Below are 115,343 nucleotides of genomic sequence, written 5' to 3'. Positions count from 1 at the left end.
GATTAACCAAATAATACTTTAAGACTAATTAATAAATTAGTAAGCAACAATACTGCAATAAAGACTACGATACCATTCTCTAGAGAATTATTTTTTAACTTCGCAACCTTTACATATGTATTTTTATTTTTTAAAAAATTCTTTTTCATAGCAATATTGTTTTTATTTGGGGTTAAAACTTTTTAAATATAAATAATCTTTAAAATAGTAATGGTTCAAATATATAAAAATCATTTATTTTTATCGTTAAAAAACATAAATAATCGATGAAATACACATTTATTAATTTCAGATAGCATGCAAACTATAAAAATAGGTGGTGTTCCTGAGCACTTCAATCTACCCTGGCATTTAACTATTGAAGACGGAAGCTATCTAAAAAACAATATACAATTAGAGTGGACAGAATATCCTGGTGGTACAGGAGCAATGTGCGAGGCCTTAAGAAACCAGGATATCGACATGGCAATAATTCTTACAGAAGGAATCGTTAAAGATATCATCGCCGGTAATCCCAGTAAAATTGTACAAACATATATCCAAACACCTCTTATATGGGGAATTCATGTAAGCGTCAATTCTAAATACACTAATCTTTCTGAGCTTCAAAATACAAAAGCTGCTATTAGCAGATATGGATCTGGTTCTCATTTGATGGCTTATGTAAATGCTCAAAACCAAAAATGGGACACCTCTCATTTACAATTTGAAGTTGTAAAAAACCTGGATGGGGCAGTTGAAGCATTAACCAATGGAAAAGCTGATTATTTTATGTGGGAACATTTTACTACAAAACCATTGGTCGATAATGGAGTATTTAGACGAGTCATAGATTGCCCTACTCCCTGGCCTTGTTTTGTTATAGCCGTAAGAGAAGATATACTCAATACCAAAAAAGAAGAAATAAAGACTATTCTAGACATTATAAATACCACCACTACAGATTTTAAACATATCCCGAGTATAGATAGAACTCTTGCTTATAGGTATGATCAACAATTAGAAGATATACAGAAATGGTTACAACATACAGAATGGAGTCAGTCTCTTATCAAAAAAGAAACACTCGTAGAGGTTCAGGATTACTTATTTAATTTAGAAATCATTAACAAAAAAATAGCTCCCGAAAAACTAATTTATGACATCTAAGATCTGCATATACCCTATTAAATTAAAAAAAAGTTGAAATATAGGGTAGGGATATCTTAATCCAAAACGTTACTTCATAAAGGATATTTTAAAGAATTAAGGTCAAAAATATAATATATAAAATGTACAGAGGAAACTCTTAGCAAATAATTAATTCTTAAATATCTATATAGCAAGCGTCTATACAAATAAAAAAATTTGTACATTTGCCGAGCCTACCCCCAATAAAATGAACTAATTATTAGCGCATACGCAACCTTTTTGAGTGCATTGCATCTAGTAATTAACTAACAAATCTATTATGGTAACTTTTTTAATAATTCTCGCAAGCCTTATTGTCTTCAATTTTGTTCTGCTTAAATTAAGCATGCAATCTGTTGATACAGACAAAAAGAAATCAAAAACACAAAAAGTTCAGATTAATTCGGTATCTGATCAATCTTCAGATAAGTCGAAATCTTCTAAGATACCTAACGCGGCATAAGCATATTTACCAATTTATTTCAGTTTGATTCGTTTCAAGCAAGTATGAATTGGTCTTACTAAAGTGTTTATTTCCAAACCAATATCCTCTATTAGCACTTAATGGAGAAGGATGCCCACTAGTTAAAACATGATGTTTTGATCTGTCTATCTTAGCTCCTTTTTTCTTAGCATAACCACCCCACAGTAAAAAAACAACATTCTTTTTTGTATCGGATATCGTTTGAATAACTGCATCTGTAAATTGTTCCCATCCTTTGTTTTGATGAGATCCAGCTTGATGTGCTCTAACAGTGAGTGTAGCATTTAATAATAAAACGCCTTGTTTTGCCCAACGTTCTAAATTTCCATTTGAAGGAAAAGGCAGTTTCAAGTCTGTTTCAATTTCCTTAAAAATATTTATCAATGATGGTGGCATATCAATACCATCACTAACAGAGAAACACAAACCATTAGCTTGCCCGACTCCGTGATAAGGATCCTGACCAATTACAACCACTTTAACATCATCAAAACTACAATGATCAAAAGCAGAAAATATGTCACTTCCTTTTGGATAACACGTGTTATTTTTATATTCTGTTTTCACAAAACCTACTAATGAAGCAAAATACGGCTTGTCAAATTCTTCTTTAAGTTGCTGATTCCAAGAAGGTTCAATATTTACATTCATATAGATGTCAAAAAATTATAGCAATTGTGTACTTTTGCCCTGTTCTAAAATTGATCGAATATAACCCAAAAATAGGGTAAAAAAAAGTATGATTCGTATTTCTAAAAAAACACTAGACGATCTAGAATTTGATACTGTGCAAAAACATATTGCAGAACAGTGCAATACAGATTTTGGTAAGTTAAAAGCATTGCAAATTGCTCCCTTCGATACCGAAGAGCAGCTTCATATTGCCTTACAAGAAGTATTCGAATACAAATCTTCATTATTCAATGATACCCGTATACCCAATCATGGATTCGATAGTATTAATAAAGAAATTCAATTATTAAATATTGAAAATACTTTTTTAGAAGCCCCAAATCTAAAACGATTGATTTCTATTAGTACTACTACTAATGATTTACTCTATTTTTTTAGAAAAAATGCTGAGCTATACCCTACCCTATACCAAACATCTTCTACAGTAACATTTACCAAAGAGGTTATTCATCTAATCGAAATGGTAATTGATAAGTTCGGAGAGGTTAAAGATAATGCTTCTCCTGTATTACAACGCCTTCGAAAAGATATTCATAGTGTACAGGGAAGACTAAATGGAAGTTTCGGAAAAGATTTAGCCCGATATAATAGTTTGGGCTACCTGGATGAAATTAAAGAAAGTGTCGTAGATAACAGAAGAGTTCTGGCAGTAGCAGCTATGTACAGGCGTAAAGTAAAAGGCGCTATTATGGGTAATTCTAAAACGGGAAGTATTGTCTACATAGAACCCGAAGCTACTTTACAATATAGTCGTGAGCTCAGTAATCTTCAATATGAAGAACGAGAAGAAGTTGTAAAAATATTAAAAGCACTCACTAACAAATTACGTCCGTTTATAGAATTATTCAAGGACTATCAGGAATACCTAAGTAATATCGATGTTGTTTCGGCAAAATCAAAATATGCAGGTCAACTTAATGCTGTATTGCCAAAAATCACTACCGATAGAGAGTTAACACTTAAAGACGCATATCATCCTTTATTATATCATACCAATACAATAAAAGGAGAGAAAACCTTCCCGCAGACTATAACATTAAATGAGAATAATCAAATTATTGTTATTTCTGGTCCTAATGCCGGTGGAAAAAGTATTACCTTAAAAACTATTGGTTTACTACAGGTAATGTTGCAAAGCGGAATGCTAATTCCGGTACATGAATACAGTAGAATGTGTCTATTCGATGTGATTCTTACCGATATAGGTGATAATCAATCTATAGAAAACCACCTAAGCACATACAGTTATCGTTTGAAGAATATGAATTATTTCTTACGAAAATGTAATAACAAAACACTATTTCTAATTGATGAGTTTGGAACAGGTAGTGATCCAGAACTTGGTGGCGCGCTAGCTGAAGCTTTCCTCGAGGTGTTCTATGAAAGAGGGTCTTTTGGGATCATCACAACCCATTATGCCAATTTAAAAATGCTGGCTAATGAGTTACCAAATATGAGTAATGCAAATATGTTATTCGATTCAAAAACACTAGAACCCCTTTTTAAATTACACTTAGGTGAAGCAGGAAGTTCTTTTACTTTTGAAGTCGCTCAAAAAAACGGAATCCCATATAGCCTAATCAATAAAGCAAAGAAAAAAGTAGAGCGCGGTAAAATTCGTTTTGATAAAAGTATTGCTAATCTTCAAAAAGAAAGATCAAAACTACAAAAAACTACTGCTGGCCTCAAAACCAAAGAGCAAAAAGCAGAAGAAGAAAAGGAACGCTTAGAAAAGACAAATCAGCGTATTCAGCGTAAGCTAGAAAGCTATCAGGAGTTATATGACAGTAATCAAAGAATGATCTATCTGGGTCAAAAAATTGATGATCTTAGCGAAAAATACTTTAATAATAAGAGAAAAAGAGAGCTAATCAATGAATTTATAAAAATCGTTGAGGTAGAAAACTCCAAACGAAAAAAACAAAGCCCTAAGCAACGAAAAGTAGAAAAAGCCAAAGAGCAAAAAGTCGTAAAAGAAGTTAAAGAAAAAGTACAGGTAATTCGTAAAAAGAAAAAAGAAGAAAAAAAGAAAGAAGAAAAGATCGAAGCGGCAAAACCAAAAGTAACTCTAAAAACTGGTGATCGAGTACGAATGATTGATGGAAAATCTATAGGAACCATAGACAGCATAGAAAAAGGAAAAGCTATTGTTAATTACGGGGTTTTTACTACTAATGTAAGTATTGATCAATTAGAATTTGTAGAAAGAAAAAAATAAACTCCGTATGGAAATCTACCTTTATCTAAGTACTTACATCATCTTAATCATAGGTTTATCGATTTATATATCCAGATCATCATCAAGTGAAGATTTTCTTATCGGAGGCAGAAATAAAAGTGCTTATGCTATTTTATTCTCTAAATTCGCAGGTGCAATTGGAGTCAGCACTCTAATTACATATACAGGTTATGCCTACAAATTTGGTTGGGGACTTTTTGCCATGTCTTTGGGATCAGTAATTGGTTATTTTTTATTTGCGTTTTGGGCCGCACCAAAAATAAAAAAGCTATCTAAACAAGGTAAGTTCTATACACAGGGAGATCTACCTGCTTTTGTTACAAATAATAAAAATACAGCTACCGTTACCAATTTTATAACTATAGCTGTTCAATTTTTCTGGATATTATTATCCCTGGCAGGTGGTGCAAAGATTATTGCTTTCTTCGAAATTCTTCCTTACGAAACCGCACTATTGATTACAGCAATTGTAGTGATGGTATATGTTTTATTTTCTGGTTTTAAAGCTGTAATTATTACCGATATTTTTCAGGCAGTAATTATCATAGCATTTCTCTGTATACTAATTTATGGCATGTTTGATAGTAAGGATTTTGGTATGATTCTTAGCAGTACTACGGGTAATAATGTGACTATTGGTAGTGTTGTAGGTTTAGTACTATACGGGGGGCTATCTGTTTTTGGGTTAGCAGATCGATACCAGCTTTGTTATGCTGCTAAAGATGAAAAATCATTAAAAAGAGGATTAAGTCTTGCTATTATCCCAGTTTTATGTATTGTCTTTTTATTACTTATAATTGGGTTATACACCTATATTCAAAATCCTAATTTAGATCCCGACACCGTATTTGTTTATGCTATGCAAAACTTTATAGCACAATCATGGCTACCACTTTTGCTTGTACTTTTTTTTGCAGGTTTAATGAGTACTGCAGATACCTCTATTTTTGCTGTGGCTTCTCATATTGTTTCTGCTACTAAAGAAGAACAAAAAGTAAAATCTTTACGATATGCTACGATTATTACCGTCATTGTTGCTTTTATAGTAGCATTATTTTGGAGAAGTATTGTGGATATAACTATTGTAGGTGCTGCATTGCGAATGACACTTTCTATAGCGATGATATATGTTATACTGCAAAAAAGAAATAGCGGAAGATTTCTGGCCAGTGCATTAGGAGGTCTCTTAGGATTAATAATTGGTATACTCGTCTTTGGTCCTACTCCAACTATTGCTATAACCGTGCTTTTAGGGTCATTATTAGGGCTAATTTATAGATCCAAAGCACCAAAAGAAGTGTAGTTGTATAAAGTTGTCTTCTTAAAAGATAATTGATAAGGACTTCCTGTTAAAGTATCCTTAAACCACAATTCTGAGAATTTTATCTTTTTATATTTGGAGAAACTCAATTAAAAATTGCACCCAGAAGTTATGCGAAAATTATTTTTTATAGCCTGTTTTGGTATCCTATTTCCATACGTTATACAAGGACAACAACCCAATAAACCCAATGCAGCAGAAATTCATCAAGCTATAAAAAAACTTAATTTTTTAGGATCTGTATTATATGTTGCAGCTCATCCCGATGATGAAAATACCCGACTTATATCCTATATGTCTAATCAGGTAAAAGCCAGAACAGCATATTTATCTCTTACCCGGGGAGATGGTGGACAAAATTTGATAGGCCCCGAGATTAGAGAATTATTAGGTGTAATTAGAACCCAGGAATTATTAGCGGCTCGTAGAACCGATGGAGGAGAGCAATTGTTTACCCGTGCTAATGACTTTGGATATTCTAAACATCCCGACGAAACACTTTCTATCTGGGATAAAAAAGAAGTACTGGGAGATGTCGTATGGGCAATACGAAATTTTAAACCAGATATAATCATCAATCGTTTTAATCACAGGACTCCCGGTAGTACTCATGGTCATCATACATCTTCGGCAATGTTAAGTGTAGAAGCTTTTGATATAACTGGGGATAAAACAGTATATCCAGATCAGCTTAACTATACAGAAACCTGGCAACCCAAAAGATTATTCTTTAATACTTCCTGGTGGTTTTATGGTAGTCGAGAAAAATTCGCAAAAGCAGATAAAACCAATTTATTAGCGTTTGATACGGGAATATATTATCCTTCTCTGGGGCTTTCTAACACAGAAATAGCATCATTAAGCCGTAGCCAGCACAAATCACAGGGATTTGGTAGTACAGGTAGTCGTGGACAACAAAGTGAATATGTAGAACTTATTAAAGGCGATTTACCAAAAGATAAAACAAATATTTTTGAAGGAATTGATACCTCATGGAATCGTGTTAAAGGAGGTAAAGCTATTGGTGATATTCTATACCAGGTAGAAAAAGATTTTGATTTCAAGAATCCACCTGCTATTCTTCCTCAATTAGTAAAAGCATATCAATTAATTCAGCAATTAGAAAATAAACATTGGAAAGCTGTTAAAACTAAAGAGATTCAAGAAATTATTGCTGCTGTTTCTGGTCTTTACCTGGAAGCTGTTGCGACCGAAGCAAATGCTACTAAAGGAAGCGAAGTTATACTAAAAGTAGAAGCGATCAATAGAAGTGCGAATACTATGACTCTGCAATCTATCAAAATTGCTGCAGTTAATATTAATGATGTTTCTGAAAAAGTTCTAAAAAACAATATCCGAAATAATTTCGAATTTAAAGGTAGTATCCCATCTAATTTTGATTTTACTAATCCTTATTGGCTCACCAATAAAGGTACACTGGGGATGTATAATGTTAATGATCAAAAACTAATCGGAAAACCAGAAACAGATCATAAAATCAAAGCTTTGTTTACAGTAGTACTCGATGGAGTTTCTATCCCTTTTTCTAAAGACGTTGTATACAAAACAAACGATCCTGTTAAAGGAGAAGTATATAAACCATTCGAGATTATTCCTGCTATTTCTGCAAGTATAAAAGATAAAGTAATTATCTACGCTAACGGTGCTTCAAAACAAATTCCTGTTACTATAAAAGCTGGTAAAGCGAACTTAAATGGAAAGGTTACATTAACACATCCAGAAGGTTGGCAAGTGACTCCTGCCGCTATTAATTTTAATCTCTCTCAAAAAGGAGAAGAAAAAACAATCGTTTTTACCCTTACATCGCCTCAGACTCAAAGTGAAGGCTATATTTCGCCAAAAATAGAAATCAATGGAAATCTATATTCAAAAGAAGTCATTACTATTGATTATGACCATATTCCATACCAAACTGTAGTATTACCATCTGAGACCAAAGTTGTACGTTTGGATATTAAAAAGAAAGGAGAAAATATTGGATATATAGAAGGTGCCGGAGATGTAGTACCAGAAAGTTTACAGCAAATAGGCTATAAAGTAACCACAATTGATCCAGAATCTATTTCTACAGAAAGTTTACAACCTTTTGATGCTATTGTAGTAGGAATTAGGGCTTATAACACTGTAGAACAGCTAAAATTTAAACAACAATACCTATTAGAGTATGTAAAAAATGGAGGAAACCTGATCATTCAATACAATACCAGTCATAGGTTAAAAGTAACTGATAACTTAGGCCCATACCCTCTTAAATTATCCAGAGATCGGGTAACCGATGAAAATGCAAAAATTACCTTTTTAGCACCAGAGCATCAGGTATTAAATTCACCTAATAAAATCACTGCTAATGATTTTGAAGGATGGGTGCAGGAAAGAGGATTGTATTTCCCTAATGAATGGTCAAAAGAGTACACTCCTATTTTGGCGGCCAATGATAAAGGGGAGTCTAAAAAAAGAGGTCCTCTATTAATTGCCAAATATGGTAAAGGACATTATGTATATACCGGACTTAGTTTTTTTAGAGAGTTTCCGGCAGGAGTATCAGGTGCATATCGACTTTTTGCGAATATGCTTTCCTTAGGAAAATAAACACCAAATATATCTAATCTAGCAATTTTTAGTATGGAAAAGAAAGAAGAAAAAAGAGAGTGGAAAAAATTATATAGTGCAGTATTAATCGCTAACGCAGTTTATATACTATTGTTCTATTTGATCACTAATTCTTATTCATAATTCTTCTGTATAGAAAACAACCCCAACCATCAATCAGTAAATAAACTAATTTAATCAATCAACTTATGCAAACCATAGATTGGATCGTACTACTAGGGACCTTACTATTTATAGTGTTATATGGTGCCTGGAAAACCAAAGGCAGTAAAAATGTAAAAGATTATATTCGAGGAGGAAATGATGCACATTGGTGGACCATTGGTCTATCGGTAATGGCAACGCAGGCAAGTGCTATTACTTTTCTTTCTGCTCCGGGACAAGCTTTTCATGACGGAATGGGTTTTGTGCAATTTTATTTTGGAGTTCCTATTGCTATGGTGGTTATTTGTATGGTATTTATCCCAATGTATCATAAGCTAAATGTCTATACAGCATATGAATACCTCGAAAGTCGATTCGATCTCAAAACCAGAAGTTTAACCGCAATCCTATTCTTGGTTCAAAGAGGATTAGCCGCCGGGATTACTATCTTTGCGCCTGCCATAATTTTATCGTCTGTACTAGGCTGGGATCTAATTACTTTAAATATTATCATAGGTATACTAGTAATTATATACACTGTTTCTGGAGGAACAAAAGCAGTTAATATTACCCAGAAACAACAGATGGGTATTATTTTTATTGGAATGTTGGTTGCCTTTTTTATTATCATAAGTTACCTCCCAGAAGGAATTACCTTTTCTAAAGCATTGGATATTGCAGGTGCCAGTGGAAAAATGGAAGTTCTTGACTTCTCGTTTGATCTCGATAATCGGTATACGTTCTGGAGTGGAATCATTGGAGGAACATTTTTGGCCCTCTCCTACTTTGGTACAGACCAAAGCCAGGTACAACGATATTTAACCGGTAAATCTATAAAAGAAAGTCAGCTAGGGCTTTTGTTTAACGGATTACTCAAAGTACCTATGCAGTTTTTTATTCTTTTAGTTGGAGTGATGGTATTTGTTTTTTATCAATTTAATGCATCTCCTCTAAATTTTAATCCCAAAGGAAAAGAAGCTGTTCTTAATACAGAATATGCAGCGCAATATACCACATTAGAAAACGAACTTGCAGAAATTCATGATGCAAAAGATGCTGCAATTAAAGGGTATCTGACCGAGCAAAAACCAGAAAATAAAAATCGAATTCAGGAACTAAACAAAAAAGAAAAAGAAATTCGTGAAACTGCAAAAACAGTAATCAAAAAAGCAGACGCTGCAGTAGAGATAAACGATAAGGATTACGTATTTATTCATTTTATTTTAAACAATCTGCCCAGAGGGCTTATCGGCCTGCTTCTGGCTGTTATCTTATCTGCTGCCATGTCTTCTACAGCTTCAGAGCTAAATGCCTTAGCATCAACTACCGCAATCGATTTATACAAACGAAATGTAGCCGAAGAAAAAAGCGATCAACATTATGTATCTGCTTCCAAATTTTTCACTCTGGGATGGGGTATTTTAGCGATCATAGTGGCTTGTTTTGCCGATTTATTCGACAACCTTATTCAGTTGGTAAATATCATTGGTTCAATTTTTTACGGAAATGTGCTAGGCATATTCTTATTAGCGTTCTTTGTAAAATTTGTACATAGCAACGCTACCTTTGTAGCGGCACTTATTACCCAGGTAATTGTAATTCTTGGCTGGTATTATGACTGGATGCCATATTTATGGCTCAATTTATTTGGATGTGTTCTGGTAATGACTATCGCGATATTTATACAACCCATAATCGGGCCTAAATCAGAAATAACAACCTAATGCATGTTGAAAAAACTATACAATGGGGAATCATTGGGTGTGGTAAAATAGCTCATTTATTTGCTAATGACCTAAAATCGGTTCCTAATGCAAAACTTCATGCCGTTGCAAGCAGGAGTTTAAAAAAAGCTCAGGAGTTTGGGAAGGAGCATCACGCTTCGACCTGTTATGATAACTATGAAGCTTTAAGCCTGGATTCCGATATTGATGTCGTATATATTGCAACGCCACATGTGTTTCATTATGAAAATACGTTGATGTGCATTACTCATAAGAAAGCGGTGCTTTGCGAAAAACCGTTTGCTATGAATACTACCCAGGTCGAAGAAATGATTGCACTGGCAAAAAAGAACAAAGTATTCTTGATGGAAGCGCTTTGGACGTATTTTCTTCCGCATTACTCCTATGTTTTAGATGTTGTTGCGTCTAATACGCTTGGGAAAGTAAAAACACTAAAAGCCGATTTTGGGTTCACAACCGCTTTTGATCCCAACGGAAGGGTATTTAACAAAAAACTGGGAGGTGGTAGCCTGCTGGATGTAGGTATATACCCGCTATTTGCAGCGTTAAGTATTTTAGGGTACCCAGAAAAAGTAAATGCCCAGGCTACTATAGGAAAAACAGGAGTCGATGAAGATTGTAGTATTCAGCTTCTTTACAAAAATGGAGCTACGGCTTCCCTATTTAGTGCCGTTACCCAGGAAACCGATACAACCGCTACTCTCGAATTTGAAAAAGGAATACTCATCATTAATAGTCGTTTTCATGAGCCCTCTTCTATCACTATTCAAAAAGAAGGAAAATCAGAACATATAGAATTTAACGTTACTACAAACGGTTATAACTATGAAGCTATTCATGTACAGGAGATGTTGCTACAAAACCGTACAGAAAGTACAATCATGAGTTTCGAAAAAAGCATCCAATTAATCAAGCTGTTAGATACGGTTAGAGAAAAAATAGGTTTGCATTACGATTGAATTTCTTGCTCATTTCCATTGCTTAAAACCAAAAGCATAGAAGTGTATTTTTATCATATCAAGATGGATATAAATAATTTTAAGTTAATTATAAATCCTCTAGATTTGTAAATAAAAATACGTAGAATATAGGATATATGTCTTATATCCTGTTGTTAGCTGTAAGTCGGAACGAACTCGATGATTGACAATGAATACAAATACAGAATAAATAATGTGATTGACCATATTGAAAAGAATTTGGGCAATGATTTTTTGTTGAACGAATTGGCAAAGATTTCCAACTTCTCAAAATTTCATTTTAGCAGAATATTTCAAGGCATCACAGGAGAAACACCGTTCCAATTAATTCTTCGACTTCGATTGGAAAAAGCTGCATCGCTCTTGATTCATGGAAACGACTCAATCTCTGACATAGCTTATAAATGCGGATTTAAAAGCCTACCTGTGTTTTCAAAAAACTTCAAATCCCATTTCAATGAATCGGCTACTTCGTTCCGAAGGAAAAATAGCAATTTGAATAAAGTGAATAGCACTAAGGATAAAGCCATCGAAACGCCTTCCATTTACATTTGTAATCAAACGAAATTAATTAAATGGAAAATAGATATGAAGAACAACGAAAGCATTGAAATAAAAGAATTGCCAAACATACCTGTAGTTTATTTGAGACATATCGGACCTTATCAAGGAGACGCTGAACTATTTGAAAGATTGTTCAGTAAACTATTTGCTTGGGCTGGACCAAAAGGATTATTGGACAGCGATAATTTTCAAACGGCCATTGTTTATCACGATGACGTTAATGTGGCAGATAAAAGTAAATTAAGAACAAGTGTTTGTCTGACCGCACCGGAAAACACTAAAGTTGATGGAGAGATCGGGAAAATGGTACTTGAAAAAGGAAAATATGTCGTTTCAAGATTTACCGTAAAAGCAGATGAATTTCAAAAAGCTTGGGATTGGCTAATGGGAAAATGGTTTCCAACAAGCGGATATCAACCAGATGACAGAGCTTGTTTTGAATTGTATCCTGAAGAACCCGAAAATGGAATTTTTGTGGTAGATATTTGTGTACCTGTTAGAAAACTGTGAAGGGAATTGATAAAAAAACAGCTATTGTTTTTCCATAAAACCGTTGTCTTCAATTAAGACAGACCTCTCGCCTAAGAGTAATAACATCTCAATTTCGGAGTAAAAAAGCGAAACTATTTGTGTAGCCAAATGACTTCCCTTATATTTGTAGCTAAATGACTTCATAATGAAATTAAGGAGAGATATTTTTCAAGCGATTTCCGACCCAACCCGAAGAGCTATACTGGTAATGCTTACATCTCAAGCAATGACCGCAGGTGCAATTGCCTCGAATTTTGATGTAGCGAGACCGACTATTTCTAAACATATCCAAATATTAAACGAATGTGAACTTGTTGAGCCATCTCGAAAAGGACGAGAAATTTATTATGAATTGAAAATTGACAAAATGAAAGAAATTGATATCTGGTTGGAGCAGTTTAGACAATTTTGGAAGAACCGATTCCAACAATTGGATGATTTACTTTCAGACATGCAAACAAAAATAAAATGAATACAAAACCACTCATTGTAAAACATGAATTTGACGCACCTGTAGCACTGGTTTGGAGAGCACTTACAGAGCTTAATCTAATAAAGCAATGGTATTTTGATATGTCTGAATTTAAGGCCGAAGTGGGATTCAAATTTCAATTTGACGGTAAAGGAAAAACAGGGATTAATTATACACATTTATGCGAAATTATAGAGGTAATCCCTAAACAAAAACTGAAACATACATGGGCATACAAAGGCTATGAAGGTCAATCTGTGGTAACCTTTGAGCTCTTCCAAAATGGAAACAAAACCATTTTACAACTCACTCACGAAGGTTTAGGAAATTTGGCCGATTGCCCAGATTTTGTTCCAGAAAACTTTACAGAGGGTTGGACTTATCTGTTGAATGCATTACAAGATTTTTTGGATAAGCTTGAATCAACTGAAAAGCATGACACTACTTGCCCCAATAATCTCTAAAGAAACAGTTTATCAGTAGAGAAGAAACTATAGTAGAATGAAACGAACAATTGAATTTTTAAGTTTGGTACTTTTGACCTTTTCAGCTTGCAATTACAAAGCGAATAAAATAAGTGACCAACAATACGAGGAGAACAAAATGAAAGAAATAAAAATCGAAAGACAGTTTGATGTTGAACCAGAACAGGTGTACAGAGCATTTACAAATCCAAAAGATATGATTATATGGTGGACGCCAGATACTGAGTTTGATATTGACTTACGTGTAGGTGGACAGTACACAATAACCAGAGAAGAGAACGGAACAAAGTTCGTTATGAAAGGAAAATATTTAGAGGTTGAACAACCCTATAAACTTAAATTTACCTGTGGAATGCCTGACTTCTCACCTGTTACGGATACCATTACAATTGAAATTCAAGCTAATGAAAATGGTAGCTCTCAATTGAGTTTTATTCAAATGGGCGAAGGCATTCACGAAGAATTAAAACAACTTCCTGAAGGAACTATTTCTGAAACTGAAAAAGGTTGGAACTACGGATTTGACTTAATGGAAAAATCTTGGAAAATGAATGAAAATCAAAAACCAATGGTAGAATGTCAAATGATGGTAAGAAAACCAATCGCAGAGGTATTTCAGGCATTCATTGACCCAAAAATCACAACCAAATTTTGGTTTACCAAGTCAAGTGGAAAGCTAGAAGAAAGCAAAACCATTTTATGGGAATGGGAAATGTACAATGTTTCAACAAAAGTTTTTGTAAAAGATATTGTCGAAAATAAGAGAATTTCTACTGAATGGGGCGACCCTGCCACATCAGTTGATTATGAATTTACTGCATTGACAGATGACACAACGTATGTTGTCATTAAGAATTATGGCTTCCATCAAACAGGAAATGATTTAATCCAAGTAATAAATGACAATACAGGTGGATTTACAACCGTATTGGATGGACTAAAGGCTTACCTCGAATTTGGAATCGAATTGAATTTGGTGGGAGACAAATTTCCTCAGATTAAGCAGAAATAATATTCAAAATTGTTAAAAAATTTATTTTTAAACCATTAAGATGCCCGATTTACTAACTAAAGAAACCAATAACAGTATTACTAAATTTATCAATACAATAGAAAATTCTGTGATTGTTGAAGATAGTAAATTGTTATTATCAATTATGGAAGAGATTACAAAAGCAAAACCAAAAGTTTGGGGGAATGAAAGAGTCCCAAATTTTATAATTGGATTTGGAAAGTCTTCGTATAAACGAAAAGGTGGCAACAAAGAGTTAGAATGGTTTAAAGTGGGGTTTAGTCCTACTAAAAATAAACTAACGGTACATCTTAATGTTAATCTTCAACATGAAGACAACTTACTTAATGACTTAGGAAAATTCAGGTCTGGAAAAAGCTGTCTTTACATAAGACAATTATCGGATATCAATTTAGATATTCTAATTCAGTTAATTGATAAAAGTATCCTTATACAAGAAAAAGCATCTATTATGGACAAAACTAAATACGCTGTATTCAACAAGACATATGGAAATAATATTAAAATCACTTAGGAGTTATAGAAACTCTTGAAAATAAGAGATAATGAACACACTAATTTGGATTTTACAAGGATTGATTGCTTTTGTATTTATGTTTTCAGGAATCAATAAAACGTATTTTGATGAAAAGACATTGGTACAAAAAGGCCAAACAGGTGTTGAAGGATTAAATAAATGGTTTATCAAATTTATTGGGACATGCGAAATATTGGGTTCCGTTGCTTTGATTTTACCACTGTTAATCAATAAATGGGTTATTCTCACGCCAATAGCTGCAATTTGCCTTGGATTCATAATGATTCCTGCGGCTTATATCCACAAAAAAAGAAAAGAGCCCAAAAATGTTATTGTCAATATTGCAATTTTAATTGTATGCACAATAATTATCTATTTTAGAATGTAATAAACGGATGTTAACAAGTTCGACGAATAAGAAAAATGGTACAAGTAAGACATGTTGATTTTGAAAGTAAAGACTTTGAGTCGCTTGTAAACATGAGCCAAAAACTTTGGATTGATTTTGAAGAAAAAGAACTTATAAGTCTTTTGAAAGAGATAACTCAATTGGAAAAGAACAAAGTTCTAATGGCTAAAAAAGCAGATGGAAAAAATATCGGATTTTCAATATTCTCAATTAGGACAGATTATGTTGAAGGCGCAGGTAAATCACCCACTGGGTATTTGGAAGGAATTTACGTTGAACCAGAATACAGAAAAGAAGGTATAGCGAAAAAATTCCTCAAAATTGGTGAAAGATGGTGTAAAGAAAAAGGTTGTACACAAATAGGGTCAGATACTTGGCTTACGAACAAACAATCAAGAGAGTTTCATAGAAAAATAGGGTTTTGGGAAGAAGATGAATTAGTACATTTTTTAAAGAATATTGAATAAAAATAATTTTTGAGGATATGAATGCAATAGAAGATCCAATGGGAATCAAGTTAAATTTAGTTGATGACAAGTTTCCATACATAAAATGAAAAATGATAACCAGGAGTCAACAATGGCTATAATTAATTGCTTGTTCTCATCTACTTCTGAAAATCCGCGCGGATTTTCAGTTTGGTGTGTACTTGTAAAGTTAACCGTTAAACCACGCAACTACTCATATCCGAGACCGTTACCATGATTTAACACAAGCAGATTTAGCAAAAAAATTGGGGGTAGCAGGCAAACGGTTAATGCTATGGAAAAGGATAAATATATCCCATCAACAGTATTTGTCTTAAAATTTGCCCGGCTTTTCAAAAAACATGTAGAAGATATTTTCTTTATGGAGGAAGAAGATTAGAAAACAAAAAAGCGCTCCAAATAAATGGAACGCTTTTATGATTTGTGTGTGAAAAAGAGTGTTTATTTGGCTCCCCACTCTGCAAGGGAATCTTTATTCATTTTAACATAGTCGGCATTTCCTGCCTTCTCTGCTAACTCTAACGAAGTTTTTGCTGCTTTTATTGCCCCATCTTTATCTCCAGCCAAAGAATAAATTAAAGATTGTTGTCTATGGTACCAAAAAGCAGGCTCTTTACGTAGTGATATTGCTTTATCAATATGCTCTTTTGCTTTTGCAAATTCTCCAGAATCTTTATAGAAAGTAGCCGCAAGATAGTGATCTCTATCGGTTGGACCCGCCATAGTTTTTTCGATACTGGCAATAGTTTGTGCTTTTGCAGCAGTTGTTATTGTAACTGCAGCTTCTGTATTTGCCCAAATAAAATTCATAACTGCAGAATCCATTTTAAAATCACTAAACATAATCGTAAAGGTTTCTACATTCATAGGGAGTGTATTTGCTTTTACAGTTGCAGTAGCAGCTACTTTGGTATCATCCCATTTTTGTGGAGTCCCCCAATTGTTTGCATCACTATAAAAAATTATTTCCCAATTTTCTTTACCTGGTTTTGTATAAATTGCATATGTTCCTTTTTTTAACTCTTTACCGGCAACTTTTACATCATCGCTAAATGTAATTTGAGTATTTTTATTAGCTCCTGTTCTCCATAGCTTATCATAAGGTACTAAATTTCCAAAAATAGCTCTTCCTCGCATACTGGGGCGAGAATATTCAACAGAAACATCTGTCAACCCGATAACCTGTTCTATTTTAGAAGCAGGACTTGGTTGTGGCGCTTTTACCTGAGCTTCAATTCCTAAAGAAAATAAAGCCATAGAAAGAAATAAGATGATCTTTTTCATTGTAGTTAGTTTAGTTTGTATTGATTTACTTAATGAACTCATCTTGACTTTTCTTTTCCCTAAAAAATAACTGAAATTTACCCATATTTCGTTACTTTTTTTATCCGTAGCCCTTGCTATGAATTTCAAAAAGTGCCTCATCTGGTCAAATTTCTTCTCATTTTCGGTTAAAAACAAAAAGTCAAGATGAGTTCAATGACGAAAATAAGGATTACAACATACATTAAAAGTTAACAAAAACTTAAAATAAGTAATGGTATATTTGTCATCATTTAAAAAAAGTAATGAGAAAATATATTTCTGAGAGCATCGGAACTTTTAGTATGATATTTTGTGGTACCGGTGCTATGACTATTAATGAAGTGACTGGTGGAGATGTCACTCATGTTGGTATAGCAATTACCTGGGGGCTTATCGTAATGGCGATGATTTATGCTTTTGGAGAAATATCAGGAGCTCATTTTAATCCTGCAGTTACGATTGCATTTGCATATGCCCAAAAATTTGAATGGAAAGAAGTTCCTAAATATATTATTGCTCAATGTATTGGTGCCATAGTGGCAAGTAGTATCTTACTCTTTTTATTTCCGGAAAGTGAATTCCTGGGCGGAACTTTACCTGCCTTAGATGACTTAAGAGCATTTGTTCTAGAAACGTTACTTACCTATTTTCTCATGGTGGTTATTATTAATGTTTCTACAGGTTCAAAAGAAACCGGTACTATGGCAGGAATTGCAGTTGGTGGTGTTGTATTGTTAGAAGCTATGTTCGCCGGACCAATGACAAATGCCTCTATGAATCCAGCCAGATCACTTGGACCTGCTTTACTGTCGGGTCATTGGGAACATCAATGGTTATATTTTATTGCTCCTGTTCTAGGTGCGTTATTAGCTGTTTTGACATGTAAACTGGTAAAACCCGATAATTGTTGTAAAGATTGTTAAAGAATAGTACGTTTTACATCGCCTTATTTACCATAAATATTAGGTTTTTTTTTTAGTAGAGTTTCAGTCGTATTACATATCAGATTTACCATAACTAATTTGTTTATTTTGGATGAATATCAAAATTAAACCTAAGTCAATTTAGGTTTTATTACCAGCTACTTTATCCACATAAACTGATTTTTTGGTATTATATCTTATAAAAGTCATTCTTTTTAACATATATTTACAATTGATAAACAATACCCATATCCCCCGATGGAGCATTTTTCTAATGAATTTTGTCAAATAGACCTATACGATCAATATGCTATACTTACTATCAATGAGAATGTAGAATTTTCACTTGGTAGAGCTTCAATATTAAGAGACAAGCTGAAAAAGCATTATGAATCAAAGAGTTTTATAATGATTAGTCATCGTAAGTTTGAGCACAAAGTTTCTCCAGAGATATATAAACAAGGGGTATTAGACAACATGAAAGGATTGGCAATTGTATCTAGTAGCGATAAAGAAAGAGACAAAGCTATTCTAGAGCAGCCATTATACGGCAAATCCTTTGCGTTTTTTAGTACACTCGAAGAAGCAAAAGCCTGGGCAAAAAGTTTTTTCTAACAGAGTTTATCCATATTTTTGTTTAATAAAACAAGATATACATTAAACAAAAATTTAGTAGATTTGTTAGTATACTCTCGTAAGCTATGAAAATCTATACATTAAAAACGAAACAATACCTTCCTATATCTATAGAAAAAGCCTGGGAATTTCTTTCGGATCCCAAAAATCTAAAAACCATAACACCAGAGTATATGAAGTTTGAGGTTGTATCTGGTGCTGATCGTAAAATGTATCCTGGTCAAATCATACAATATATTGTTACTCCAATAGCCGGAATCAAAAACAAGTGGGTAACAGAAATAACGCATGTAAAGAACAAGGAATATTTTGTAGACGAACAACGATTTGGTCCTTACTCATTGTGGCACCACAAACACTTTATTAAAGAAATTCCTGGTGGTGTCGAAATGGAAGATATTATCGATTATAAAATACCACTCGGGATATTAGGACAATTAATTCATCCCATGATTGTAAAACCAAGATTAAAAGAAGTGTTTGAATATCGCAAAAAGAAATTAATCGAATTATTCGGAACAATAGAAACCAAAGCAAGTAATGAAATTATATTTGTGTAAAACTTAAATAATGAGAAAAAATATTCTTCTTATAGGTGGAAGTCACGGAATTGGTTTTGAAATTGCTCTAAAACTATATAATGAGCATAATATATTTATTGCCTCTAGAACTTCAGAAAATCTGGGAAATTTAGAAGTAACCCATATTCCTTATGATGCGTCGAGGGATGAAATCGATACTTCTGTTCTTCCCGAAAGAATCGATGGCTTTGTATATTGCCCGGGTAGCATTAATCTCAAGCCTTTCAATATGTTAACTCCAAAAGTATTTGAAGAAGACATGCAAATTAACTTCATGTTTTTGGTAAAAATCATACACACCCTACTTCCTAAATTAAAAAATTCTAAACAAACAAGTTTAGTATTTTTTAGTACCGTAGCGGTAAAAGTTGGTATGCCGTTTCATACCAGTATTGCAGCTGCAAAAGGTGCAATCGAAGGATTTGCAAAAGCATTAGCCGCAGAATATGCTCCAAAATTTAGAGTAAATGTTATCGCACCATCATTAACCAATACTCCTCTTGCAAAAGGTTTATTAAGCAATGAAAAAAAGAAAGAACTTATGGATAATCGCCATCCTATGAAACGTGTAGGGCAAGCAGAAGATGTGGCAAATATTGCCCGTTTTTTGCTAAGTGATGATAGTAGCTGGATTACAGGTCAGGTTATAGGTGTAGATGGTGGTATGTCTACTCTTAATGTAAATTAATTTATGAAAGAGAAAGTCACTGTATTCTGGTTTAGAAGAGATCTTAGATTAGATGACAATACAGGATTTCTTGAAGCATTAAAAGGAAAGTATCCAGTTTTACCCATTTTTATTTTTGATACACACATTTTGGATCATTTACCAAAAAATGATGCCCGGGTGACCTTTATTTTTGAAACACTTCAAAAAATAAGGTTAACGCTTCAACATCAATACAAAAGTTCTTTATCACTTTATTACGGTACTCCTCAAAAAGTGTTCGAAACGCTAATTTCTCAATACGAAATACAACAGGTATACACCAATCATGATTACGAACCCTATGCAAAAGAGAGAGAGACTCTAATCAAAAATATTTTACAAAAGCATACGATTCAATTACATACTTTTAAAGATCAGGTGATATTTGAAAAAGACGAAATTGTAAAAAAAGATGGCAATCCATATGTGGTATATACCCCCTATAAAAATAAGTGGAAAGAAGTATTTGATCCTACCCTATTAAAAATTCATGCTACAAAGTTATACCTTAACAATTTAATTAAGAATACCGATCTTCCTAATATAACACTACAGGAAATGGGGTTTGTAACCTCATCTATCAAAGTTCCGGATTATAATATCTCACCTGATCTTATTCAAAATTATGAGGCCACCAGAAATTTTCCATCAAAAGAAAACGGTACTTCAAAAATAGGTCCTCACCTTCGTTTTGGAACAGTAGGAATTCGATCGGTTATCAAAAAAGCAATTGCCGAAGATAATCAGGTATTTTGGTCAGAGCTTATCTGGAGAGAGTTTTTTATGCAAATCCTATGGCATTACCCATATACAAAGGACTCCTCTTTTAAACCCAAATATGATCGAATCGAATGGAGAAATAACCAACAGGAATTCGAAAAATGGATGAATGGCCAAACAGGATATCCATTGGTAGATGCAGGAATGCGTGAGCTTAATCAAACAGGATATATGCATAATCGTGTACGTATGGTAGTTGCCAGTTTTCTTTGTAAACATTTATTGATCGACTGGCGGTGGGGCGAAGCTTATTTTGCAGAAAAACTACTAGACTATGATATGGCTGCTAATGTAGGTAATTGGCAATGGGCAGCAGGCTCTGGTGTTGATGCTGCTCCTTATTTTAGAATCTTTAACCCTACTACACAAATCACCAAATTCGACAAGCAACTTTCCTATATCCATACCTGGGTAAAAGATCATAATGAGTTTACTTATCCACAACCTATGGTAGAACATAAAATGGCACGAGAACGTTGTCTTACAGTATATAAGAAAGCTGTTGGCTAAATCAAAAATTATAACATTACTTTAAAAATACTAATCTCGTTTTTTTGTAAATTACCGTATCACAATTCATTCATAAACCAATACATTAAAAACATGAATACACAACAAGTGGCCAATCGTTTAGTAGAACTCTGTCGCCAGGGAGAAAATATGCAAGCTCTTAAAGAATTATACGCTCAGGATATAGTAAGTAAAGAAATGCCAGGATCACCTAACGAAGTAACTTCTGGTATTGATGCTGTGATTAAAAAAAGTGAGGATTGGTATGCTTCTGTCGAAGAGTATCACGGTGGAGAAATATCTGAACCCGTAGTAGCCGAAAATCATTTTAGTTGTACCATGAAAATGGATTGCACTTTTAAAGAACAAGGTCGTATGCAAATAGAAGAAGTTTGTGTATATAAGGTAAATGATGGCAAGATTACCGAAGAGCAGTTCTTCTATTCTATGCCAAATTAATAATATTATGTATTTCAAAAATTAGGTATAATAAGTAACCGATCTTTTATATCAGGAAATATTGAGATCATATTTCTTTTGAGTGACTTAATCAAATACAACAAAAATGTGTGTTTATAGCCTCTTTTTCTAACTATAAACCTCTTTTATTTGTTAAAAAATTAACACATCATAGCCTTCGATGGGGTACTTCGTAAGTACCCCCTCCCTACTTCGGGACTACCCTCCCCCTACTACAAAGGCAAGTGACTCCTGTGTTAAACACAGGACGTACTTCTGTTCAACACAGGAGCCACCTCTGTTTAAAGTACCCCTGGTCTACATTTGAAGTACCCCAAACCGGGTATGCATCATGACACCCCTACTACACTAAGTACCCTCTATCCATATTAACTACCAGATAGGGTACTTATATAAGTACCCCCCTCCCACTTCTACAAGTGGGTTTTGAGGATTTATAAAGTAAAATAGGCATGTATTATTCCTTTTTGTCAAGAATACCTTAATGATATCATGCAAAATATTTCGAATCAATCGTTATAAGAATTTCAAAATTTGCTGTAGCGCAGGATTACGATTGTCTTTTTTCCATATCACAGAAAGTATTGCTTTCTGAGGTATTTTAGGAATCTCTAAAAATTTTACGCCCAGATCAAAACCCTGTTGTAACGAGGTAGGAACAATAGCAACTCCTAACCCACTCTCTACCAATTTAAATATAGTCTGTGCATGCACCGACTTATGTGTTACCTTGGGGGTAAATCCTTTATCCTCGCAAATACTCATGATTTTATCATAATATAAAGAACTATAATCTGATGAAAACAAAATGAAATGCTCTTCAGATACTTGTGCAATACTTTTAAAAGTTTTTGATGTAAGTCGATGTTCTAACGGTACTACCAAAGAAAACGAGTCTGTATGAACTGTTTTCTTTTGAATACCTTCGGGTACACGTGCTAATCGTACAAAACCAAGATCTAACTGATCTTTTTCTACAGCTTCTACCTGTAGATGATTAGACATCTCCTCTAAACTAAATTGTATATTGGGGAGCTCTTTATTTACCATAACCAATAGTTCTGGAATAACTGTTTGCATAGCTGATCCCAAAAAGCCAATTCTAATCTCCCCATTACTTCCCTGATCAATCAATCGGGTTTGTCGTATCGTAAAATCAATATGGTTAAAAATATAATCTAATTCCTTCTTAAGATATACTCCCGCAGCCGTTAGTGTTACCTTTCTTTTATTTCTCACAAAAAGAACAACACCTATTATTTCTTCCATTTGCTTGATTTGTCTACTTAATCCCGGTTGAGAAATAAACAATCGATCTGCTGCTTTTCTGAAATGTAACTCCTCGGCTACTGCCATAAAATAAGTAAAGTGTCGAAGTTCTATTTGATAACTCATAGTTATTAATTAATGATCAAATTAGTATTTCTAATTATCAAAAATAGATATTATTTTAGTAAAAAAATAGAAATACGCATATGTCAACCATAACAAACCACTTTTCATTTGGAGAAGACTACCTAACCGCAGGTATAGCAATACAAATTGCTCGTGGAGAAATTACCGGAATTATATCTGAAACTTCTCGCGATAGCGTAAAAAAAAGTCAACAGGTAGTAGAAAATATTGTAGAAAAAGGAGCACCTGTATATGGCATTAATACAGGTTTTGGACCACTTTGTACTACAAAAATATCTAAAGAAGAAACCAATATACTACAAAGCAATATCCTGCAAAGTCATAGTGTAGGTGTTGGCGAACCCATAGATACCGAGATTGCTAAGCTTATGCTAATTCTCAAGATTCAATCTTTGGCAAAAGGATATTCTGGTATTGCAGAAAAGACATTAGACAGGATTCTGTGGCATATTAATAATGATGCCATACCTATTGTTCCCAGCCAGGGATCAGTTGGTGCATCAGGAGATTTGGCTCCTCTCTCTCATCTGTTTTTACCTTTATTGGGGTTAGGAAAAGTCGAATATCAAAATAAAGTCATCACCACACAAGAATTGTTTGACACCACAGGCTTAAAACCTATTGATCTTGGTCCAAAGGAAGGATTAGCCTTAATTAACGGAACTCAATTTATTGCAGCACATGCAGTACAGGTAGTTGCAAAATTACATAGCTGTTTGACACAAGCAGATATTATAGGAGCAATGATGATCGAGGGACTACAAGGCTCTGTAAAACCATTTTTTAAAGAACTACACCAATTACGTCCTTATAAAGGAAATATCCATGTCGCTTCAAGAATAAAATCTCTATTAAAAGGTTCTGAAATTATGGAAGATCATATCGATTGTGATCGGGTTCAAGATCCTTATTCTTTACGTTGTATGCCGCAAGTGCATGGTTCATCAAGAAATGCATGGCTACATTTAAAAGAGCTTCTCGAAGTAGAATTAAACTCGGTAACCGACAATCCAATAATAATTAACGAAGAGCTAACTATTAGCGGGGGTAGTTTTCATGGGCAACCGCTGGCTATGGCAATTGATTATGCATGTTTGGCAGCTTCAGAACTGGGCAATATTTCGGATAGAAGAATTTACCTGGCATTAGAAGGTAATTCTCCTGGTGTTCCTAAATTGTTAATGCAAGATACAGGTATCAATTCCGGATACATGATTTTACAATATACTACAGCTGCATTAGCAAGTGAAAACAAAGGGTTATGTTTTCCATCTAGTGCAGATAGTATTCCTACTTCTCTTGGCCAGGAAGATCATGTAAGTATGGGATCTATCGGTGGCAGAAAAGCACTAAGAGTAATCGAAAATCTAGAGAAAATATTGGCCATAGAGTTATTAACTGCCGCCCAGGCATTTGAGTACAGAAAACCTTTAAAATCAGGAGCTATTCTAGATGAAATTCATAAAAAAGTACGAGAAGCTGTATCTTTTGCAGATAAAGATAGGGTATTTGCAGATGATATTGAGAAAGGAATTAAAATCATCCAAAACAAAACTATAATTGCTACTGCTAATCAAGTATCCATAAAAGAAAACGTATCGCTAGACACAAAGTTTTCTGGTGAATTTGAAACGTACTAGTTCAAAAAAATAAATAGTTCCCTTAGCTTGATATAAAGGAAAAAAATATAATATGACAACATATACATTAATAGGTCCAATCACGCAACTTATCCCGTTACAGAAAATTGGTATTAAAGGCGCGATAAAAGATCAGGATCTCGAAATTATTGAGAATGCTGGTATTCTTATTGAAGGTGAAAACATTCACACCATTGGCGTTTTCTCTGATTTGAAAGAAAAAGCCAATGCCCTACATGCAGAAATCATAGAATTACATACGGATTATGTATGCACTCCCGGATTTATAGATGCCCATACACATATCTGTTTTTCTGGATCCAGGGCTAATGATTATGCCATGCGAAACGCAGGAAGATCCTATTTAGAAATAGCCGAAGCTGGTGGAGGTATCTGGGATACCGTTACCCAAACCAGAAAAGCAGAACAACAGCTACTTGCAGATGGCGTTATAAAACGAGCAAATACCTTATTAAAAAGAGGAATCACAACTGCAGAAGTAAAAAGTGGCTACGGGCTTTCGGTTACAGAAGAACTTAAAATGCTACGTTCCATAAAAACTGCAAATAGTAGTACAGCAGCAGATTTAGTCTCTACCTGTCTAGCCGGGCATATATTGCCTAAGGATTTTGATGGAGATCACAAAGCATATCTCGAAGAGATGAGCACTACCCTTTTTCCTATATTAAAAGAAGAACAGCTTACCAACCGAATTGATGCTTTTGTTGAGCAAGGAGCATTTCTCCCCTCTGATATCTACCCATATTTTGAAAAAGCAAAACAGATGGGATTCGATATTACGGTGCATGCAGATCAGTTTAACACGGGAGGTAGCGAAGTAGCTGTAAAAGTAGGAGCTATTAGTGCTGATCATCTAGAAGCCAGTACCGAGAATGAAATACAAATGCTAGCTCAAAGTAATGTGATTTCGGTGGCATTACCTGGTGCTTCAATAGGATTAGGATGTGATTTTACTCCTGCCCGAAAAATTCTGGATGCCGGAGGAGCATTAGCTATTGCCAGTGACTGGAATCCTGGTTCGGCGCCAATGGGTGATTTGCTAACCCAGGCATCTATACTAGGAACATTTCAAAAACTAAGTAATGCCGAAGTTCTTGCCGGAATTACATGTAGAGCGGCGGCGGCACTTAATCTTGATGACAGAGGAAGATTAGATTCTGGAATGCTTGCAGATTTTAACCTGTTTGAAACAGCGCATGTACATGAAATCTTTTATCACCAGGGAAAACTCCTCCCTTCGCAGGTATGGAAACGAGGAAATTTAATAATGAATATTGAATAACGAATACGGAATATTGAATATTGAAAAAATTACAATCTAAAACCGTAAAATGTAAAACGACAAAGAGTAACGGAAGTGAGAATGTTTAATATTAAATGATGAACACCAAAAAACTCACTCCTTTAACCTAAAACCCTATACCCGATACATATGAATTTCAAAGAACAAATACTTCAAGGGATTCCTAAAATAATGCCTCCAAAGAGATCTTTGGATTCTACAATTAGCCGTGCTCCCAAAAGAAAACAAATCCTTTCTAACGAAGAAAAAAAACTCGCGCTTAAAAACGCTTTACGATATTTCCCAAAAGACTGGCATAAAGAACTTGCCAGTGAGTTTTTAGACGAACTAAATACATTTGGTCGTATCTATATGTATCGTTTTATGCCAGAATATGCGATGTATGCTCGTCCTATAGATGAATATCCTGCAACAACAAAGCAAGCAGCGGGGATCATGCTTATGATTCAGAATAACCTGGATCACGCTGTCGCACAGCATCCTTATGAATTAATAACCTATGGAGGTAATGGAGCTGTATTTCAAAATTGGGCACAGTATCTACTAACCATGCAGTACCTGGCTACCATGACCGAAACACAAACGTTACATATGTACTCGGGGCATCCTATGGGATTATTCCCTTCTTCAAAAGATGCACCAAGAGTGGTTGTAACCAACGGAATGATGATTCCTAATTATTCAAAACCTGATGATTGGGAAAAATACAATGCCCTGGGAGTAACGCAATATGGGCAAATGACTGCAGGAAGCTATATGTATATTGGTCCTCAGGGTATTGTGCACGGTACAACCATTACTGTAATGAATGCTTTTAGAAAAACATTAAAACCCGAAGAAACACCTGCCGGTAAAATCTTTTTAACTTCTGGATTAGGAGGAATGAGTGGTGCACAGCCAAAAGCCGGAAATATTGCAGGATGTATTACCATCTGTGCAGAAGTAAACCCAAAAGCCGCTCAAAAACGCCACGAGCAAGGTTGGGTAGATGAAATCATTGATGATCTAAATGATTTGGTAACCAGGGTTCAAAAAGCAATGGAACAGAAAGAAACCGTTTCTATTGCATATCAAGGTAATGTTGTAGATATCTGGGAACGTTTCTATGATGAAAATATCTACATTCAATTAGGGTCTGATCAAACATCATTGCATAACCCATGGTCGGGAGGATATTATCCTGTAGGACTAAGTTATGAAGAAGCCAATACCCTAATCAGTAACGATCCTGAAGCATTTAAAAACAAAGTTCAGGAATCGCTTCGCAGGCATGCCAATGCCATTAATAAACATACCGCAAGAGGTACGTATTTCTTTGATTACGGAAACGCATTCTTACTCGAAGCTTCTCGTGCAGGAGCAGATATCATGGCCAAAAACGGTATTGATTTTAAATACCCTTCTTATGTACAGGATATTTTAGGGCCTATGTGTTTTGATTATGGGTTTGGACCGTTTAGATGGGTATGCACCTCTGGGAAACCAGAAGATCTGGATACTACAGATCAAATCGCCCTGGAAGTGATGGAAGCGATCAAAAAAGTTTCACCAAAAGAAATTCAACAGCAGATGCAGGACAATATTACCTGGATCAGAGAAGCCAAGCAAAACAAACTTGTGGTTGGTTCTCAAGCTCGTATTTTATATGCCGATGCCGAAGGAAGAATCAAAATTGCTGAAGCGTTTAACAAAGCAATACAAAGTGGAAAAATCTCGGCTCCGGTTGTGCTGGGGAGAGATCACCACGATGTGAGCGGTACCGATTCTCCTTATCGCGAAACCAGTAATATTTATGACGGTAGTAAATTTACTGCAGATATGGCAATTCATAATGTGATCGGAGATAGTTTTAGAGGAGCTACCTGGGTATCTATCCACAATGGTGGTGGTGTTGGATGGGGAGAAGTAATCAATGGCGGATTCGGGATGTTACTTGATGGAACTGCAGAAGCTTCAGAAAAGCTGGAACGCATGTTATTTTATGATGTAAATAATGGAATCTCAAGAAGAAGTTGGGCTCGAAATGAAGAAGCGCTGTTTGCTATAAAACGCGAAATGGAAAGAACTCCGCAACTTAAAGTAACATTACCTAATTTGGTAGATGACGAATTCTTAGAAGGTTTTATGTAAGTCACCGTATATGGAAATTACTGTCATAACAGCTGATACCTTTAAAATCAATACCTGGTCGGGAGGTACAACCACGCAATTTTTTATGTATCCGCCAACGGCAAATTACAAGGAGTTAAATTTTGATTTCAGGTTAAGTATGGCAACTGTTGCAGTAGAAAAATCTGTTTTTACTTCGCTTCCGGGAGTATCGAGAATACTACTGGTTTTGGACGGAGAAATAACATTGCAGCACGAAAACCAACATACCAAACAGCTTTCTAAATTAGATAGTGATGTATTTGAAGGCGGTTGGAAAACATCTTCTATAGGAAAATGTACAGATTTTAACCTGATGACTACCGGTAATACGGTTGGTACATTAGATGCCCGTAATGTTACCCAAAATGAAAACATCTCATACGCTATCCAAAATAAGCGAGATTGGGTGTTTGTCTATACGTATTCTGGAGAAGTTAGTGTTAATATCAATGATAAAACATATACAATTAGTCAATCTGATATGTTGATGGTACACCAGCCAATAGCAACGACGATTCGTATTAATGCCATAAAAGATAGTACCTTAGTTTTTTCTGAAATAACAACTAATTATTAAAAATATAAACGTGTGAATCTATTTAAGATTACAGAAGCCGAAGCACCAGTAGTACCTATAATTATAAGTGTACCTCACTCGGGAACAAAGTTTCCTGCAGGGATAAAAAAACAGTATAAAAAAAGAATGCGTAAGCATCTTGATGATACCGATTGGTTTGTACACAGGTTGTATGAATTTGCACCTGCTATGGGAATTACTGTGATTAAAGCTAATCTAAGCCGATGGGTTATCGATCTTAATAGAGATCCCAAAAGTGTACCGCTATATAACGATAACAGGCTTATTACCAGCAATACTCCTGTTACAGATTTCTACAGTAATAAAATTTATAAATCCAAAGAATTCGAACCCGATGAAACCGAAATTAAAAGAAGATTAGATACCTATTACTGGCCCTATTACGAGCAGGTTAAGACCCTGATAGAAGATAGAAAAAAGCAGTTTGGCAAGGTATTACTTTGGGATGCACATTCTATTCGTCATAAAGTAAGCACTATACAAAAAGATCCTTTTCCCGATATGATTTTGGGAAATAACGATGAGAAAACGGCATCGCCCGAACTTATTACGGCTGCACTAGACGGATTAAAATCAGGACCTTTTGAAGTAAATCACAACTCTCCTTTTAAAGGAGGGCACATTACCCGTTACTTCGGAAATCCGGAAAACAACATTCATACGCTTCAGCTCGAAATGAATAAGATTTTATATATGGACGATAATGAAGTTACGTATAATCAAGATCGTGCAAAAGAGGTACAACACGTATTACAAAACACCATGGAGCGTTTGATAGAGACGCTACAGCAATAAAATTCTGAAACACACTATGAAAACCTATCATTTTAAGGGAGTATTACAAAATACCGGCTGGAAAGAACATACAGGAATCACTGTGAATAACGAAGGTATCATTACCGATATTTCTTCTTTTGATCCACTACAAAAATCCAATGAAATCATTGATGGTTTTGCGATTCCCGGGTTTCAAAATGCACACTCTCATGCTTTTCAATATGCAATGGCTGGTTTGGCAGAAAGACATGAAAACACGACTTCTACCCCAGATGATTTCTGGGGATGGCGAGAAGCGATGTATCAATTGGCATTAACGATGAACCCAGAGCAAATGGAAGCCATAGCAACCATGCTCTATGCAGAAATGGCGCGTCATGGATATACGAATGTAGCCGAGTTTCATTATGTACATCACGATAAAAACGGAGTGCCCTACATTAACCTTTCAGAAATGGGGAATAGTCTTATTTCTGCAGCCAAAAATGTGGGTATAGGGATTACCCTAATTCCTATTTTTTATCAAAAAGGTGGTTTTGGACAAGAACCAAACGATAGACAGCGAAGATTTATCTCTCCTACGATTGATGAGTATCTAACCTTATTAGAATCAAGTAAAGCCGCTTGTAAGCACTATCAACATGCTAATATTGCGGTTGGTATTCATTCGATGAGAGGAGTTGAACCATCTGATATTGCAGAGATTGCAAAATCCGGCCCCCAGGATATTCCATTTCATATTCATGTATCAGAACAATTAAAAGAGATCGAAGACTCTGTAAAATACCTGGGAAAACGTCCTGTAGAATGGCTATTGGATCATGTAGATATGAATGACAGGTTTCACCTGGTACACGCAACACATCTAACGGATCACGAAATCGATGGAATTGCAAAAAGCAAGGCTAATGTAGTACTTTGTCCCAGTACAGAAGGTAATTTGGGTGATGGATTATTTCCGTTAAGGAAATACCAGGAAAATGGCGGAAAATGGAGTATTGGTACCGATAGTCATGTAGGGCTAAATCCATTAGAAGAGTTACGTATTTTGGATTATGGGCAACGTTTAATTTCTCATAAAAGAAACACCTACTCTTCTCATCAACAAGGAGATTCTGGAATGTACGCAATAGAAATGGCAACAAAAACAGGAAGAAAAGCGATGAATAATTTTACTTCAGATTTCTTTAAAGTCGGAGAACCGCTAAATGCCTGTATTATTGATGCTTCATCACCATTACTAGCGACTACTGCTACACAAAACCTGGCATCGACTATAGTATATGCTACAGATTCTAATATGCAATTAGGAACTATTGCTTATGGAAAAATGATTGTAACAAACCAAAATCATACAAAGTATCTGGAGATAAAAGAAAAATTTGCCAAAACCATTACTGCTTTAAAAAACAGGTAATATTTCTGATTACATAACACCTGTTATGAGGTATTGAGAGTAGCTTTTCGAGTGTCTCGCTTTTGGGTGTAGTGTATCGAGAATAAGATTATAGAGAAAGCATTTAGATGTACAACGGTTTTACATAGGTACTTCACATATAAAACCCTCTAAGATTTCACTAGAGGGTTTTACACATTTAACCACTTAAATTACAATCATATAAACTCAACTTAGTATAAAGATACTGTACTAAATAATACGATTCTTACGGGTTTCCGCAATAGGTGTAATTAATGTTTAAAAAATATGATTTTAACACTTCATTGAATAGCTATAGAGCATAGTTTTTTAATCTGAAATTTTATCATTCTAAGTGTATCAAAAGCCTCAATGTTCTTAAGTATATTTTATGTTTATCAAAACAAATCATCAATCTTCCTCAGCAGGACATCCCACTGCATCAACAACAACTCCTTTTGGTGTTCGAGAACATTCATCAATAACATTTATTACACCATCTCCATCATCATCATTTCTTTCGATAAAATCGTCATCAGTACTAATACATGAACTCAATATAAAAAATACAGTAAAAACCATAATAGATAAATAAACTCTCTTTGTTTTCATTATTATAAAATTTTATGTCAACGAATGAACTATTTCATACCGTCTATTTTTTTCACAAAGATGTGTTGATTTTAAATATCAAAAGGTCAAGTAAACAAGGGTAATAAAAATGTAGGTACGTGCCTATAAGCTTATACTGAAAATTCACATTTTTACTGTGCTTCTCAGAGAATTACATTTGTTATATAAGAGGTAAGAATTTACAGGCATAAACTAATTATTTACAAAAAAACAAGTTAAGAATTGAAAAACTCTGTTGGAGTTTTTCCTGTTTGTAATTTAAAATGCTTGTTGAATGTAGATTTTGTATTAAACCCGCAATCATAAGCAAGAGAAATCATTGTATACTTTTTATTTTCTTCAATGGATGCCATCCTGATAAATTCATTTATTCGAAGAGAATTAATATAGTTATGAAAATTTTTACCTTCCATCTTATTAATTACCTGTGATAAATGATTAGGGTGCACGTTTAATTTTTTGGACAATTCTATTAATGTGAGTTCTTGGTTTTTATAACATGAACTTTTCTCCATTAAATCTTTTAGCTTAGTATAAATTTCTGAAGCCATATCTTCACTTAACCCAGACTTAGCATATTTTCCTTTTGAAACACTTTTCTTAGAAACTTCTTTCGTATTTACCTTTTGATTTTCTACGTTTATTTCTTTATCAGGTATTTTAACCACATCAATATTAGAATAAAAAATATTTAATTGATTAATTCCAAAAAAACCAATAAAGAGAACCAAAACAACTATCGCTGTATAGGTTACATCATTTTCAAAAAAAAGAGCTAAAATGAATATAATTCCATTACCAATTGATAAAAGCTTTAACCATTGAAGTTCCTTTTTTTCTATATTCGAAAATATGTTTTTAATATTTTTTTGATGTCTATTTATGACTATTAAGGACCAAATAGAATAAGTCAAACCCGAGATTACTACTACTAATCCTTCTATCATTACAAACCATTCAAAACCTTTGCCTCCATTTTGATAAACAAATATTTTCTGTTCGTCGGTTAATTGATAAAAAGGTATGGTTAATAAAATTAAAATGATAGAGGGAAGAAAATGTAGAAATGCAGTACTTTTCTTTTTAATGGTATTTCCTGTAATTTCAATAACATAAAAATACAACAAAACTCCGTGTAGTACCGGTAAAGCTAACTCAATACCAAGCCAATTTGGGTGCTCAAAAAAATAGCCTGATTTTAAAAAATATCGAAATATTTGAAGCACAGAAATTAAAATGAGCCAGATGACAAGAATTTTATCTGCATGCGATTTTTTCTTTTTTATTAATAACAGCAATGAAAGGAAAACAGCAATAAAAATTCCAATAATAAAAAACATGTAGTTGATTAGTTTTAAAGATACAAAATAACAAAAATGAGAGATAATATGGAACTATACATTCAATAGGAAATGAACTAAAAATGTGTGGTGACATTATATATTATCGTAGCAATAAAGTAATCAATCGATATTTTTGATAAATCACAATGCTTGCAGAAAAGAAAATTTAACTATCATTGTGCAAGAAGTTAAAAAGACAGGTCATATTTTGCCCTGCTACGACACATATATTAAACGTTATCATTAATTAAATATGAAAATAAAATTATCAGTTCTCCTTTTTATTTTAACAATTTTATCTATTAAATCTCAAGAAATAATTGACGAAAAGGAAAAAACTCAAACCGAATTTATTGAGTGGAAAGATGTTGAAATTGCTCCACTCTTTAACGATTGTAAAAGAAAAAAGAAAGAGGAAAAAAATAAAAAATGTACAAAAGACAAAATCAACGGCTTTATACACCTAAAATTAAATACAGAACTGATCTCAAAGGAATTTAAGTCTAGAACGCTAGTTGAGATTAAAATTGAATTTATAATCAATAGTAACGGAGAAATTGAAAACATAAAAGTGGATGGACCAACAGAAACAGCTATAAATAATGTTTATGAAATATTTAGTTTGCTTCCCAAAATGTCTCCTGGTATGAATAACGGAAAAGCTGTAAATGTGAAATATAAGCATTTTGTTCGCTTTTATACATTTTAAAAAAAGGCTATAACACCAAGTATGTAATCATAGTAGTTAAGTGATTAATCGATAGATTCGTGTATATTTGGTAAGACGCAATGTTTGCTCTAAAGAAAAGTTAGCAACCAATGCGCAAAACATCGAAAAGCAAGGTAACAATTTGTTCTGCTACGCCACATATATTAAACGTTTTCACCTATTGAAGAATAAAAAATGATAATTAATATTGACAAATCTAAAAAAGGGATCATAAGACTCAAATATGATGTCAAAGTCAATGGAAAATTAAAATATCATTCAAAATCTAATATTTTACTCCCTTATAATAAAACAGATATTTATGACCTGAATAAAAACAGAGTTCTAAAGGTTTTAGATGAAAGGACAAACTCTAAGTTTTTAAACTTTAATTTGACTTTTAAAGCTTCAAACTACCAATTTAAAAGTGACTCTTTTTTAGAACATAATTTATTTTATCAATCTAAAAAAATTAGCTTTTTCCCACAAAAAGGACATTTGATTTCAATATTCCTGAATAATCAACAAATTGGATATTTTGATAAAAATAAGAAGACTAGATTTAAGGGTAATAAATTTATAATTGAGATAATTGACAATATTATTCCGGAAGAAATCCTAATCGGGTGTGTGTTAGCTTACGACCTGAAATTTTACTCTAATAGAGATATAATCTTAATTTATGATCCTGGTTTTACATCGATTAAACCGTTAAAAAAACATAACGCGAACTGGAAAGAAAATATAAAAAACGTGTGACAACAACATATATGTGATCATAGTCGCTAGGCGATTAATCGATAGGTTCTGTATATTTGGTAAGGCGCAATACTTGCAGAGAGTAAAAGTTAGCAATCAATGCGCAAGAAAAACCGAAAAGCAAGGTAACAACTTGCTCTGCTACGACACATATATTAAACGTTATCATTAATTAAATATGACGGATTTAGAAATCAAAAAGAATATAAGTGAGAAAGCTGTGGAATATGGAATACCTACAGAATATTCATTTTTATATGATGACTTATCCAACAGCTTTAAAAAAGAATTCGAAAGCAATATTGATCAATCTGAATTTGGAATTCCAATAGTTAAGTTTGGGCATCGAAATGGTGACTGGTTAATCGTAGGAACGAAAAAGCTAGCCATTAAAAACGAGAAGTTCTACTTAATTGGAATCGAACAAATTAAAGGATTCGAAATCCCAAAATCAGAATCTGAGAAAGCAAAAAAAAATCAACCGAATAGAATGATTCGGAAGTTTGAATACGAAGTATTAACTATAAATAATCATGATAGGAATTCAATAGATGTTTTGTTGAATAAAAAAATTGACTACTATGGTTTCTGGCACATAATGATACGTCTTCTGTATCTAAAAAAATAATGATAACACTATATAGGTGATCATAGCAGCTAATTGGTCAATCGAATGGTTCTTGTGTTTTTGCAAAGACACATTACTTACAAAAAGTAAAAGTTAGCACCCAATGTGCAAAAAAATTGAAAGTAATAAAACATCTTTTTATTTGGAGCGTTGTCACCAATTACAAAATGAGAACTATTTCGACCGTATTATTTATCCTAACGACCTATCTAACATTCGGCCAATATCCGTTTGAGAAATACCCATCACCGACATACCTAGAATACAAAGACTGGAAATTATATGACTGGACAACCAAAAAACAATCAATCAATTCTACTTTAAAAATTGATCAATTCTTCGATAATAAGGATGCACTGACAATTCAATTGACCTCGTTTACGTCTAATGGGGATAATCCATCAGTTATTCGAGTTTTTCGTAACAAGACGCAGGTTCAAAAAATTACAGAACAAATGTTTTTTTCTTCCCTAAACATTGGACACGAGCCAATTCGTGTTGTAGATATCAACGGTGACGGTCTAAAAGACTTAAAGATTATTGTTCCCTATATGGGTAATGGAATTGCTGAACTAAACGTAAGGGTAATATATCTTTTCCAAACTAAGGATCAGAAGTTCATAAAGATTTCCTTCACAGACATGATGGATGGAAACAGAGTCGAGAGAGATTTTGACGGAAATGGAAATTTTGAAATCATAACAATGAACTTAACCGGATACGAGCGACATAACTATTGGGTTTTTAACATTTTTGAATATAATGAAAGTCAATTAAAATGCTTTAATAACAAGGAAAACTATCCGATTATGATTCAGTTTCTTAACCGAGATAACTATGAAATCACGGATAAAATTGACAGAGAAAAAATGAAGGAATTTGCAATACAACTTCCTGATGATTATGACAGAAAAGAATAAAATAACTGGTGGCTATACTATATATGTGATTATAGTAGTTAAGTAATACTCCAGAGGTTCTTGTATATTTGTAATGGTGCAATGTCTATTCGAAAAAAATTAGCTACCGTTGCGCAGAAAAATCGAAAAGCAAAGTAACATTTTGCCCCGATACAACACATATATTAAACGTTACAATTATTTAAAAAAAAGAATGCGATTAACCATAATATTTATTTTTTTATCCTTGCTATCTTGTAATTCAATTCAAGAAAAAAAAATAGAACAAGAAATTACAGAATGTATTCAAAATAAATATGGTGAATATGGGATTGATTTCAGATCAGAGATATTGAAATTTGAATTTTTTCTGATACAAAACAAATTTCTTAAAAATAGTTCTGGAAAAAGTTACCTCAGTGTATTTGAAACTTTAAATGACGAATTTAAACTTCCTGAAAGATTTGATTATAAAATTGAAAAACTTGACCAAACCAATTATGAGGATTTCATTGAGTGTTTTTATTCAAGGAAAAATGATCCAAGACTTGTAAAAAGTAAATTAAAACAGATATATAATTCCCTAGACAATATTCACAAAAAAAAGAAATATAAACCTTCTGATTTAGCTTCTGCTTTTACCAACAATTTATCAGAAAAAGATTTTGAAAGTGAACTTTATAAATCGTTCTCTCTTTATGTATTTTATATAATGAATTTTTCTTACAATTTAGATAAGAATATTGTAAAAATTGAAATACGTGATGACAATGTAATACTTCTAAACGAAAAAGAAGTTGACATCGAAAATTTAACCACAAAAATATTAGAGTTAGTGAAAAATGAAAATCTAAAAGATTATTCTTTCCAATTAAAAGTTAATGGAAATTCCAGTATGGGTATGATTTCTGATATAAAATCCAAATTGAACGATTTAAATAGTACTAAAGTGGAATATCAATCAAATTAGTCATTGGTAATACAATATGTGATCATAGCAATTAAATAATACTCCAGAAGTTCCTGTATATTTGTAACGGAGCAATGTCTATTAGAAAAAATAACTCCATTGCGCAAAAAAATCGAAAAGCAAGGTAACATTTTACCCTGCTACGATACTTATATTAAACGTTAGGCACAATTTGAATCAACATTATGAGAATACGAACAAACTTCATAATATTTATTTCAATTTTACTTTTGTCAAGTTGTGGAAAATCAGCTGAAGAATTACTAATAGAAGCTGAAAAATATGACGAAATCGGACAGTATGAAAAAGGAATCGAAATTCTGAATCAAGCAATCGAAAAAGACCCTGAATATCTTGGAGCATATATTAATCGTGGAGCTTATAAATCAAGTTTAAAAAATTACGAAAGTGCAATTTCTGATTATCAGAAAGTGTTGGAATTAGACCCTAAAAATACTCTAGCAACTTATAACATTGGAAATAGTTATCGACAATCAGGAAATCTAAAAAAAGCGAAAGAATTTTATGATTTAGCATTTCAGACCAAAGGTGGAGAATTAATAACAATCGACTACGAACCGAATAGTTTTATCGAGAAAAGCTTATTCGATGTGCCAAGTGCAGAAATTTATTATAATCGTGGATTAGTTCATTATGGCTTACTTGATTATGAAAAAGCTTATTCTGATTTTAATAATAGTCTGAAAAATGATTATGAACTTGCCGACAATTACTATATGATTGGTTCTTGTTTATTAATGACTGGAAATACTAAATTGGCTTGTGAGCAATATAAAAAGGCTATTGAATTAGGAGATGAGATGGCAAAATCGGAATTCGAAAAACATTGTGGGAAATAAAATACTGTTGGCAACAATGTATAACCGCAATTACGACGGATTCGACTACGTCCTAATCCACTCAGAATTGCTAATGCCTGTGCTTAACCGAAAAATAGTAACTTTAGACCCGTAACTGACGGTTATACGAGACCGTTATGTGTAATTAAAAGTATCGAATGAAAATAAAAATATCACTTATTTTTACAGTCTTGATCTTGATATTTGGATGTAAAGAATCTGTTTCGCAAAATGCAACTACTAACGAAAGATACACCATTACGAAAACTAAAAATGATGGAGGAAAATTCTCATCTCTAGAACGGAATGAATTAGACGAATTATTAGATTCGTTTTACAGAGAAACATCTAAAAATCTTGATATCGAAAAGAAGAGCATTTTGTTATTTGATGTATTTAAAAATAACACTAATTATATCTGGTATGCTGCTGATCAGAAAACGGATTCCTTTTTTAGATTTATCTCCGACCTAAAGATCGAAAAAGTTAATTTTGAGGAAATAGAAAAATCAATTATTAAAAAAGAATTGAATTCTTTAGGTGAAAAATAAAAAACGCACATAACGCTATATATGTGATCATAGCAGTTAAATGATGAATAGAATGGTTTCTATATTTTTGGTTAGGCGTAATACTTGCTCCAAAGAAAAGTTAACAACCAATGTGCAGAAAGACCAAACACAGAAGTAACATTTTACTCTGTTGCTACACATATGCTAAACGTTACCCACAATTATGAAAAAAAATAGTTTATTAGCGTTTATAATCCTATGCATTATTAGTTGTGGAGAAAAGAAAATATTAGATAAAAGTTTTGAAATAGAGAAACCTGATTTAATGTATGGTGGAATGATTGTCTCTACAAACCCATTTCAGATAGAAAGAGAAAACGGTGAAAGATATATTCGTAAAAAAGGAGGAGTTGGAGGAATAAACTTAGCTAATCCAGAATTAGAAAAATTATATGGTGCTGATATATCAGTTACTGATAGTACCAAAGCCATACTTATTATTGATTTCCCTTTGAAAAAACAAATTGGCTACGAAATACAGAATGATAATGGATTTAATAGAAAAGACCTTGTAATTGAACTAAGTAAAGCATATTCCGAAATTTATTCTGAAAAAAATGAATACGGAATTTGTTGTGATGACCTTTCTGATTTGGAATTAAAAATGATTATGGTCTTCGAAGTAGATGGGAAAATTTATTTGGAATCAAAAGTAGAATCGAAAAAGTAACAGTTGGTAACACTATATATATGATCATAGCAGCAAAGTTATCAATCGAAAGATTATTATATTTTTGGTTCAGCGCAATGCTTGTAGAAAGTAGAAGTTAGCAACTAATGAGCAAGAAAATTCGAAAAACAGGATAACATTTTGCCTTGCTACAACACATATATTAAACGTTAACAATAATTATAATAATACAAGAATGAATCGTGAAATAATAGACATAAACGATTATACAATTTTATTGGAAGAAGCTTCTACTTATAACAATTTGATCGATTCATGTTTTTTTGACGAACCAGTTATTGCTATCGCATTTTACGGTGCAGGAGATGTTGGCCTAAAAGTTAAATATGATAAGAAAACAAAAGAATTTCATCATACTAAGGGCATGGTTTTATCATTTTATGCTGATGATAAAGTTGAATTTGAGCACCATGTCTCTACCCAAAAGCCATTGCAATGTTTAGTAATAGCGACCACTATTAAAAACTTAGACAAATTACCAAATGGTGAAGGTCTATTTCTTGAACAATTTTTGCACCAGCTGGTATACCCTAAAGACCATTATGTTGAGGGGCCAGTATTTAATATGACCCCAGAAATGTTTTTATTGGTCGAACAATTCTTTAACAATAAATATGAAGACAGTCTTAAAATGATGTTTTACAAAAGTCATATAACGGCTTTATTGTCTCACTATTTTGGACAATTGACTATTCAAAAATCAAAAGAAATAAATACTTCGCTACTAGAGAAAATAAATCTTGCACAAGAAATATTACTTTCTGATCTAGAAAACCCACCTTCCTTAACCGAATTGGCTCATAAAATTGGAATCAACACTAATAAACTAAAAATAGAATTCAAGGCACAGTTTGGTGTTCCGGTTTTTAAATATTTACAAAACGAACGTTTAAAGAAAGCTTACAACTTAATTAAAAACGAACAAAAAACTATACAAGAAGCTGCTTGGGCTGTTGGTTATGATAGTTTAGGTTCTTTCTCTAACGCTTTCGAAAAAAAGTTTGGCTACAGACCAAGTCAAGTATAAATTCTTTTCGAATAAATCATAATTCTTTCTGGATAAGTTACTGGTTTAATGCTACTATAGATTTGCTACATAATTTAAAATCAAAATTATGATTAGTAAAAAATTATTTAGCATTATATGTGCCATTGTGGTTTGGATCTTAGGTATTAGTTTTTACCTCTTATCTCATTCTGTACCTATTTTAGAAAATCCCGAACGTCAATCTAATATTGTATTAGTATTGGTCATTATTCCCAGCGCATGGTTAGGCACTTATGTATTCTATAAGTATAATTACATGAAACCGTCTTCATTGGCACTTACCTTTGTACTTGTAGCTATTACACTGGATGTATTGGTAACGGTTCCTGTATTTGTAATTCCAAATGGCGGCAGTTATTCAGATTTTTTTGGAAACCCAATGTTTTATACTATTGTGGTTGAATTTTACTTCACTGTATTGTACTTCGGAAATCATTTAACAAAAAAAATTGAGACATGAAAACCTCTGTTCTTTTTATAACAGTCTTATTAAATGCACTTTCTACAGGTTTTTTCTTTGCTTGGTCCGTATCGGTCATACTGGGCACTAAAAAAGTAGGTCATTTTACGTACTTAGAAACCATGCAAAACATCAATAGAGAAATCTTAAATCCAGCATTTTTTATTGTGTTCTTCGGAAGCCTAATTTCATTAATTATAACGACATGCTTACAATTTTATAACAAACCTATGTTTTGGTTGATCTTGGCATCAACAATCATATATACAATTGGCACTTTTGGTAGTACTGCCTTTGGAAATATCCCTTTAAACAATGAACTAGACGCACTGAACATTACCGGAATTAGCTTAACTGAGCTAAAGAATTTTAGATCTTATTATGAAAATACCTGGAATTACTATCACAGTATCAGAAGCATTTCAAATATGATTTCATTTATCCTTTTACTTATCGCAACATTTACTCAAAAAATATTTTAAAAAAACACATTATGAATACAAACATTTTAATCGTCGGTGGCACCGGTAAAACTGGACGTCGCGTAGCAGAACAATTAAAAAACAAAGGAATAGAACCTCGCATTGGATCAAGACAAGCATTACCAAGCTTTGATTGGGATAATAAAGATACTTGGGTAAATGCCTTAAACGGTATCGAAAAAATGTATGTTACTTATTATCCTGACCTGGCCGTTCCTGGTGCTAAGGAAGCTATACTAAGTCTAACCTATTTAGCAAAAGAATTAGGTATTAAAAAATTGGTTTTGCTTTCTGGAAAAGGAGAAGTCGAGGCCGAAGCTTGCGAAAAAATTGTTATGGATTCTGGCATGGATTATACCATTATTAGAGCCTCTTGGTTTAATCAAAATTGGAGTGAAAGTTTCTTTTTAGATCCTATTTTATCAGGAGAAATAGCACTACCAATGTCTGATGTATTAATTCCATTTGTAGATGCCGATGATATTGCCGAAGTTGCTGCCACTGTCTTACTTGATGATTCTTATAATGGAGAAATCATTGAAGTGACAGGACCAGAATTAATTACTTTTAAGGATGTCATTAATATCATTTCAAAGACTAGTAACAGAAGTTTAAATTTTTACGACATCACTTTAGAACAGTATATAAATGGTATGAAGCAAGTGCAAATACCTAATGATGTTATTTGGTTAATTGAGTATTTATTTAGTCATGTTTTAACGAATCCAGATAATCAACAAGTTGTCAATGATATTGAGCGTGTTTTGGGCAGAAAAGCAAAATCATTTTTAGAATATGCAAAAGACACTGCTAAAACTGGGATATGGAATCAAGCAAAAATCAAATAACTATTGTTAATCGAGTAGACGGGTGACGATCATACGATCGTCACCTCGCCTCTCTTAGTTCTACTGAGTTTATTGTTATGTAATCTATTTGTGAACTGGAAAAGTTTAATCAGTTCACAAATAGCAATCCCTAAAAATCAAATCTATAATTCATTTTAAAAGCTACCCCCCAGTTTTTGCGTATAATATCTTGATTATAATTATCCGAAATCACCAAATAGATATAAGACAAGGGTTTGTACTCCCATTGCAAACGGCTATTGATATTAAAATTATCAAACTGAGTATTGTACTGTATATAGGTAGTCCAGTTTAACCGATTAGAAAAGAAAATTTCACCTGTAAAGCGTGCTAAATGAAAAGTCTCTGTTCCTAATGCTTTTAGGTCTATATCATTTCGTTCATATCGAACTTGTAACCGTGCTAAAGGCATTAATCTATATTGAGCATTAATGGTAACCCGGTTCTTATGTCCACTATAGTAGCTACCATAACTAACATTACCACCGTATTGAAACTTTTTATTGTCGGCAGAAGCATACCCCAAACCAGCGTCCAGATATTTATATTTACCCGCTCTAATAGCATTTCCATTATTTAATGGGTCGAACGCATATTTTAAGTTTACATATTCATATCGTAATCCACCATACAAAAGCGACTGGTCTTTAAATACTAAATCATTATTTACTCCTATGGTTGCTTGTGTAACATCACCCTGATCATCCCAATAGGTTTCATTATACATATTCAAATAGCGGTGATTATCAATGGTTTTAGAATCTTTGTAGAATTTAGTGAAGGTAATACGGCCACTCGCTTGTGTATACCCATCGCGTATGGTGCTTTCTGAAATTGCATCATAATGATATAACCGTGGTACAAAACCAACATCGGTAATATAATTTTTTTCTACTTTTCTAATCCCAGCATACCCAGATACATTAATAGTATTATACCAAACTCCTAGATTGTAAAAATTAGTATCTCCCGAAGTATCATCGGTATTACTACCTGCAAAATTTGCAAGCCCTGTCCATTTATTATTTTTTGATTGATAATTTAAGTTAATTCCTGCTACTCTATTGTAATCATCTGCAAAAGAAAAATCATCTGTTTCCTGTCTATTGATAAGAAACCCTGTGGTTGTAAAAGATTTGGATAATTGTTGTTGTACCACCAGGGCTCCATAATTCTGGGCAGGAGTATCATCTTTGGCTTTTGTTGCCACATTAAGTACTCCTAATCGTGTTTTTTTAGCAATATTTCCAGATAACTTTAGTCCAAAGGATATTTCGTTATTCGCCCCTATTCGTCTAGAATAAAAAGGATTTACTTCACTTACTCCCAAACCTGTAAAAAGGTCACTATTCTCTAAAAAGAAATTACGTCGTTCGGGAAAAAATACCGAAAACCGACTTAAATTAGTTACTTGTCTATCAACATCTATCTGTGAGAAATCGGGATTTATTGTAGCATCTAATTTTAAAGAAGAACTTACATTAAATTGTACATCTACACTCGGTTTTATCTTGGTATTTTCGGTATCATTAGTTACATCTTCTGAATGATTCATGGTAACCGATGGCGTTACAGTAAATCGAGACGATTTATTCTCAGATAAGTTTTCTACCTCAAAGGTTTTAGCAAATCGTAAATCGAACTGGCTATAATTACGATCTATTGGTGTGCTGGTTGTCCACTCATTTAATTTAATATTTCTTGTGTGAAACATAACTCCCCATTCTGGTGTACCTGCCTTATAACCCATTGCCTTTAAAGGAATTTCTACTTCGTATATTTTTAAATTCCCTTTTGTAGAAGTTCTGGCATTCCATGTAGTATTCCAACTTGTACTTACGTTAAAGCCATCTCTACGCCTGGCTACTAATGCGTCTATTAATGCACCACCCATATTAACAATAAAGAAATAACCAGATTGTTGTTGGTTATAGGTATCTATAATGATAGCAAATGAATCGCTTTCGGCTCCAGAAGTTCTGATATCATCTCGTTTTAAAGATCCTATCTGAACATCAGGAGCTGTATCATGATACACCGCACTGATGTACAATTTTTTTCCGTTATGAAACATTTTCACTTCAGTGGTATTAGACGCCAGATCTCCATTGTTGGGTATATAATTAAGGAATCCTCCTTCAGGAATCAAAGTATTCCATACAGGTTCGTTTAGCTCTCCATCTAATTGAATACTGCTGTCACTAAAAACTATTTTCCCCTTCCCTAACTCAGATTGAGCCTGAGCATGAAACATCATAAAAACCAATACTAAAAGAATTACAATCCTCTTCATTTACTTAAATTAAAAAGTTTAACAAGGTGTTTATATTTCGAAACACATTCTGGAAGTAAAGCTATCCGAAGTATGTATTCGTATTTTAAAAAATAGACTAAGCGGTAATTTTCACGTCTGGAAAGTTGTATTTGAAAGAAACAAAGTTTAGTCTATTATATTTCTACTTTTAGCTACAAAAAACCAGTTTTAAGCTACTTTTAATTCTCATCCTCTTTAAAATTGTACTTTAGTGCGTATATGAGTAGTTCTAAAAAAACATCGACATTTTTTAATATTCCCATAGTTAAACATTTTTTGTTTTGGCTAGGTATTTACGCCTATTTTGTTGGCACTGTAAACATGTCTTATTATAGTGGCTATAAAGAGGTTATAGAGCATTATGCCATTTATATTGTATGCCAGGTTATTGTGGCTTATATATGCCTGTATTTTTTAATCCCACGTTTCTTAATCTCGAAAAAAAATATTCGGTTTGCGATAAGCTTATTGTTGTTATTAGCTGGTGTATTTATCATTTTTGTGGGGTTTCACGAATATTATCATATCCCTAGATATTTTAAGTCGGGTGATAATGCCATCTATGATTCTACTACCATTTTTTGGGAGAAATTATTGGATCTTCGTGTCTTTTTCGGTAAGTCTACCATAATTTTAACGCCAACAATATTATTAGTCGTTGCAAATTTTTATAAAGAAAAGCAGGACTATCTACAGCTCAAAGAGCAAAAAATAGCTACAGAATTATCGGTATTAAAACATCAGCTAAATCCACACTTCTTGTTTAATACCTTAAACAATTTATATGCTTTATCTATCGACAAATCTGACAAAGCTCCCGAAGTCATTGCAAAACTATCTGAGATCTTAGATTATATACTGTATGGGTGTAATGACAAATATGTATCGTTAAAAAAGGAAATTGAACTCATAGAAAACTACCTCGATTTAGAAAAAGTGAGATATGATGACCGGGTAGCTATTAGTTTTAATAAAAATGTAGAAGCCGATGTTAGCATTGCACCACTAATTTTGTTGACTTTTATAGAAAACACGTTTAAACATGGGGTTGCACATGAACTTAAGAAAGCGTATATAGATATAAAGATAGCTGTAGAAGAAAAGTTGATTCGGTTTGATATTTCAAACTCAATAGCAAAAAACATGACCTCTGCGAATAAAGAAACTATTGGATTAACCAATGTAAAAAAACAGTTGGAATTGTTATATTTTGATGAGTATTCATTAGATATTAACGAAGAAAATAATTGCTTTAACGTACATTTAAAATTGCCTGTAAAATGACATACAAATGTTTAATAATTGATGATGAAAAGCTGGCTAGAGGACTTATAAAAACACATTTGTCTCAATTAGAGGATTTTGAATTGGTGGCTTCTTGTGGTAGCGCCATAGAGGCTAGTATGATACTCCAAAAAGAAACTATAGATCTATTGTTTTTAGACATTGAAATGCCTGTGTTAAAAGGTACCGATTTTTTTAAAAACCTGGTACACAAGCCTAAAGTTATTTTTACTACAGCTTATAGAGATTATGCTGTTGAAGGGTTTGAATTAAATGCCGTTGATTATATTCTAAAACCTATAACCTTTCAGCGTTTCTTTAGTGCTATAGAAAAATTTAGAACGCTACAAAGAGGAAGTAGCTCTGAGCCTGCCCCTACCCAGGAAAATAAAGATGCTTTTATCTATATACGAAAAGATAGAAAACAAGTAAAAGTATACTTAAATGCTATTTTATACATAGAAAGCTTAAAAGATTATGTCAAAATACATTTAGAAAAAGAAAATCACATTACCAAGTCTAGCATATCTGCTTTTGAAGAAAAGTTAGACGAACGATTTATAAGAGTACATCGCTCATATATCATTAATAAAGATAAAATTGCGGCCTACACAAAAAATGATATTGAAATTGGAAACATCGAAATCCCAATTGGTGAAAATTTCAGGAACAATCTTGCTACTTTTTTAACATAACAAGAAGTAATAACGTAACGTTTTTTGACAACAGTTCTTACTTCCCTCTTCCTAGATTTTAGGATAAGAATATATAGTAATTCTGAATTGACTAAAATCACTTAGATTTGCATATACTCGTATTGATTACAAATTATATAATAACAATTGCTGTTATAGCTTTGTTGTAACACATTCTAAAGGATGCGAATTATCACAAAAATATTAGTTACTGGAATATTAATACTAGCTGGATCATTTAACACGGTTTCTGAATTTGATCTTGAGAATAAATTAATTGGAAATTGGAGTTATTATTCTGACAACAATGAATCTGGAGTTTGGACAAAAGTGGACAAACTTGACCTGACCAAGAGCGGGCTAGAATTCAAAGAAAAAGGAGAACTAATTGTTAGAATGAACTCTGGTTCTTGCGGGACTCCCCCGATCACATACAAAAACTATAATGGAACTTGGAAAAAAATTTCGGACTCAACATTAGTCTTGACCCATAAATTTTGGGGAGGTGTTGCAAAAAGAAGTATTTTGATCAAAACACTCAATGAAAAACAATTGATATTCGAAGCACTGAATGACGAAATAATTCGAAATTAAAACGTGTTACAACAATATATATGTAATCATAGCTACTTAATAATGAACCGAATGGTTGTTGTGTTTTTGGAAAGGTGCAATGCATGCACAAAAGGAAAAGTTAGCAATCACTACGCAGAAGAATCAAAAAGCAAGGTAACAATTTGCTCTGCTATGACACATATATTAAACGTTGGCAACAACTAAATAAACACTCTATATGAAAAAACACTTTCTTTTGATTATTAGCATTTTCATCATATATCACAGTTACTCCCAAGAATATTTTGAAGGGGAAGTCCACTACAAAATGGAAATTACTCCCACAATGGAAAATTTAACTCAAGAAATGCTCAAAAAAGAGATTGGAGATACCATTATAGGCTATGTACGGGAAAGAAAATATGCCATGACAAACAATGCCAAAGGTGATTTAGGAGCAATGAAAATGATTTTTTTATTGGATGAAAACATAATGTATATAGAATATGAAAAATCGGATACTATCCGAATGTCCAGAATCGATAAAATACCTGGTGAGTTATTGAAAATGGAAGAAAATAATGACGATGTGAAGAATGTTTTGGGTGATAAATGCTCATCAATACGTCTTGAATATAAAGATTCTCGGTATGGATTAGAAACTCGTAGTACTCATTATTTTAATCCCAAATATCGTTTAAATAAAGAAGCATACCAAAACCACAAATACGGCTATTGGAATCTATTCGTAGACAAATCCGGATCAATATCGGTAAGAAATGAAGATAATCTATACCCAATATATAAATCAGTAATGGAAGCTTTTAGTATAGAAGAAAAGGAAGTGTCAGATGAATTATTTAAAATTAGTGAAGGCAAAGTGATTAAATCAATGGATTAAAGCTGTCGCCAACAACATGTATAAAACATAGCTAATAAATTATTTCCGAGAGGTTTGTGCTTATTTGCAGAGACCGCCAAATTTTTAAAGCCTGTACTGAGCTTGTCGAAGTATGGCTTTTAAAAATGAATAAATTAAAAACAAAATAAAAAGTTTTGGCTAAGTGCTTAATTAGAAATTCAGTAGTTTTAATCCCCTTACTAACCATAGCTGAGAAGTTGTGCGTCATTGAATCAAACTCCTTAAATATTTAATGAAATTATTAAACACCATAGAAATTGAACCTTGGGATTATACCGAAAATGAATATGAATCCCCAGATGTTTCGCGAGATAAAAACCCTCAGAAATGGAGTGAATTCTGGTACAAGTGTATTTCGGATAGTAATCTACAAAATTTAAAACCTATTGAACTTGGTTCATATTTGGTTGACATAAAAAGTATTGGTGATTCTGAATTAAAAATTATTCTTCAAAAAGAATTAAAAGGTATTGATATATCAAATGTAAAGGAGTATATCGAGCCATTATTTGGTGGAATTGTAATTATAGAAAATGACGACATAATTATTGAACCTACTTGCTGCGGTGACATATCTAACATTCGACATTGGGAAGAAATCGAAAATTCGAAATTAAATCACTGGGAACAATTATGGATTGGTCATCCTTGGGTATATTGTAAACAGAATGTTGATAGTGTTGCTCTTTCAGATTATACCGAAGACTGTCTAGAAGATTTCAAGGAGTTATCCGAAAAATATAAATTCTCAAAGCAGATACTAACTGCCGAAATTAAATCAAGTCGGAAATACCTTTACGATTTTGAAAATCGAATAACAAAAGTTTTAATAGAACTCGGGATTGATAATGCAAGTAAAATTGCAAAACTAATGACAGGAAATAAATAACGCACGCCCAACTATATATTACCACATTTCCTGAAACAAGAAAACAAATGATAAAAGAGCAGAAAATAAGTGTCGGTATAAGAATTGTTTCGATGCTCTTGGATGATATGGTAATGGCATTTATCGCGATGTTCTTTTTTGTTCCAGGGATGATTTTAGGGTTTGCAACAGCTTTTGAAATAAGTCATGAACCGGCCACCGTCGAAATTTTTGGTTTTAATTACATTACATTTATTGGTTTTGCTCTTTATTTCTGTAAAGATTGCATACAAGGACGAAGCATTGCAAAAAGAGTGCTAAAACTTCAAGTCGTCGAAAACTCAAGCGGTAAAGTGGCTTCGCCAATTCGATGTTGTATTAGAAATATATTTTGTATCTTTTGGTGTATAGAAGTGATCGTTACCCTGGTAAATCCTAACAGGAGAATCGGTGATCTGGTGGCAGGAACAAAAGTAGTTCCGTTTCATCCCGAGCATAAACAACCAAAAATTAATAGCATACAAATAGTATTTTCTATGCTTCTTGCTTATGCAGTGGTGATGCTCATGATGCTACCTCTTGAAGCCTGGAAATCAAGAATAAAAAGTAACCAGATAACCTATGTAGCCAGTTCGTTGAATGAACAGGCTGCAAATGAAACCGAACAACTTTTTGCAGATAGCCTGGGAACCCATCTTACTTCTGATGTACGTGTTTATGACCAGCTTGAGCAAAACAAAGATTTAAAATATGTCTCTGTTATACTTAGGCTTAATCAAAACTACTTAGAGAATGACAACAATTACGAAGAAATCAAATCGGTAACTGTTCCTCTAATTTTGGAGAAGTTTCCGGAAGGAACTTTTGTAGGACAGGTTCAATATGTCTATCAACAACACCATAGCACGCATACACGTACATTGACACTGGATTGGAGAAAAAAGGAATAAAAAACCTAGTACATGGAAACTGTTCAAAAAAAACACGAATACCAACTCGATAAGTATACGTTTCAACAACCGCACGAAACCGTAACAGTAGTCGATAGAGCTGTTTTGGATATCATATCATATAATTATGATACTAATGTTACTACTAACAGCAGTTATCTGGAAAAGGTACAGCTAATTCTGAGTTTCTTAAAAATCGAGAATATCTTTGACACCGTTTTGATACACGAAAATACTCGTGAAAGTGCCTATACCGAAATTCGGGGAAAAAGTGGCTATGCCGTATTGGAAAGGTTTTTACGAATTGAGTTAGTTTCTAATCATACCGACAAATACCAAATCTATGAAGGGTATAAGAAATTTAATGAGTATGTTTCTAGTTTTGATGAGGACCTTAAAACAAGATATGAATCACAAAACAAAGAGGTAGCCAGAAAATGGAAAAAGAAACAGGAACAACTAGAGGAAGAAGAATATAAAGGAGGTATGGCTTTTCTAATAGTGATTGCCATTATAGTTTTGGCTACACTATTTGGGATCGTTAACTGTTTTGGGGGGTAGTATTCATTCTTTTTTAAAACGATATAGGAAGCTATATCCAGAAAGTGAGCCAAATCAAAAGCATTAATTACAAAACAATCATACAGGGAATATAAAGGACATATGTTCTTTATATCTTTGTTAGCAAACATTAGAATGAACGAAACCGAATATAAAGGAATTTTACACAAAGAAGTTAATAAACTCGCCGGAATCAATCCAAGATTCCATCGGATTTCCAGTATGTTATTAGACCACATAATTATGATTATAGTTATAGTTCCTCCAATGATTCTTCTAATGATTTTGGCAGCAAACGGAATATTGAAAATTGAGAACAGAGCTTTTTATGTATTTTTCTTTTTCATGATGTTTATTTATATCAACAAAGATTTTTTTAATGCTAAAAGTCCTGCAAAACGAGTATTAGGATATCAAGTCATTAATAGAAAAAATGAACAACCAGCAACTGAATTACAGTGCTTTGTACGAAATTTAACAATAGCTTTTGTTTGGCCATTAGAAGTTATTGTTGGGTGGATAAATCCAGAAAGACGGATTGGGGATTTTCTTGCAAATACCAAAGTTATTACTTCAGAAAAAGAAAAAATTAAATCAATTTGGACTGATTTAAAAAACATAAAGTTGAAAATAAATTTTATCGGAATTTTAATAATTGGCGGATTATATTTTTACGGACTAAGTCTATTATTGCCTGGAATGAATTAAAAAAAACGATTTGCCAACAACATATATGTGTTTATAGCAGCAAAGTGATCAATCGAATGGGTGTTGTATTTTTTAAAGCACAATGCTTTTACGATAAAGAAATTTAGCTATCAATAATCAGAAACCCTTGCTATGACACGTAAATTAAACGTTAACAGTAAAGAATACCCAACTATCACAAAATAATTAATTCAGAATTAATATCTTTATCGTCTGTTATACGAATTCGACATATCATCTGAGTCTTTCTAAAAAGACATGCTCTATACTACGAGAACTTAATGCATAAAAATTCTTCTGATTTTTTAATGCACAGATGAGCATATCCAATTATTTTATTTAATACTAGTAATCGATTAGAAATCAATTGCTGTATCACTTTGCAATGCATACTGCATTTCGAAAAGTGATAATAATACAGTACTTCAAAATGAATAGCAAACAGTTAATAAGCAGAAACATAGAACTATTTTATAATACAGCATCCGAAGAAACCAGGCTTAACAAAGGAATGGGTATTTTTGAATTTGAGAGAACCAAATCACTCATAGAAAAATATATTACGACCTCGCCTTCAACAATAATTGACATTGGTGGCGGAACAGGAAAATATTCAGAATGGCTTGCCAACAAAGGGCACCAGGTACATTTGGTCGAACCTATTCCTAAACATATACAAATAGCGCAAAACAGGGCCGATAAACTAAAAAACCGGTTTTCTGTGCATTGGGGAGAATCCCGAAAGCTCGAATTTCCGAATAATTTTGCCGATCTCATACTGCTGCACGGCCCTTTGTATCATCTTCAGAAAAAAGAAGATAGAGCCTTAAGTATTCGGGAAGCGAAACGTGTTTTGAAGAATAACGGAATCATTTTGGGTTTTGCCATCAATTATACCGCATCTACCCTGGTTGGTCTTTTAAATGGACTTATTCATAAAAAAACATTTTTTGAAATGTGTAAAGACGAATTAACCAATGGAATACACAATCCCCCAGATGATTTTCCCTGGCTTTTGGCAGAAGCATATTATCATACACCAGAACAGCTTAAAAACGAATTTATAAGTCAAGAATTAACGTATCTTACTACTCACGCAGTTGAAGGAATGGCCTGGTTAGACAAAAATTATTTCATGAATATGTTAAATGACAAAAAGAAAGAAACATTATTAGAGCTTACGCAGATTACAGAAAACGACAGTTATCTATTACCATTTAGCCCGCATATGATGATAGCCGTAAAAAAACAAACAACTTATGAAAAATAAAGAAACATATTATAACGCACTAACTGAAAACAATGGCCGGTTAAACGAAATCGACCTTGGAGAAAAACTAGGATTTGATGAAAAGGAAACAAGAGAAATCATTGCTCAACTTCTGTTTGAATATAAAATTGAATATTTAGCGCATGGAGCTTGTGATTATAGTCTTATGAAAACGGCGAAAAGGAAACATAAAAAGGAAACACAATATCAATAAATGTAATCATAGCAACTAAGTGATGAAGCAAATGCCTCGACTTTTGGGAAAACACAATGCTTACAGTAAAAAAGTTTTGTAATCAATGCTAAAAAAAACCAAAAAGCAAGGTAACAATTTGCGCTACTTCGATACTTACATATACTGTTGTGATTCATACAGAAATTCTAAAATATAAAACATATGCAAAAAATTGTTTATTACGTAGCAAGTTCTCTCGACGGATGTATTGCTGGAAAGAACGACGACATAAGTCAATTCATACTTCAAGGAAAAGGAGTTGAAAAATATAAGGCTGAGCTTTTAAAATTTGAAACTGTACTAATGGGAAGAAGGACATATGAATTTGGTTATCAATACGGTCTTCAGCCCGGGCAAGCTGCTTATCCAAATATGGAGCATTACATTTTTTCGGATTCAATGAAAATTGAAAACCTGGCAAACTCTGTTCATATTGAAAAAAGATCTATTCATCGGGTAAAAGAAATTAAAGCAAATGCTAAAACAGATATTTACTTATGTGGTGGCGGAGACTTTGCAGGCTGGCTTTTGGATAATGATTTGATTGATCAGCTGAAACTAAAACTTAACCCAATAATTATTGGAGATGGAATTCGTTTATTTGGTAATTCTATAACAAACAAAAAATGGAAGTTAATCGAAAAAGAATCTTTTGATGATGGGCTACAAATCTTAACGTATGAAAAAGAATAATACAAAATAATGGATTATAACAAAGCACAAAAAACACAGCTGATATGTGCTACAACTAAAAAAACAAACAATAAAGAATATATAAATATAATGCGATCTATAGTAATTTTAATAATTCTTCTGTTTAACAACACCTGTTTTGCTCAGAAGGAATTAAGTTGTATAAAAAACATCAAAAAAAGTAACTGGAATTACGCTATTTGTACCGATTCTATCATGGACGTTAATTTGGCTAACATGTCTGAAATACTTATAAAACAGCAAGAAATTTCGGATTCAGGAAAACTTACTCGTCAATTATCGATAAAAATGTTATACAATTATAAAAATAAGTCTGTTAAAGAGTTATGGTCTTCTGAATTTGAAGACATAAAGTTTAAAGAATCTAAATTGGTTTCTGCAACAGATAGTCTTTTTAAAGTAAATGACAATAGTTTTTATTCAAAACACATAGTTTATAAAGATGGAAAAGACAAAATATGGACTTTATCTTCGGCAATTGGGATTTATAAAAGTCAATATTATTCTTTTCATACTATGGGGATTAATAAGGGGAATGACTCCTACAAATACCTACTAAAAGTAATTAATCGAAGTAATTTCTTTGATACCCCTACATTAAAAAATGATAATAAAATAAGAGACAGTTTTCTCGATAATTTAATCAAAAGCATAACGAATGAGACGTCTTTAAATAAAATTCTTTTAGACGTTAATACTTTTATATCGATTGCTCCAGAAGAAGAGAAACAAATATTAGAAAAGGATCGTCCAAAAATTGAATTGATGATTAATAGTTGGAATAAATCGGTTTATCCTTTCATAAAAGAAATGAAAGAATTCGAAACTGTTAGTATTAAAAGTTCATCTTTTATACCGGATAATTCGCAACCAAATGCAACAACCTATTATATTAGGGTTCTTTTTAATTGCGATCAACAAGAAATCAGTTACAAAATGCTTTGTATGGCAATAGATGGAAAAATATATTTAGGACAAATGATGAAAAGTTAATTCGACACACGTTATAGAAAAACGTTATTTACGATTAACGGTATGAAATTATTCGCAGGAAATAAAAAAGAAAATGAGAAAACAAAGCTTGTAATTATAGTCTTATAAAAACAGCTAACCATGTATCCTATGCAAAGCGTCGTCTAAAATCTTAGGCAAAAAGATGTGGTTTTTTACAACGAATATTAAGATAAACTTAGTAATTTGGAGTGGTAAATAAACACAGAGGATACAAAAAGGATATATGTGTACCGGCACATATATCCTTTTGTTGGCAACAAGCTGAAGAAAAAATGCAACAAGAGTATAAGAAATATATCGAAGACTATATCAAATTATTTCCCGATTTAAACTCAGAGGAAATAGCTTTTATGAATTCATATCTAACCATAACCGAGTATGCCAAAAAGGAGTTTTTATTCAAAAGCGGAGAAGTACAAAAAGAAGTTGGGTTTGTATGTAAAGGGCTCTTAAGAAGGTATTACATCAACGAAAAAGGGAATAAAATAACAACTGGATTTATTAATGAAAACAAATACGCCACTGATTATCCTGCATTTATAAGACAAAAACCATCTAAGTATTTTATTGAGTGTCTGGAACCATCTATTATAATAAAATTACCTTATGATAAAATCCAGGAAGGATACAGCAAATTTAAGGTTAGCGAAATGTACGGAAGATTAATCGCTGAATATGTGTTAACCGTACAAACCGACAGGGTTGAAAGTTTTTTATTCGAAAATGCCGAAGAAAGGTATCTTAACTTTATTGAGCAAAATAAAGACATTATTAATAGAATTAGTCTATCCCATTTAGCATCCCATCTTGGTATCGAGCGCCAATCATTGAGCAGAATAAGAAGTAAAATTGCCAAAAAATGATTTTGTCACAAATGTGACAGGTAAATCATACGACAATATCACATTTTTGCAGTATACATTTTAAAGAATTGGAAAATATGACTTCAAAAATAATTAGACTTACCTTAACTGTACAGTTCCTACTTCTTGGATTCGTTTCTTGTGGTCAAAGTACAAAATCCGAACCTTCTATACATGCAAAGATCCAGGAACAGACCCATGAAATTTTTGATAGCCTTGTCACCATCCGTCGGGATTTTCATATGAATCCTGAAGTATCCGGAAAAGAGAAAAGAACATCAGAGAAGATTGCTAAATATTTATTGTCCTTAGGATACGAAGTAAAAAGAGGTATTGGTGGTTACGGTGTTGTTGGTACCCTGGATACCGGAAAAAAAGGAAAGCGAATTGCCTGGAGAGCAGATATTGATGCAATGCCATCGGATATACCAGATGTAGTAGAGTTTGCATCAAAAAACGAAGGGGTTCGTCATATTTGCGGGCATGATGTAAATACAACCATAGCCCTTGGTATAGCCAACGTAATGGCAAGTCAGAAAGAAGAATTGACAGGTGTTGTATATTTTATTTTTCAACCCTCAGAAGAGCCTTATACAGGTGCAAAAGCAATGATCGATGATGGTTTGTTTGAGATGATTACCCCAGATGAAATTTATGGTTCGCATATTGCTCCTATGGCAACAACTATGATTTCAACAAAACCCGAATGGATGTTTGCCGATTATAAAGTACTTAACATATCATTTAAAAATTCAAGCAAAAATGAATCCATCATAGCATATAGCAAAGAGCTCATTATGAGTCTACAAAATGTAGAGCCTTCGAGCAAATTTTGGAATCCCCAAAGTTTATCAGACCCAAATATAGGTCTGGCGAGCCCAAACACAATCTTTAAAAATTACACCTTTGTCAACCAAGATCGTATTAAGGTAGAGAAAACCGAGAATGAAATATCTATAAAGGCATATATCGGATCAAGTGAAAAGGAGAAGTTTGATGCTATACTGCCACAATTAAAACAAAAAATAAGCAACTCTAAGTTTGCAAAAAGTCTAATTGAAGTTGAGTACACTTATGAACGAGCAAACCTATACAACGACAAAACTCTAACTCAAAATTCTTTAGCACATATAGCACAAATTTACGGAGCAGAAAACATCATTCTTTTGCACGGAATAATGGCTGATTATCGAGGTGATGATTTTGCGTATTACCAGGAGAAAGTACCGGGAGTCTATTTTTATTTAGGGGGATCAGATTTTCAAAAAGGAATACTCTCTATGCCGCATGCACCTAATTTTCAGGTTGATGAAAATTGTATTAGAACAGGGGTGAATTATTTTTCTTCATTGATAGTTGAAAGGTTGTTTAACTAAGCAGTAAATCGAATGGTAATTGTATTTTTGGCAAAGCACAATACTAACAAAGAAAAAAAGTTTACAGATAGCTACGACCATAATTACTTGCATAATTATGTCTAATTACTACTAGATCAATAAAAAAATGGGAAAGTACAGTGATGATGAATGGTATTTAAAAGAGAAGGAAAAATATATTTCTGAATACGGTGAAATACCTCCGCATTGGATTGTATTTCCAGATTCTCATCCCTACAGCATAATGTGGAGAATGGGTGCAGGAGAGACATTTGTTATGGTATTTTCAAATTGGTTTGAAGACAATTATAAAGAAGAAAAGAATAGAATAGATTTTTTCTTAAAATACCCGCCCCCTCCCAGATGGATGGAAACCATGGCGTCTTACATTTGGGAAGAAATACCGATGGAAGATTTCGAAAAATCGAAGTACTTAGAAAGGATTAAAGAGTTAGGTTTTTCAGGAACAGAAAAATATTTATCTGATTTAGAAGATCCCAAATGGTTAGCATGAAAAAGTGTGATACTCTAAGAAATCACATTACAAAGAAGCCGATAAAGAGTTTTGAAAAGGATAAAAACTGATGCTAACGATGTATCTTATGTAAAGTTATTTCCTAATTTTTAGATTATAAGTATATAGCTTGGGGATTAAAGGTTAATCAAAAATCAATTAGATTTGTAAATACCTCTATTAATTAAGGCTATGATTATGCTAAACCGTTGTGCTATATTAAACAAATAGATTTTTAATAAATGAATGTTCAAAATTTATTTTTCGACAATACTCATAGATTAAGAACGCTTTGGAGAATTTTAATTTTTGTTTGTGCGCTACTCCTTGCGGTTATGCCACTTATAATGATAAACAACTCTTATTTACAATTTTTTGGAGCTGTATTGATTCTCATATTTGGATTATACCTCAATTCAAAATACTTAGATAAAAGGGATTTTTCGGGATATGGTCTGGTTTTTAAAAAAGAAACCTTTACTCATTTATGTATTGGGATTTTAATTGGATTTATTTCAGTTTTATTTATGTTTTTTATCGGAAAAGCAACTGGTATACTATTGGTTTCTGATGCAAAATCAATTCCACATATCGAGTTATTACTCCTCTTTGCTTTAAAAATGCTACTTGTAGGCATTCTGGAAGAAACATTTTTTAGAGGGTATTTATTTACAACCATTTATGACGGGTTACTATCGGGAACAACTAAAAATCAAGCATTTTGGATTTCATTTGTAGTATCCTCTGCCCTTTTCGGATTAGCTCATATAAGCACCAGTAATGCCTCTATTCTTTCTACTATATTTCTTTCAATAAATGGAATGGTTTGGTGTATTCCATTTGTAATAACCAAAAATTTGGGATTATCTATTGGACTTCATACAGCCTGGAATTTTACCCAAACACAAATTGGATTCACGATGAGTGGTAATAAAGCTATACATTCGTTTTACAGAATTGAAGATAATGGATTTGCTCTATTAACAGGAGGTGAATATGGTCCCGAAGCAGGAGTTTTAGGGCTTATTGGATTTATGTTTATGTTACTTTTATCATTAATGTATTTACGCTTTACCAAAAAGACCGTCGCACAATAAACAATCTTATATAATGCTCTTTCTCAGATCGTATTTGGATAAATTTAGTACCTTTTCGTTAGCAAAACAGAACTGTGTTGAGCCGTATGAGTAGTATAGTTAAAATGAAAAACGAATGCTATGTCTTAATCTTATCACTGAATTCGTTATATACTTATATAAGCACATTATAATTAAAGAACACATGGCAAATATTAGACACAATCTAACAATTTCTACACCACTTGAACAGGTATACGATGCAATAACATCAGAAAATGGCTTAAGAGGATGGTGGACGAATGAAGCTACTGCAAAACCAGAAGTAGGGCATATAAATCATTTTAGATTTGGAGACGACTATTTTAACAAAATGAAAATTTTAAAGCTGAATTCACCAAATGAAGTTCGATGGGAATGTGTAGATGGAGACAGGGAATGGATAGGAACTCATTTATCATTTGAATTAGAAGAAAAAGAAGGCAATACTTTCCTTAAATTTTCTCATCTAAATTGGGCAGAAGAAACCGAATTCTACGGGTTTTGCAATCACCATTGGGGTAGGTTTTTAGATAGCCTTAAATCTCTATGCGAAACCGGAGAAGGTAAACCATTTATAGGATAATGTACAACTAAACAGGTTCCTAATTAAAAAAGGATGTTCATTTCATAGAAGGGACTATCCAATGAAATAGTCAACAATTATAATTCATAATACTTAATAAAACTAATTATTAAGCCTAACCATGTTTATAAAATCAATTGTTTAACAAGTAGAAACGTACATACCAAACACAATACACTGTAAGCATAGAGGAAGAGAGTATCGAGATCTTTCAAAAAAAGGGATTACCAAAAAATAATCCCTCTGATAGATTTAAAAAACAAATGCCCAAAATTTGTTATATCTCTATTACTTACGAATTGCATAACTGGAAGCCTTAGGTAGTTCTCTTAAAAAATTTATAATACTCTTAAAATTCAACCCAAAAGTGGAATAAAAATGATTCATGATTGTGTGATTTAAGGTTAATTACTTGTAATATAATAAGTTATTAACAAAATATCAAATTAATTGTTGATTTAATGTTAATAATTTGTTTAAAACTATAATAAACACGATATATTACACTTTTCATCCATATTCATAAATAATTAACACGTAAAAACCTACTTTTACTGTTAATAACTATGTTAATAACTCTGACAAGCCTGATCTATCAATAGTTTATATATCAAACGGTTATCAATAAAAATGCAAAAACATAAAGTTATCTTGATATAAAAAGAGACTATGTATCGATACGCTATTACTATAAGTAAAAAATGAATTAACGGTTAGAAACTATTGTTTTATTTAAATTGCATACAGGAAATGTATCACCATAAAACAAGCACCACGTATAGATGAAAACCGCTACCGTAAAAGAACTAAAAACCGAATTAACAGATCGTTCTCACCAGGAGCTAATCGAGTTATGTCTTCATCTATCCCGATTTAAAAAAGAAAATAAAGAATTACTTACCTACTTATTATTCGAATCAACTCATGAAGAAGAATATATCATAAGTATACAGAGAGAAGTTGATGAGCAATTCGAAATGATTAACACCACATCTTATTTTTATATAAAAAAAAGTATTCGAAAAATTTTACGTACCATAAAGAAATACATTCGATATTCGAAAAACAAAGAAACCGAAATAGAATTGCTGCTTTATTTTTGTAAAAAGTTAAAAAACTTCTCCCCTTCTATACAAAACAATACGGTTCTCAAAAACATCTATCATCGCGAAACATCTGCAATTAAAAAGAAGATTACGGCGCTACACGAAGATTTACAATATGACTATACATTAGAATTGCAAAAATTATTTTCCTAAGTAATTTATATGATATTTAACCCTTTACACCTTCTAATCACACGTATCCGGGAGTTCCTGAAAATTAACAGATTAATTATTTTATACATATATTAGCAATAAACACTTAAAAATTGTGTTAACAAGTAAAGTAAAAAACATCTTGATGATGATCATTTAGATATTTGGCGTTATCTTTGATTTTTATTAACTAATTTAAATTTTAACAATGAACAAAGGAACAGTAAAATTTTTCAACGATGCCAAAGGATTTGGATTTATCACTGAAGAAGATTCTAACAAAGAACATTTTGTACACATCTCTGGACTAATCGACGAAATTCGAGAAGGTGATGTAGTAGAATTTGACTTGCAAGAAGGCAAAAAAGGATTAAACGCGGTAAATGTAAAAGTAATTTAATATATACTACTTATTTTTTAAAGCACAACAACCTGTCAAAAATGGCAGGTTTTTTTTATCCATATCAAATCCTAAACTCTATTTTAAGTACATACACCCATTACAAATATATCTTCTCATTTTAAAAAAAAATCGAACTACGTAACCAAAGTAAAAACAAACTGTAAATCAATATAATATACATCTAAATTCCTTTTTTTTGTGTAATCACAAGTAATAATTACTAATTAAAAATCGTTTTTTAAGGGTTTATATATCCATTGTTTTAACAATTGTTCGTAGCTTTAAGGGGCTTAAAAATTATATGTTATACACAAATAGGTTAACCAAAAAATCTAAAAACGCCTATTAAATGTAGCATTAGACTCTATGGACACACTAATTTTCTATCAAATCTTAATTTTTCTTTTTCAAGGATTTGTTGTTGCCTTCCTAATATTACTACTTTTTCGTTTACGAACGATAATAGGTCTGGGAGTGCTATTCGCGTCTTTGGGATTGTTTCAGTTTGTACAGGTTTTTATGGCCAGTACGCTTTACTTTAAAATATCTGACGCCATTGTAGTTTCTCCGGGTTCATCTGTTTTATTTTCTGCAACACTTTTTGCCATACTTCTAATATACATCAAAGAAGATGCGACTACAGCTCGAAAACTAATTTACGCATTAGTTATAGCTAATATTGTATTATGCTTTCTTTTACTTGCTTTTAGAATGAATATGGAAGGAGCTTATAGCTATAATCCTTTCGAAATTTCTACAGATTTCTTCTATACAAATGTACTGGTACTATTTGTAGGAACGGGAGTATTGTATCTGGACGCAATATTGATCATATTTTTATATGAATTTATCTCAAAGCATACTTCCAGCTTATTTCTTAGAGTAATGTTTACTATGGTACTGGTACTTAGCTTTGATGCTGTCTTTTTTACGTTAGGCTCGTTTTGGTATTTTGAAAACATCCCAAAACTCTTATTATCAGGACTATTGTCAAAAGGATCTATGGCTATTTTCTACAGTGCAGTATTTACGTTATATCTAAAGTATTTTGAAAAAGAAACCTACCATGTAAATTATCTCACTTTTAAAGATATTTTTCATTCCTTAACCTACAAACAGAAATATGAAGTAGCCGAAAAAGCAGCTCAATTTACCAAAGGCAGATATCAAACATTAACCAACCTGATACCGGTAGGTGTATTTATGACTGAAAGCGATGGAAAGACCATATTTGTTAACCCAAAATGGTGTTCTATTTCGGGGCTGTCGCAAGAAGAAGCTTTAAATGATGGATGGCTTAATGCAGTACATCCAGAAGATAGAAAAAGACTAAGACAAGGATGGTATGCTGCTACGGATAAAAAAGAAACTTCTGATGCAGAATATCGATTTCTTAAACCCGATGGTACCGTAACCTGGGTGTTAGGCCGTGCTATACCCGAATACAATGATAAACACCAAATTATTGGGTATGTTGGCACTCTAACAGATATTACGGATATCAAGTTATACGAAATTGAGCTAAGTCGATTAAAGGAAAAAGCTGAAGAAAGTGATCGGCTCAAATCTGCTTTCCTCGCTAATATGAGCCACGAAATAAGAACCCCTATGAATGGTATCCTTGGTCTTGCAGAACTCTTAAACGAACCAAAACTTACTGGTGACGAACAACAACTATACCTTGATCTTATTAAAGAAAGTGGAGCACGTATGCTTAATATCATCAGGGATATTATTGATATCTCAAGAATAGCCGCAGATCAGGTTAAAGTCAATATCGAAGAAGTTGATATTAACGAACAAACCAAATATTTATTTAACCTCTTTAAGCCACAAACCGATAAAAAAGGTATCGTACTATCATTATCAAATGATTTACCAACAGAGGATGCAATTATCAAAACCGATAAAGAAAAATTTAATACGATTCTTTCTAATTTAATAAAGAATGCCATTAAGTATACGAATGAAGGAGGAATAGAATTTGGATATCTAAAAGATAAAGATATTCTTCAATTTTATGTAAAAGATACGGGTATGGGGATAGCAAAAGACCGTCAGAAAGCAATTTTTGAACGATTTGTACAGGCAGATCTCGAAGATCGTTACGCACTAGAGGGTGCAGGTATTGGATTATCCATCGCCAAAGCTTATGTCGAAATGCTAACAGGAAAAATCTGGTTAGATAGCAAAAAAGGCAAAGGGTCTACATTCTATTTCACGATTCCGTACACCAAAGCATCACAAACAACGGCTTAGCAAATAGAAAAAAGCCAATACAGCTAAATACCGAAGCTCTTCTTGTATGGTTTTATGCAATCGTTTAAACAATAAGAGATAGCATATAAACAAATCTACACCTGGTTATCTAATCTTACCTTATATCAAAAACACGAAGATATTACACCTCAACCCTAATAATCTTAGCTCCTATTGCTCTAAGGCGTTCATCAATATTTTCATATCCACGATCAATTTGTTCTATATTATGAATAGTTGATGTTCCTTTAGCACTTAATGCAGCAATTAATAAAGATATTCCGGCTCTAATATCGGGAGATACCATTGTAGTTGCTTTTAATGTAGATTGAAAATCATGACCAATAATTGTAGCTCTATGTGGGTCGCATAGAATAATCTTAGCTCCCATATCAATAAGCTTGTCTACAAAAAATAAACGACTCTCGAACATCTTTTGGTGAACCATTACTTCTCCTCTGGCTTGAGTAGCCACAACCAAAACGATACTCAATAAATCGGGAGTAAATCCAGGCCAGGGAGCATCGGCAATGGTCATAAATGAACCATCAATATAACTTTCGATCTGGTATCCATTTGTATGCGCAGGTATATGGATATCATCTCCTACCCGTTCGAGTGTAATCCCTAATTTTCTAAATGTATTTGGGATCAATCCCAGGTTTTCCCAGCTTACATTTTTAATAGTAATTTCACTTTTTGTCATAGCAGCTAGTCCTATCCATGATCCAATCTCGATCATATCGGGTAGTACGCGGTGTTCACACCCACCTAAAGCTTTAACTCCATCAATCACTAGCAGATTAGAGCCAACACCAGAGATTTTTGCACCCATAGCATTAAGCATCTTACATAACTGCTGTAAATAAGGTTCGCAAGCAGCATTATAAATTGTAGTTGTACCTTTGGCAAGTACAGCAGCCATTACAATATTTGCAGTACCGGTTACCGAAGCCTCATCGAGTAACATATAAGTACCTGTTAAACCTTCTGGTGCCTCGACACCATAAAAACGTTCTTCTTTATTATATCGAAACTCTGCTCCAAGATTAATAAACCCTTCAAAATGGGTATCTAAACGTCTTCTTCCAATTTTATCACCACCAGGACGAGGAATATACCCTTTACCAAACCTTGCTAACAAAGGTCCAACAATCATAATAGATCCTCTAAGACCACTTCCTTCTTTCTTAAACTGTTCACTCTCCAGGTATTCTAAATTAAGTTCATCACTCTTAAAAGAGTATTTTCCTTTTCCTAATTTTTGAATTTTCACTCCTAAATTTCTGAGAATGTCTATTAATTTATTTACATCTCGTATATCAGGAATATTAGAAATTATAACTTCTTCTGGTGTTAATAATACTGCGCAAAGAATTTGCAAGGCTTCATTTTTGGCGCCCTGAGGTGTAATTTCCCCTTTGAGCTGATGCCCTCCTTCTATCTGAAAAGTACCCATGTAATCGTTAGTCGTTAGTGGTTAGTAAATTGGTAGTTGATTAATTTTAATAGCGTTTTTTACCACGATTGTTTCGGTAATTCTTTTTACCGCTATTATTAGAACTATGTTTTTTCTTTTTTCCTCTCATCAAATTAGATGAATCTGTAAGATCTTCATTGCTTCCTTTAAGATCGATCTTGCCATCACTTAGTTCATACAAATGATTAAAAATAACACTATCTTCTACTGTATCTTTATTCCAGTTCAGATAGCATTTTTTCATATGATTAGCAATCGTTAAAGTAAGTGCATTTTTTAAATCTCCATCTTCCCAACTATTTGCAACATCTATCATTCGTTTAATATTGTTTCCATAAAAACGATATTTCGGAAAATTCTGAGGGTATTTAAGAGGCTCTGGTCTTTCCTGTAATTTTTCTTTAGTCAATACAGGAAAAGGAGTATCTACATCTAATTTAAAATCACTCATTATAAACAACTGATCCCACAATTTATGCTGAAACTCTGGTACATCTCGTAAATGTGGTTGTAGATTACCCATTACAGCAATAATCGACTTTGCAACCTTATTGCGTTCTTCACGATCCTCAATAGCAACCGTATGGTTTATCATTTTTTGCATATGACGACCATATTCTGGGATAATGAGCTTTTCGCGCTCGGTATTGTATTCTATATTATATATATCCATAAAATGTATGTGAAAATTGTGTAGAGATAGCCTAAAAAATCAATATGTAAGTTGTTGTGAATATAAGCTCTTGAAAACTATTTATAAGTAATTATGTATAAACTCTTTAGATTCAGTTTGACAATTGATTACTTTTCGGACTATTCTATAATTCGTTTCGCAAAATACTAAAATAAAATAAGTAAGCTACTGTCAATACTATATTTTATTTATTAATCAATGGTATTTAACAAAGAAAAACAGCTAATAAAGTCATCTCAACTTTTATGCTTACCTATAAATTGGTTGTTTTACCTCTTTACGATCTCTATTTTGTACATCCAAAATACTATAATGAAATCACTCCTTCTACTTTTTCGGCAACTTCTTTATATTTAGTAATTACCTGATCCGGATTTTTCATTCTAACATTGATAGATACACTGGTATATTTACCATTTTTAGATTGTTTTGTCTGAATTACCGAACCCAGGTTATCAAAAATTGATTCGATCTGTTCAATCTTTTCTGTATTTGTAGGTACAATAAATTTATATAAATATGAAGCTGGCCATAGTGATGTATCTGCCAACTGCTCTTTTAATTTTTTATAAAATTCTTCAGGGTCTTTCATAGTAACATGTATCAAATCAAAATTTAGGCCAAAGATACATCTTATGATTTATAAAAACGAAGTTACACAGAAACTCCTTTTGCTTTTTTATGAAGAAAAATCGCTTTTTATCATAGCATGATATTCTGCTATCGTATCAATATCTACTCCTTTATCAAGAGCATCAACTGTGTTTATATGATCTATATGTTTTTTAATAATATATCGTGCCCCAAAATCTGCCTGCAATTGCAGTAACTCATCGAAAAATTTAGATGGAATAATTGCAGGAACCCCAATACCTGAGTCCAAAACTGTAGCGGCAATAACACTTGACTTTTTACTAAATTGATTGATTAATGTATTAAAATGAGCTATATCTAATAATGGTTGATCTACCAGTGAAATTAACACTCCGTCGTACGACAATTTGTCTTGTTGTATAGCTTTAATTCCAGAACATATTGTAGATCCCATTCCCGATTGCCATTCTTCATTTTTGAGTATGGTAACAGGAAAATGACAAATCTCTTTGTATACAGTGTCATAATGCGCTCCCAAAACCACATAGATTGATGTTTCTTTTATGAGTAGTGCCCTTTGTATAGCGTGACCAATCAATGTAGTATTGCGCCAGGGCAATACCTGTTTTGGTTCTCCCATTCTACTAGAGGAACCTGCTGCAAGAATAAGTTGAGCTATTTTAGGTTTTGGTAGCAATGGCATTTATTTCTTTCCTTTTAGGATCATCATGAATCGCTCCTTTCTTCTCCTGTAATGGTATTGGGTTTTGACCTCTGATCACAGACAATATTTCGGCAATTATTGAAATAGCAATTTCCTGAGGAGTTTCTGCTCCCAGGTTTAAACCGGCAGGACCATGAATAGCATCGAGAAACCTATCGGTAACCTCGGGAAAATATTCTATAAAAGCAGACAATAGTTTTTCTCTACGCTGTGCAGGCCCCAATAATCCTATATATATTGGTCTGGTTTCTTTTAACGCCTGGAGATATAATAGATCTTTAGCAAAATTATGAGACATTAGAATAATAGCGGTCTGATCATCTATATGGTCTATACTCAAATCTTCTGGAGCACTAAGAATTATCTGTTTAGCTCCCGGAAAATCTTCTATTTTTTTAGAATGTTGTGGCGAACCTACGATATCTACTTCCCAGCCAGTGGCTGATGCCAGTTTGCATAACTGCACTGCATCATGCTCAGTACCAACAATTATTAGCCTGAAACAAGGTTGCATTTCTCCAACAAAACTCTCTAAACGATCATCTGGCTTGGTATTTTGCGAAAAACAAAACGCCTGATCCCCTTTAAATTGCATAATAGACCCCATAATAGAAGTTTCCTCTTCTATTTTTGAGTACCATGATCTAATTTCAAAAGGTACTCTGGATTTTAGGTGTCTTTGTATTGTTGCAATCTCAATAGTATTAATATCAAAAGTTTCAATCAAAATATACAATAGTCCTTCGCACCCCAGCCTATATTTACCATCATAGGTCATCATTTTGGGTTCTCCGGAAACGAAAACAGATTGTGCTTGTCGTAGTACTTCTTTTTCAACACACCCCCCACTTACAGCACCTGTCATTTTTCCATTTTGAAGAATAAGCATACCAACTCCAGGCCTTCTATAGGAAGATCCTTCTACGTCTACTACTGTAGCCATAACAGCAGGTATTCCCTGCTGTTTGGCTTTATGATAAGATTCTATTATTTCTTTGAATTCGTGTGTCATAAGCGTACTATCCCAGTGGTGCTTTAGAGTTCATATTTTTAATAAAAGGTTGCTTATACAATCGTATCCCTTTTGCCGCCTTAATTGCATTTGCTACAGCAGCTCCTGCAGGGGGTAATGTAGGCTCTCCTAGCCCTGTTGGGGCTATATCACTTTCTATAAAATGTGTTTCGACCACAGGAGTTTCATTAATACGAATTAAACGATAGGTATTAAAATTCTTGTCTTGCGGTACTCCATCTTTAAATGAAAAATCGCCATACATCGCATGACCTACACCATCAATAACTCCACCTTCAATCTGGTTTTTGGCTCCAAGTGGGTTGACTACGATTCCGCAATCTACTACACAAGTAACTTTTTTAACTACAGGGATGTCATTCTCTAATACTACATCTGCCACCTCTGCCACATGGGTATTATGACAATAATATGCACTAAATCCCTGATATGTTCCTTCTTTTGTTTTTCCCCATCCAGATTTATCTACAGCTACTTTTATGACTTTCTCTAATCGTTCTGGAGAATATTGAATTCTCTCGTCTGTAGTTCCTTTTACTTTCTGTAATAAGTCTAAACGAAGTTGAATACGATCAATTTCCAGGATTTCTGCAAGCTCATCAAAGAAGCTTTGCTCTGCAAAAGACAAGAAATTAGTATACGGGGCTCTCCAGGCTCCTGTTGTAATTTTACTATTATAATTAGCAACATCTACCTGGTAATTTTCAATAGCTCCGGCCGGAAAAAAATTAGGAATTAAGCCGTACATATTCGAATTTACAGAAGCTTCTTTAAGGTGATATCCACTAATTTTACCATCTTTGATAGATGCACTAATTTTATATTTTATTGCCGGACGATATATCCCCGCAGACATGTCATCTTCTCTAGAATATACTACTTTAACCGGTTTCTGGGCGATTTTTGATATTTCTGCTGCTTCCAAAGCAAAATCACCATAAAGTCGTCTTCCAAAACCACCTCCCATTCTGGTCATTTCTACAGAAACATCTTCTGGATCACGCTCTAGTAAATTAGCCACTCTACGTGCTGTACCTGCTGGTGTTTGTATAGGGCCAACCAAACGAATTTTTTCTGGTGTAACATCTGCAAAGAAATTCATGGGCTCCATACAATTATGGGGTAAAAATGGTGATTCATAAGTTCTTTCGATCACCTGATCTGCCTGAGCAAATGCTTTTTTCACATTTCCATCGGCACGCAGCGTATTAAATTCCTTTCCATTAAGAAGATTCATTAATATTTTATCATGATCTTCTGTATTTTCTAATTTTGAGTCCGAAGTCCAATTAGCATTCAATGCTTTTTTTCCCTTCATGGCTGTCCAGGTATCTTTTGCTAAGACTGCAATTTTATCACCAAACTTAACCACGTCATGTACTCCCGAAATAGCTCTAGTCTCAGCATCATCAAAATCAACCAGTTTTTTGCCAAAAGCAGGAGGCCTTAATACCGATGCATATACCATTCCCTCTTCTTTATAATCCATTCCGTAAAGAGATTGTCCGGTAATAATTTTATCTACATCTACATTAGAAATATTTTTTCCTATAATTTTAAAATCCTTAGGGTTTTTTAATGTTATATTTTCTGGTACTTCAAGAGCTGCTGCTTCTTTAACTACGTCTCCGTACCCAAGTTTATCACCATTGGCATTGATAATTACTCCGTTTTCTGTTTTACATTCTGAAGCATCTACTCCCCATTTGGCTGCTGCTGCATTAATTAGCATCTGTCTTGCTGTAGCTCCCGTTTGGCGTAGAGGTTCCCACCCTTGTCTTAACGATTGGCTTCCCCCGGCCACTTGCCGTGTAAAATTTTTGGTATCTAATGCCCCTTGCGCAACATGTACATTATCCCATGACACATCAAGTTCTTCTGCAATAAGCATAGGCATAGACGTTTTAACCCCCTGGCCTATTTCTGGGTTTGGAGAGAAGATCGTTACCATACCATTATCGGCTATTTTGATAAAGGCATTAAAATCATTAAAGTTTAATTGAGAAATATCGATAGGTATATCGACGGGTGGTTTTGCTTCAGGTTTACATGCCTGAAATAAATTAAACCCAATTAACATTCCGCCACCAGCCAATGCCGATGTTTTTATAAATGATCTTCTACTAAATGAAGGTGATACATTATCTTTCATCTGTTCTTTTTTTATTGTTTTTGGTTGTCATATGGAATTCGCCATTGAACATCTCGGTTGATATTCATCAAATTGTTATAGCTCATTTCATACGTTCAAAATTTAAAAGGGTTAGCTCATTTTACTGGCAGCAACTTCTACGGCTTCTTCTATTCTGTTGTACGAAGCGCATCTACATATATTACCACTCATTGCATCTCTGATTTCAGATTTATTTGGGTTTGCATTTTGCTGTAAGAAAGCGGCGGCAGACATCATTTGCCCTGCCTGGCAATATCCGCATTGTGGTACATCTACTTCTTTCCATGCCTGTTGAACAGGATGTGAGGCATCTTCAGATAAGCCTTCTATCGTAGTAATTTCCATGTTTTCTACCATAGAAACCTGAAGTAAACAGCTTCTGTTAGCAGAACCATCTACATGTATGGTACATGCACCGCATTGACCTATACCACAGCCAAATTTGGTACCAACCATATTAAGATGATCTCTTAATATCCATAAAAGAGGAGTATCCTGATCAGCCTCGACACTATGAGATTGACCATTAATTTTTAAATTATAAACAGGCATGAGTTTTAATTTTTAAAGATTTGTATTTAACTAGTCTAAATAAAGCAAATGCATATCAATTGCTATTGAAGTTACTAAAAATTCATTATGGTGATTCAACTTTAACAGATCATTACCAATTAATTATGATTCCTGGTTTTTCTTATGTTAAAAACCAATACATAATATAATAAAGCAAATAGTAGCATCCAGAAAACAAAAACCACACAATGAGCTAAAACAGTAGCTTCATATCTTGTCTGCAATCGTTTTAGCATAAAATAAAACAAGCAACAGATAACTAATGTGTTAATACCGTTTAGAAATATTTTCTCAATTCTACTTTTTTGTTTTAATCGAGGTTTTCTCTTTAAAGAGATATAAACACCAGAAAGTATCAAGATTGAAATAATTAACCCAAAAATGAACCAAAGTACTTTGGTTGTTATCCCACCCCAATACCCAAAGTGCAAAGGATCTACGATATCATTAATCCACATAATAGTACTACTCTTTGCTGCACTTTGAATATGTTCTATTTTATAGTTATATGGATTAATGTATACGCGGTTAGCCCTTTGTCTAACTAATGGGACATTACTATATCCCATTACATATATCGTTTCTGTAGAATCAATAGCAGGAAAAATGTTTTTTACTTTTAAGTGAGGAATAGCTTTTTCTGCAATCTTAACTGCTTTATCATAATCTATATCAAAAGGGAACAAACTCTTCTTTTCATTTTGATAATTGAGTATATCTAATTTTATATGCTTAGGGTTTACCATTGGTTTAATGCCAGCAATATTTGCACGTTCTGCAAAATACCAGCTATTAATAATCACAATAAGAAAAATAAAAGGAATAGTCCATAAGCCAACTAACCTATGTAAACTTCTACTCAGCTTATTCATTCCATTTTTTACATCGAGTACAAAAAATTTCTTCCACTATGAGGATAAGAAATCCAAAAAATAAAACGATGTAATTCCCAACTTGAAAAGGTATGAAGAGGTAATAATGCAAATCTCTTAGATAGAGTTGAGCCGTAAGACTTGTTTCTCCTTGAATTTCTCCAGTATAAGGGTTTGCAAATACAAATGAAAGTTTCTTATCTTCTTCTTTATACAACAAGTCACATAGGTAAGGTTCATCATGACGTATCCAATAGGTGATTTTGGCCTTTGGATAAGTCTTTGCAAAATTATTTGAAATGACATTTCTCGAAACATAAGTCGATTGTGGTGTGGCTCTATAATCTGATTGAATTAACCAATCTAACTCATGACTAACGGTTGAGATTGTTCCAGAAAAACATATGACAAAAAAGAGTAGGCCTAGTTGAGTCCCAATCCATCCGTGCAATAAAAATAACTTTTTTTTCACTTTGTATATTATGCTATGACTAACATTAAAGTAAGGCAATCATATTCTTTGTATAAAATCTTTTTGCTGAATAACTCAATTACTGCTTCAAATTGACCGTCTATCTCGATATCTGTTTAAAATCTGAATATTTGTATTTCATCGAGACGTAGATGTTATTCAGAGCGTATTATGATCCGTTTTACCTTCATACAAAGAATATATATTTATATTTAATTTCTGTAATTATCTTACTATACATCAAACTGTTTTGGTTTGTTAGCATAGAAAACTTTAAACAACTTCTTTTCAAAATCCTTTTATAATTCCGAAATTTGCATCAAAATTATTCCTTTGACAAAGAAAAGAATTGTAATTACCGGAGCACCGGGAACAGGCAAGACCTCAGTTATCCATAAACTTGAAGAAGCAAATTTTTTCTGTTTTCATGAGATTATACGAAGTATGACTCAAGAGGCATTAAAAAGTAATGACTCTAAGACTATTGTTTCTAACCCAATAATTTCTGTTTCTGACCCTTATCAATTTAATACACAAATCCTTAATGGAAGGGTTGATCAATTTAAAGATGCTATATCACAAAAAGAAGATCTTACATTTTATGATAGAGGTATACCGGATGTCCTGGCATATATGAACTATTTTGACCAGTCATACGACGACAATTTTATAAATGCTTGTAAGAATCATATGTATGATCAGGTTTTTTTACTGCCACCATGGGAAGATATCTACGTATCAGACAATGAGCGTTATGAAAGCTTTGAACAAGCAAAAGAAATTCATCATCATCTGCTTGAAACTTATAGTCAATTAGGCTATGACTGTATCGAAGTACCTTTTGGAACTGTGAAGGAACGTTATGACTTTATTCTAAAAAACATAAAATAATTTGCTAAAATCTCCTCTCAAAATATTACAGCAATATTGGAAACACAATAGCTTTAAGCCATTGCAGGAAGAGATTATAGCTTCGGTACTTGAAGGAGAAGACACTTTTGCATTGCTTCCCACTGGCGGGGGAAAATCAATTTGTTTTCAGGTACCTGCTCTAATAAAAGAAGGTATTTGTATTGTTATTTCTCCGTTAATTGCATTAATGCAAGATCAGGTACTGCACCTTCAGCAAAAAAACATAAAAGCAATTGCATTGCCTAGTGGTATTAAATATTCAGAATTAGATACTTTACTGGATAATTGTATTTATGGTAATTATAAGTTCCTTTATCTTTCTCCAGAACGTCTTCAACAAGACATTGTGCAAGAACGGTTAAAACAAATGAATATTAATCTTATTGCTGTGGATGAAGCGCACTGTATTTCGCAATGGGGAAATGATTTTAGACCTTCTTATAAAAAAATAGAAGTACTTAGAAAAATACATCCTGCTGTTCCTGTTATTGCATTAACTGCTTCTGCCACCAAAGAAGTGGTAGATGATATTGTGGCAGAACTGGATCTTTTTCAACCTAAAATATTTAAACAATCATTTTTTAGATCTAACCTGGGGTATAGAGTAGAAAATGTAATCGATAAAAAGTATAAACTAACTCAGATTTTAGATCAATACCCGGGAACTTCGATCGTTTATGTTCGAAATAGAAAATCTGCAGTAGAGTTGAGTGATTTTCTTAATGAAAGTGGCTATTTGGCAACCTACTATCATGGCGGTGTAGATGCACAAGAAAAAACCAAGCGATTTAACCAGTGGTTAAAAGAAGAAATTAGAGTGATGGTTGCTACCAATGCTTTTGGCATGGGAATCGACAAGCCCAATGTGCGTACAGTAATTCATTATACGATTCCAGAAAGTATAGAAAGCTATTTTCAGGAAGCAGGTAGAGCTGGTCGAGATGGTAAACCATCTTTTGCTTATCTTCTAAAAAATACGAATGATAATCAGAGACTACATAATCAATTTATCAAAGTATTACCTGGTATAGACGAAGTAAAACTAGTCTATAGAAAGCTATGTAACTATTTTCAGATATCATACGGTGAAGGTGAACAGACTATTCATAATTTTGAATTCAATACATTTTGTAAAACATATGAGTTAAATACACTCATTACCTATAATACATTACAATTTTTGGATCGCTGTGGTGTCATTAGATTTATGCAACGATATACCAAAAAAAGCAGTGTTCATATTCTAACAACCGGAAATCACCTTTTAGAATTTCTAGAAAATAATAAAGAATACCAACTAATTACCAAGGCTATCTTAAGAACATATGGCGGTATTTTTGACGAAAAAGTAACGATTAACCTGCCTTTGATTGCTTCTAAAGTAGGAAGACCCGAAATAGAAGTTATTACTGTATTACATAAACTACACGAAGCTGAATTACTAGAATTTATATATAAAATTTCTGATGCAGAAATCATCTTCTTATTGCCACGTGAAGATGATCATACCATTAATAGTATTAAACATCATTTAATAAAACAAAATACTTCAAAAATAAAGAAGGTAGAAGCAATATTAAGATTTACAGAAAATAATACGAAATGCAAAAGCAGGCAGCTACTTCACTACTTTGGAGAAAAAGAAACTACCGATTGTGGTATATGTAGTTTTTGTATTACCAAAAAAAATAATGCTACACCAATAGATCTTAATGAAATACAAGACGATATTATAAGGCTTTTAGAAAGAAAAAACTTATCTTCAAGAGATTTACTGGCACAGTTAGCATATCCCGAAAAATTAGCCTTACGAGTATTACGGGAAATGAACGAACATCAAATTATAAGGATCAATCACGATAATCACTATCAATTAGCACAAAAATAATGAGAGACTTACGAATCCTGTTTATGGGGACACCGGATTTTGCCGTTGAAACCCTAAAAGCCATCATAGAAAACAAATATCATGTCGTTGGTGTTATTACTGCTCCCGACAGACCAGCGGGAAGAGGTAGAAAACTGAAAGCATCTGCGGTTAAGGAATATGCACTATCCAAAAACCTAAAAGTTCTTCAGCCAACAAATCTAAAAGATGAAGATTTTATTGAAGAATTAAGAGCTTTGGAAGCTAATCTTAATATAGTTGTTGCTTTTAGAATGCTTCCAAAAGTCGTTTGGGATATGCCAGAGTATGGTACTTTTAATTTACATGCATCTCTGCTTCCGGATTATAGAGGTGCAGCACCAATTAATTGGGCTGTTATTAATGGAGAGCAAAAGACCGGAATCACGACTTTCTTTATCGACGAAAAAATAGATACGGGTCACCTTATTTTTCAGAAAGAAGTTGAAATAAAAAATGATGATACCGCAGGAATACTACATGATACACTAATGAAAAAAGGTGCTGATTTGGTATTAGATACTATAAAAGCGATAGAAAATGATTCGGTAACAGTAATCCCTCAACCCAAAGACAGTACTTTTAAAACAGCATATAAGTTAAATCGTGAGAACACCAAAATTAATTGGGAAGACGATTTACATACTATTCATAACCTTATTAGAGGACTAAGCCCTTATCCTACTGCCTGGTGTGAGTTATATAATAAAGGAGCGTCTGAAAATATAAAAATATATGATGCTCGGCCTATCGAAGAAGCACATACATATGACATAGGTAAAATTATTATTGAAGATTCTACGATCAAGGTAGCCGTAAAAAACGGGTATATCGTATTGAAAAAACTTCAACTTCCGGGTAAAAAAGCGATGGAGTCACAAGCACTGTTGAATGGTTATGTATTTTATAGAGATGCAAAAATGTGCTAGCCCCTGTGTAGTATAGGGTTTAAAAATGTATCTAAAACAACATCGGTTATTAACAATCGCATTGAGTTATCAACAAATCCCTGTATTTACTGGGCCAATCCTTGCATGAATCATAAATCCGTATAAATTTGTAAAGCGTTTAACATAAAAGATTGGTTTAACCAACAATTAATTTAAAAACAGAATTATGAACAAAACAGAATTAATCGATGCAATGGCAGCTGACGCTGGAATTACTAAAGCAGCGGCTAAAAAAGCCTTAGAATCTTTCTTAGGAAACGTTGAAGGTACTCTTAAAAAAGGAGGACGTGTTTCTTTAGTAGGATTTGGATCTTGGTCAGTTTCTAGAAGAGCTGCTAGAGAAGGTAGAAATCCACAAACTGGTAAGACTATTAAAATCGCTGCTAAAAACGTTGTTAAGTTTAAGGCTGGTGCTGATTTATCAAGTTCGGTAAACTAATCAGTTCGTTTTCGATATTATCTAAAAGCTCCCAAAATTGGGAGTTTTTTTTATGATTTTTTGGCAAAAAACACCTAACTACTTTGATTATTAGAAATAATTATTTAGATTTAAGATAAGTAAAATTGTTAGTATGATATCACTACAACCATCAAAAGGACATTTATTAATTGCTGAGCCATCTATTATAGGAGATGTGTCTTTTAATCGTTCGGTTGTTCTTTTGGCGGATCATAGTGAGCAAGGGTCTATTGGTTTTATAATGAACAAACCACTTGAGTACTTTCTTGCTGATCTGGTTCCTGAAATTGAAATGGAATTTAAGATCTATAATGGCGGACCAGTTGAACAAGACAACCTGTATTTTATACACAAAGTCCCTGATTTAATTCCTAACAGTGTAGAAATATCTGGTGGTATTTATTGGGGAGGAGATTTTTCTATTGTTTCGAGGCTTATTGTTGAAGATAAAATCACTCCAAATGAAATCAGATTTTTCTTAGGGTATTCTGGCTGGGATTCTAAGCAACTTAACCAGGAACTTGAAGCCAACTCATGGGTAATTGTCGAAAATAATTACAAAAAGAATATTTTCGGAAAATCCTGTGATACTTTCTGGAAAGAAAAAATGATAGAACTAGGAGGAGAATATGTTCTTTGGTCTAATGCTCCGGAGAATCCTACTTACAATTAATTTCCTAACCTTATCCTAGTATTTAATATTCCTAATAATCTCTTACTCGTCTTAGAAGTATATTCCTTCTTTCTAAACTTGGTAATTGGTAAAATTCCTGTAATTACATTTGTAACAAATAATTCATCTGCCTTTTGTAACTCAAAAGGGGAAATAGAAGCTTCTTCTAATTGATATTCTGGTAATTTTTCAAGAATTCTTAATAATTGAGTTCTCAATATACCTTTTAGGCACCCATCTGTTATTGGAGGTGTTTTTATCGTATTACCTTTTACAAGAAACAAGTTTCCATTTAAAGCTTCAATAATCATTTTATCAGAATTGATCAGTAAACAATTATCAAAACCATTTTCTTTTGCAAAAATTCCGCCAAGAACATTAACCAGTTTATTTGTTGATTTTATCGTAGATAGCATATCTGTACTTACGTAATGATCTTTAAACAGCGTAACTTCATATTTCTGATCAGAAATCGTATAAAAATTAGATGTTAATTGAGAAGCCAATATGTTGTATTCTATATCACTAGAAGCGGGCGTATATAGCCCGCCAGCTCCCCTATTTACCATTAATTTTACTCTTACCGAGGCGTTCATTAACTCATTTGCTGTGATAAGATCTATGATTTCCTTTTCCAAAAATTCTGGGGTAAACGACATAGGGATTTGCATTCTAAGAATACGCATCGAAGCCATTAACCGAAAATAATGATCTTCCCAAAATAAAATAGTTCCTGCATTAACTCTAATTGTTTCGAATAAAGCATCTCCGTATGCATATCCTCTATTATCAATAGCCAATACTGCTTTATGATCTTCTAGTAAATTTCCGTTGATATTAACCATAAAAAATTCCCATAAATTTTAATGTTTATGGGGTATAAAGATTTGTATTATAAAAAAGAAGAGTTATGCCGAACCTAATACGTGTTTTAGGTTTCCAATCATATTATCCCATAACATTTTGTTTTCATCCATTTCATCATCTTCAGAGTAATCCGTAACCATAAGAGAAACATCCTTGGTTATTTCATCAACCTGAATACGCATTTCAAAGAAGTAATCATTTCCATCATCTTCATCTTCTACCCATCTAAACTTTACCCGTTCACCACTTTTTTTACTTAAAAGTTTTGCATCTTCTTCAGAATCATCCCAGATAAATGTAAATAACTCTCCTCTTGAGTTTACATTATCTGCGAACCACTCTGAGAGTCCCGAAGGTGTAGATATATATTGATATAATAGTTGCGGTGATGACTGTACCACAAATTCAAGTTCATATTTAGTTTTTTCAGACATATCATTAATTGTTGGTAAGCCAATATATAGATTAATTACCGACTTTAAAAGTACATTGAAAAAAAAATTAATTATGCATTATTGTTTGCGTGATTCTATTTTGTTTTTATATTTGCACCCTCCTTAGCAATACTATAAAAAGTATTCTAATATATCAGATCTTTTTTAATGGTTTGATTACGTAGAAATAAGGAAAATGGCGAGGTAGCTCAGTTGGTTAGAGCGTCGGATTCATAACCCGGAGGTCACGAGTTCAAATCTCGTTCTCGCTACTAGAATTAATAAAAGAAAGCTGACTTATATAGGTCAGCTTTTTTTATTTAGTTCAGAAAATGTATTTTTATGTTGTGGGGATATTTACCGACTATAATGCAGATATTGTTCAGATCATAAGCCTTCCTTTGGAGCTGATCGGGTTTGCCTTGGCATTCATTGAAGTACGTCTACCATCTAAAGCAGATCGAATTGAAAAAGGAATTGATATTTTAATTGATCGATTATTCAACATCATTAAAAAGCGTAGTCCCAAAGATGGCACATCACTACCTCTTGCTGTTTTGATGCACCTTTCTATCACATTAGCATTATTAGGTTGTTTTTGGGTTTGCCAGAAATATGTGCCTATTCTATATGAACGTCCTAAAGATTATTTTTTTGATTACTTTGACTATTTCGCTTGGTTTGTTGGGTGGCTTGGTATTGTATTTTCGAGTATGGGTATTTTAATGTTTGGTTCTTTTATAGTGATAACAATTCTATTAATTATTTTAAAAACTATCGCCCGTATTTTAAATTACTTAGATCGATATGCTCATGGCAGAGCTTTGGGAGCATTTGGTTTAATACTAGCCTTGTTCGGAGTTATCGGTGAAATTTTTCAGGTTACAGTAATGATGGTTAATTAATGTTGTTCTCTAAATGATTTTGGAGAAATAGATACATATTTCTTAAAAAATTTCCAGAAATAAGCAGAATCTTCAAAGTGCAACTCAAAAGCAATCTCAGATATACTTTGTTTGCTAAAAATTAGAAGTCGTTTAGCTTCTAAAATAACACGTTCTCTAATCAATTCTCCTGCTGTTTTTCCTGTTGATTTCTTTACTGTATCGTTTAGATAAGTTGGTGTGATATGTAATAACGAAGCATAGTAACTAACACTTCTTTCTTTTTTATACTCTTGTTCGATTAATGCTCTAAAAGATTTTACAATCATATTCCCAGATGTGCTAACTCCAAAATCCTGATCATTATGCATCTGTCGCTGTATATGGATCATCAAAACATTAAGATGATTTTTAATAATCTGATCTTTCTCTACATAATCATTGGTAAATTCTTTCCATAGCTCTGTAATACTACTGCTAATTGCTTTTTCTTCTTCATTAGTTCGTACTGCTAAAAATGTATTATGTATGGCAGTATTTATAATTTCAAAACTGGTATTGGTTCCCATTTGTGATAACAAAACATCTGGAGAAAAATGTAATACAAACCCTTTAAAGTCGTTAGAATTTTCGCATGCATGAACTACGCCCGGGTGAATATAAAACAGTGTACCCTTCTTCATTTCATACATTTTTTCGTCTATCATAATGTTTCCACGACCATGGGTTACCCATATGATTTGAAAGAGATTAAAGTGTCGATGAGGATGATGCACTACAGTAGTAACACCGTCTGATAATTCTTCTAAGCGTCTCATATTAAAAAACGAGGCGATTTCGCCTTCTATCTTATTACCATATAAATGATAATTTGGCACCTTTTCTATTGCTTTAACAGGCCTCATATATCCGGGTTCATTGCTTTATTCTTTCATCAATATAAACATAATATCATAAACTCAAATTTCTTCTCCTATACTATTAAAAACTTTTTTAAAATTAAATGCATCAGAAGTTGGTCCATATTCTTCTATATGTCTCAATTTAGATAAGGCTTCTTCTATTGTTGGTATATGATCACTATCTACCCACCATAGTACCATATGTGGACTCTTCATTCTTTCGAACCATTTTCTACCATCTCTCACAAAATAGCTATGTACGGTACCATAGGCAAAATCTTTAAGAGATGTAAGATTTTCCCAAACAGACATATTAATGAGCATCATATCATCTTCTAAAGGAGATTCTATATTTGCGGCAGAACTACCATCATCATCTTTTAATCTCCACACAAATCCTGGACTCTCATCGGCTAGTTTATTAATTGGCTCCAGAAAATCTACGAATTCTTTTAGTAAAGGAGAATCTAATGGGGCTTTCATTTTGGCAATATTAATTTCGGCAATGTACTTTTTACTCATAATTTTAATTTTTTACTGTATTGTCAATATTAATATTCAAAATTAGAGATAGGCAATTTATATATGTGTATAAAGAATACAGTTGTTTCTGTACTTTTTACAGAATTTTTTCTTTAAACCATAAAATAAAACCTAAATAGTAGTATATATTAATTTTCTTCTTTTAATAGTTTATGAAATACATCTGCCAATCGTATTTCTATAAACTTTATAATATCTCTTTCTGGAGTATCATTTTGATACATAGAGAAGACTTTTGAGGCATTTTGCCGTTTTAGTACTTTAATATCCCCTTCTGGATATTCGATATCTTCTGGTTTTAAATTCCATTTTAATAACGATGTCAAAAGTTCGGTATGTGATTCATATCGCTTCTCTAATACTTTCTGCCTATCCAGGTCTTCCTGGTTTGTTTCTTCAGCACTATTGATTCTTGCACTTAACACCGTAAACTCATCTCGTATCTGTCGATCAATATCCTGTGCTTCATAAACCAGTTTTAAGTAAGATTCGTATATTTTCTCATTGTAAAATGCTGCAAAATCAAAATAAAGATTCATCGCCTTTAGGTAACTGATAGCCACCTCTTTGTAAACTCTTTTATCTTTCTGTTCTGTTTCTACAAGCTGTGCTCCTAGATCACTTAATCTTCCTCGTTTATCCTTGATAAGATGGGCAAAACCTTCTTTATCTGGTAGTGCTAGTAACTCTGGGGTGATATCTATAGGGAGTCCTTCATAACGATACTTCCTATAATGAATCTTGATAGAATCATTCGCTTCTTTTGGCTTTTTAGCTTTCTTTGGTCTCTTATTGAAATTAATTTTAGGCTTCTTTAATCCAAATGCATAATTATAACTAAAAGTAGCTGTAAACTCACTTAGACTTCCTGTACTACCTCCATTCCTAAACAACTGTACAGCATTAAGATTAAAATTATGCCGCTCTTTTAAGGTATAGGTCACCGCTCCTCGAAGATTCGTTACACCTGTCGTAAATGTAGCATTACTAGAACTATTATATCCTGCTGATAATCGAGTATTTAAGGTCTTTTTAAAATATCGCTTCCCAACACTTACCGTAGGCCCCCAGGTTGTTGCTTCTTCTCTGCCAATGGTATTATAAGTACCATTAACAGATGTACTTATATTAAGATTCCTTTCTGAAAAATCTATCGTATGACCCAAATTCATATTATGAAAAGTAGATGCATCGCCTAGTCTTACCACTCCTCCCTGCTCATTCGAGACATCATTTAAGGCATAATTCATTGTAAGATTCTGGCGTGAAGTTTTTTTACTAGAGAGTACATAATTAATCGTTAATGTTGCCGTCTGTGACAACTGTTTGTAATCCAGATCCTCGATCTGTTCATCTAATAGATCGGCATCATTAATCTCATCAAACTGATTAGGTTTAATATTGGTAAATGTGCTAAAATTAGAATACATACCAGAAATATTCAACCGGTCGGATACAGAAAGAGTCGCATTTAAGGAGCCCACTGTACGATTGGTATTATTAGCCTTCAAATTATCCAAATCATCTCTTTGATATCCTATATTAAGAGCTAAACTCAATTTATCCTTAAAAAAGGTATTAGAAGCGTCTAAGGTGATGTTTTCGAAATCATTATTAAAATAATAAGCTCCCAGGGTTTCATATCCCGGATCAATACGTTCGTATCCCAAACCAAAATTCACTCTACCTATAGCATAACCCAAACGGGTCTTTATTGCTGTATAATATTCGGTAGATGCCCGATTATTAAAAATAGTAGCAATCGGAGAGATCTCCGAATTATCAACCTCTTCGGCTCTGGTATCTTTGGTAATTGCCGTAGCGGCATATTCGGCCTGAAGACTAAAACTTCTACCTAATTTAACCTCTCCTTCTAAACTTACTACCAGGTTCTCCTGGGGTAATACGCCTTTGGCTTCGGGGATAGAATCAATAGAGTTTTGATCATCTTTGGCATAGAAACCTATAACGCCTATTTTATATCGTTCTTTTTCAAAACTTGTTTTTACTCCATAGCCCATACGGGTATAAGAAGGAACCGTTCTTGCATCTGCATTATCCTCTACTGCTTTTAGTAAACGACCACTCATAGCACTGATTTTAAACGCTCCCGGTGGAGTAAGATCTATACCTCCACCTGTAAACTGATGACCACTTAAGGTATAAGGAGAAAAGGTCATACTTATATTACCGATATGGCCCGTAATCCATTTATACTTGGGATGTAAACTAATACGATTAAAATCAAACGGCAATTGATAGCCTAAATTCTCCCCCTGATTCGAAAAACTATACGAAATCGGAATAGAAAAACTATAGATATTAATATTAAGGGCTCCTTGCAAAAAATAAGTAAAGGGCTCTCGGTTATTGTTTTGATTCGAATTGTAATACACACCACTGGCAGAAATCTGGCCACTTACTTTTAAGGGCTTACTCTGAGTGATCGTTTCATAATCCAGTGTTTGTGCAATAGATAAAAAAGGAAATACCAAAAACACTAATAATAGCTTATTCAAAAACTTTATTTTAGTTGGTATACTCAAAAATGATTTTATATAAAATTTCCCCACAATTCTCTTATAACATGAATAAGATTATTTTTCTCTCTTTATTAAGTACACTACTCTATATTTTATTTATCTGCCAAAAACCAGAATATGGCTTAAACAATCTAACTTCGTAGTAAAAAAATTCAAACCTAAAAACACTAGAGATTTTATGAATTAAATACTCTTTTTTTCTATAACTCTTCATCTTATTTAAGAGTCTGTATATTGTTCCCAAGTAATTTTCATCTCTTCTATATCAGACGGCATTGGCACATCATATTTCGATTTTGTTCTTATTTCCCATATTTTTTCTATTTCTGAGAGTTTAACTTCACCAGAATAATATGCTATTCCACTAGAATCTATAAGTTTTACAAATGGTAATTTTTCACCAATTTCTTTATCATAAGTTTTTAAACTCACACTTTTTATATCCTCGAAATAATGATAAGTTTCAAATACAGCTCCTCTATAAAGAGCTTTGGTTACAATCCCAAACGCATTCTTTAACATCTCTTTTTTGATAATTTTTATAAATCCCCCATGAATACTTTTCTCAAATTCATCAATTGGGCATTCTTTTTCATTTTCATAGAGTAATATGAAATGAGTAAAAGGAATTGGAGCTTCATGTCTTACTTCATGAAATCTTATTTCATACCCGTTATAATTTGTATATTCTCCTTGTCTTATTATCATTCTGCAGGAACAAACTTGTTTTTATCTTTATCAAACTTTGCTATTAACTTCTCAGAACCGTCTGACATTAATCTAAACATAGAATCACCATGTTGAGGTGTATAACGTGGAGATTCTAATTCAGGAACTCCCAGTCTACCATTATTTCCAGATGTAAACCCGTTACCGGTGTATGGATATGATATTCCCGCCCCTTGAGGTATTGTCAAATTCGGGTTTTCAACTTTATATCTAATAATACCACAACTACCATCAGATAATTTAAAATCTGAACCATCATAATCAAGTCTCATTCCGTAGAAGATATCCTCGTATGTTTTTAGGTGTTTCGCATCTTTTGCAGCCGTAATAAATCCTCCAACTGTATTATAAGTTCCGTCCAAATATTTTTCTATATCAGATTTGGAGATCACTTTTTGAAGTATTGTATTTCCATCTGGTATAGGTATCGAATTCCTAATAGCACTTATTATGGCTTTATCATCTTCTTTTAGTTGATGATATTTCATTTTCTGATAGATTTTCTTAAAGTTTTCTACACTTATTCCATGCTTACTAACAATTGAAGCTACATTATCAGAAAATCCATTAATTGAATTAATAGTAGATCTGTCATATTTCGCATTATCAATTTTCTTAAACCCAATCTCTTTTCCTTTTCTTAAAATTACATGCTCTTTATACTTGCCCGCAACTTCTGCTCCATCTGCCTCATCCAGAAATTTTTTCTTGATCAGGTTTCCTTCTATATCTATACGTGCTATTTCTGTATTTTCATTATCGACTACTTTTACTTCTCCTTTTTTAATGCCAGAAAACTTAATTGGTAACTTTAATTTAGAATCAAATATCTTATCTGCTTCTTCGAGCCCATCAATTAATTTTTGTTTATTAGCAGTAGATCCTTCTACCATAAGAGCCTTTAACCCTTCAAATGATTCTTTTTTATTATAAACAAAGCGACTATGTATCTTGGCCAGAATCTCTAAATTTTTGCCATCGTTTGCAAAACGAGTATTTCTAAAAGGTTCTAATATTTCCCATGATTTCTCAAGATTTGCCTTTTTATCTGGTGATGCATTGTCATACAGTCGTTTAATATTTTGATGTTTATTCTCGGGTAAATCAGATAAAACAGTTTTTAACGTTGGAATTCTAATTCCTTCTGTAACCTCAAGTCCTTCAATTAATCTCTTTCTTTTTTCTGGTTTATCTTTAAGAAATTTTGGATCATCTTTTATTTTATTTAATAGAACTTTTGATTCATTCTTAATCTCAGTTTCTTGTGCTTTTGTAAGTTTATCACCTAACTCTTTTATCTTTATTCCTTTTTGAATAATCCCTAGATAAAACTGTACAGCCTTACAAGTTTCATCTGTCTTACAAGTTTTTGAATACTTTAATAAAGTCTCAACAGTAGATAATCCCAACTTTACATTTTCAAAACTATTAAGTATTGTAGCAAATAAATTACGGTCTTCATATATTTTCCAAAGTTGTTCTAAACTAACATCACCACCAATTTCTTTTGCTATTTTTCTTAATCCTTTAAGAATTTTTTCTCTATCTGAACCATCTGGTATTAAATCAGGATTATCCTTTATTTCTTTATGTACTTTACCTGCAGCTTTCTTTAATTCAGCACTTCTTTTCACCAAATCACCATATCCAATTCCTAATCCCAATACATCACCAAAAATCCCTAACATATCGCAATATGTCTTTTCTTTTTTCGTCTGAGGTTGTTTTGGTGAGTCGCAAGGTTTAGAATATTTAACTAATAGATTTGCTGTAGATACTAGTACATCCAATCCTTTTAAACCTTCAAAAAAGCTACTTATCTTACCAACATTTTTAAGATGTTTTATTTTAGCTAAATTACCTATCCCGCTAGCAGTTAGCGCAACATCCATTACAAGCTCTGCTTTTTCCAGGTTTTTCCTCAGGTTATCTCTCTTTACATTTCCTGCAAAAATTATTGCTGGTATTTTTTTTGTAACCTTTGAATTATCTCCATTCTCAAAGATTACCATAACTGGCTGATAATATTTATATTTTAATGCTCCCTTCCGACTTCCCATATCTGCAGGAATAATTAAATGTTCCTTATTAAATACAGCAGAGTCATAAGTTACATTAGGGAACCATGATTTCCCATCATAATGGATTAAATGAGAGGTTCTAGGTGTTGAATAATCCGCTACATAATCGATATATGTATATGCACTTTCGTCTTCATATTTACTATTATTCCACAACTTATATAAGACATTAAGCAGTCTAGAGAAATTATTTTCATTTCCGGCCCATAACCAAGCAGCATTTACATCTTGTGTTTGTTTAAAAAGCTTTTCTAGCAATACGTAATCATCAAGTAAAAACTGTAAGATTTCGTTATTAAAAGATCTTTTATCTGTGGATGGGGGTGTTTCAAGTAAATCAAGTATCAGGTCTTCATAATATTCTGTTAACCAATCTTCATTTGCTTCTAATGTACTTACAATCTTAGAGATAATTCTATACCTTGTCTCAGCAGAAAAATATTGTATACCACAATTAGCTATACTTTTTAATTGCTCAAAATGCTCTTTTGTTAATTTATTATTTTGTAATATTTCCTTTACAATTTCATTTGTTTCATTTCTTATTTGAGACTTATCTTTAGGAAACAGATATTCTCGTAGTCTATCTAATTCTCTAGAATCTGCTCCCGTACTAGTCCTTAGTATATATATCTCAACATTTTTATACAACAAACTATAACGCCAAGGCCCATTTTTCTTACGACTTTCTGGATCTTTACCTATTTCTACAGGTTCATATACGGCTTTTCCTTCAAAACTTCCTTTATCAATTTTGATCTTTATATCGGATCCTTTCCATTTTGAACTGAAAATTCCTGTTTTTCCAAAAACTGATGTATCAAAAGAAATAACGCCATTTGGATCAGTAGTGTTTATATGTGCACATCTTATAATTTGAAATATTTTCTCTCCGAATTCAGTATTTGTATATTCTCCCTCTTCATCATCCTGAAATGGATATAATTTAAAATCAGGGTTATGAATTTGCGCCCAATCCAAATGTGATAATTTTACTCCATTACCATAATCCATAAGCCAATTTGTAGCTCCTTTTGATGTTTTTAACTGTGTGAATGGATGTTCTAATCCAAAAACACCATGGCCAAGTTCATGAGCGACTGTTCCTGCCAAATTATCTTTACCTTCCTCTTCTTTGGAAAGGTTACTATTAAATATAAATCCAAATTGTCGCTTAATCGGCATAAAACCAGCAACGTCACTTCGGCTAGGTTGTATAGTATTTCCAAAAACAAAAAGGTAGTATGATGTAATAGAAGTAGTTTCTTTTGATTTATAAGCATTGATAATAGAGCTTTGATCTTCTGTATAATTTGTAAAGAAACCACTATCTCCCATCTGCACTGTATCTCCTCCATAAAGAGATTTATCTACTTTAAAATCATTAACAATAGTAAGCTTAATATTAACCGATGCCTTACCATAGATAGCATTGATTTTTGATGTAAGTTCTGATGCACTTGGTAATGATACCCCATCAACTGGTATGATTGTTACATTAACCTCTTTTTTGGACAAGTGCCATAGTGAAAATACTCCTGCTATAGTCTGTTTTTTACTATTATCCTTTGGTTGTATAGTAGCATAGATATTTTCATGCTCAAATGAATAATATCCATTAAGTTTTAACGTAATCTCATTACTTCCGGATACTTCATACTTAACATTTTCACCATTAGCTGTTTTAATAACGAGATCATTAATAGATACGTTGCTATCGGTAATGGTTACTTTTGCTTTTATTTTATCTGTAGCTCCATTACCTACTGCTTTATTAACAATCGTATAGGTTTTCCCTTTTGTATCTTTTATTTGCTTGTAATAGCTCTCTAATTGTTTTTCCTGTCCGTCTGGTATTGCATCAAAACCATAGTTATACGTATTATCAGTTATAAACTCTACTTTTATTCCTTCTGCAGAAAGTTGAGATACATTTCCGTTCTCATCAACTCCAGGTGTATTTTCCGAATCGACACCACCTCCTTCTGCCAAGGGTTCTCCCTGTCTAATATTGCCATCTTCATCAACATGGTATACATCACCATTACTGTCAACAATAACTAGATCATCTCCACCAGGATACTTGGATATAGCTCCTGTAACGGGATCTGTAACGGTTATGGTACCATCATCATTTACTCTAATATCGTTAATCGTTATATCATAATCGAGCTGTACTGATTCTAGATCATTATCTCCTTCAAAAACCTCTATCACATCATTAACAGAATCAACATCTCCCCAGTTTTCGTCATAATCTGTAACTACAATCCCCTCTAAAAGTTGATAATCTGTATTAATACTAATATTATCAAAACTCACTTTAAGTTTTGTATCTTGTAGATAAGGTACTACGATATATCCCCATCCCGAAAAAGAACCATTAGTTCCTTTGACCTCTTTTACCGTTACCGGAAAATCTCCTGCTGTAAATACTTCATTTGTAACCAATCTTTCTAAAGGATCCTGATTGGTAATAATAATCTCGGGTGTAATACCACAGTTATAAGTTGATTCTTTGTCATTTGCCAGTATGGTAGTAAACTCATAGATTTGAGAATAGGTATATGGACCTTTTTCCAGGCATTGTCCTCCAACTCTAAACTCATAAGTTGTTCCCGGTTCCAGGTTATAAATAGTTGTATATTCATTAAGAGTACCACCTTCAAACCAAATTGAGTTTTCTGCATCCTTCTTACGGTATTGTACGTTATATCGCAGATGATCTACTCCCTGCCAAAAGATTTTTTCGCTAGTTGTATTTTTGGCTTCGGCCAATATATATTCTGGCTCTACACATTTACCGGTATAAGTAAAGTAATAGATTTCACTATACCCATCATTTTTAAACACCGATGTTTCACTAATCCCGTCGCTTACCATAGCCCGTACTCTCCATCCATAAGTTTTATCGGGTAGTAAAGAAGTTTCTGCAGGACCATATAACAAAGTAGTAGCAAAAGTATTGGTTTGATATAATGGGCGACTAGCTAAAAATGCAGCTTGTGGATCCATTTGATTATCCCATATCTCTGCTAATGTAAACTCATATTCTACATTCGTTGCATTAAGGTGGCGCGGAGTCCATTGAAAAATAATATTTTGAGGTTCTCTCATTAATACTTGTTCTCCTCTATTGGGTATATTTAAAAATGGAGGATCATTAAGAACTAAATAAACCGTAGCACAGCTTTTACGAGAAATCTGCTGCCCAGATTGTGCATCATACACTTCGAAACAAAAACGATATAAACCTTCTGGTAAAGGCACACTATATTGCTGGGGATTAATTCCTCTTAAATTCTGAAGTGCAAAATAAGGTTGTAAATCTATATTCGTTAATCGTAGTGGTACTCCACCGTCAAGAAAAATCGGATTAGCTCCAATCACTACATCATTACTTTGGATAGACAAACCTGCATTATTTTCTACAAAGAATTTTAAACGTACTTGTCTATTAGATTCTGTAATATCGGTTAGTAATAAATTAAGGATTAGCTTATCTGATGAAGCTGTATTGTACTCGGATAATTTTAAACTATACGGAGGTATTATTTGAGGGGTAACATTTACCGGAAAAACCTGCGCCTTCAATACATAAGAAAACAGGAACACTACTAATAAAATATAATATGCGTGTTTTTTAAGCATAGCTGAATTCTTTATCCTATATATCATACTTATACTCATTTAATTACTCTTTTTGAACTTTAATATCTACCAGGATATAAGAATCCTGTCCTTCGTCTACAAAGCTCTTAATCTTAATCGCTCCTTTCTTACCTTCTTTGGTTTGAAAAAGAACAATTCTTGGTACCATTGTATTATCAAAATCCTGTAATCCCCCGGGAGTTTCTGTTATCACTAAGTTATCTAACAATGTATCATCCCGCATGGTATCAAACTGCGTTGGTGTTAATGAAGCAGGGCAATTGCACAGTTCTTGCGAATTAATAAAAATGGTGTTTTTGGGGCTTTGCAATTCATCAAAAGTGGTTCCTGATAATTGATCAGGGCTCACAAACCTATTACGACTAAAAGTATTGCTCAAACCAAAGAAAACTAAATCAATATCTTGTTCAACACCTGGTGTTATCTCATTAGCTGTAAATAGTATACGTTTTGCTATGGTATAAAAACTACCTCTTGTATTTCCTGTATGGGCTGTATTAATCCCAAACTTAATATCATTTAATTCTCTAAGATTTGTGTTTTTAAAAAATTCAATCTGTTTGCTGATGGTCTTTGTTTCTTTTCCGTTAAAGGCCGTTAAACTGATAGTTTGGATTCCTTCTTTTGTAAATGTTATTTTTGGATTTTCTTCTGTAGAAGTTGAAGTACCGGCTCCTTCAAAATTCCATTGGTATGAGGTAGCACTAATTGAATTGTTTTGAAATTGTACACGAGCTGGTATCTGAAAATCATCATCATCAAAAGCTATCTGATACTCAAAATCTGATATCAGAAATGGAGCAACAGTAATTGTTTTTTGTAAATCGTATGTTTCTCGTCCATTGCTAATTTCTAATCTAATTACATGATCTCCGGGTTCTGCGAACACAATTTCACCGGGATTCTGATTTGTAGATGTTGCTGGGATCCCTCCTTCAAAAGTCCAGGAAAAACTATCTGCTCCAGAAGAATTATTTTGTATTGTATAACTGGCAGGAGAGAAATTATCCACCAGATTTGTAATTTCAAAATCCACAATCACTGGATCATCAATTTGTATTTCTAAGGTTTTTGTACCTTGGGATCCATCCTGATTGGTTGCTGTAAGCTCAATAGTATATACTCCTTTTGCATCATACTGTATGACTCCCGGATTTCGATTTACCGATCTAGAAGGTACTCCTCCTTCAAAAGTCCACTCATAATCTTCTCCTCCTTTTGTTCTATTAAAAAAAACAACCTGAACCGGAATTGAAAAATCATCATTAAAAACTTCAAATTCGAAATCAGCAATGACAGGTATTGCCTCTTCTTTGGCGCAACCGAAAAGGCAAAGTATAGCTAGTATATATATTATTCTATTCATATTATAAAAACATATCAAAAAGACTCTTTATACTAAAAAAGACTTACTCAAACACTAGTTTACGGGTTTCTGACCCCTTAGGAGTTTCTAATAGCATCAAATACACTCCTGTGGGTAGTGTAAGAGAATAGTCTAGTAAGAAATCAAGATTATTTTTTTCTACACGTTCGTGCATTGTAGCACCCGACATCAGGTTTACTATTTTTAATGTGATATTAGATTCTTCTGCCAAACTGATCTTTGTTTTAAAAGAGCCTCCGTTAGGGTTAGGATAGACAATAAATTCTTCTATAAATTCTCCCGGAGAAGTAAACTGCTCTGGAGCTTCTATAGCTGGCTGAACCAAAATAGTTTTTGTGAAGTCCTGATAACAATCCATTTGATACGATCTTAAATTAATATCGTATGGACCTTCTTTCTCAAACTTGAGTATTAATTTTTCTTTACTTTCTAAAACAACTTCTACTCCTTCAGGAATTGTCCATTCTACAGTTTCACCTATAGGTTCACTTACATTAACTAATATCACTTCCTCATCAGTATATGCTTGTGTTGTAATTAAGAAATCAGAATCTATTGGAGTATCAAAAACCTCTACTTCTATAGCTCCTATTCCCACACATCCCAGGCTACTGGTAATCGTAGCAACATATCTTCCTGCCTCTGTAATCTCTACAGTACTTTCTGAACTTGTAAATCCATTTTCACTAAACCATGAGTAGGATGCTCCCAGGTCATTGATTGCAATATCAATGATAAGCGATTGGTCCTTACAAAGTGAGCGTTTTTCTTCGATATTCACTATAATAGGATCGGGATCTACTAGCTTTTCTTCATAAAATGCTTTACATCCTTTAGCATCTGTTACTTCTATTCTATATGTTCCAGAAGACAATCCATTAATAAATGTAGAAGTACTACCAGTGCTCCAGGTATAATTATACGGTGGATTTCCACCTTTAATTTCAACTTCGATTTGCCCATCATTACCTTCAAAACATGTTGGTGATATTACTGATACGGGAGTTATTTCAAGTCCGCCAGGCTGTTCTATCTTTACACTTCCTTCTATTTGACAGCCTTTAGCATCAGTAACAAAAACCAAATATGTTCCTGCAATAAGATTAGATATGGTTTGAGTAGTTTCTCCATTACTCCACTCATATGTATATGGTGGTGTTCCTCCAACAACAAAAGTTGTTGCTTCTGCATCATTTCCGTTAGCGCAAGTGACAACTGTATTGGTAAAAGAAATTCCAAGTTTATCGGGTTGTGGTAAATATTTTGTACTATCAATTGCCTGAACTAACCGATATTGTCGAGTACCATCTACATCGGTATATGCTTCATAAGTTCCTAATACAATACCATTTTTATCTTCTACATTTAGAGCATACATACCTACGCTTTGATTCTCTATGATACTATCATTAACTGCTATATTTTGCCAAACTCCTCCTATATTTTTTTTCCAACGATAACAATACGGCATAAAATTAGCTCTACATTCTCCAGGATCGGCAATAGTATTATCAAATTTCACACCTCCTTTTGCATGTACAACTAATGCTCCATCCTGAAATTGATCTGGAATTCCCAATGGAGTATTAAAATCAATACCATCACTGTATTCATTATCAATATTACACGAAATAGGATTATAAATTTCTATGGTTACTTCGAGTGGTTCGGGTTGTTCCAGATTATATTCAATATTGGTAAAGAAGCATCCATCTTTGTAAGTGGCATCATTATAGTTGGCATCCCTTGCACTTAAATTATAGACTCCTTCGCCTATCGAATGTAATATTACCTCATATCCCTGATTTCCAGGTAATACACTAGTTGCGGTAGTAGTTAATACATTTCCGGTATCATCTTTCCATTCAAAAGTATAACTATCATCATTTAAGGCAGTTCCTCCAAAAATTCGAACTTTAAAAAACCCATCTAAAAAGCCATAAGCTGTTGGTTCTTTATATTCTAATAATTCTACTTGTAATGGTTCATCTGGTTCTTCTATGATTTCAGACTCTACGATCTCGTCTCCTAATTTAATTTCTCCTGCTACATTTATTTGTTCTCGAGCGACACAGTACACACTTCCTCCTCTCACCTTTTTACGTACCTGTACTTCATAAGTAACCGGTTTTAATCCTGTTATAACATGGGTACTAGCATTTGTAAAAGGAAGCCATGTTAATGTTGATATTCCGGCTTCTTTAATAACAAATTCATAATCACCAGGACCGCCTCCCGCTGCACTTAGATGTATTTCTCCATCATTATTATTATTTGAATCAGTATCTCCATCATTACACCATACATCTATGATTTCTGTAACCTGAAAAGAAACCGGAGTAGGTTTCCCTATATTTACAACAGCGGTATGACTTGCATCTCCTGTATAATACACAAACCCGTTATACCCTCCTATCATATCTAATTTAAAACCGGCTGTACTAGGTGGAAGCCCGGTTAAAGTATAACTATTAGATCCATCAAACGAAATATTAGAATACGATTTTACGGCAGCATAAATTATATTACCGTCTGGATCTGTTCCTATTGGTCTTGACATATCACTTACAGATATCCCAAAATTATCTCCAGGTTCTAATGCTCTGTCAAAAGTTACTCTTACTTCGCCATCGATACTATCATAACAACTAACATCTGTAGTTGTAGGAGGAGAAACAATATGAGGTGCAGATCTTCGTAATCTAAAACTAATAATATTCTCTGATGGTTTATCTACACAAGGTAAAATCCTAAAATAGATATTCTGTCCTATTGCTGATTTTGGTAAAAAATCCTGAGGTATAGCTCTAAATACATTAGGTGTTGCTGGTAATGGAATATTTTGCCATGTACCATTTGGGTTAACAGCTCCAGAAGATAATTGGTATTGCCATTTATAAACTCCGGTATTAAATCCAGCGGTTGCAGTTACTTCAAACGAATCTTCATATCCTATAATATCAGAGACCGCAGAAGTATTTAATGTAATAATAGGCCTTACATTTATGATAGCATTTCCTGGTACAGCAGATGGGGTTGGTAAAAACTCACTAAAGTTATAATCTCTATAATAACACCCTGTAATATCTATATCTCCATTTCTTCGTTTAGACTTACAGTCACCAAATTTTCTTTTTCTTCTATTGGTATGAAAACGTAGGTGTACAATTTTATTACTCTCATTAAATATAACCGGAGTCATTACAAGAGGCTTATTCTCATACACTCCTGGCTCAAAAATTCTTGTTATCGTCCCGTTTTGATATGTTGCTTCTATATATTGCAATCCTTTAGAACCAGAACCACAACTTGTTCCGGGGCTACCATCACCTACGTACCCCCCTATTGTAAGTTCATAACTCTGAGCTATACCCGAGGTTCCTAATAATAAGAAAAAGGTCATAAAAAATAAATAAGCTATCTTTTTCATCTCTTAATATTTTATTTTAATTGTTTCCATAGAAGCATAGCCTCCTGCTTTTAGGAAAGGTTTTATATGATATACATACGTATTGTTAGGAGAAATATTAGTGTCTACCAAATTTGTTTTTGATGACAAAAGTTGCTTCCACAATACTGGTGTCTCGTTCTCTTTTGATTTATAAATCAATACTTCCTGTACTTCTTGGGTGGTTACGCGCCATGACAAGCTAATTTTCTTACTTACCCTATCTACCGTTCCCGAAAACCCTTTAATTACTTTATCTAAATCAACATTCTTAACAATAACAGTAATCGGTACAGAAGGTGCCGATACTAACCCACTATCATCTTGAGCGAAAATAGCATATCGATATTTTTGATTGGATTCTAACTTTGTATCGGTATATGAGTTTATGGTATCTGTCTCAAATAATAACTGCCATCCTTTATCGGCTTCCTTTGTATTTTGGCGATATAATTGGTGATGGCTAACATCATCACTAGAACTATTGATCCATTTTACAAATACTCCTTTATCCATTACTTTATATTCTTGGAATACTGGGGAAGATGGAGGGACAACATCAGGTTTTTTTAAGGTAAGTTTTTCTGAATACTCAGACATATTAAAACGTTGATCTACAGCTACAACCTGATAATATACCTTTTTATTTAGCGACTTTACCTGAACTGTATCCTGAAACGATGTACTTTCTATAGGAGAAATTGTTATTTGGGTTACTTCTTCATTTTTCAGGTTTCCCCTAAATATGCGATACCCCAACATATCCTTTTCTGTATTTGCCAGCCACTTTATTTGTACTACTCCCAAACTATCTACTGTACCTACCAATCCAATAGGTGCCGATGGAGGAATACTATCTATAGTTTGAACAAATGCACTTAATGAAGTGCTTTTTTGGTTATTTTGACCATGTGCTGTAATCTTAAAATAATTTGAAGGTTCTGGTTGTTTGAATGTAGTTTTACGGGCGCTTGGACTAATATTAGATAATACTGCTTTATACGGGCCAGCTTCCTGAGCTGCCCAATTCAATTCAAAACTTGTAATCTCATGTTCTGCTTCTTTTAAAAAATCCCATGTTAAAACTATATTTCCTTCAGCATCAAACTCATGCCTTAAAATATGTGGAGTTGCGGCTAATTTTTTAATTCCCATAGCCGAAACAATTTTGGATGCCGGACTTTCTTCTCCAAATGGTGATATCCCAATAACCCGGTAATGATATCTTTTATTATTTTGTGAAATGGTATCTACATAAAACATTCGTTTTGCAGGATGATCGGGTTTATCATTAAGATTAACCAAAGGTATATCTCCAAGTCTATTAAAATCTGAACCATTTTCTGAGCGCTCTACAAAATAAGAAGTAAAAACACTCTTAAACATCTCATACTCCCAGGTTAATAAAATACTTTTATCATCAGGAACCGCAATAAGATCTATTGGGGATGGTAAAGGCTCTGAGTGTACTGTATTAACAATAACAGAGCTTGATATTTCTCTACTATTTTTTGTTTTGGGAATTCTACTTTTTATACGATATAAATATTCTTCTCCTGGGGTTATTGCCTCATCAACATATCCTAAAGCTGCCATTTGAGCGCCTTCAAAATTCATATCGGCAGCATATAACGAAAATGAATATCGCTGTTCTATCTCTGCAGATTTATTAATGATCTGAGCTACTCCTCCCTCCTGCATGTCTTCTACCTGAAAACCTTCGCCATATATTGCTTGAGCAATGATAGCTGCATAGTCATTTTTAAGAACTATATCTTTCCAATCTTCTATTGGTTTGGGGCGAATAGAGTCTTTTAGAACAACTCTGTCGTATGGTGGTGATAAAAGTTTACCTTGTTTTTTAACTGTAAACCTCTCTAAAACATATCCATATGTATTACCTTTTAACCATACTCCTGCTGTAGTTGGAGCCCATCGTAATAAAACTTTATTCTTTTGAAATCTGGCAATAATTTGAACTTCATTTTGAGAAGCATCCTCATTTCTCTGACCATAACTCAAACTGGTTATTCCAAAAAAGATTACTATGTATAAAAACCTTTTCATTAACGTATTTTCATTGGGTTTTTAAATTTATAATGTGCACTACTTCCTGTTATTCCGCCCGGAAGCATATAAGTAAGTTTTACATTATAATTTCCATATCTCATAAATAGATATTCGCTATCTAATATTTGCAGTGCAGGATCATTAACAGGAATAACTCCATCTACATAATCATTCATTACCTTATTTCTTATATCTAAATAATCAACTTTATATACTTCTGGTAAATTATATCGATACGGGAAATTAATCGCTCTCCAGCTTAGATCTACCCCGTGCTCTAGGCTAGTAAGGTAATTTGAACTAATTGGTAAAGCTCTTTTGGGTATAAACCCTAAAATCGAAGGATCTCTACTAATCGTATACTTATTATGTATTCCATAATATCTATATAATATAGGATCTATATCTTCTATTAAATAATCATCTTTTAATGTAGATTCCACTACTACCAAAGATTTTTTTTCTGAATACTTATTACCTCTAAGCTCTACAATATCAAAACCTTCATGATTTTTTATCTTAGACGTTAAATACACTACATCAGAAGTAATTTTACCCCAATCATTATCTGTAACACTTATATTTTTCACTTTTGCAGCAAAGGTTTTATACTCACTTGACTTAAATTCGTAACTAAGCCTTTCTATTTCACCTTCTTTTATTACATTTTGAGCATTATTTTTTCGAATTTCTAGTGTATTACTTTCACCCAAATCTTTGGTCTCTGTAGTAGTTTTATCTTGATTTGAATCTTTTGAAGATTTGGTAGTACTTACTATAGTCATTAAATACTTCGTCTCTTTATTAGTTTTTGGTATAATATAGCTTACTTTATTCCCCGAATTATTATAGTTGAAAGCAGATTCTTGTATTTTTCCGTTATCATCTATATATTTTACTATACTTTGCCATTGTGTGTTATCAAAGAGATAATCTTGCCCTCGTTGTAATTGTATATACCCTGTATTATACTCTCCAGAATAGAATAATTGTTGGTCTACTACGGGGTAAGAATATTGTATATTATGTAAAGGAATATGATCTGGAGCTGTACCTGTTGTGAAATTTCTCTCTTCAATCTCAATCACTTTCTGACCATCTTCTAAAATAGTTTGAAAGACGCCATCTATTTTTTCCTGAAAGCTTACTTCTACAGTAGCTTTTAATTTAGTTGCCGGAGGCAAAATATCATCAGAGATAAATGTTGCTCTATCATTCATATACCCCCATTCTAATTCTCCTATAATTTCTTTTTCGGCTTCATCTACAACGGTAAATCTTTCCAGAATAACTTTGTATGTTTTATCACCATCATCTTCAGGAATTACAATAGGTTGATTTACTTTCATTGCAAATGTTGCTTGTGGAGCTGCAAAAACATCGACATCATTATCTCCATCTTTAGGAGTAAGATCTGTAATCATTTTTATACCTCCTAATGGGGCAGCATCTTCAAACTCACATTCTTTACCTAAGGTGATTTTAAATCGATAACTTCCTTTTACCAGCCCTCCTAATAAATCAAAATACCCTCCTGCATATCCACGCATCCAAAACGGATTTGGTCCTTTGGCCTGCATTAATATTGCAGTTCCTCCTTTTATAATCGGAATCTTTTTCTTTATAAAAAACAGTTTAATACGGATCCCAAGTTCTCCTTGCAAATATGCATATGCCTGTCCGTTAGCATACCATCCGTTAATTCCGACTTCATCACCTGTATTTACACAACGAGCATCTCCATAATCTTTCAGCATAATATCAAACCCCAGACCAGCCTGAAAACGTGCATAAAAAATAAGAAATCGTAAATCTCCGGTATCAAGTTTAAAATCACTTCCGAAAGCAAAACCTCTACCGTCTCCTAATGCATTTTCGTCTCGCATATAGTCTAAAACTTCTGCCTCTACTCCAAGTATCTGGGCCACCTCGGGTGGTGGTGGTGGGCTACCAGGTATTCGATCTCCGGTCATAAAATATCCTCCTGTTTCCATAGAAATAGGGCCGATCCCCATTTTTAAACCTAATCTATCTGTTGGTGTTCCCATATGAACATACCATTCGTCTGGAGATATATGTACCACTCCCCATCCGGCACGACCTCTGGATGCTCTTCCTACAATGACACTACCTACATTAATATATAAATCTAGTGTAGCATGAAACGATTTATTCACAAAATCAAGTTCCATTGCCAATTTTGCACTAATTGCTGCTTCTCCTACAATTTCTTCGGGATATTCTTCTGTAGCTTTATCCATGAATGTTTTGCCGGCTTTGGTATCCATAATGCCATTTACCATTTCATTATTTACCATTCCGCTAAGTTTTTCAGAAAGTTTTGCTACAGGATTTTCAAAACTAAATGCTTTCATAGCCTGTGCTTCTCCATAAAATCCAAGTCGATTTACACCTCCACTTTTATTAAATTCTATTTCAAAACCGGCACTTACTGCAATGGCACTTTCATCTCCGATTGCGGCAAATACAGCTGCTTTTACTCCCAACCTTGTAGATTTATCCGGAACATAAGAAAGTCCAGAAGGAGAAAAATCAGGTCCTGCATCTGGCCTCCTACTCATTCTATAGAAAGCTCCTCCAGCAAAACCATTTATTTGAAACGGACCTGCTTGTATTTTCAGACCTTTTATTGCGGCATCAACATACCAATATCTAAATTCACTTTTCCCAAAAATTGCTTTACAACTTAGCGGCCCAAAACTACCAAACGTGCCTGTGATATCAGCAGAAAAACCATCCCCATACACCGGATCATTATCCATTAACAGTAAAGAACCTTCTAATTGTATAGCTCCCATATCTGCTACAAGATGAATTTCAGAAATGTCTAACCTGTCGTATTTCCATCTTTGCTTATACTCTTCTTCTTCAAGCTTTCCGAAAATTCCTAAACGAGCATCGGCAGCAAATCCTTTTCCCATCAGGTTTACCTTTAAATCAAATTCAATTCCCGCCTCATACTCATTTGAAGTAAAAGCAATATCGGCTATCGATACAGGAAAACTACTTAGCTTCACTTCATCTTTATATCCAAAATAATCTACTTTTATAATTGGTGAAGTGGTCTGAAGTACTAAATTTTGAAATTCGATTCCTTTAAATTGAACGGTATTATCTTCATCAATTTTATTTCCTTCATTAGCCAATGATTCTTTTTGGCTTGCAGAAATAGCCATTCTTCCATTAAGAATAGCTTTAGGTAAAAAAGAACCATCTTCGACTTTTAATTCTACAGCAGAATTGGGTAATAGTTCTGCTTTGGCTTGAAATACATCAAATTGTAGCGTATCTATAGTAGAAACGACAAGACCATATTCTTCTTCTGATATAATTCCTTTATATCCCAATCCCATTTTCTCATCACTATTCTGCTCTTTTCCTTTATCAGAAATAGGAAGTACGATACGACCGCTAAAATCTGCTCCTATTAATCTATTCGAAGCCAGCTCAACACCAATCTTATCAACAGAGAAAGCCCATGCCTTAGACTCTGATGTTCTTCCTGATTCTAAAGGGATTATGTTTTCTGCAGCAAATTGACCAGAAACCCCGTAACTATCGATTAATAGGTTAGCAGCTTCAAAACGAACTCTATCGTTTTTAGAAATGCTTTCCTTTGTTTTAAATTCTTTCGGAAGTACTACTTCTAGTGACTCTACAAATACTCCTCTCCATGCCTCTTCGCTAGGTAATAGAAGCCCTTTTTCGTAATAATGCTTTGGAAAAGTAACATTTTCTGTCCTTAAATCACTAAAATCGAATATGGCTTTGTTAAGCGAAAACATAAACTTGTCCTTTTGATTTGTTAGAACAAATGGTGTAATTCCAATTTCTACAATCAGATCATTCCAATTTGATGCTACTGCTTTAAAATTTCCACGTACTCTATTAGGGATTTGTCTAATTTTATTATCGGCACCAGTATAAGGCCTGGTTTCTTCTAAAAGTTTTCCTTTATCATCTACCGGAAGTAACATATTACGAGAAAACTGGACTTCTCCATCTAATCTCATTTCTTTTACGCCATCACAATTAATCGTTACAAACGTTTTATTTTGTGTATCTCCTGTTTTAAAATCAAAGCCTCCTTTTAATGAAAGCAACCAATTACCACCATTAAAAGGTATAAACACATCTCCTAGCAATACTAAATTCGCATCTCCCATTAATCCTCCCTGATGTGAAAGCTTTACATTATTAGCACCAAAAAAAATCTCTATAGGATCTCCTTTTTCGTCTGTCTGAGGAAGAATAACCCTAACAAAAACAGTAAGTTCTGTGTATTCCTTATTAAACCTTGCCTTAGTAAAACCAAGTTGATATTCAACTTCATTTGCTATATATTTTACTCCGACTGGTAATGTTTGTATATCTTCATTACTAAATGATGTCACCCATTTCCCTTCTTTATCTATTTCTTCAAAACCCACTTTAGCATCTTCTTTCCCTTGATTAACTAATTCTCCCGGAGCATTATATTCTTTCTTGATATTACTAAATGTAAATTCTGGAGCATAAGCGATGTCTATCGTATTTTTTAGAGGGAATTCTTTATCTAGTTCGGGGAATTTAACAAACTTAGAAATTGCTGTATTTTCTGTTACTACTTTTTCTCTTTTATCTGTTTTAACAGTAAGTGAATCTTTTCCATTACTAAATGGATATAGTAGTGTGGGGACTATCCAAGATAAGATTAGAAATACTTTTATTTTCATAAAAATAACAAAAAGTGGTGATACAATAATTACACACTTAAAACCTTAAAAACCAAAACAATACCATTACCTATATTGTATATAAAAGCTTTAAATGGTTAACATTCGGCACAAATATATACATATCGATAACAAAAAAATTCACTGAATTCAGTGAAAAAAAGCACATTATTTAGTGTATTAGTTGTTTTTGAGGAATTAAATTAAAAACACACAACATAAAAGAATATTGTTAAAATTGAATATCAAAATCGCTTATAAAAGTTAGGTGTAAAGAATTAAACAAAATTCAATACACCTAGCAATTTTAGTATTTTAAATAGATCATATTATGAATCAAAAGAGAAATGGGTGATTATGCATTCTCTTTTTGAAAACACCGAATCTAAGAAGTTACATTTTAGAAGATAATTCTGCAAGTTGTTCTGATTTAACTTCCATATATTCGCTGAGTTTTTGTATTTCTTCTCCTGGAAGTATACTCATAAGACGGTTATATTGCTTACTAAGATCATTACTTGCATCACTTAATTTAAGAAATGAATCCATATCATTTGCTTCTACAGCTTTCTTATAGTTTGCCACATATCGCTCATAATCTTTTATATACTTTTTTGAATACGAGTTATCTGTAGTATCAAAAGTTCCTGGTATGTGTAATGTATTATCATCTTTTGTAGTCTTTTTATCTTTAGTTGTTTTTTTCTTCTTTTTAACTACAGGTTTTTTTTCTTTTTCAGTTTCTTCAATAAAATTAGAGGTATCACCTCTAGGGATTTCTACAGGGTCTAAGGTGTTATCTGTTTTAGGATCTTTTTTGCAAGAAACTGCAGATAAAAGTATCATACAAAGGAAAATGGATAAAATAGGGGTTTTCATAATTCTAGTTTTAAGACAATATATAGTTAAATTAATGTTATAAGTAGTAACGTTAATTTAGTATTTTATTTCTTAAAAATAAGAAAAAAATTATCGTAAAAGCTCTTTTAATTCCTTTAAATCCATTTCTTTTTGAGTTCCGGATCGCATATCCTTGACCGTAAATGTATTATTATTTATTTCAGAAGATCCTGCAAGTACAACATAAGGTATTGCTCTTTTATTCGCATATCCCATTTGTTTTTTCATTTTGGCATTATCGGGATATAGCTCAGCAATTATGTTATCATTTCTAAGCAGATTAACCGCTTTTAAGCAATAAAATGCTTCTTCTTCTCCAAAATTTATGAATAACGCCTTAGTAGAAGGCGCCACTGTTTCAGGAAACAACTCTAATTCTTCAAGAACAAGATAAATTCTATCCAAACCAAAAGAAATTCCTACACCACTAATATTTTTTAGTCCAAAAATTCCCGTTAGATCATCATATCGACCTCCCCCGCCAATAGACCCCATTTTTACAGTATCTGGTGCAGATACTTCAAAAATAGCTCCTGTATAATAGTTTAATCCTCTTGCCAGTGTTACATCAAGGTCCAAAATTGCAGTTTCCAGAGGAATCTCTTTAAAAGCATTAATTATAAATTGTAATTCTTCTACCCCCTGCATTCCTTCTTCAGAAGAAGCCAGCATGTTTCGTAATTTATCCAACTTTTCTGAAGTTGTTCCTGTAAAGTTAAAAAGTGGTTTTACACTTTCTATAGCAGTTTCAGAAATTCCTTTATTCAGCATTTCTTTTTTTACTCCCTCTTCACCAATTTTATCTAGTTTATCCAGAGCAACCGTAAAATCAATTAATTTATCACTTGCCCCTATTACTTCTGCAATACCAGATAGGATTTTACGATTATTAATTTTAATGGTAACTCCTTCAAGTTTTAATTTGGTAAAAACAGCATCGTATAGTTTAACAAAGTCAACTTCTTGCCATAAAGAAGTGCTTCCTACCACATCGGCATCACATTGATAAAATTCTCTAAAACGTCCTTTTTGTGGTCTATCTGCCCTCCATACGGGTTGCATTTGATATCTTTTAAACGGAAAATCAATTTCATTCTGGTGTTGCACAACGTAACGTGCAAATGGTACCGTAAGATCATAACGAAGTGCTTTTTCGCTAATCTTAGTAGTTATTTTAGTACTATTTTTAGATGAATATAAAGCTTCATCTACTTTATTCAAAAAATCACCACTATTTAATATCTTAAAAATCAATCGATCTCCTTCTTCTCCATATTTCCCCATCAAGGTATCACTATTCTCAAAACTAGGGGTTTCGATAGGATGAAAACCAAATAATTGAAACTGTGATTTAATAACATTCATAATATAACTTCTCTTAGCCACTTCTACAGGCGAAAAGTCACGTGTTCCTTTTGGTATTGATGGTTTTTGTGCCATTATCTAGTTTTTATCAAGAACCGTTAGAAGATATATTATAGTTGTAAAACGCATAAATATAGTATTCTATACAGTACTCATATATCATTTTATCTGTATACAAGAAGCAATTAGGTAGCTAAGGGTCAACATTATAGCTAAAAACCATTACCTATCCTCTAATACCTACCTGCTATTTCGAGCTGCAAATATCTAAAAAAAGTATAAAGACGTAGATCAATACTTATAAAAAATCTGGTTTTTTGAGTAACTTTAAACACGTTTTGTAGTCCTATATAAAGAACACACTATTAAAAACTATTATGTTTTCACTTTTTAGAGAAAATATCAGGATCGCAATGGACTCTATAAAAGGGCAAGTTCTACGAACAGTTCTTACTATATTAATCATTGCAATTGGTATTACATCATTGGTTGGAATACTTACTTTGGTTGGTGCTTTAGAAAATACAATTTCTGGAGATTTTGCTTCGATGGGTGCTAATACTTTTAATATTCAGCGTTACGAATTTAATACAAGAAATAGTAGAGATCGAGACAAAATCAATCCTATTATTAGTTATCGTAATGTAAAAGAATTTAAAGATAAGTTTAGTTATCCTTTCTCTAAGACCTCTATTCATTTTACTGGTACACGTAATGCCGAAGTAAAATATGAAAGTGAAAAAACCGATCCCGAAGTATCTGTAGTAGGGATTAATGAAAATTATCTTGAAAACACAGGAACCGAAATAGATAATGGTAGAAATTTTACTTTTTTTGATGTAGAAAACAATAACCATGTATGTCTGATCGGATCTGATTTCAAAAAGAATTTATTTAAGGATACGAATCCTCTGGGAAAAACAATAAGTATTCGAGGAGTAAAATTTAAAGTAATTGGGCTTCTGAAAAGTAAAGGAGCTACATTTAGAAATAATCAGGATTTACGAGTCCTTATTCCTTTACAGATAGCGAGATCTATTTTTACACTCCCTAATATTAATTATGGTATTAGTGTAAAAGTAGATGACAAACAATTTCTGGAAGGTGCTCAGGATGAAGCCATTCTCACGTTTAGAAACATAAGAAAGTTAAATCCAATCGAAGAAAATAATTTTGGACTTGAACGTAGTGATGACTTACTAAATCGAATAGCTAGCATCACTGTTTATCTCTATTATGCTGCCTGGATTATAAGTATTATTACCATATTTGGTTCTTCAATTGCCTTAATGAATATTATGTTGGTTTCTGTTACCGAACGAACCCGGGAAATTGGAGTAAGAAAAGCGTTGGGAGCCAAAAAACATACTATTGCAGGTCAGTTTTTTATGGAAACCATAATTATTGGTCAAATTGGTGGCCTGGTAGGTATTATTCTGGGAATCCTGATTGGTGGAGGAATTTCGGCTGCTGCTAATTTTTCCTTCAGCACCCCCTGGTTAGCCATATTTGCGGCCACTACTATTTCTTTTGTTATTGCAGTTGTTTCTGGATTGTACCCCGCTGTAAAAGCAGCAAAACAAGACCCTATAGAATCTTTGAGATACGAATAACAAATCAATTACATATTATCTTTCACAATATATAAGACATTTCTTATGATACTGTGATTATAAATTATTGTTTTAAAACAGTTGCTATTGTTATCTGTTTTCGATCATATTAGCAAAATAACGATATAACTCTCCTTTAGTGATATTTGCTCCTTTTTGGATTAGTGCAAATTTATCCAGATTTTTATCATCACTGTATTCCTTAGACGCATTATAAAATACCACTTCGTCATTTAGTAAATTACCCTGCAACCATTGATATCCTTCTTTCGTAGTAATATCAATAGCATCATTATTTACCTTTACCGCTATAAGACACATCTCATTATCGTGTAATTCGAATAAATGTATCTGATCTTTCGAAAAATGTTCTAGATATTGTGCATTGGTAAGTACTTTTTCCCACACCAAATCACTAAAAATATCAATTTCCTCTTCGGCTACATGGGGTTTATTTTCTTTAATATCACTCCACTCTTCTGCTGTAATAGATTGTGTTGCCAAAAAGTTAATAAATTCTACATGTAATTCCTCTAATTGCTCCTTGCTTAATCTTTGATATTTCATTTTAAAAAAATTGACTGCAAAAGTAATTATAAAAAGATGATTATAAAACAATAAACACTGTCTTCTAATCTCCTTTTTTCTCTTCATTCAAAAATATAAAACCTATAACCCTTAAAGTCCTTATATTTATCCTTCAACAAATAACATCACACAACATGAATACTTTTAATATCATACGTATCTCATATCTCTTTTTATTTCTTTTCATAACACTTACCATGAATGCTCAACAACTTTCTAAAACAGAACAAAAAATCATTAATTCGATAGAAGCCAATCATGAATCAGCGATTCAGTTTTTAGAAAAGGTTGTAAATATTAATAGCGGAACAATGCATCATGCAGGTGTAAAAGAGGTTGGCATGGTATTTAAAGAGCAATTTGATGCAATTGATTTTAATACTCGATGGATTGATATGCCTACAGAAGTAAATCGAGCCGGACATTTGTTTGCCGAAATTTCTGGAAGTAAAGGAAAAAAAATACTTCTCATTGGGCATCTGGATACAGTATTTGAAAAAGATAGCCCTTTTCAGAAATTTAAGAAAGATGGCGATATTGCATATGGTCCCGGGACTAATGATATGAAAGGCGGAGATGTTGTTGTATTATACGCTTTAAAAGCTTTACACGAAAATAAATTGCTTAATGATGCGCAAATCATAGTTGCTTTTACCGGAGATGAAGAAAGCACAGGTCAACCATTAGATATTAGTAGAAAAGATTTAATCGATGCAGCAAAAAAAAGTGAAGTTGCTCTGGGTTTTGAAACCTCTACAGGGTTTAATTATGCGACTGTTGCCCGAAGAGGGTCTTCTGGATGGAAACTAGAAGTTAAAGGAAAAAGAGCACATTCATCTGGTGTTTTTAATGAATATGTAGGTGCAGGTGCTATTTTTGAGGCTTCCAGGATTCTAAATAGCTTCTATACAGATGTTAAAGGAGAAGAATTCCTAACCTTTAACCCTGGAGTAATTCTGGGAGGAACAGAGGTTAAATTTGATAGTTCAATAAGTGAAGGAGAAGCCTTCGGAAAAAGTAATGTTGTATCACAAACTGTTATGGTAAAAGGAGGATTACGTTTTATCTCTGAAGAACAAAAAGAAAGAGCCCGTTCAAAAATGAAAAAAATTACTGAAGAAAACTTACCTCATACCAGTGCAACTATCACTTTTACTGATAGCTATCCTGCAATGCAACCAACTGAAGGTAACCATAAACTATTAGCATTACTAAATGAAGTAAGTAAAGATTTGGGGCAAGGAATAGTTGAAGCCTATGATCCCGGTAAACGTGGAGCTGCAGACACTTCTTTTGTAGCAGAGCATGTGGATTGTCTGGATGGGTTAGGAACTATGGGTACCGGAGCACATACTCCAAAAGAAACATTAGATCTAACGACTTTTGAAGCTTTGACCAAGCGTACCGCAATACTTATCTATCGATTAATCAATCAATAATTTCCAGTAAAATAAAAAAGCCTTCATTTTGAAGGCTTTTTTTATACTTTAAAGAAGAATAAATTCTTTTTTTAGAATATATATCGTAGTCCTACCTGAGCCTGCCATCTTGATTGAAGGCTAGAGTCATACCCAAAAGTATCAACCAGATTTGAATCAAAAGAATAGGTAGGGGTATTTGTAGCGGTATCTACATTAACTCCCAACACTTGCACATTGTTTGGTTGTTGCACTAATCCCCAATCCGAGTTGATTAAATTACCTAAATTTAAGATATCTAAGCTTAACTGTATTGTATTTGTTCGTTCTCCAACATTAAAATTAAAATCCTGAAGTAATTTAAAATCCACCTTATTTCTCCACGGAGCTATAGCTCCATATCGTTCTGCATAATTTCCACGGTTTTCACTTAAATAATCATCTTGTCTGATATATGCTTCGAAAGCAGCTCTTTGCGCTTCTCTTTCATTAAATGAAGCACCACTAAATGTATATGTCGCTAATTCGGTCTGTGTAGGGATATAAATTAAATCATTTAAAGAAGATCCATCTCCATTAATATCACCTGCATATGTATAATTAAATCTGCCCCCTTGTGCAAACTCGGCAAAAGCAGAAATAGTTGTAGCAAATTTTTCATTACCATAGGTCCATTTTTTAGAAGCAATAGCAATAATTCGATGGCGATCTCCATATTTAGAGTATGACAAGACATCATTATTTACATTTCCTAAAGCAGGGTTACCTGCAAATGCATCTCCGGTAATTTCTGCTTCAATAGAATTTACATCTTTAGAATCTAAATAACTATAAGCAATACTCGCATATAAGTTATTTTTAAAATTCTTAGCTGCCTTAAAAGAAGCATTTACAATTCTTCCTTGATTAGAATTGGTTAGCACAAAAGCATTATTGGCTCCCCTATCTGTAGCACCATATATTTGTCTATTATCAACTCCTGATAGTGTCTGTGTTGGTTCTCGTAATCCCCAATTCTGAACATGAATTCCATTAATATCCTCTGTATAAGCAAAATCACCGGTAAGAATTATACCATTATTTAGTCTATAATCAACTCCTACGCTAGATCTCCATACCTGCGGAAATTGAAAATCCGGATCTACAATTTGAAAGAAACCATCATCTGCTCCACTTACTTGATTTCCTATCCATACAAAAGGCAATCTACCCGTAAATATACCAGTTCCCCCACGTAGTTGAAAAGTTTTATCTCCTCTTACATCATAATTAAACCCTAATCTTGGTGATATCAAAATTTTATCTGTTGGTAACGTAGTAGAATTTAAAGTTACAGCCCCTCCATTCGGATCAAAATACACAACACTTTCATCTCTACTAGCTCCATTATCTGTATCTATATACTCTTGTATACGTTCATCGGTATCAAAATATAACGGCTTATCAAATCTAAGCCCATAACTAAACTTAAATCGCTCTGTAATATTCCATTCTTCCTGAATATAAAATGCCAATTGACCTACATTTAATTCTGCCAACTTCCATCCCCCATCATTACCATCTCCGGCAGCATTTAGAGCAGTAAAACGATCTTGAGCAAATTGTAAGTTAGCAGCTACTATACCATTATTTGCATCATCTAAAAAAGAACTTACAGAACTATAAGGAGAAAACAGCCCACGATATGTCGATCCAAAATTAGCAAAGTCTTCATATGCAGTTAAATTAAAGGAGTTCTTAAATCTAAACATCTCGAAAGAAGCTCCAACTGTAACGGTATGATCTCCTAAGAAGATATTAAGGTTATTAGTTGCCTGAATTACTTTTTGGTCTAATTTATTATTGATAGAAAACGGCTCATGACCAGCAATAATATAATTTGATCCAGCACCATCCTGAATTGTAATTACAGGTGCCGGTGTTGATAATGGATTTCTAAAATCGTCAAAATGAGTGTAACCCGCCTGAAATTTATTAGCAAACTTACTAGAGAACGTAGAATTGACTTCTAACTGGAAAGAATTTATATTATTATTAATCTCATAGCCCGAATTTTCAAACTGTAATGTAGAAGCACCAGGCCCTCGAATTCCTAATGCTGTCGGGTGTGCAGGTTTTTCTTTAGAAGCTCTTAAAAAATTATAAATAATAGCTGCTCTATGCTTATCATTAATATTCCAATCTAATTTAAGGATTCCTTTGGTAGATTCAGAATCATACGTAAATCCCTGGTATGCACCAGTGTTATATCCTAAATTTGCAAGTGCATTACTTACTGCAATCATATCAGACTCTAATACACGAGATTCATTTATTGCACCACTACCAGTATTAGGTAGCCAGGATGAACCTAAATCGGTACGTTGATCTCTTTCTGCATTTGCGAAAAAGAATAATTTATTTTTTATGATAGGTCCACCAATACTAAATCCATATTGAGTCTGCTCCAAATCAGATTTAAACACATCTTCTCCCTTTACTTTTCCTCCGGTAAGGTCTTCATTCCTAAAGAACCCATAAGCCGTCCCTTTAAAAGTATTGGTTCCACTTTTTGTAACTGCATTAACAGATGCTCCTGTAAATCCAGATAATGTTACATCATAAGGAGCAGTAGATACTTGAATCTGATCGATAGCATCTAGCGAGATTGGTTGTGCATCTGTCTGACCTCCCGGAGTTGCAGCATCTAATCCAAAAGGATTATTAAATACAGCGCCGTCTAAGCTGAAATTGTTAAACTGATCATTTCTTCCTCCAAAAGAGTTTCCGCTTGCGGTAGGCTCCAGCCTTGTAAAATCGGCTGCAGAACGCGATATTGTTGGTAATGTTCGTAATTCTCTTCTACCAACACTAGTCTCTGCACCAGTACGATCACTACTAAATGTAGAGTTTTTATTTGTAGTAATTACAACTTCTTCTAATTGATTACTATCCTCTACCAATACTATATTAAGGTTGAAAGTTTGCCCCAATTGTAAAAACACTTCATCAATAAGTTGTTTTTTAAAACCTACGTAACTTATTGTTATTCTATATGGTCCTCCTACTCGTAAATTGTTTAGATTAAAACGTCCGTCGAAATCAGTCACCCCACCATACGAAGTACCTGTTGGTCCATGCACTGCAGTAACATTAGCTCCTGGCAGTAGTTGATTTCCACTATCACGTACTATCCCCGAAATATTAGAAGTAGTAACCTGAGCATTGATTATACCCCCTATCAACACTAAAATTAATAGAATAATTTTTTTCATGTAATAATAATTTTTAAATTAAATTGATTTAAGAATAAAAATAAAATAAAAAAATCGCTCAAAAGAGCGATTTTTTATAATATTATAAAACAGTTATCAACTGTTATTTACCTATTTAGCTTGAGTGATTACTTCAAAAGTAACAGGAACGATCACTTCTCTATGAAGACGAACAGAAGCTTCATACTGACCTAGACGTTTAATAGTTCCACCTGGTACAGTAATAAATTTCTTTTCTAATTCAACTCCTTCTTTAGCAAATGCTTCTGCAACATCTGCATTAGATACAGAACCAAATAATTTGTCTCCGGCTCCAGCTTTTGCTAAAATTTTGATCTCTAATCCACTAAGTTTCTTTCCTACTTTTTCTGCATCTTCGATTTCTTTCTTTTCTTTAAAAGCACGTTGCTTTAATGTTTCGGCAAGTACTTTTTTTGCAGAAGGAGTTGCCAATAATGCAAATCCATTAGGAATCAAATAGTTACGACCATAACCATTCTTAACTTCTACTACATCGTCTGCGAATCCTAGATTCTCAACGTCTTTCTTTAATATAAGTTCCATAATATGTTATGACGAGTTTTATTTTAATAAATCACCAACGTATGGCATTAAAGCTAGATGTCTTGCTCTTTTTACAGCAACACTTACTTTACGTTGATATTTTAATGAAGTTCCTGTAAGACGACGAGGTAATAACTTACCTTGTTCGTTTACAAATGCCATTAAGAAATCTGGATCTTTATAATCAATATACTTGATACCAGATTTTTTGAAACGACAATATTTCTTCGTTTTTGATGTATCTATATTAAGCGGAGTAAGATATCTGATCTCTCCGTCTTTTTTTCCTTTTGCTTGTTGTTCTATAGATGACATAATTAAGCTTTTTGTTTGTTTCTATTTCTTCTCTTCTCTGCCCAAGCAATCGCATGCTTATCAAGACGTACAGTAAGGTAACGCATTACTCGTTCATCTCTTCTGTACTCAATTTCTAAAGCATTGATAGCTTCACCAGGTACCTGGTATTCGAATAAGTGATAAAATCCACTTTTTTTGTGTTGGATTGCATAAGCAAGCTTTTTAAGCCCCCAATCCTCTTTTGATATCATCTTGGCACCATTAGAAACAAGAATGTCTTCGTATTTCTTAACTGTTTCCTTTATCTGATCTTCAGATAAAACGGGATTCAAGATGAAAACAGTTTCGTATTGATTCATAAAAATCTATATTTAAATTAAAATTGGGTGCAAAAGTAAGACTATTTTTTGGATTTTCAAACCCTAATCTCATTTCGACGAAACACTATTTTTATCGATAAAAAGCTGAAATTGTTTGTGCAAATAAGATATATTCATTAATATTGTAGTTGGAATATATAACACTAAACAAGTGGAGCAATCTCAATTAAAATGTGCGGTAGTAGATGATTCCCGCCTCCAAAGACTAGCTATTGTAAAGCTAATAGACGAACATTCTTCACTAGAATTAGTGGCTGAGTGGAATAATGCTATTGAGACAAAAAATGGTTTACTCGATACCCAAGTGGACTTATTATTCTTAGATATTGAAATGCCAATTCTTACTGGCTTTGATCTTTTGGATGATTTAGAGAATAAACCTCATATTATTTTTGTCACAGGAAAAACGAAATATGCGTTTAAAGCTTTCGACTATGATGCAATAGATTATTTAAGAAAACCATTAAAAAAAGATCGTTTTAATGCTGCTGTTGATAAAGCTTTGAGCATGTCTCGTATAGGAGGAGAAAATGCTGTTGTAGAAGATGACGATTATATTTTTGTAAAGAGTAATCTGAAAAAAAGAAAAATTTTCCTTAATCAATTAAAGTATGTAGAAGCCTTAGGAGATTATGTAAAGCTTATCATGGAAGAAGGTGATCCTATTGTTGTATTAGCTACAATGAAATCTTTTGAAGCCCAGTTACCTAGTGATCGTTTTTTAAGAATTCATAAATCTTATATTGTCAATCTTGATAAAGTAGAGCGTTATAATAGTCGTAATATAGAAATAGCGGACGAAAAAATACCACTTAGCAGGCATAAAAAACATTCTCTAATAGAAGCTTTGAATAATTAGTAGTTATCTACATTAATTATAACTCTTACTCCCGAAAATTCTTTAATACTCTTAAAAGAAGTGTTGATTTTTTTTATTACTTCTTTTGTTTTATTTAAGGATTGACCCTGAGGTATTTTTATTACTATATTTTTATGATATTGATTTCGTATTCTTGAAACTGGAGGAAACTCTGGCCCCAGAACATTTTCATTAAATACGTTTCTAAATGATTTAGCTAACCAATTTGTAGCTTCATTTACTCTATTATAATCCTTATGTTTACCTGTAATCTTTATTATTTTATAAAAAGGAGGGTATTTATATTGATGCCTTTCTTCGATTTGATCGGTAAACATTCCTGAATAATCATTAACAGATACTTGTTGTAAAATCTGATGAAAAGGATTGTAAGTTTGAATCAGAACTTTACCTCTTTTTTTGGTTCTACCTGCCCTACCCGCTACCTGTTGCATTAATTGAAAACTGCGCTCATGTGCTCTAAAATCCGGAAAGTTAAGTAAGTTATCAGCATTCATTATACCTACCAGGCTCACATTTCTAAAATCTAATCCTTTAGAGAGCATTTGTGTACCTACCATAATATCAATATCTCCTTCTTCAAAACGACTTATAATCTTTTCATACCCATGTTTCCCTCTTGTTGTATCCTGATCCATTCTTCCAATATTGTGATCAGGAAAAAGCTCTTGTAGCTCTTTCTCTATTTGCTCTGTTCCGAAGCCTTTTGTAGTTAGATCAACACTATCACAAGCCATACACTTTTGAGGCATTGCTATATGATACCCGCAATAATGACATCTTAGCTGATTTCGATAGCTATGAAACGTAAGACTAACATCACAATTTGGGCATTGGGGAGAGTGCCCACAAGTGTTACACTCTACCACAGGAGAATACCCTCTTCTGTTTTGAAAAAGAATAACTTGCTCTCCTTCTTTTAAAGCATCATGAATACCTGTTAGCAAAGTATCACTAAAATGACCGGTCATTTCTTTTTTTCGATATTTTGTCTTTATATCTACTAAATTGATATCTGGCATTAGTACATCACCATACCTTCTGGTCAATTGTACTAACCCATATTTTTTTTGTCTGGCATTATAGTACGTTTCAAGAGCCGGAGTCGCAGATCCCAGTACTACTTTGGCGCAAAACATTTTGGCCAAAACGATTGCTGTATCTCTGGCATGATACCTGGGTGCAGGGTCATATTGCTTGAAGGTATTTTCATGTTCTTCATCTACAATAATTAATCCCAAATTAGTAAATGGCAAAAATATAGCCGATCTCGCACCAATAACTACCTGTGCTTTTGATTTTTTGGTCTTTACATTGTTCCATGCCTCTACTCTTTCATTAACAGAATACTTAGAGTGATATACTGTGAGTTTTTCTCCAAAATATTCCTGTAACCGGGAAATAAGTTGAGTTGTTAGAGCAATTTCTGGTAATAAATACAATACCTGCTCTTCTTTCTGGATAGCTTGCTCTATAAGTTTTACATATACCTCTGTTTTGCCAGATGAAGTAACCCCATGAAAAAGACATACATCTTTAGTTTCAAAAGAATGTTTTATTTCCTCATAAGCCTTATGTTGATATTCACTAAGCTGTTTGGTATTTTCTGTCACTTCTCCCGTATATTGAACCCGATCGGTTTGTAAATGATATTCATCCAGGATATTCTTATCTACCAATGCCCGTATTACAGCTGCAGAACTATTAGAAGTTTTTATGAGTTCGTTTACTTTAATTGGCTTGGTAGCCTGAGCCTGTAACGTAAATAAATGCATCAACACCTTTCGTTGTTTAGGTGCTCTGGTCATTGTATCTAGTAAATCCCGTAGTGCTTCTTCTTTAGTATACGTTGTGTTTAATCGAATATACCTAACTATTTTGGGTTTATATTGTTCATAAATTTCTTCCTGAACCGTAATGACTTCTTTTTCTATTAGTCGTTTTATGACAGGTAATACATTTTTCTTACCTACAATATTCATCACTTCTTGTATACGAAGTAAGCTCTGATATTGTAATGCTTCATAAATCAAAAATTCATCATCCTTTAGCAAAGATTCATCAAAAAGAGATTTTTCATTTTTCAGAATTATAGTTTCACTTTCTAGCAAGAAGGCTCCGGGAAGAGCAGCTCGCATTACCTCTCCTTTTGTACACATATAATAGTTAGAAATCCAGGACCATAGTTCTAACTGATGCTGGGTAACTATTGGTGATTCATCAAGAATATGTTCTATTTCTTTGGCTTCATATACCAAGGGTGGGTTTTGATGCACCTTGGTTACCAAAGCAGCATATATCTTACTTTTTCCGAATTGAACAGCTACGCGCATTCCTGGTTGCAAAAATGCAGCTTCAGTTTTATTAATACTATAGGTAAACTCTTTATCAAGAGGTATAGGAAGAATTACATTTATAAAGTATGACATTACCAATTATAACAAAATTCGGAATAGTTTAGTGTAAAACAACAAAAATACGAGTTTAACCCATAGAATAAAGTTTAATTTTTAAGAATAAAAAAAGTCCGATTTAAGTAATAAATCGGACTCACTTATATAAACTTGTATTCCTTACTTACTCAACCCTAACATTCCTCCTTTAATAAGTTTGCAAGCAGGTTCATTACCTAACCAGATTTTAAACAGGGCATACTTAAAATCTCTACCTTCTATATAACCAAGTTCTTCTCCGTTTTTAAAGGTTTTAATTCCTTTTCCTTTAATATATACTAAATCAAAGTAATCATTAATCTTCATTGGTGAAGCGAACAATTTCAAAAAATCTTCGATTCTAGCATCTAAGGTTTGAGTATTACCAAACATTGCATCATCAAAACCTTTTCTAAAAACTTTAATCATTCTATTGTTTGTTACTTTTTTAGAAACAATATTTAAACGAATAGACATACTTTCATCAGAATCTAATACTTTTTTAGGGTCATTATATTTTTTCTTGGTGTACAATCCACCAGAGTAGGTATCAAATCCCAAAACACTTCTCATCCCCGCTCCATTTAGAGACAGTTCTTCTCCATCAAAGTTAACCTTATACGGTAACACAATATCTCCTACCCTTATTTGAGCCATAGAGAGGGTAGATATAAGTACTATAGCTGTTAATGTAATTATTTTTTTCATGGTTTAGATTTTTAAAATTTCAAGGAGTTAGTCCTAAATCTTTTAAAACCTAACCAAAAGAATTGTTAAAATTTATAATTCTTTAAATTTCAGGAAAGAAATATGTTGTAATTATTATACTCGAATCCATTTTTGTGTTCTATACAAAAAAGCTATATACCCTCTTACATTAAGCACATTTGGATTATCCTCATCAATCCAGATTTTACATCGATATACTTTGCCATTCTCTGGATCCATAATAGTGCCATCCTCGTATTGATTCCCATCTTTTTCAAGTTCTTTAATAATCACCATTCCCTCTATAGGTTTATTATGGTCATTACCTTTACATTCGACACATAATTTATTTCTCTCTGCCTCATCTAATACCTGTAAAATCTTACCAAACAGTTTGTTTCCTTTCTTATAAATTTCTACAATAGATCTTGGTTCGCCTGTAGTATCATCAATAGTTTTCCATTGTCCTACTATTTGTTGTTGTGCGCTCACTGTCAACGATGCCAATACTATTGCTACAAAAAATATATTGCGAAAATTCATAACCTTTATGATAATATGTGTTTATATATTCTAAGATAAAAAAATATA

The 115,343-nt window shown here is 33.2% G+C and carries 104 protein-coding genes and 1 tRNA gene; 69 read left to right on the top strand and 36 right to left on the bottom strand.

The features are described from left to right. Positions 1-297: 297 nt before the first annotated feature. Both ATO12_RS00520 and ATO12_RS00515 read left to right on the top strand, forming a co-directional pair. Positions 298-1,149 (top strand): substrate-binding domain-containing protein, encoded by an 852-nt coding sequence (locus ATO12_RS00520; protein WP_034237654.1) that lies wholly within the window; start codon positions 298-300, stop codon positions 1,147-1,149. A gap of 301 nt (positions 1,150-1,450) precedes the next feature. Continuing rightward, positions 1,451-1,633 carry a hypothetical protein gene (locus ATO12_RS00515; RefSeq protein WP_034237652.1) on the top strand — a complete coding sequence of 61 codons (183 nt, stop codon included), beginning with the start codon at positions 1,451-1,453 and terminating at the stop codon, positions 1,631-1,633. Positions 1,634-1,639: 6 nt separating this feature from the next. On the opposite strand, the gene ATO12_RS00510 is transcribed toward ATO12_RS00515, so the two are convergent. Continuing rightward, the gene (locus tag ATO12_RS00510) at positions 1,640-2,305 is read right to left on the bottom strand and encodes a uracil-DNA glycosylase (protein ID WP_034237650.1); all 666 of its coding nucleotides are present in this window, start codon (positions 2,303-2,305) and stop codon (positions 1,640-1,642) included. 88 nt (positions 2,306-2,393) lie between these two features. On the opposite strand from ATO12_RS00510, the gene ATO12_RS00505 reads away from it, so the two are divergent. From ATO12_RS00505 to ATO12_RS26420, 13 genes are all read left to right on the top strand, one after another. Further along, positions 2,394-4,565 carry an endonuclease MutS2 gene (locus tag ATO12_RS00505; RefSeq protein ID WP_034237648.1) on the top strand — a complete coding sequence of 724 codons (2,172 nt, stop codon included), beginning with the start codon at positions 2,394-2,396 and terminating at the stop codon, positions 4,563-4,565. A gap of 7 nt (positions 4,566-4,572) precedes the next feature. Next, positions 4,573-5,889 carry a sodium:solute symporter family protein gene (locus ATO12_RS00500; protein WP_034237646.1) on the top strand — a complete coding sequence of 439 codons (1,317 nt, stop codon included), beginning with the start codon at positions 4,573-4,575 and terminating at the stop codon, positions 5,887-5,889. A 129-nt stretch (positions 5,890-6,018) separates the two neighbouring features. Next, the gene (locus ATO12_RS00495; protein WP_034237643.1) at positions 6,019-8,517 is read left to right on the top strand and encodes a PIG-L family deacetylase; all 2,499 of its coding nucleotides are present in this window, start codon (positions 6,019-6,021) and stop codon (positions 8,515-8,517) included. Positions 8,518-8,726: 209 nt separating this feature from the next. Then, positions 8,727-10,406 (top strand): sodium:solute symporter, encoded by a 1,680-nt coding sequence (locus tag ATO12_RS00490; protein WP_034237642.1) that lies wholly within the window; start codon positions 8,727-8,729, stop codon positions 10,404-10,406. Then, entirely contained in the window at positions 10,406-11,386 is a 981-nt protein-coding gene (locus ATO12_RS00485) for a Gfo/Idh/MocA family protein (protein WP_205625215.1), read from the top strand. The genes ATO12_RS00490 and ATO12_RS00485 overlap by 1 nt, the downstream gene beginning before the upstream one ends. Positions 11,387-11,566: 180 nt before the next feature. Beyond that, positions 11,567-12,481 carry an AraC family transcriptional regulator gene (locus ATO12_RS00480; protein ID WP_034237638.1) on the top strand — a complete coding sequence of 305 codons (915 nt, stop codon included), beginning with the start codon at positions 11,567-11,569 and terminating at the stop codon, positions 12,479-12,481. A 166-nt stretch (positions 12,482-12,647) separates the two neighbouring features. After that, the gene (locus ATO12_RS00475) at positions 12,648-12,974 is read left to right on the top strand and encodes a metalloregulator ArsR/SmtB family transcription factor (protein ID WP_034237636.1); all 327 of its coding nucleotides are present in this window, start codon (positions 12,648-12,650) and stop codon (positions 12,972-12,974) included. Next, on the top strand, positions 12,971-13,438 hold the full coding sequence (locus ATO12_RS00470; protein WP_051575506.1) for an SRPBCC family protein: 468 nt from the start codon (positions 12,971-12,973) through the stop codon (positions 13,436-13,438). Before ATO12_RS00475 ends, ATO12_RS00470 begins: the two co-directional genes overlap by 4 nt. 37 nt (positions 13,439-13,475) lie before the next feature. After that, positions 13,476-14,471, top strand: a complete 996-nt coding sequence (locus ATO12_RS26620; RefSeq protein ID WP_117589989.1) for an SRPBCC domain-containing protein — start codon at positions 13,476-13,478, stop codon at positions 14,469-14,471. A 40-nt stretch (positions 14,472-14,511) separates the two neighbouring features. Beyond that, the gene (locus tag ATO12_RS00460) at positions 14,512-15,006 is read left to right on the top strand and encodes a DUF1801 domain-containing protein (RefSeq protein ID WP_051575505.1); all 495 of its coding nucleotides are present in this window, start codon (positions 14,512-14,514) and stop codon (positions 15,004-15,006) included. A 31-nt stretch (positions 15,007-15,037) separates the two neighbouring features. Next, on the top strand, positions 15,038-15,397 hold the full coding sequence (locus ATO12_RS00455) for a DoxX family protein (protein ID WP_034237635.1): 360 nt from the start codon (positions 15,038-15,040) through the stop codon (positions 15,395-15,397). A 35-nt stretch (positions 15,398-15,432) separates the two neighbouring features. After that, positions 15,433-15,885: an aminoglycoside 6'-N-acetyltransferase gene (gene aac(6') / locus ATO12_RS00450; protein WP_034237632.1), complete on the top strand. Its 453-nt coding sequence runs from the start codon at positions 15,433-15,435 to the stop codon at positions 15,883-15,885. A gap of 265 nt (positions 15,886-16,150) precedes the next feature. Beyond that, the gene (locus tag ATO12_RS26420; RefSeq protein WP_394331710.1) at positions 16,151-16,285 is read left to right on the top strand and encodes a helix-turn-helix transcriptional regulator; all 135 of its coding nucleotides are present in this window, start codon (positions 16,151-16,153) and stop codon (positions 16,283-16,285) included. Positions 16,286-16,347: 62 nt separating this feature from the next. Here ATO12_RS26420 and ATO12_RS00445 read toward each other — a convergent pair whose 3' ends face one another. Then, complete coding sequence (locus ATO12_RS00445) at positions 16,348-17,190, bottom strand: DUF2911 domain-containing protein (protein WP_034239063.1); 843 nt, start codon at positions 17,188-17,190, stop codon at positions 16,348-16,350. Between the two features lie 284 nt (positions 17,191-17,474). Here ATO12_RS00445 and ATO12_RS00440 point away from each other — a divergent pair, with 284 nt between their 5' ends. The 6 genes from ATO12_RS00440 to ATO12_RS00415 all read left to right on the top strand — a co-directional run bounded on the left by ATO12_RS00440 (position 17,475) and on the right by ATO12_RS00415 (position 21,809). Beyond that, positions 17,475-18,134, top strand: coding sequence for an MIP/aquaporin family protein (locus ATO12_RS00440; RefSeq protein WP_034237631.1), 660 nt, complete (start codon positions 17,475-17,477; stop codon positions 18,132-18,134). Between the two features lie 258 nt (positions 18,135-18,392). Beyond that, entirely contained in the window at positions 18,393-18,749 is a 357-nt protein-coding gene (locus ATO12_RS00435; protein ID WP_034237628.1) for a hypothetical protein, read from the top strand. A gap of 86 nt (positions 18,750-18,835) precedes the next feature. Continuing rightward, positions 18,836-19,330, top strand: a complete 495-nt coding sequence (locus tag ATO12_RS00430; RefSeq protein ID WP_034237625.1) for an SRPBCC family protein — start codon at positions 18,836-18,838, stop codon at positions 19,328-19,330. A 10-nt stretch (positions 19,331-19,340) separates the two neighbouring features. Next, complete coding sequence (locus ATO12_RS00425) at positions 19,341-20,039, top strand: SDR family NAD(P)-dependent oxidoreductase (RefSeq protein WP_034237623.1); 699 nt, start codon at positions 19,341-19,343, stop codon at positions 20,037-20,039. Between the two features lie 3 nt (positions 20,040-20,042). Further along, entirely contained in the window at positions 20,043-21,350 is a 1,308-nt protein-coding gene (locus tag ATO12_RS00420) for a cryptochrome/photolyase family protein (RefSeq protein WP_034237621.1), read from the top strand. Positions 21,351-21,443: 93 nt separating this feature from the next. After that, positions 21,444-21,809, top strand: coding sequence for a nuclear transport factor 2 family protein (locus ATO12_RS00415; RefSeq protein WP_034237620.1), 366 nt, complete (start codon positions 21,444-21,446; stop codon positions 21,807-21,809). 537 nt (positions 21,810-22,346) lie between these two features. On the opposite strand, the gene ATO12_RS00410 is transcribed toward ATO12_RS00415, so the two are convergent. Beyond that, the gene (locus ATO12_RS00410; protein ID WP_034237618.1) at positions 22,347-23,225 is read right to left on the bottom strand and encodes a LysR family transcriptional regulator; all 879 of its coding nucleotides are present in this window, start codon (positions 23,223-23,225) and stop codon (positions 22,347-22,349) included. Positions 23,226-23,305: 80 nt separating this feature from the next. Between ATO12_RS00410 and hutH the strand changes: the two genes are divergently transcribed. The 6 genes from hutH (at position 23,306) to hutF (ending at position 31,153) form a co-directional block, all read left to right on the top strand. Further along, a complete protein-coding gene (gene hutH, locus ATO12_RS00405) occupies positions 23,306-24,886 on the top strand; it encodes a histidine ammonia-lyase (protein ID WP_034237615.1) in 1,581 nt (526 codons plus the stop codon). 52 nt (positions 24,887-24,938) lie between these two features. After that, positions 24,939-26,189 (top strand): imidazolonepropionase, encoded by a 1,251-nt coding sequence (gene hutI, locus ATO12_RS00400; protein ID WP_034237613.1) that lies wholly within the window; start codon positions 24,939-24,941, stop codon positions 26,187-26,189. A gap of 150 nt (positions 26,190-26,339) precedes the next feature. Then, entirely contained in the window at positions 26,340-28,340 is a 2,001-nt protein-coding gene (locus tag ATO12_RS00395; RefSeq protein WP_034237611.1) for a urocanate hydratase, read from the top strand. A gap of 10 nt (positions 28,341-28,350) precedes the next feature. Then, positions 28,351-28,938 (top strand): HutD/Ves family protein, encoded by a 588-nt coding sequence (locus ATO12_RS00390; RefSeq protein ID WP_034237608.1) that lies wholly within the window; start codon positions 28,351-28,353, stop codon positions 28,936-28,938. 12 nt (positions 28,939-28,950) lie between these two features. Further along, complete coding sequence (locus ATO12_RS00385; protein ID WP_034237605.1) at positions 28,951-29,754, top strand: N-formylglutamate amidohydrolase; 804 nt, start codon at positions 28,951-28,953, stop codon at positions 29,752-29,754. Between the two features lie 16 nt (positions 29,755-29,770). Continuing rightward, positions 29,771-31,153, top strand: coding sequence for a formimidoylglutamate deiminase (hutF, locus tag ATO12_RS00380; protein ID WP_034237604.1), 1,383 nt, complete (start codon positions 29,771-29,773; stop codon positions 31,151-31,153). A gap of 411 nt (positions 31,154-31,564) precedes the next feature. Here the strand turns inward: hutF and ATO12_RS26305 are convergent, their stop codons facing one another. Continuing rightward, a complete protein-coding gene (locus ATO12_RS26305) occupies positions 31,565-31,765 on the bottom strand; it encodes a hypothetical protein (RefSeq protein ID WP_034237601.1) in 201 nt (66 codons plus the stop codon). 236 nt (positions 31,766-32,001) lie between these two features. Continuing rightward, a complete protein-coding gene (locus ATO12_RS00370) occupies positions 32,002-33,126 on the bottom strand; it encodes a helix-turn-helix domain-containing protein (protein WP_034237597.1) in 1,125 nt (374 codons plus the stop codon). 256 nt (positions 33,127-33,382) lie between these two features. On the opposite strand from ATO12_RS00370, the gene ATO12_RS00365 reads away from it, so the two are divergent. The 12 genes from ATO12_RS00365 (at position 33,383) to ATO12_RS00310 (ending at position 42,055) form a co-directional block, all read left to right on the top strand. Further along, positions 33,383-33,838 carry an energy transducer TonB gene (locus ATO12_RS00365; RefSeq protein ID WP_034237595.1) on the top strand — a complete coding sequence of 152 codons (456 nt, stop codon included), beginning with the start codon at positions 33,383-33,385 and terminating at the stop codon, positions 33,836-33,838. Between the two features lie 195 nt (positions 33,839-34,033). After that, entirely contained in the window at positions 34,034-34,597 is a 564-nt protein-coding gene (locus ATO12_RS00360; protein ID WP_034237592.1) for a hypothetical protein, read from the top strand. Positions 34,598-34,775: 178 nt separating this feature from the next. Continuing rightward, a complete protein-coding gene (locus ATO12_RS00355; protein ID WP_034237590.1) occupies positions 34,776-35,225 on the top strand; it encodes a hypothetical protein in 450 nt (149 codons plus the stop codon). Positions 35,226-35,392: 167 nt separating this feature from the next. After that, on the top strand, positions 35,393-36,145 hold the full coding sequence (locus tag ATO12_RS00350) for a hypothetical protein (RefSeq protein WP_034237587.1): 753 nt from the start codon (positions 35,393-35,395) through the stop codon (positions 36,143-36,145). Positions 36,146-36,338: 193 nt separating this feature from the next. Then, on the top strand, positions 36,339-37,094 hold the full coding sequence (locus ATO12_RS00345; RefSeq protein WP_034237585.1) for an ExbD/TolR family protein: 756 nt from the start codon (positions 36,339-36,341) through the stop codon (positions 37,092-37,094). A gap of 185 nt (positions 37,095-37,279) precedes the next feature. Beyond that, positions 37,280-37,954: a tetratricopeptide repeat protein gene (locus tag ATO12_RS00340; protein ID WP_081801931.1), complete on the top strand. Its 675-nt coding sequence runs from the start codon at positions 37,280-37,282 to the stop codon at positions 37,952-37,954. A gap of 158 nt (positions 37,955-38,112) precedes the next feature. Continuing rightward, positions 38,113-38,505: a hypothetical protein gene (locus tag ATO12_RS00335; RefSeq protein ID WP_034237581.1), complete on the top strand. Its 393-nt coding sequence runs from the start codon at positions 38,113-38,115 to the stop codon at positions 38,503-38,505. Positions 38,506-38,689: 184 nt separating this feature from the next. Continuing rightward, the gene (locus tag ATO12_RS00330) at positions 38,690-39,196 is read left to right on the top strand and encodes a hypothetical protein (protein WP_034237579.1); all 507 of its coding nucleotides are present in this window, start codon (positions 38,690-38,692) and stop codon (positions 39,194-39,196) included. A gap of 196 nt (positions 39,197-39,392) precedes the next feature. Further along, positions 39,393-40,244, top strand: coding sequence for a helix-turn-helix domain-containing protein (locus tag ATO12_RS00325; RefSeq protein WP_034237573.1), 852 nt, complete (start codon positions 39,393-39,395; stop codon positions 40,242-40,244). An 88-nt stretch (positions 40,245-40,332) separates the two neighbouring features. Beyond that, entirely contained in the window at positions 40,333-40,725 is a 393-nt protein-coding gene (locus ATO12_RS00320) for a DUF5367 family protein (protein WP_051575504.1), read from the top strand. Then, positions 40,722-41,207: an anthrone oxygenase family protein gene (locus ATO12_RS00315; protein ID WP_034237572.1), complete on the top strand. Its 486-nt coding sequence runs from the start codon at positions 40,722-40,724 to the stop codon at positions 41,205-41,207. The genes ATO12_RS00320 and ATO12_RS00315 overlap by 4 nt, the downstream gene beginning before the upstream one ends. 11 nt (positions 41,208-41,218) lie before the next feature. After that, complete coding sequence (locus ATO12_RS00310) at positions 41,219-42,055, top strand: NmrA family NAD(P)-binding protein (protein ID WP_034237571.1); 837 nt, start codon at positions 41,219-41,221, stop codon at positions 42,053-42,055. Positions 42,056-42,185: 130 nt separating this feature from the next. On the opposite strand, the gene ATO12_RS00305 is transcribed toward ATO12_RS00310, so the two are convergent. Continuing rightward, positions 42,186-44,369 carry a DUF5916 domain-containing protein gene (locus ATO12_RS00305; protein WP_131248742.1) on the bottom strand — a complete coding sequence of 728 codons (2,184 nt, stop codon included), beginning with the start codon at positions 44,367-44,369 and terminating at the stop codon, positions 42,186-42,188. Between the two features lie 342 nt (positions 44,370-44,711). On the opposite strand from ATO12_RS00305, the gene ATO12_RS24505 reads away from it, so the two are divergent. The 20 genes from ATO12_RS24505 (at position 44,712) to ATO12_RS24500 (ending at position 62,541) form a co-directional block, all read left to right on the top strand. Further along, entirely contained in the window at positions 44,712-45,674 is a 963-nt protein-coding gene (locus ATO12_RS24505) for a sensor histidine kinase (protein ID WP_165583302.1), read from the top strand. After that, positions 45,671-46,369: a LytR/AlgR family response regulator transcription factor gene (locus ATO12_RS00295; RefSeq protein ID WP_034237568.1), complete on the top strand. Its 699-nt coding sequence runs from the start codon at positions 45,671-45,673 to the stop codon at positions 46,367-46,369. Before ATO12_RS24505 ends, ATO12_RS00295 begins: the two co-directional genes overlap by 4 nt. 183 nt (positions 46,370-46,552) lie before the next feature. Continuing rightward, entirely contained in the window at positions 46,553-46,963 is a 411-nt protein-coding gene (locus ATO12_RS00290; RefSeq protein WP_034237567.1) for a hypothetical protein, read from the top strand. 307 nt (positions 46,964-47,270) lie between these two features. Beyond that, positions 47,271-47,825, top strand: a complete 555-nt coding sequence (locus ATO12_RS00285; protein WP_131248741.1) for a hypothetical protein — start codon at positions 47,271-47,273, stop codon at positions 47,823-47,825. 253 nt (positions 47,826-48,078) lie between these two features. Further along, positions 48,079-48,735: a hypothetical protein gene (locus ATO12_RS00280; RefSeq protein WP_034237563.1), complete on the top strand. Its 657-nt coding sequence runs from the start codon at positions 48,079-48,081 to the stop codon at positions 48,733-48,735. A 47-nt stretch (positions 48,736-48,782) separates the two neighbouring features. After that, a complete protein-coding gene (locus ATO12_RS00275; protein WP_034237561.1) occupies positions 48,783-49,664 on the top strand; it encodes an RDD family protein in 882 nt (293 codons plus the stop codon). A gap of 12 nt (positions 49,665-49,676) precedes the next feature. Then, positions 49,677-50,225, top strand: coding sequence for a hypothetical protein (locus tag ATO12_RS00270; RefSeq protein WP_034237559.1), 549 nt, complete (start codon positions 49,677-49,679; stop codon positions 50,223-50,225). Positions 50,226-50,360: 135 nt separating this feature from the next. Beyond that, complete coding sequence (locus tag ATO12_RS00265) at positions 50,361-50,933, top strand: RDD family protein (RefSeq protein ID WP_034237558.1); 573 nt, start codon at positions 50,361-50,363, stop codon at positions 50,931-50,933. Positions 50,934-51,363: 430 nt separating this feature from the next. Then, entirely contained in the window at positions 51,364-52,203 is an 840-nt protein-coding gene (locus ATO12_RS00260; protein WP_034239055.1) for a class I SAM-dependent methyltransferase, read from the top strand. Beyond that, positions 52,193-52,417 (top strand): hypothetical protein, encoded by a 225-nt coding sequence (locus tag ATO12_RS00255; protein WP_034237556.1) that lies wholly within the window; start codon positions 52,193-52,195, stop codon positions 52,415-52,417. The genes ATO12_RS00260 and ATO12_RS00255 overlap by 11 nt, the downstream gene beginning before the upstream one ends. 183 nt (positions 52,418-52,600) lie before the next feature. Next, positions 52,601-53,131: a dihydrofolate reductase family protein gene (locus tag ATO12_RS00250; RefSeq protein WP_034237555.1), complete on the top strand. Its 531-nt coding sequence runs from the start codon at positions 52,601-52,603 to the stop codon at positions 53,129-53,131. 9 nt (positions 53,132-53,140) lie between these two features. Continuing rightward, positions 53,141-54,145: a hypothetical protein gene (locus ATO12_RS00245; protein ID WP_034237553.1), complete on the top strand. Its 1,005-nt coding sequence runs from the start codon at positions 53,141-53,143 to the stop codon at positions 54,143-54,145. 209 nt (positions 54,146-54,354) lie between these two features. Further along, the gene (locus ATO12_RS00240) at positions 54,355-55,029 is read left to right on the top strand and encodes a Crp/Fnr family transcriptional regulator (protein WP_240486083.1); all 675 of its coding nucleotides are present in this window, start codon (positions 54,355-54,357) and stop codon (positions 55,027-55,029) included. Between the two features lie 77 nt (positions 55,030-55,106). Continuing rightward, entirely contained in the window at positions 55,107-56,405 is a 1,299-nt protein-coding gene (locus tag ATO12_RS00235) for a M20 metallopeptidase family protein (protein WP_034237551.1), read from the top strand. Positions 56,406-56,532: 127 nt separating this feature from the next. Continuing rightward, positions 56,533-56,919, top strand: a complete 387-nt coding sequence (locus tag ATO12_RS00230) for a hypothetical protein (protein ID WP_034237549.1) — start codon at positions 56,533-56,535, stop codon at positions 56,917-56,919. 335 nt (positions 56,920-57,254) lie between these two features. Next, a complete protein-coding gene (locus ATO12_RS00225; protein ID WP_034237546.1) occupies positions 57,255-58,016 on the top strand; it encodes a CPBP family intramembrane glutamic endopeptidase in 762 nt (253 codons plus the stop codon). A gap of 184 nt (positions 58,017-58,200) precedes the next feature. Next, positions 58,201-58,620 carry an SRPBCC family protein gene (locus ATO12_RS00220; protein WP_034237544.1) on the top strand — a complete coding sequence of 140 codons (420 nt, stop codon included), beginning with the start codon at positions 58,201-58,203 and terminating at the stop codon, positions 58,618-58,620. A 782-nt stretch (positions 58,621-59,402) separates the two neighbouring features. Next, a complete protein-coding gene (locus ATO12_RS00215; RefSeq protein ID WP_034237542.1) occupies positions 59,403-59,879 on the top strand; it encodes a hypothetical protein in 477 nt (158 codons plus the stop codon). Between the two features lie 208 nt (positions 59,880-60,087). After that, complete coding sequence (locus ATO12_RS00210) at positions 60,088-60,279, top strand: cold-shock protein (protein WP_025666996.1); 192 nt, start codon at positions 60,088-60,090, stop codon at positions 60,277-60,279. A gap of 369 nt (positions 60,280-60,648) precedes the next feature. Beyond that, entirely contained in the window at positions 60,649-62,541 is a 1,893-nt protein-coding gene (locus tag ATO12_RS24500; RefSeq protein WP_081801928.1) for a PAS domain-containing sensor histidine kinase, read from the top strand. Positions 62,542-62,683: 142 nt separating this feature from the next. On the opposite strand, the gene murA is transcribed toward ATO12_RS24500, so the two are convergent. From murA to ATO12_RS26565, 9 genes are all read right to left on the bottom strand, one after another. Further along, positions 62,684-64,000, bottom strand: a complete 1,317-nt coding sequence (murA, locus tag ATO12_RS00200) for a UDP-N-acetylglucosamine 1-carboxyvinyltransferase (protein ID WP_034237537.1) — start codon at positions 63,998-64,000, stop codon at positions 62,684-62,686. Between the two features lie 46 nt (positions 64,001-64,046). Beyond that, positions 64,047-64,694, bottom strand: coding sequence for a DUF4290 domain-containing protein (locus ATO12_RS00195; protein ID WP_034237535.1), 648 nt, complete (start codon positions 64,692-64,694; stop codon positions 64,047-64,049). Between the two features lie 328 nt (positions 64,695-65,022). After that, entirely contained in the window at positions 65,023-65,307 is a 285-nt protein-coding gene (locus ATO12_RS00190) for a DUF493 family protein (protein WP_034237533.1), read from the bottom strand. 87 nt (positions 65,308-65,394) lie between these two features. Then, a complete protein-coding gene (locus ATO12_RS00185) occupies positions 65,395-66,012 on the bottom strand; it encodes a nucleotidyltransferase family protein (protein ID WP_034237532.1) in 618 nt (205 codons plus the stop codon). Beyond that, positions 65,990-67,045: an XdhC family protein gene (locus ATO12_RS00180; RefSeq protein ID WP_034237531.1), complete on the bottom strand. Its 1,056-nt coding sequence runs from the start codon at positions 67,043-67,045 to the stop codon at positions 65,990-65,992. The genes ATO12_RS00185 and ATO12_RS00180 overlap by 23 nt, the downstream gene beginning before the upstream one ends. 7 nt (positions 67,046-67,052) lie before the next feature. Next, the gene (locus ATO12_RS00175) at positions 67,053-69,218 is read right to left on the bottom strand and encodes a xanthine dehydrogenase family protein molybdopterin-binding subunit (protein ID WP_034237530.1); all 2,166 of its coding nucleotides are present in this window, start codon (positions 69,216-69,218) and stop codon (positions 67,053-67,055) included. Between the two features lie 111 nt (positions 69,219-69,329). Continuing rightward, the gene (locus ATO12_RS00170; protein WP_034237528.1) at positions 69,330-69,791 is read right to left on the bottom strand and encodes a (2Fe-2S)-binding protein; all 462 of its coding nucleotides are present in this window, start codon (positions 69,789-69,791) and stop codon (positions 69,330-69,332) included. A gap of 119 nt (positions 69,792-69,910) precedes the next feature. Next, on the bottom strand, positions 69,911-70,684 hold the full coding sequence (locus tag ATO12_RS26570; RefSeq protein WP_034237527.1) for a PepSY-associated TM helix domain-containing protein: 774 nt from the start codon (positions 70,682-70,684) through the stop codon (positions 69,911-69,913). Then, entirely contained in the window at positions 70,677-71,156 is a 480-nt protein-coding gene (locus ATO12_RS26565; protein WP_034237526.1) for a PepSY-associated TM helix domain-containing protein, read from the bottom strand. Before ATO12_RS26565 ends, ATO12_RS26570 begins: the two co-directional genes overlap by 8 nt. Before the next feature lie 333 nt (positions 71,157-71,489). On the opposite strand from ATO12_RS26565, the gene ATO12_RS00155 reads away from it, so the two are divergent. The 5 genes from ATO12_RS00155 to ATO12_RS00135 all read left to right on the top strand — a co-directional run bounded on the left by ATO12_RS00155 (position 71,490) and on the right by ATO12_RS00135 (position 76,057). After that, on the top strand, positions 71,490-72,047 hold the full coding sequence (locus tag ATO12_RS00155) for an AAA family ATPase (protein WP_034237525.1): 558 nt from the start codon (positions 71,490-71,492) through the stop codon (positions 72,045-72,047). A 1-nt stretch (position 72,048) separates the two neighbouring features. After that, positions 72,049-73,956, top strand: a complete 1,908-nt coding sequence (locus ATO12_RS00150) for a RecQ family ATP-dependent DNA helicase (RefSeq protein WP_034237524.1) — start codon at positions 72,049-72,051, stop codon at positions 73,954-73,956. Continuing rightward, entirely contained in the window at positions 73,956-74,903 is a 948-nt protein-coding gene (fmt, locus tag ATO12_RS00145) for a methionyl-tRNA formyltransferase (protein ID WP_034237523.1), read from the top strand. Before ATO12_RS00150 ends, fmt begins: the two co-directional genes overlap by 1 nt. Before the next feature lie 187 nt (positions 74,904-75,090). Beyond that, positions 75,091-75,363 (top strand): HU family DNA-binding protein, encoded by a 273-nt coding sequence (locus ATO12_RS00140; RefSeq protein WP_024769076.1) that lies wholly within the window; start codon positions 75,091-75,093, stop codon positions 75,361-75,363. A 133-nt stretch (positions 75,364-75,496) separates the two neighbouring features. Beyond that, positions 75,497-76,057 (top strand): YqgE/AlgH family protein, encoded by a 561-nt coding sequence (locus tag ATO12_RS00135; RefSeq protein ID WP_034237522.1) that lies wholly within the window; start codon positions 75,497-75,499, stop codon positions 76,055-76,057. Here ATO12_RS00135 and ATO12_RS00130 read toward each other — a convergent pair. Then, positions 76,054-76,902, bottom strand: a complete 849-nt coding sequence (locus ATO12_RS00130; protein WP_034237520.1) for an aminotransferase class IV — start codon at positions 76,900-76,902, stop codon at positions 76,054-76,056. The two genes, ATO12_RS00135 and ATO12_RS00130, sit on opposite strands and share 4 nt — an antisense overlap. Positions 76,903-76,965: 63 nt before the next feature. Further along, complete coding sequence (locus ATO12_RS00125; protein WP_034237519.1) at positions 76,966-77,358, bottom strand: START-like domain-containing protein; 393 nt, start codon at positions 77,356-77,358, stop codon at positions 76,966-76,968. A 198-nt stretch (positions 77,359-77,556) separates the two neighbouring features. On the opposite strand from ATO12_RS00125, the gene ATO12_RS00120 reads away from it, so the two are divergent. Together ATO12_RS00120 and ATO12_RS00115 are read left to right on the top strand one after the other, a co-directional pair. Beyond that, positions 77,557-77,630, top strand: a tRNA-Met gene (locus ATO12_RS00120). 60 nt (positions 77,631-77,690) lie between these two features. Then, the gene (locus ATO12_RS00115; protein ID WP_034237518.1) at positions 77,691-78,263 is read left to right on the top strand and encodes a hypothetical protein; all 573 of its coding nucleotides are present in this window, start codon (positions 77,691-77,693) and stop codon (positions 78,261-78,263) included. Here the strand turns inward: ATO12_RS00115 and ATO12_RS00110 are convergent. The 11 genes from ATO12_RS00110 to hisS form a co-directional block, all read right to left on the bottom strand. Next, on the bottom strand, positions 78,260-79,147 hold the full coding sequence (locus tag ATO12_RS00110) for an AraC family transcriptional regulator (RefSeq protein ID WP_034237517.1): 888 nt from the start codon (positions 79,145-79,147) through the stop codon (positions 78,260-78,262). The genes ATO12_RS00115 and ATO12_RS00110 overlap by 4 nt on opposite strands. A 54-nt stretch (positions 79,148-79,201) precedes the next feature. Then, positions 79,202-79,666 carry a DUF3291 domain-containing protein gene (locus ATO12_RS00105; RefSeq protein ID WP_034237516.1) on the bottom strand — a complete coding sequence of 155 codons (465 nt, stop codon included), beginning with the start codon at positions 79,664-79,666 and terminating at the stop codon, positions 79,202-79,204. Between the two features lie 149 nt (positions 79,667-79,815). After that, positions 79,816-82,206 carry a hypothetical protein gene (locus ATO12_RS00100; protein ID WP_051575501.1) on the bottom strand — a complete coding sequence of 797 codons (2,391 nt, stop codon included), beginning with the start codon at positions 82,204-82,206 and terminating at the stop codon, positions 79,816-79,818. Between the two features lie 243 nt (positions 82,207-82,449). Beyond that, positions 82,450-82,938, bottom strand: a complete 489-nt coding sequence (locus ATO12_RS00095) for a hypothetical protein (RefSeq protein WP_034237515.1) — start codon at positions 82,936-82,938, stop codon at positions 82,450-82,452. Beyond that, complete coding sequence (locus ATO12_RS00090; RefSeq protein WP_131248740.1) at positions 82,935-88,691, bottom strand: hypothetical protein; 5,757 nt, start codon at positions 88,689-88,691, stop codon at positions 82,935-82,937. Before ATO12_RS00090 ends, ATO12_RS00095 begins: the two co-directional genes overlap by 4 nt. Before the next feature lie 43 nt (positions 88,692-88,734). Continuing rightward, positions 88,735-90,078 (bottom strand): PKD domain-containing protein, encoded by a 1,344-nt coding sequence (locus ATO12_RS00085; protein ID WP_034237511.1) that lies wholly within the window; start codon positions 90,076-90,078, stop codon positions 88,735-88,737. A 43-nt stretch (positions 90,079-90,121) separates the two neighbouring features. Further along, complete coding sequence (locus ATO12_RS00080; RefSeq protein WP_034237509.1) at positions 90,122-93,529, bottom strand: T9SS type A sorting domain-containing protein; 3,408 nt, start codon at positions 93,527-93,529, stop codon at positions 90,122-90,124. Positions 93,530-93,532: 3 nt separating this feature from the next. Further along, entirely contained in the window at positions 93,533-95,614 is a 2,082-nt protein-coding gene (locus ATO12_RS00075; protein WP_051575500.1) for a fibronectin type III domain-containing protein, read from the bottom strand. Continuing rightward, on the bottom strand, positions 95,614-100,353 hold the full coding sequence (locus ATO12_RS00070; protein WP_034237507.1) for a hypothetical protein: 4,740 nt from the start codon (positions 100,351-100,353) through the stop codon (positions 95,614-95,616). Before ATO12_RS00070 ends, ATO12_RS00075 begins: the two co-directional genes overlap by 1 nt. A 393-nt stretch (positions 100,354-100,746) precedes the next feature. Beyond that, positions 100,747-101,232, bottom strand: coding sequence for a hypothetical protein (locus tag ATO12_RS00065; protein ID WP_131248739.1), 486 nt, complete (start codon positions 101,230-101,232; stop codon positions 100,747-100,749). 90 nt (positions 101,233-101,322) lie between these two features. Further along, positions 101,323-102,693, bottom strand: coding sequence for a histidine--tRNA ligase (gene hisS / locus ATO12_RS00060; RefSeq protein ID WP_034237504.1), 1,371 nt, complete (start codon positions 102,691-102,693; stop codon positions 101,323-101,325). A gap of 302 nt (positions 102,694-102,995) precedes the next feature. On the opposite strand from hisS, the gene ATO12_RS00055 reads away from it, so the two are divergent. After that, positions 102,996-104,231: an ABC transporter permease gene (locus tag ATO12_RS00055; RefSeq protein ID WP_034237502.1), complete on the top strand. Its 1,236-nt coding sequence runs from the start codon at positions 102,996-102,998 to the stop codon at positions 104,229-104,231. Positions 104,232-104,321: 90 nt separating this feature from the next. Here the strand turns inward: ATO12_RS00055 and ATO12_RS00050 are convergent, their stop codons facing one another. After that, the gene (locus tag ATO12_RS00050) at positions 104,322-104,798 is read right to left on the bottom strand and encodes a DUF6495 family protein (protein WP_034237500.1); all 477 of its coding nucleotides are present in this window, start codon (positions 104,796-104,798) and stop codon (positions 104,322-104,324) included. A 155-nt stretch (positions 104,799-104,953) separates the two neighbouring features. Between ATO12_RS00050 and ATO12_RS00045 the strand changes: the two genes are divergently transcribed. Then, complete coding sequence (locus tag ATO12_RS00045) at positions 104,954-106,258, top strand: M20/M25/M40 family metallo-hydrolase (RefSeq protein WP_034237498.1); 1,305 nt, start codon at positions 104,954-104,956, stop codon at positions 106,256-106,258. Positions 106,259-106,329: 71 nt separating this feature from the next. Here the strand turns inward: ATO12_RS00045 and ATO12_RS00040 are convergent, their stop codons facing one another. From ATO12_RS00040 to rpsF, 4 genes are all read right to left on the bottom strand, one after another. Beyond that, entirely contained in the window at positions 106,330-109,491 is a 3,162-nt protein-coding gene (locus ATO12_RS00040) for a TonB-dependent receptor (RefSeq protein WP_034237496.1), read from the bottom strand. A gap of 111 nt (positions 109,492-109,602) precedes the next feature. Next, entirely contained in the window at positions 109,603-110,055 is a 453-nt protein-coding gene (rplI, locus tag ATO12_RS00035) for a 50S ribosomal protein L9 (RefSeq protein ID WP_034237494.1), read from the bottom strand. A gap of 18 nt (positions 110,056-110,073) precedes the next feature. Then, entirely contained in the window at positions 110,074-110,373 is a 300-nt protein-coding gene (rpsR, locus tag ATO12_RS00030) for a 30S ribosomal protein S18 (protein WP_174412104.1), read from the bottom strand. After that, complete coding sequence (gene rpsF, locus ATO12_RS00025) at positions 110,373-110,711, bottom strand: 30S ribosomal protein S6 (protein ID WP_034237492.1); 339 nt, start codon at positions 110,709-110,711, stop codon at positions 110,373-110,375. Before rpsF ends, rpsR begins: the two co-directional genes overlap by 1 nt. Positions 110,712-110,883: 172 nt before the next feature. On the opposite strand from rpsF, the gene ATO12_RS00020 reads away from it, so the two are divergent. Further along, positions 110,884-111,591, top strand: coding sequence for a LytR/AlgR family response regulator transcription factor (locus ATO12_RS00020; protein ID WP_034237491.1), 708 nt, complete (start codon positions 110,884-110,886; stop codon positions 111,589-111,591). Here ATO12_RS00020 and priA read toward each other — a convergent pair. The 3 genes from priA to ATO12_RS00005 form a co-directional block, all read right to left on the bottom strand. Beyond that, positions 111,588-114,041: a replication restart helicase PriA gene (priA, locus tag ATO12_RS00015; protein WP_034237489.1), complete on the bottom strand. Its 2,454-nt coding sequence runs from the start codon at positions 114,039-114,041 to the stop codon at positions 111,588-111,590. The genes ATO12_RS00020 and priA overlap by 4 nt on opposite strands. Positions 114,042-114,185: 144 nt before the next feature. Further along, complete coding sequence (locus ATO12_RS00010) at positions 114,186-114,752, bottom strand: chalcone isomerase family protein (RefSeq protein ID WP_034237488.1); 567 nt, start codon at positions 114,750-114,752, stop codon at positions 114,186-114,188. A 114-nt stretch (positions 114,753-114,866) separates the two neighbouring features. Next, positions 114,867-115,295, bottom strand: coding sequence for a DUF2147 domain-containing protein (locus ATO12_RS00005; RefSeq protein ID WP_034237487.1), 429 nt, complete (start codon positions 115,293-115,295; stop codon positions 114,867-114,869). Positions 115,296-115,343 lie beyond the last annotated feature (48 nt).

The organism is Aquimarina atlantica (assembly GCF_000626715.1).
Classification (GTDB): Bacteria; Bacteroidota; Bacteroidia; order Flavobacteriales; family Flavobacteriaceae; genus Aquimarina; species Aquimarina atlantica.
The sequence above is the reverse complement of the archived record's forward strand: the minus strand, read 5'-3'. Positions and strand labels throughout refer to the sequence as shown.

Bases quoted from the DNA above. Each gene is read 5' to 3' on its own strand.
- ATO12_RS00520 (WP_034237654.1), top strand. From the start codon at position 298: ATGCAAACTATAAAAATAGGTGGTGTTCCTGAGCACTTCAATCTACCC.
- ATO12_RS00515 (WP_034237652.1), top strand. From the start codon at position 1,451: ATGGTAACTTTTTTAATAATTCTCGCAAGCCTTATTGTCTTCAATTTT.
- ATO12_RS00510 (WP_034237650.1), bottom strand. From the start codon at position 2,305: ATGAATGTAAATATTGAACCTTCTTGGAATCAGCAACTTAAAGAAGAA.
- ATO12_RS00505 (WP_034237648.1), top strand. From the start codon at position 2,394: ATGATTCGTATTTCTAAAAAAACACTAGACGATCTAGAATTTGATACT.
- ATO12_RS00500 (WP_034237646.1), top strand. From the start codon at position 4,573: ATGGAAATCTACCTTTATCTAAGTACTTACATCATCTTAATCATAGGT.
- ATO12_RS00495 (WP_034237643.1), top strand. From the start codon at position 6,019: ATGCGAAAATTATTTTTTATAGCCTGTTTTGGTATCCTATTTCCATAC.
- ATO12_RS00490 (WP_034237642.1), top strand. From the start codon at position 8,727: ATGCAAACCATAGATTGGATCGTACTACTAGGGACCTTACTATTTATA.
- ATO12_RS00485 (WP_205625215.1), top strand. From the start codon at position 10,406: ATGCATGTTGAAAAAACTATACAATGGGGAATCATTGGGTGTGGTAAA.
- ATO12_RS00480 (WP_034237638.1), top strand. From the start codon at position 11,567: ATGATTGACAATGAATACAAATACAGAATAAATAATGTGATTGACCAT.
- ATO12_RS00475 (WP_034237636.1), top strand. From the start codon at position 12,648: ATGAAATTAAGGAGAGATATTTTTCAAGCGATTTCCGACCCAACCCGA.
- ATO12_RS00470 (WP_051575506.1), top strand. From the start codon at position 12,971: ATGAATACAAAACCACTCATTGTAAAACATGAATTTGACGCACCTGTA.
- ATO12_RS26620 (WP_117589989.1), top strand. From the start codon at position 13,476: ATGAAACGAACAATTGAATTTTTAAGTTTGGTACTTTTGACCTTTTCA.
- ATO12_RS00460 (WP_051575505.1), top strand. From the start codon at position 14,512: ATGCCCGATTTACTAACTAAAGAAACCAATAACAGTATTACTAAATTT.
- ATO12_RS00455 (WP_034237635.1), top strand. From the start codon at position 15,038: ATGAACACACTAATTTGGATTTTACAAGGATTGATTGCTTTTGTATTT.
- ATO12_RS00445 (WP_034239063.1), bottom strand. From the start codon at position 17,190: ATGAAAAAGATCATCTTATTTCTTTCTATGGCTTTATTTTCTTTAGGA.
- ATO12_RS00440 (WP_034237631.1), top strand. From the start codon at position 17,475: ATGAGAAAATATATTTCTGAGAGCATCGGAACTTTTAGTATGATATTT.
- ATO12_RS00435 (WP_034237628.1), top strand. From the start codon at position 18,393: ATGGAGCATTTTTCTAATGAATTTTGTCAAATAGACCTATACGATCAA.
- ATO12_RS00430 (WP_034237625.1), top strand. From the start codon at position 18,836: ATGAAAATCTATACATTAAAAACGAAACAATACCTTCCTATATCTATA.
- ATO12_RS00425 (WP_034237623.1), top strand. From the start codon at position 19,341: ATGAGAAAAAATATTCTTCTTATAGGTGGAAGTCACGGAATTGGTTTT.
- ATO12_RS00420 (WP_034237621.1), top strand. From the start codon at position 20,043: ATGAAAGAGAAAGTCACTGTATTCTGGTTTAGAAGAGATCTTAGATTA.
- ATO12_RS00415 (WP_034237620.1), top strand. From the start codon at position 21,444: ATGAATACACAACAAGTGGCCAATCGTTTAGTAGAACTCTGTCGCCAG.
- ATO12_RS00410 (WP_034237618.1), bottom strand. From the start codon at position 23,225: ATGAGTTATCAAATAGAACTTCGACACTTTACTTATTTTATGGCAGTA.
- hutH (WP_034237615.1), top strand. From the start codon at position 23,306: ATGTCAACCATAACAAACCACTTTTCATTTGGAGAAGACTACCTAACC.
- hutI (WP_034237613.1), top strand. From the start codon at position 24,939: ATGACAACATATACATTAATAGGTCCAATCACGCAACTTATCCCGTTA.
- ATO12_RS00395 (WP_034237611.1), top strand. From the start codon at position 26,340: ATGAATTTCAAAGAACAAATACTTCAAGGGATTCCTAAAATAATGCCT.
- ATO12_RS00390 (WP_034237608.1), top strand. From the start codon at position 28,351: ATGGAAATTACTGTCATAACAGCTGATACCTTTAAAATCAATACCTGG.
- hutF (WP_034237604.1), top strand. From the start codon at position 29,771: ATGAAAACCTATCATTTTAAGGGAGTATTACAAAATACCGGCTGGAAA.
- ATO12_RS26305 (WP_034237601.1), bottom strand. From the start codon at position 31,765: ATGAAAACAAAGAGAGTTTATTTATCTATTATGGTTTTTACTGTATTT.
- ATO12_RS00370 (WP_034237597.1), bottom strand. From the start codon at position 33,126: ATGTTTTTTATTATTGGAATTTTTATTGCTGTTTTCCTTTCATTGCTG.
- ATO12_RS00365 (WP_034237595.1), top strand. From the start codon at position 33,383: ATGAAAATAAAATTATCAGTTCTCCTTTTTATTTTAACAATTTTATCT.
- ATO12_RS00360 (WP_034237592.1), top strand. From the start codon at position 34,034: ATGATAATTAATATTGACAAATCTAAAAAAGGGATCATAAGACTCAAA.
- ATO12_RS00355 (WP_034237590.1), top strand. From the start codon at position 34,776: ATGACGGATTTAGAAATCAAAAAGAATATAAGTGAGAAAGCTGTGGAA.
- ATO12_RS00350 (WP_034237587.1), top strand. From the start codon at position 35,393: ATGAGAACTATTTCGACCGTATTATTTATCCTAACGACCTATCTAACA.
- ATO12_RS00345 (WP_034237585.1), top strand. From the start codon at position 36,339: ATGCGATTAACCATAATATTTATTTTTTTATCCTTGCTATCTTGTAAT.
- ATO12_RS00340 (WP_081801931.1), top strand. From the start codon at position 37,280: ATGAGAATACGAACAAACTTCATAATATTTATTTCAATTTTACTTTTG.
- ATO12_RS00335 (WP_034237581.1), top strand. From the start codon at position 38,113: ATGAAAATAAAAATATCACTTATTTTTACAGTCTTGATCTTGATATTT.
- ATO12_RS00330 (WP_034237579.1), top strand. From the start codon at position 38,690: ATGAAAAAAAATAGTTTATTAGCGTTTATAATCCTATGCATTATTAGT.
- ATO12_RS00325 (WP_034237573.1), top strand. From the start codon at position 39,393: ATGAATCGTGAAATAATAGACATAAACGATTATACAATTTTATTGGAA.
- ATO12_RS00320 (WP_051575504.1), top strand. From the start codon at position 40,333: ATGATTAGTAAAAAATTATTTAGCATTATATGTGCCATTGTGGTTTGG.
- ATO12_RS00315 (WP_034237572.1), top strand. From the start codon at position 40,722: ATGAAAACCTCTGTTCTTTTTATAACAGTCTTATTAAATGCACTTTCT.
- ATO12_RS00310 (WP_034237571.1), top strand. From the start codon at position 41,219: ATGAATACAAACATTTTAATCGTCGGTGGCACCGGTAAAACTGGACGT.
- ATO12_RS00305 (WP_131248742.1), bottom strand. From the start codon at position 44,369: ATGAAGAGGATTGTAATTCTTTTAGTATTGGTTTTTATGATGTTTCAT.
- ATO12_RS24505 (WP_165583302.1), top strand. From the start codon at position 44,712: ATGTCTTATTATAGTGGCTATAAAGAGGTTATAGAGCATTATGCCATT.
- ATO12_RS00295 (WP_034237568.1), top strand. From the start codon at position 45,671: ATGACATACAAATGTTTAATAATTGATGATGAAAAGCTGGCTAGAGGA.
- ATO12_RS00290 (WP_034237567.1), top strand. From the start codon at position 46,553: ATGCGAATTATCACAAAAATATTAGTTACTGGAATATTAATACTAGCT.
- ATO12_RS00285 (WP_131248741.1), top strand. From the start codon at position 47,271: ATGGAAAATTTAACTCAAGAAATGCTCAAAAAAGAGATTGGAGATACC.
- ATO12_RS00280 (WP_034237563.1), top strand. From the start codon at position 48,079: ATGAAATTATTAAACACCATAGAAATTGAACCTTGGGATTATACCGAA.
- ATO12_RS00275 (WP_034237561.1), top strand. From the start codon at position 48,783: ATGATAAAAGAGCAGAAAATAAGTGTCGGTATAAGAATTGTTTCGATG.
- ATO12_RS00270 (WP_034237559.1), top strand. From the start codon at position 49,677: ATGGAAACTGTTCAAAAAAAACACGAATACCAACTCGATAAGTATACG.
- ATO12_RS00265 (WP_034237558.1), top strand. From the start codon at position 50,361: ATGAACGAAACCGAATATAAAGGAATTTTACACAAAGAAGTTAATAAA.
- ATO12_RS00260 (WP_034239055.1), top strand. From the start codon at position 51,364: ATGAATAGCAAACAGTTAATAAGCAGAAACATAGAACTATTTTATAAT.
- ATO12_RS00255 (WP_034237556.1), top strand. From the start codon at position 52,193: ATGAAAAATAAAGAAACATATTATAACGCACTAACTGAAAACAATGGC.
- ATO12_RS00250 (WP_034237555.1), top strand. From the start codon at position 52,601: ATGCAAAAAATTGTTTATTACGTAGCAAGTTCTCTCGACGGATGTATT.
- ATO12_RS00245 (WP_034237553.1), top strand. From the start codon at position 53,141: ATGGATTATAACAAAGCACAAAAAACACAGCTGATATGTGCTACAACT.
- ATO12_RS00235 (WP_034237551.1), top strand. From the start codon at position 55,107: ATGACTTCAAAAATAATTAGACTTACCTTAACTGTACAGTTCCTACTT.
- ATO12_RS00230 (WP_034237549.1), top strand. From the start codon at position 56,533: ATGGGAAAGTACAGTGATGATGAATGGTATTTAAAAGAGAAGGAAAAA.
- ATO12_RS00225 (WP_034237546.1), top strand. From the start codon at position 57,255: ATGCCACTTATAATGATAAACAACTCTTATTTACAATTTTTTGGAGCT.
- ATO12_RS00220 (WP_034237544.1), top strand. From the start codon at position 58,201: ATGGCAAATATTAGACACAATCTAACAATTTCTACACCACTTGAACAG.
- ATO12_RS00215 (WP_034237542.1), top strand. From the start codon at position 59,403: ATGAAAACCGCTACCGTAAAAGAACTAAAAACCGAATTAACAGATCGT.
- ATO12_RS00210 (WP_025666996.1), top strand. From the start codon at position 60,088: ATGAACAAAGGAACAGTAAAATTTTTCAACGATGCCAAAGGATTTGGA.
- ATO12_RS24500 (WP_081801928.1), top strand. From the start codon at position 60,649: ATGGACACACTAATTTTCTATCAAATCTTAATTTTTCTTTTTCAAGGA.
- murA (WP_034237537.1), bottom strand. From the start codon at position 64,000: ATGGGTACTTTTCAGATAGAAGGAGGGCATCAGCTCAAAGGGGAAATT.
- ATO12_RS00195 (WP_034237535.1), bottom strand. From the start codon at position 64,694: ATGGATATATATAATATAGAATACAATACCGAGCGCGAAAAGCTCATT.
- ATO12_RS00190 (WP_034237533.1), bottom strand. From the start codon at position 65,307: ATGAAAGACCCTGAAGAATTTTATAAAAAATTAAAAGAGCAGTTGGCA.
- ATO12_RS00185 (WP_034237532.1), bottom strand. From the start codon at position 66,012: ATGCCATTGCTACCAAAACCTAAAATAGCTCAACTTATTCTTGCAGCA.
- ATO12_RS00180 (WP_034237531.1), bottom strand. From the start codon at position 67,045: ATGACACACGAATTCAAAGAAATAATAGAATCTTATCATAAAGCCAAA.
- ATO12_RS00175 (WP_034237530.1), bottom strand. From the start codon at position 69,218: ATGAAAGATAATGTATCACCTTCATTTAGTAGAAGATCATTTATAAAA.
- ATO12_RS00170 (WP_034237528.1), bottom strand. From the start codon at position 69,791: ATGCCTGTTTATAATTTAAAAATTAATGGTCAATCTCATAGTGTCGAG.
- ATO12_RS26570 (WP_034237527.1), bottom strand. From the start codon at position 70,684: ATGAATAAGCTGAGTAGAAGTTTACATAGGTTAGTTGGCTTATGGACT.
- fmt (WP_034237523.1), top strand. From the start codon at position 73,956: ATGAGAGACTTACGAATCCTGTTTATGGGGACACCGGATTTTGCCGTT.
- ATO12_RS00140 (WP_024769076.1), top strand. From the start codon at position 75,091: ATGAACAAAACAGAATTAATCGATGCAATGGCAGCTGACGCTGGAATT.
- ATO12_RS00135 (WP_034237522.1), top strand. From the start codon at position 75,497: ATGATATCACTACAACCATCAAAAGGACATTTATTAATTGCTGAGCCA.
- ATO12_RS00130 (WP_034237520.1), bottom strand. From the start codon at position 76,902: ATGGTTAATATCAACGGAAATTTACTAGAAGATCATAAAGCAGTATTG.
- ATO12_RS00125 (WP_034237519.1), bottom strand. From the start codon at position 77,358: ATGTCTGAAAAAACTAAATATGAACTTGAATTTGTGGTACAGTCATCA.
- ATO12_RS00115 (WP_034237518.1), top strand. From the start codon at position 77,691: ATGTATTTTTATGTTGTGGGGATATTTACCGACTATAATGCAGATATT.
- ATO12_RS00110 (WP_034237517.1), bottom strand. From the start codon at position 79,147: ATGAGGCCTGTTAAAGCAATAGAAAAGGTGCCAAATTATCATTTATAT.
- ATO12_RS00105 (WP_034237516.1), bottom strand. From the start codon at position 79,666: ATGAGTAAAAAGTACATTGCCGAAATTAATATTGCCAAAATGAAAGCC.
- ATO12_RS00095 (WP_034237515.1), bottom strand. From the start codon at position 82,938: ATGATAATAAGACAAGGAGAATATACAAATTATAACGGGTATGAAATA.
- ATO12_RS00090 (WP_131248740.1), bottom strand. From the start codon at position 88,691: ATGCTTAAAAAACACGCATATTATATTTTATTAGTAGTGTTCCTGTTT.
- ATO12_RS00085 (WP_034237511.1), bottom strand. From the start codon at position 90,078: ATGAATAGAATAATATATATACTAGCTATACTTTGCCTTTTCGGTTGC.
- ATO12_RS00080 (WP_034237509.1), bottom strand. From the start codon at position 93,529: ATGAAAAAGATAGCTTATTTATTTTTTATGACCTTTTTCTTATTATTA.
- ATO12_RS00075 (WP_051575500.1), bottom strand. From the start codon at position 95,614: ATGAAAAGGTTTTTATACATAGTAATCTTTTTTGGAATAACCAGTTTG.
- ATO12_RS00070 (WP_034237507.1), bottom strand. From the start codon at position 100,353: ATGAAAATAAAAGTATTTCTAATCTTATCTTGGATAGTCCCCACACTA.
- ATO12_RS00065 (WP_131248739.1), bottom strand. From the start codon at position 101,232: ATGAAAACCCCTATTTTATCCATTTTCCTTTGTATGATACTTTTATCT.
- hisS (WP_034237504.1), bottom strand. From the start codon at position 102,693: ATGGCACAAAAACCATCAATACCAAAAGGAACACGTGACTTTTCGCCT.
- ATO12_RS00055 (WP_034237502.1), top strand. From the start codon at position 102,996: ATGTTTTCACTTTTTAGAGAAAATATCAGGATCGCAATGGACTCTATA.
- ATO12_RS00050 (WP_034237500.1), bottom strand. From the start codon at position 104,798: ATGAAATATCAAAGATTAAGCAAGGAGCAATTAGAGGAATTACATGTA.
- ATO12_RS00045 (WP_034237498.1), top strand. From the start codon at position 104,954: ATGAATACTTTTAATATCATACGTATCTCATATCTCTTTTTATTTCTT.
- ATO12_RS00040 (WP_034237496.1), bottom strand. From the start codon at position 109,491: ATGAAAAAAATTATTCTATTAATTTTAGTGTTGATAGGGGGTATAATC.
- rplI (WP_034237494.1), bottom strand. From the start codon at position 110,055: ATGGAACTTATATTAAAGAAAGACGTTGAGAATCTAGGATTCGCAGAC.
- rpsF (WP_034237492.1), bottom strand. From the start codon at position 110,711: ATGAATCAATACGAAACTGTTTTCATCTTGAATCCCGTTTTATCTGAA.
- priA (WP_034237489.1), bottom strand. From the start codon at position 114,041: ATGTCATACTTTATAAATGTAATTCTTCCTATACCTCTTGATAAAGAG.
- ATO12_RS00010 (WP_034237488.1), bottom strand. From the start codon at position 114,752: ATGAAAAAAATAATTACATTAACAGCTATAGTACTTATATCTACCCTC.
- ATO12_RS00005 (WP_034237487.1), bottom strand. From the start codon at position 115,295: ATGAATTTTCGCAATATATTTTTTGTAGCAATAGTATTGGCATCGTTG.